The sequence below is a fragment of the Desulfomonile tiedjei DSM 6799 genome (genome assembly GCF_000266945.1).
Taxonomy (GTDB): domain Bacteria; phylum Desulfobacterota; class Desulfomonilia; order Desulfomonilales; family Desulfomonilaceae; genus Desulfomonile; species Desulfomonile tiedjei.
Map to the genome: position 1 here is coordinate 3,636,030 of NC_018025.1, position 115,343 is coordinate 3,751,372.

101 protein-coding genes (2 of these 101 cut by a window edge) are annotated in these 115,343 nt (G+C 50.1%); 39 read left to right on the forward strand and 62 right to left on the reverse strand.

Translation table 11 applies throughout. From position 1 onward, the window contains the following. From amrB to DESTI_RS15465, 14 genes are all read right to left on the reverse strand, one after another. Nucleotides 1-402, reverse strand: the 5' end (the start) of a protein-coding gene (gene amrB / locus DESTI_RS15395) for an AmmeMemoRadiSam system protein B (protein ID WP_014810892.1). Its footprint begins 840 nt before the window's first position; only the first 402 of its 1,242 coding nucleotides appear in the window; it begins with the start codon at nt 400-402; its stop codon lies off the left edge, out of view. Nucleotides 403-465: 63 nt separating this feature from the next. After that, entirely contained in the window at nt 466-2,235 is a 1,770-nt protein-coding gene (rpoD, locus tag DESTI_RS15400; RefSeq protein ID WP_014810893.1) for an RNA polymerase sigma factor RpoD, read from the reverse strand. 184 nt (nt 2,236-2,419) lie between these two features. Next, nucleotides 2,420-4,186: a DNA primase gene (dnaG, locus tag DESTI_RS15405; RefSeq protein WP_014810894.1), complete on the reverse strand. Its 1,767-nt coding sequence runs from the start codon at nt 4,184-4,186 to the stop codon at nt 2,420-2,422. A gap of 69 nt (nt 4,187-4,255) precedes the next feature. After that, entirely contained in the window at nt 4,256-6,604 is a 2,349-nt protein-coding gene (locus DESTI_RS15410) for an endonuclease MutS2 (RefSeq protein WP_014810895.1), read from the reverse strand. Between the two features lie 116 nt (nt 6,605-6,720). Beyond that, complete coding sequence (gene hisF, locus DESTI_RS15415) at nt 6,721-7,485, reverse strand: imidazole glycerol phosphate synthase subunit HisF (RefSeq protein WP_014810896.1); 765 nt, start codon at nt 7,483-7,485, stop codon at nt 6,721-6,723. Beyond that, on the reverse strand, nt 7,485-8,210 hold the full coding sequence (gene hisA, locus DESTI_RS15420) for a 1-(5-phosphoribosyl)-5-[(5-phosphoribosylamino)methylideneamino]imidazole-4-carboxamide isomerase (RefSeq protein WP_014810897.1): 726 nt from the start codon (nt 8,208-8,210) through the stop codon (nt 7,485-7,487). Before hisA ends, hisF begins: the two co-directional genes overlap by 1 nt. Before the next feature lie 67 nt (nt 8,211-8,277). After that, nucleotides 8,278-8,625 carry a hypothetical protein gene (locus DESTI_RS15425; RefSeq protein WP_014810898.1) on the reverse strand — a complete coding sequence of 116 codons (348 nt, stop codon included), beginning with the start codon at nt 8,623-8,625 and terminating at the stop codon, nt 8,278-8,280. A gap of 75 nt (nt 8,626-8,700) precedes the next feature. Then, nucleotides 8,701-9,195, reverse strand: a complete 495-nt coding sequence (locus DESTI_RS15430) for a hypothetical protein (protein WP_014810899.1) — start codon at nt 9,193-9,195, stop codon at nt 8,701-8,703. A gap of 368 nt (nt 9,196-9,563) precedes the next feature. Continuing rightward, the gene (locus tag DESTI_RS15435) at nt 9,564-10,316 is read right to left on the reverse strand and encodes a 3-oxoacyl-ACP reductase family protein (RefSeq protein ID WP_014810900.1); all 753 of its coding nucleotides are present in this window, start codon (nt 10,314-10,316) and stop codon (nt 9,564-9,566) included. An 869-nt stretch (nt 10,317-11,185) separates the two neighbouring features. Then, nucleotides 11,186-11,728 carry a helix-turn-helix domain-containing protein gene (locus DESTI_RS15445; RefSeq protein WP_014810901.1) on the reverse strand — a complete coding sequence of 181 codons (543 nt, stop codon included), beginning with the start codon at nt 11,726-11,728 and terminating at the stop codon, nt 11,186-11,188. Between the two features lie 88 nt (nt 11,729-11,816). Further along, the gene (locus tag DESTI_RS15450; protein ID WP_014810902.1) at nt 11,817-12,983 is read right to left on the reverse strand and encodes an acyl-CoA dehydrogenase family protein; all 1,167 of its coding nucleotides are present in this window, start codon (nt 12,981-12,983) and stop codon (nt 11,817-11,819) included. Nucleotides 12,984-13,175: 192 nt separating this feature from the next. After that, complete coding sequence (locus DESTI_RS15455) at nt 13,176-13,568, reverse strand: hypothetical protein (protein ID WP_014810903.1); 393 nt, start codon at nt 13,566-13,568, stop codon at nt 13,176-13,178. 160 nt (nt 13,569-13,728) lie between these two features. Beyond that, nucleotides 13,729-14,034, reverse strand: a complete 306-nt coding sequence (locus tag DESTI_RS15460; RefSeq protein WP_014810904.1) for a hypothetical protein — start codon at nt 14,032-14,034, stop codon at nt 13,729-13,731. Between the two features lie 27 nt (nt 14,035-14,061). Beyond that, complete coding sequence (locus DESTI_RS15465) at nt 14,062-14,943, reverse strand: decaprenyl-phosphate phosphoribosyltransferase (protein ID WP_014810905.1); 882 nt, start codon at nt 14,941-14,943, stop codon at nt 14,062-14,064. 175 nt (nt 14,944-15,118) lie between these two features. Here DESTI_RS15465 and DESTI_RS15470 point away from each other — a divergent pair, with 175 nt between their 5' ends. The 4 genes from DESTI_RS15470 to DESTI_RS15485 all read left to right on the forward strand — a co-directional run bounded on the left by DESTI_RS15470 (nt 15,119) and on the right by DESTI_RS15485 (nt 19,109). After that, nucleotides 15,119-15,427 carry a hypothetical protein gene (locus DESTI_RS15470; protein ID WP_014810906.1) on the forward strand — a complete coding sequence of 103 codons (309 nt, stop codon included), beginning with the start codon at nt 15,119-15,121 and terminating at the stop codon, nt 15,425-15,427. Between the two features lie 166 nt (nt 15,428-15,593). After that, entirely contained in the window at nt 15,594-16,811 is a 1,218-nt protein-coding gene (locus DESTI_RS15475) for a 2,3-bisphosphoglycerate-independent phosphoglycerate mutase (RefSeq protein ID WP_014810907.1), read from the forward strand. Between the two features lie 278 nt (nt 16,812-17,089). Continuing rightward, the gene (locus DESTI_RS15480) at nt 17,090-18,064 is read left to right on the forward strand and encodes a GSCFA domain-containing protein (protein WP_014810908.1); all 975 of its coding nucleotides are present in this window, start codon (nt 17,090-17,092) and stop codon (nt 18,062-18,064) included. Nucleotides 18,065-18,146: 82 nt separating this feature from the next. Beyond that, on the forward strand, nt 18,147-19,109 hold the full coding sequence (locus tag DESTI_RS15485; RefSeq protein ID WP_014810909.1) for a hypothetical protein: 963 nt from the start codon (nt 18,147-18,149) through the stop codon (nt 19,107-19,109). 295 nt (nt 19,110-19,404) lie between these two features. Here the strand turns inward: DESTI_RS15485 and DESTI_RS15490 are convergent, their stop codons facing one another. From DESTI_RS15490 to pilB, 14 genes are all read right to left on the reverse strand, one after another. Continuing rightward, entirely contained in the window at nt 19,405-20,508 is a 1,104-nt protein-coding gene (locus DESTI_RS15490) for a glycosyltransferase family 9 protein (RefSeq protein WP_014810910.1), read from the reverse strand. A 100-nt stretch (nt 20,509-20,608) separates the two neighbouring features. Beyond that, nucleotides 20,609-21,607, reverse strand: coding sequence for a tetraacyldisaccharide 4'-kinase (lpxK, locus tag DESTI_RS15495; RefSeq protein ID WP_014810911.1), 999 nt, complete (start codon nt 21,605-21,607; stop codon nt 20,609-20,611). A 561-nt stretch (nt 21,608-22,168) separates the two neighbouring features. Next, nucleotides 22,169-23,953 carry an ABC transporter ATP-binding protein gene (locus DESTI_RS15500; protein ID WP_014810912.1) on the reverse strand — a complete coding sequence of 595 codons (1,785 nt, stop codon included), beginning with the start codon at nt 23,951-23,953 and terminating at the stop codon, nt 22,169-22,171. A 5-nt stretch (nt 23,954-23,958) separates the two neighbouring features. Then, nucleotides 23,959-24,792, reverse strand: a complete 834-nt coding sequence (locus DESTI_RS15505) for an LpxI family protein (RefSeq protein WP_014810913.1) — start codon at nt 24,790-24,792, stop codon at nt 23,959-23,961. After that, complete coding sequence (lpxA, locus tag DESTI_RS15510) at nt 24,792-25,595, reverse strand: acyl-ACP--UDP-N-acetylglucosamine O-acyltransferase (protein WP_014810914.1); 804 nt, start codon at nt 25,593-25,595, stop codon at nt 24,792-24,794. The genes DESTI_RS15505 and lpxA overlap by 1 nt, the downstream gene beginning before the upstream one ends. Beyond that, nucleotides 25,595-26,644, reverse strand: a complete 1,050-nt coding sequence (gene lpxD / locus DESTI_RS15515) for a UDP-3-O-(3-hydroxymyristoyl)glucosamine N-acyltransferase (RefSeq protein WP_014810915.1) — start codon at nt 26,642-26,644, stop codon at nt 25,595-25,597. Before lpxD ends, lpxA begins: the two co-directional genes overlap by 1 nt. A 12-nt stretch (nt 26,645-26,656) precedes the next feature. After that, nucleotides 26,657-27,229 (reverse strand): OmpH/Skp family outer membrane protein, encoded by a 573-nt coding sequence (locus DESTI_RS15520; protein WP_014810916.1) that lies wholly within the window; start codon nt 27,227-27,229, stop codon nt 26,657-26,659. 175 nt (nt 27,230-27,404) lie between these two features. After that, a complete protein-coding gene (bamA, locus tag DESTI_RS15525; RefSeq protein WP_014810917.1) occupies nt 27,405-30,077 on the reverse strand; it encodes an outer membrane protein assembly factor BamA in 2,673 nt (890 codons plus the stop codon). Further along, nucleotides 30,074-30,760 carry an ABC transporter ATP-binding protein gene (locus DESTI_RS15530; RefSeq protein ID WP_014810918.1) on the reverse strand — a complete coding sequence of 229 codons (687 nt, stop codon included), beginning with the start codon at nt 30,758-30,760 and terminating at the stop codon, nt 30,074-30,076. The genes bamA and DESTI_RS15530 overlap by 4 nt, the downstream gene beginning before the upstream one ends. Next, a complete protein-coding gene (locus tag DESTI_RS15535; RefSeq protein WP_014810919.1) occupies nt 30,753-32,027 on the reverse strand; it encodes a lipoprotein-releasing ABC transporter permease subunit in 1,275 nt (424 codons plus the stop codon). The genes DESTI_RS15530 and DESTI_RS15535 overlap by 8 nt, the downstream gene beginning before the upstream one ends. Beyond that, nucleotides 32,024-33,535, reverse strand: coding sequence for a lysine--tRNA ligase (gene lysS / locus DESTI_RS15540; protein ID WP_014810920.1), 1,512 nt, complete (start codon nt 33,533-33,535; stop codon nt 32,024-32,026). The genes DESTI_RS15535 and lysS overlap by 4 nt, the downstream gene beginning before the upstream one ends. Before the next feature lie 222 nt (nt 33,536-33,757). Beyond that, a complete protein-coding gene (locus DESTI_RS15545) occupies nt 33,758-34,978 on the reverse strand; it encodes a type II secretion system F family protein (RefSeq protein WP_014810921.1) in 1,221 nt (406 codons plus the stop codon). Nucleotides 34,979-35,019: 41 nt separating this feature from the next. Then, nucleotides 35,020-36,120 carry a type IV pilus twitching motility protein PilT gene (locus tag DESTI_RS15550; RefSeq protein ID WP_014810922.1) on the reverse strand — a complete coding sequence of 367 codons (1,101 nt, stop codon included), beginning with the start codon at nt 36,118-36,120 and terminating at the stop codon, nt 35,020-35,022. Nucleotides 36,121-36,228: 108 nt separating this feature from the next. Then, entirely contained in the window at nt 36,229-37,923 is a 1,695-nt protein-coding gene (gene pilB / locus DESTI_RS15555) for a type IV-A pilus assembly ATPase PilB (protein ID WP_014810923.1), read from the reverse strand. Between the two features lie 175 nt (nt 37,924-38,098). On the opposite strand from pilB, the gene DESTI_RS15560 reads away from it, so the two are divergent. The 3 genes from DESTI_RS15560 (at nt 38,099) to purF (ending at nt 42,043) form a co-directional block, all read left to right on the forward strand. Next, entirely contained in the window at nt 38,099-39,220 is a 1,122-nt protein-coding gene (locus DESTI_RS15560) for a DUF362 domain-containing protein (protein WP_014810924.1), read from the forward strand. 426 nt (nt 39,221-39,646) lie between these two features. Further along, the gene (locus DESTI_RS15565; RefSeq protein WP_014810925.1) at nt 39,647-40,453 is read left to right on the forward strand and encodes a hypothetical protein; all 807 of its coding nucleotides are present in this window, start codon (nt 39,647-39,649) and stop codon (nt 40,451-40,453) included. 165 nt (nt 40,454-40,618) lie between these two features. Then, nucleotides 40,619-42,043, forward strand: a complete 1,425-nt coding sequence (gene purF / locus DESTI_RS15570) for an amidophosphoribosyltransferase (protein WP_014810926.1) — start codon at nt 40,619-40,621, stop codon at nt 42,041-42,043. Between the two features lie 206 nt (nt 42,044-42,249). Here the strand turns inward: purF and ispD are convergent, their stop codons facing one another. From ispD to DESTI_RS15590, 4 genes are all read right to left on the reverse strand, one after another. Then, a complete protein-coding gene (gene ispD, locus DESTI_RS15575; RefSeq protein ID WP_014810927.1) occupies nt 42,250-42,930 on the reverse strand; it encodes a 2-C-methyl-D-erythritol 4-phosphate cytidylyltransferase in 681 nt (226 codons plus the stop codon). A 186-nt stretch (nt 42,931-43,116) separates the two neighbouring features. Next, nucleotides 43,117-44,286 carry an HD domain-containing phosphohydrolase gene (locus tag DESTI_RS15580; protein WP_014810928.1) on the reverse strand — a complete coding sequence of 390 codons (1,170 nt, stop codon included), beginning with the start codon at nt 44,284-44,286 and terminating at the stop codon, nt 43,117-43,119. Nucleotides 44,287-44,595: 309 nt separating this feature from the next. Further along, complete coding sequence (locus DESTI_RS15585) at nt 44,596-46,005, reverse strand: lytic transglycosylase domain-containing protein (protein ID WP_014810929.1); 1,410 nt, start codon at nt 46,003-46,005, stop codon at nt 44,596-44,598. A 5-nt stretch (nt 46,006-46,010) separates the two neighbouring features. Further along, nucleotides 46,011-46,745, reverse strand: a complete 735-nt coding sequence (locus DESTI_RS15590; protein ID WP_014810930.1) for a tetratricopeptide repeat protein — start codon at nt 46,743-46,745, stop codon at nt 46,011-46,013. A 410-nt stretch (nt 46,746-47,155) separates the two neighbouring features. Between DESTI_RS15590 and DESTI_RS15600 the strand changes: the two genes are divergently transcribed. Both DESTI_RS15600 and DESTI_RS15605 read left to right on the forward strand, forming a co-directional pair. After that, nucleotides 47,156-48,121: a polyprenyl synthetase family protein gene (locus tag DESTI_RS15600; protein ID WP_014810931.1), complete on the forward strand. Its 966-nt coding sequence runs from the start codon at nt 47,156-47,158 to the stop codon at nt 48,119-48,121. Nucleotides 48,122-48,231: 110 nt separating this feature from the next. Beyond that, entirely contained in the window at nt 48,232-48,888 is a 657-nt protein-coding gene (locus DESTI_RS15605; protein ID WP_014810932.1) for an outer membrane protein assembly factor BamD, read from the forward strand. Nucleotides 48,889-49,098: 210 nt separating this feature from the next. On the opposite strand, the gene DESTI_RS15610 is transcribed toward DESTI_RS15605, so the two are convergent. After that, a complete protein-coding gene (locus DESTI_RS15610; protein WP_014810933.1) occupies nt 49,099-50,622 on the reverse strand; it encodes an Rqc2 family fibronectin-binding protein in 1,524 nt (507 codons plus the stop codon). Between the two features lie 159 nt (nt 50,623-50,781). On the opposite strand from DESTI_RS15610, the gene dcd reads away from it, so the two are divergent. From dcd to tkt, 4 genes are all read left to right on the forward strand, one after another. Further along, nucleotides 50,782-51,294, forward strand: coding sequence for a dCTP deaminase (gene dcd, locus DESTI_RS15615; protein WP_014810934.1), 513 nt, complete (start codon nt 50,782-50,784; stop codon nt 51,292-51,294). 85 nt (nt 51,295-51,379) lie between these two features. Then, complete coding sequence (locus DESTI_RS31780) at nt 51,380-51,595, forward strand: type II toxin-antitoxin system MqsA family antitoxin (RefSeq protein WP_014810935.1); 216 nt, start codon at nt 51,380-51,382, stop codon at nt 51,593-51,595. A 126-nt stretch (nt 51,596-51,721) separates the two neighbouring features. Continuing rightward, nucleotides 51,722-53,800 carry a thioredoxin domain-containing protein gene (locus tag DESTI_RS15625; protein ID WP_014810936.1) on the forward strand — a complete coding sequence of 693 codons (2,079 nt, stop codon included), beginning with the start codon at nt 51,722-51,724 and terminating at the stop codon, nt 53,798-53,800. A 669-nt stretch (nt 53,801-54,469) separates the two neighbouring features. Further along, on the forward strand, nt 54,470-56,488 hold the full coding sequence (tkt, locus tag DESTI_RS15635) for a transketolase (RefSeq protein ID WP_014810938.1): 2,019 nt from the start codon (nt 54,470-54,472) through the stop codon (nt 56,486-56,488). 420 nt (nt 56,489-56,908) lie between these two features. On the opposite strand, the gene DESTI_RS15640 is transcribed toward tkt, so the two are convergent. Together DESTI_RS15640 and DESTI_RS15645 are read right to left on the reverse strand one after the other, a co-directional pair. Next, nucleotides 56,909-57,460 carry a hypothetical protein gene (locus DESTI_RS15640; protein WP_014810939.1) on the reverse strand — a complete coding sequence of 184 codons (552 nt, stop codon included), beginning with the start codon at nt 57,458-57,460 and terminating at the stop codon, nt 56,909-56,911. Between the two features lie 29 nt (nt 57,461-57,489). Next, nucleotides 57,490-58,713: a tetratricopeptide repeat protein gene (locus tag DESTI_RS15645; protein ID WP_014810940.1), complete on the reverse strand. Its 1,224-nt coding sequence runs from the start codon at nt 58,711-58,713 to the stop codon at nt 57,490-57,492. 114 nt (nt 58,714-58,827) lie between these two features. Between DESTI_RS15645 and DESTI_RS15650 the strand changes: the two genes are divergently transcribed. Next, the gene (locus tag DESTI_RS15650) at nt 58,828-59,481 is read left to right on the forward strand and encodes a nitroreductase (RefSeq protein ID WP_014810941.1); all 654 of its coding nucleotides are present in this window, start codon (nt 58,828-58,830) and stop codon (nt 59,479-59,481) included. Between the two features lie 127 nt (nt 59,482-59,608). Here the strand turns inward: DESTI_RS15650 and DESTI_RS15655 are convergent, their stop codons facing one another. Genes DESTI_RS15655 through DESTI_RS15675 form a run of 5 tightly spaced genes read right to left on the reverse strand, consistent with a single transcriptional unit; the run spans nt 59,609 to nt 63,071 of the window. Next, nucleotides 59,609-60,127, reverse strand: coding sequence for a pilus assembly PilX N-terminal domain-containing protein (locus DESTI_RS15655; protein WP_014810942.1), 519 nt, complete (start codon nt 60,125-60,127; stop codon nt 59,609-59,611). A gap of 16 nt (nt 60,128-60,143) precedes the next feature. Then, nucleotides 60,144-61,151 (reverse strand): PilW family protein, encoded by a 1,008-nt coding sequence (locus DESTI_RS15660; RefSeq protein WP_014810943.1) that lies wholly within the window; start codon nt 61,149-61,151, stop codon nt 60,144-60,146. A 15-nt stretch (nt 61,152-61,166) separates the two neighbouring features. Beyond that, complete coding sequence (locus DESTI_RS15665) at nt 61,167-61,610, reverse strand: type IV pilus modification PilV family protein (RefSeq protein WP_041286241.1); 444 nt, start codon at nt 61,608-61,610, stop codon at nt 61,167-61,169. Nucleotides 61,611-61,627: 17 nt separating this feature from the next. Beyond that, nucleotides 61,628-62,425 carry a pilus assembly FimT family protein gene (locus DESTI_RS15670; RefSeq protein WP_014810944.1) on the reverse strand — a complete coding sequence of 266 codons (798 nt, stop codon included), beginning with the start codon at nt 62,423-62,425 and terminating at the stop codon, nt 61,628-61,630. Between the two features lie 4 nt (nt 62,426-62,429). Beyond that, entirely contained in the window at nt 62,430-63,071 is a 642-nt protein-coding gene (locus DESTI_RS15675) for a putative Ig domain-containing protein (RefSeq protein WP_157212175.1), read from the reverse strand. Nucleotides 63,072-63,658: 587 nt separating this feature from the next. Here DESTI_RS15675 and DESTI_RS15680 point away from each other — a divergent pair. From DESTI_RS15680 to DESTI_RS28980, 9 genes are all read left to right on the forward strand, one after another. Further along, nucleotides 63,659-64,420: a hypothetical protein gene (locus DESTI_RS15680; protein ID WP_014810946.1), complete on the forward strand. Its 762-nt coding sequence runs from the start codon at nt 63,659-63,661 to the stop codon at nt 64,418-64,420. A 271-nt stretch (nt 64,421-64,691) separates the two neighbouring features. Beyond that, complete coding sequence (locus DESTI_RS15685) at nt 64,692-65,309, forward strand: CehA/McbA family metallohydrolase (protein WP_014810947.1); 618 nt, start codon at nt 64,692-64,694, stop codon at nt 65,307-65,309. 354 nt (nt 65,310-65,663) lie between these two features. Continuing rightward, a complete protein-coding gene (locus DESTI_RS15690; protein WP_014810948.1) occupies nt 65,664-66,230 on the forward strand; it encodes a cyclodeaminase/cyclohydrolase family protein in 567 nt (188 codons plus the stop codon). A gap of 187 nt (nt 66,231-66,417) precedes the next feature. After that, a complete protein-coding gene (locus DESTI_RS31785; protein WP_353743189.1) occupies nt 66,418-66,606 on the forward strand; it encodes a hypothetical protein in 189 nt (62 codons plus the stop codon). 120 nt (nt 66,607-66,726) lie between these two features. Further along, nucleotides 66,727-67,824: a molecular chaperone DnaJ gene (dnaJ, locus tag DESTI_RS15695; RefSeq protein WP_014810950.1), complete on the forward strand. Its 1,098-nt coding sequence runs from the start codon at nt 66,727-66,729 to the stop codon at nt 67,822-67,824. Nucleotides 67,825-67,899: 75 nt separating this feature from the next. Next, on the forward strand, nt 67,900-69,450 hold the full coding sequence (locus tag DESTI_RS15700) for a B12-binding domain-containing radical SAM protein (RefSeq protein ID WP_014810951.1): 1,551 nt from the start codon (nt 67,900-67,902) through the stop codon (nt 69,448-69,450). Between the two features lie 8 nt (nt 69,451-69,458). Further along, on the forward strand, nt 69,459-69,971 hold the full coding sequence (locus DESTI_RS15705) for a HyaD/HybD family hydrogenase maturation endopeptidase (RefSeq protein WP_014810952.1): 513 nt from the start codon (nt 69,459-69,461) through the stop codon (nt 69,969-69,971). A gap of 430 nt (nt 69,972-70,401) precedes the next feature. Continuing rightward, nucleotides 70,402-70,830, forward strand: a complete 429-nt coding sequence (locus DESTI_RS15710; protein ID WP_014810953.1) for a cytochrome c3 family protein — start codon at nt 70,402-70,404, stop codon at nt 70,828-70,830. Between the two features lie 187 nt (nt 70,831-71,017). After that, the gene (locus DESTI_RS28980) at nt 71,018-72,661 is read left to right on the forward strand and encodes a cytochrome b/b6 domain-containing protein (RefSeq protein ID WP_014810954.1); all 1,644 of its coding nucleotides are present in this window, start codon (nt 71,018-71,020) and stop codon (nt 72,659-72,661) included. Between the two features lie 45 nt (nt 72,662-72,706). On the opposite strand, the gene DESTI_RS15720 is transcribed toward DESTI_RS28980, so the two are convergent. The 5 genes from DESTI_RS15720 to DESTI_RS15740 all read right to left on the reverse strand — a co-directional run bounded on the left by DESTI_RS15720 (nt 72,707) and on the right by DESTI_RS15740 (nt 79,241). Continuing rightward, on the reverse strand, nt 72,707-73,225 hold the full coding sequence (locus DESTI_RS15720) for a response regulator (protein ID WP_014810955.1): 519 nt from the start codon (nt 73,223-73,225) through the stop codon (nt 72,707-72,709). Nucleotides 73,226-73,280: 55 nt separating this feature from the next. Further along, nucleotides 73,281-76,073: an ATP-binding protein gene (locus tag DESTI_RS15725; protein WP_014810956.1), complete on the reverse strand. Its 2,793-nt coding sequence runs from the start codon at nt 76,071-76,073 to the stop codon at nt 73,281-73,283. Nucleotides 76,074-76,082: 9 nt separating this feature from the next. Beyond that, nucleotides 76,083-76,313: a hypothetical protein gene (locus DESTI_RS15730; RefSeq protein ID WP_014810957.1), complete on the reverse strand. Its 231-nt coding sequence runs from the start codon at nt 76,311-76,313 to the stop codon at nt 76,083-76,085. A 472-nt stretch (nt 76,314-76,785) separates the two neighbouring features. Further along, complete coding sequence (locus DESTI_RS15735; protein WP_014810958.1) at nt 76,786-78,201, reverse strand: hypothetical protein; 1,416 nt, start codon at nt 78,199-78,201, stop codon at nt 76,786-76,788. Nucleotides 78,202-78,212: 11 nt separating this feature from the next. Continuing rightward, the gene (locus DESTI_RS15740; protein WP_014810959.1) at nt 78,213-79,241 is read right to left on the reverse strand and encodes an MlaD family protein; all 1,029 of its coding nucleotides are present in this window, start codon (nt 79,239-79,241) and stop codon (nt 78,213-78,215) included. A gap of 681 nt (nt 79,242-79,922) precedes the next feature. On the opposite strand from DESTI_RS15740, the gene DESTI_RS15745 reads away from it, so the two are divergent. Together DESTI_RS15745 and DESTI_RS15750 are read left to right on the forward strand one after the other, a co-directional pair. Further along, nucleotides 79,923-80,441 carry a Panacea domain-containing protein gene (locus DESTI_RS15745; RefSeq protein ID WP_052316059.1) on the forward strand — a complete coding sequence of 173 codons (519 nt, stop codon included), beginning with the start codon at nt 79,923-79,925 and terminating at the stop codon, nt 80,439-80,441. Nucleotides 80,442-80,456: 15 nt separating this feature from the next. After that, nucleotides 80,457-80,744 (forward strand): hypothetical protein, encoded by a 288-nt coding sequence (locus tag DESTI_RS15750; protein WP_014810961.1) that lies wholly within the window; start codon nt 80,457-80,459, stop codon nt 80,742-80,744. 21 nt (nt 80,745-80,765) lie between these two features. On the opposite strand, the gene DESTI_RS15755 is transcribed toward DESTI_RS15750, so the two are convergent. The 7 genes from DESTI_RS15755 to DESTI_RS15785 form a co-directional block, all read right to left on the reverse strand. Next, nucleotides 80,766-82,403, reverse strand: a complete 1,638-nt coding sequence (locus tag DESTI_RS15755; RefSeq protein ID WP_014810962.1) for a class I adenylate-forming enzyme family protein — start codon at nt 82,401-82,403, stop codon at nt 80,766-80,768. Nucleotides 82,404-82,417: 14 nt separating this feature from the next. Further along, complete coding sequence (locus DESTI_RS15760) at nt 82,418-83,164, reverse strand: ABC transporter ATP-binding protein (protein WP_014810963.1); 747 nt, start codon at nt 83,162-83,164, stop codon at nt 82,418-82,420. Next, a complete protein-coding gene (locus tag DESTI_RS15765) occupies nt 83,165-83,935 on the reverse strand; it encodes an ABC transporter ATP-binding protein (RefSeq protein WP_014810964.1) in 771 nt (256 codons plus the stop codon). 117 nt (nt 83,936-84,052) lie between these two features. After that, nucleotides 84,053-85,078, reverse strand: coding sequence for a branched-chain amino acid ABC transporter permease (locus DESTI_RS15770; RefSeq protein ID WP_014810965.1), 1,026 nt, complete (start codon nt 85,076-85,078; stop codon nt 84,053-84,055). Between the two features lie 9 nt (nt 85,079-85,087). Continuing rightward, a complete protein-coding gene (locus DESTI_RS15775) occupies nt 85,088-86,005 on the reverse strand; it encodes a branched-chain amino acid ABC transporter permease (protein ID WP_237671448.1) in 918 nt (305 codons plus the stop codon). A 45-nt stretch (nt 86,006-86,050) separates the two neighbouring features. After that, nucleotides 86,051-87,325 (reverse strand): ABC transporter substrate-binding protein, encoded by a 1,275-nt coding sequence (locus DESTI_RS15780; RefSeq protein ID WP_014810967.1) that lies wholly within the window; start codon nt 87,323-87,325, stop codon nt 86,051-86,053. 263 nt (nt 87,326-87,588) lie between these two features. Next, on the reverse strand, nt 87,589-88,434 hold the full coding sequence (locus DESTI_RS15785; RefSeq protein ID WP_014810968.1) for an MBL fold metallo-hydrolase: 846 nt from the start codon (nt 88,432-88,434) through the stop codon (nt 87,589-87,591). A 226-nt stretch (nt 88,435-88,660) separates the two neighbouring features. On the opposite strand from DESTI_RS15785, the gene bioF reads away from it, so the two are divergent. The 6 genes from bioF (at nt 88,661) to fdhD (ending at nt 93,834) form a co-directional block, all read left to right on the forward strand. Then, on the forward strand, nt 88,661-89,887 hold the full coding sequence (bioF, locus tag DESTI_RS15790; protein ID WP_014810969.1) for an 8-amino-7-oxononanoate synthase: 1,227 nt from the start codon (nt 88,661-88,663) through the stop codon (nt 89,885-89,887). Between the two features lie 32 nt (nt 89,888-89,919). Continuing rightward, nucleotides 89,920-90,828 carry an AAA family ATPase gene (locus tag DESTI_RS15795; RefSeq protein ID WP_157212176.1) on the forward strand — a complete coding sequence of 303 codons (909 nt, stop codon included), beginning with the start codon at nt 89,920-89,922 and terminating at the stop codon, nt 90,826-90,828. Further along, nucleotides 90,822-92,000, forward strand: a complete 1,179-nt coding sequence (locus DESTI_RS15800) for a vWA domain-containing protein (RefSeq protein ID WP_014810971.1) — start codon at nt 90,822-90,824, stop codon at nt 91,998-92,000. Before DESTI_RS15795 ends, DESTI_RS15800 begins: the two co-directional genes overlap by 7 nt. A 165-nt stretch (nt 92,001-92,165) precedes the next feature. Next, a complete protein-coding gene (locus tag DESTI_RS15805) occupies nt 92,166-92,360 on the forward strand; it encodes a hypothetical protein (protein ID WP_014810972.1) in 195 nt (64 codons plus the stop codon). A 247-nt stretch (nt 92,361-92,607) separates the two neighbouring features. Continuing rightward, nucleotides 92,608-92,973 carry a winged helix-turn-helix domain-containing protein gene (locus DESTI_RS15810; RefSeq protein ID WP_014810973.1) on the forward strand — a complete coding sequence of 122 codons (366 nt, stop codon included), beginning with the start codon at nt 92,608-92,610 and terminating at the stop codon, nt 92,971-92,973. Between the two features lie 30 nt (nt 92,974-93,003). Then, complete coding sequence (fdhD, locus tag DESTI_RS15815) at nt 93,004-93,834, forward strand: formate dehydrogenase accessory sulfurtransferase FdhD (RefSeq protein WP_014810974.1); 831 nt, start codon at nt 93,004-93,006, stop codon at nt 93,832-93,834. A 460-nt stretch (nt 93,835-94,294) separates the two neighbouring features. On the opposite strand, the gene DESTI_RS15820 is transcribed toward fdhD, so the two are convergent. Next, nucleotides 94,295-96,358: a formate dehydrogenase H subunit alpha, selenocysteine-containing gene (locus tag DESTI_RS15820; protein WP_014810975.1), complete on the reverse strand. Its 2,064-nt coding sequence runs from the start codon at nt 96,356-96,358 to the stop codon at nt 94,295-94,297. A 685-nt stretch (nt 96,359-97,043) separates the two neighbouring features. Here DESTI_RS15820 and DESTI_RS15835 point away from each other — a divergent pair. From DESTI_RS15835 to DESTI_RS15850, 4 genes are all read left to right on the forward strand, one after another. Continuing rightward, the gene (locus DESTI_RS15835) at nt 97,044-97,346 is read left to right on the forward strand and encodes a BrnT family toxin (RefSeq protein ID WP_014810976.1); all 303 of its coding nucleotides are present in this window, start codon (nt 97,044-97,046) and stop codon (nt 97,344-97,346) included. Next, nucleotides 97,324-97,626 carry a hypothetical protein gene (locus tag DESTI_RS15840; protein ID WP_014810977.1) on the forward strand — a complete coding sequence of 101 codons (303 nt, stop codon included), beginning with the start codon at nt 97,324-97,326 and terminating at the stop codon, nt 97,624-97,626. The genes DESTI_RS15835 and DESTI_RS15840 overlap by 23 nt, the downstream gene beginning before the upstream one ends. Before the next feature lie 129 nt (nt 97,627-97,755). Further along, nucleotides 97,756-97,941: a type II toxin-antitoxin system HicB family antitoxin gene (locus DESTI_RS15845; protein WP_014810978.1), complete on the forward strand. Its 186-nt coding sequence runs from the start codon at nt 97,756-97,758 to the stop codon at nt 97,939-97,941. Nucleotides 97,942-97,976: 35 nt separating this feature from the next. Further along, on the forward strand, nt 97,977-98,195 hold the full coding sequence (locus tag DESTI_RS15850; protein ID WP_014810979.1) for a DUF433 domain-containing protein: 219 nt from the start codon (nt 97,977-97,979) through the stop codon (nt 98,193-98,195). Nucleotides 98,196-98,297: 102 nt separating this feature from the next. On the opposite strand, the gene DESTI_RS15855 is transcribed toward DESTI_RS15850, so the two are convergent. Then, nucleotides 98,298-99,128, reverse strand: a complete 831-nt coding sequence (locus DESTI_RS15855; protein ID WP_014810980.1) for an SH3 domain-containing protein — start codon at nt 99,126-99,128, stop codon at nt 98,298-98,300. Nucleotides 99,129-99,831: 703 nt separating this feature from the next. Here DESTI_RS15855 and DESTI_RS28985 point away from each other — a divergent pair. From DESTI_RS28985 to DESTI_RS15875, 4 genes are all read left to right on the forward strand, one after another. Continuing rightward, the gene (locus DESTI_RS28985) at nt 99,832-103,338 is read left to right on the forward strand and encodes a PAS domain S-box protein (protein WP_014810981.1); all 3,507 of its coding nucleotides are present in this window, start codon (nt 99,832-99,834) and stop codon (nt 103,336-103,338) included. A gap of 25 nt (nt 103,339-103,363) precedes the next feature. After that, entirely contained in the window at nt 103,364-105,325 is a 1,962-nt protein-coding gene (locus tag DESTI_RS28990) for a PAS domain-containing sensor histidine kinase (protein WP_014810982.1), read from the forward strand. Further along, nucleotides 105,322-105,762, forward strand: a complete 441-nt coding sequence (locus DESTI_RS15870) for a response regulator (protein WP_014810983.1) — start codon at nt 105,322-105,324, stop codon at nt 105,760-105,762. The genes DESTI_RS28990 and DESTI_RS15870 overlap by 4 nt, the downstream gene beginning before the upstream one ends. A gap of 274 nt (nt 105,763-106,036) precedes the next feature. Next, nucleotides 106,037-107,203 (forward strand): ankyrin repeat domain-containing protein, encoded by a 1,167-nt coding sequence (locus tag DESTI_RS15875; RefSeq protein WP_014810984.1) that lies wholly within the window; start codon nt 106,037-106,039, stop codon nt 107,201-107,203. 747 nt (nt 107,204-107,950) lie between these two features. Here the strand turns inward: DESTI_RS15875 and glk are convergent. From glk to DESTI_RS15920, 8 genes are all read right to left on the reverse strand, one after another. Next, the gene (gene glk, locus DESTI_RS15885) at nt 107,951-108,961 is read right to left on the reverse strand and encodes a glucokinase (RefSeq protein ID WP_014810985.1); all 1,011 of its coding nucleotides are present in this window, start codon (nt 108,959-108,961) and stop codon (nt 107,951-107,953) included. Nucleotides 108,962-108,988: 27 nt separating this feature from the next. After that, nucleotides 108,989-109,615: a molybdopterin-dependent oxidoreductase gene (locus DESTI_RS15890; protein ID WP_014810986.1), complete on the reverse strand. Its 627-nt coding sequence runs from the start codon at nt 109,613-109,615 to the stop codon at nt 108,989-108,991. A 210-nt stretch (nt 109,616-109,825) separates the two neighbouring features. Then, nucleotides 109,826-111,343, reverse strand: a complete 1,518-nt coding sequence (locus DESTI_RS15895; protein ID WP_211213685.1) for a mercuric reductase — start codon at nt 111,341-111,343, stop codon at nt 109,826-109,828. 492 nt (nt 111,344-111,835) lie between these two features. Next, nucleotides 111,836-112,153, reverse strand: a complete 318-nt coding sequence (locus tag DESTI_RS31790) for a type II toxin-antitoxin system RelE family toxin (RefSeq protein WP_052316062.1) — start codon at nt 112,151-112,153, stop codon at nt 111,836-111,838. Continuing rightward, on the reverse strand, nt 112,143-112,412 hold the full coding sequence (locus tag DESTI_RS15905) for a hypothetical protein (RefSeq protein WP_014810989.1): 270 nt from the start codon (nt 112,410-112,412) through the stop codon (nt 112,143-112,145). Before DESTI_RS15905 ends, DESTI_RS31790 begins: the two co-directional genes overlap by 11 nt. Before the next feature lie 155 nt (nt 112,413-112,567). Continuing rightward, nucleotides 112,568-112,897, reverse strand: a complete 330-nt coding sequence (locus tag DESTI_RS15910) for a hypothetical protein (RefSeq protein WP_041286247.1) — start codon at nt 112,895-112,897, stop codon at nt 112,568-112,570. A gap of 24 nt (nt 112,898-112,921) precedes the next feature. Next, entirely contained in the window at nt 112,922-113,440 is a 519-nt protein-coding gene (locus DESTI_RS15915; protein ID WP_014810991.1) for a glycine/betaine reductase B, read from the reverse strand. Between the two features lie 250 nt (nt 113,441-113,690). Further along, on the reverse strand, nt 113,691-115,343 hold the 3' portion of the coding sequence (locus DESTI_RS15920) for a GAF domain-containing protein (protein WP_014810992.1). 732 nt of this gene lie beyond the right edge of the window; only the last 1,653 of its 2,385 coding nucleotides appear in the window; its start codon lies beyond the right edge, outside the window; its stop codon occupies nt 113,691-113,693.

Sequence of the window (115,343 nt, forward strand, 5' to 3'; positions counted from 1 at the left end):
ACTCAGTTGACGATGGAGACTTTCCGGATCTGCTTCATAGCTCGCCCCCGCATGAGAGCATGGTCTTACAGATAACTGCCGGTATCGTTCCACACGTTCCCGAAAAGCCGTCCGAAACCGCTCGCTGTCCAGCAAGTATGCTTCATCGAGGCTTTTCACAAGCCCGATAATATCATCCAGAAACGCAATGAGACCGGTTCGGCGGGTAACTTCCTCTTGAATATCTCTCAAGGAATGCCGGCCGTCCATCAAAGCGAGCACCTGAAGTGTCTCCGGTCGGAAACACAGAATACCCCCGGTCATCTGAAGGGGATCGCGTAACCCCACAGTAGGGCCGTTTTGCGTGGAGACCTGAATGGGCTCCACATTGCGCAACTTCGGCTTGCTATCTGGACTGTACAATTACATTCCTGAATACCAGGGATCTAGCCCTGCATACAAGGTCTGGTAGAGGACTGAATCCCCCTACCCTTCTATAAATGGTCTCAGTCGCTTGCTCCGCGAAGGATGTCGCAATTTCTTGAGGGCCTTTGCCTCAATTTGACGAATACGCTCGCGAGTAACATCAAAATCCTGACCGACCTCTTCCAGGGTGTGGTCGGCTCTTTCTCCGATTCCGAATCGCATGCGAAGTACTTTTTCTTCTCGAGGTGTGAGCGTTGCGAGAACCTTTCGGGTTTGTTCCGTAAGGCTCATTCCCACCACCGCATCGGAAGGAGAAAGGATCTTTTTGTCTTCAATGAAATCGCCCAGATGGGAGTCCTCTTCCTCACCAATCGGTGTTTCCAATGAGATGGGTTCCTTGGCTATTTTCAGAACCTTTCTCACTTTTTCCAGGGGAAATTCCATTTTTTCCGCAATTTCTTCGGGAGTCGGTTCACGGCCGTATTCCTGAACCAGATATCTGGATGTGCGGATCAGTTTGTTTATCGTTTCGATCATGTGGACGGGAATACGTATGGTCCTGGCCTGATCGGCGATAGCTCGCGTGATGGCCTGACGAATCCACCAGGTTGCGTATGTGCTGAATTTATAGCCACGCTGGTACTCGAACTTGTCCACTGCCTTCATAAGGCCGATATTGCCTTCCTGGATCAAATCCAGAAACTGCAATCCGCGATTCGTGTACTTCTTGGCTATGCTTACAACCAGCCTCAGGTTGGCTTGAACCAGTTCGCTTTTCGCTTTGCGGGCGAGGTACTCTCCTTCTTCGCACGACATGAGAGCCGCTTTCAGATTTTCCTCGTCCATTGCGGCTTCGGCTCGGAGTTTCTGGATCCGGCGTACGCTGTTTTCGTATTTTTTCTCCAGATCGAAAACTTTTTGCGGAGAGAGATTCGTGACCTTTTTGAGCGGTTTTCTCTCTTCGATCATCTGCTTGAGAAATGCAAAGTGTTCTTCTATTTTTTCGGGAGGAACCCTCAATTCATAGCAGACGGCTCTTAGTTCGTCCTGTGCAGTTTCCAATTTCTTGACCAGGAATTTGAGCTTGCCGGCGATATGGTCAATCATATTGGTGTTCAGATTCACATTCTTCAGGCAAACGACAATCTGTTCCCGGCAGGATTTCATTTCCTGTTCAAGCTGTTTTTTGTTTTCAGGGTCGGTCTCTTCGCTCCTCTTTGCTTCCAGGCTATGGTATTTAGCATCAAAGTCTTTCATCTCATTAATGAGCTTGAGCACCCGTTCGACATGTGTAGAATCGTCTCCGTCGGGCATTTCTTCTTCTTCGAAGCCGCGAATGACCTCTTTGAGCCGGATTGTTCCTTTCTGAAGCTTGTCCCCAAGAGTCAAAACTTCTTTGATCGTCACCGGACATCCAATGATGACGCTGAACACCTGTTGCTCGCCATGCTCGATCCGCTTGGCAATTTCAACCTCGCCTTCACGAGTGAGCAGGGAAACACAGCCCATTTCGTGAAGGTACATTTTTACAGGATCATTTCCCCGCACAACCGATTCCGGGTCCGCAGCGAGATCCTCTTCCTCGTCTTCTTCCGCTTTGTCCTCGTCCAGTTTCCTGACCTTTTTCTCGAGCACCGGGATCTTCTTTTCAGACGCGACGAACTCAACGTTGAAATCGGTCATCATCTTGACGAGCAGTTCATCAATCTGGGCAGGCCCTACAACCGATGACGGCATATGCTCGTTGATCTCATCATAGGTGAGGTATTTTTTACTCTTTGCCAGATCGAACAGCTCTTTGAATTCAGTTTTAGTCTTTGAATCGACCATTAAAGGACGTCTCCTTTTGCAGTTGTTTCACATCCGCGATCGAATTCCGGCAAAAACCGAATAATATTACACCTGAACACAAAAGCGGAACCAATCATTGTCGAATATATTTCGGAACGTAATACATTATTATTCTTAGGTAAGCAATTCATTTCGGAAAGATCGAGTGTCAGCCGGGCAGACACTACTTGCGAAGTCTTCGAGCCAACGTCCACAATTCTTGTGCCAGAATGTTGTACTCTTCTTCGCCTGGCGGACAGTTCTTCATCCTCTCTTTTATTTCTTCTTTGCGTAACTCCAACTTCCTCAGGCGGATACTGTCGATAGACTGATCAATCGCCAAATCCCCATCCACTTCCGGCCGAAGATCGTCCTCTTCCGGTTTCGGTCTCAGCCAACCTGCTACTATGGAAGCACAATCCGAATCCTCCAGCGATTGCGAAAAAGAGGCGCGATCGAAAGTCCCCGCCAGCCCCTTGAACTTCACCATTTTTTCTGCCAAGTCTCTCAAAACCGGATCGCTCAGTTCTTTAAGAATCCCACTCTCAAGAACTCGCTCGATGAAGCCGTCACGCAACAACATCCCTCTAACCACGTTTCTTTCGTCAGCGGGAAAGTCGAAAAGTTTCCGCATAGGACTGGAAGCGACAACTGATTCCTGTTTGCGCGCCTTCCGTCCATTCCAGAGTATCCTCCGGATACGATCTTCGCGTATACGTATACGAGAAGCGAATCTCTCAATAAGATAATCCGCCTCTTTTGAATCGGCAATCTGTCGGAGCACAGGTAATGATTCTTCGAGCGCCAAATTTCGTCCCTGGATTGTCTTGAGATCGTATTTGCTTTCCAATCCGTCGAGAAACATGTCCACTGCCGACGTTGCCTGATCCAGTAATTTCCGAAAAGCATCGATGCCGATCCTGTTCACCGCTTCGTCCGGATCTTTGTCGTCCGTCAAAATGAGACACCGCGGTTCGATTCCTTCGGAAAGAAAAAGTGGAATGGCGCGCTTTACCGCACGAAGCCCCGCTTCATCACCATCGAAAAGCGCGATTACTTCGCTTGTAAAACGCTTGAGAAGCCGAATTTGTTCTGTTCCCAAAGCTGTTCCCAGAGGAGCCGCAACGTTTTCCAGACCCCGGATTCGCAAAGAAATCTGGTCGAAATATCCTTCTACCAGGATCAACAGGCCTTCTCTTCGGATGGCCTCTTTTGCAGCATCCAAGCCGAACAGAACGTTCTTTTTCCTGAAGACCGGCGACTCCGGAGAATTCAGGTATTTGGGGTCTCCGGGACCAAGAATGCGGCCTCCGTAAGCGATCATACGGCCGTTCAGATCCCTGATGGGAATCATGATTCTCGAACGGAAGTAATCGTAAAAACCGCCTGTTGCTCGGGGTTTCGATAATCCTGCAGCGATTCCGTCTTTTCCGCTTATTCCAGCCGAACGCAGCTCATGCTGGAGACCGTCCCAGGAATCAGGGGCAAAACCGAGTCCGAGGTGTGAAATCCATTCAGCAGGGATACCTCTGTGCTCAAGATATTCTCTGGCTTGTGTGCTGGTCCTCAGGCCTTTTTCAAAATATTCCTGCGCTACGGCGAGAGCTTTCTCGATGGTATTTTTCTGATCGGGGGATCCGCTTCCGCGACGCCGTTCCTCATACTGGAAAGGGACTCCATATCGTTCTGCGAGCATGCGAACGGCTTCCGTAAACGTGGTGTTCTCAGCCCGCATAATAAAATTGAATACGCTTCCTCCTGTCGAGCAGCCGAAACAATGAAAAATTCCTTTTTGTGGAGACACGTAGAAGGATGGATCTTTGTCACCGTGAAACGGACAGACTCCTCGATAATCCTTTCCCGCTTTCTTGAGATTCACATATTCCGAAATTACTTGTACAATATCCGCAGCAGCAGCAACTTCAGCAATTTTCGATTCCGGAATACGCATCAAACTATCCCATTCTCCGGGATTGCCCAATCATGAACAGTAGATGAAACGATGTATGCCTCCGCGAACTCACTCGGAAATGGGAGTGACTACCGTAACGCCTTCGCCTCCCGATTGCGGGTCGCCGGGCTGAAAATCTTTCACGAGGGCGTGTTGAGCGAGGTACTCACGAATAGCTGCTTTTAGTCTGCCTGTTCCTCTACCGTGAATAATGACCAAAGACGGCAGCCCTGATAGGACAGCCTCATTCAGTGCTTTGTCAACGAGCGGAATGGCATCGTCCGTCCGATGACCGATTACATTCACCTCCCACTGAGGGTTGGCAAATGGGATATCTACCCCAATCCGCTCCATTTTTGAAGAACTTTTTTTTCCTGAGCCGGAATCCAGCACTATCAGGTCTTCTGTATCCGCTCGCACCGTGACACGTCCGAACGTTACATCCACCCGGCCATTGTCCAGGATATTCTTTACTATACCTTCCCGGCCGAGGGATTTTATTTTGACGCGAGAGCCGACATCGGGGGGAGCAACCTCCCTGTTCAACGGGGTGCCCAATTTTTCCTGAAGATCCTGTCTGATATTGTACAGAGCTTGACGTGGTTCCCGGCCACTCTTGAGCTTGCCCGATTTCAAAGAAATCTGAAGGTCGGTGATTTCCTTTTCTGCCTTTCGCATCAACTCGACCGCTTCTCTACGGAGTCCCTCGATGAGGTCTTCCCTACGAGATCGCACATCGTCCAGTTCAGCCTGCAGCGCTGTGCCCTTTCTTTCGAGAGAGTCTCTGAGCGTTTCGATTTCTGAAAGCTTAATCCGCAGACTTTCCAGGAGCTGAGAGCTTCCGCCTGCAGATCTATCGAGATAATTACGTGCCGCTGTGATGATCCTGTCGGGCAATCCCAAGCGTTCCGCAGTAACAACGGCGTGAGATTCACCTGGCAGATCGTACAATAGCTTGTACGTCGGCTTAAGCGTGACAGAATGAAACTCGACGCTGACGTTCTTCACGTCCGTTCTTGAAAGGGCATAGGCCTTCAAATGCGTAAGGTGGGTTGTGACCACTGTTCGAGCGCCTCTGGCAATGAGCTCATCCAGGATTGCCATGGCAAGAGCAGATCCTTCGTCGGGATCCGTTGCGCCTCCAAGTTCGTCCAACAAAACGAGATCCCCAGGCCGCACATGATCGAAAATACTCTTGATTTTCAGAACGTGACCCGAGAAGGAAGACACTCTTCCCCGGATATCCTGCTCTTCTCCGATATCCGCCATTATTCGCATGAACGGCGTTATGCGGGTACCTTCTCGTGCGGGCACCATTATGCCGCATCTCACCATGAGCGGAAAAAGTCCCGCTATTTTGAGCGCAACAGTCTTGCCGCCCATATTTGCGCCACTGATAACCGTTGCAAGTGTTTCCGGAGCCTGCACAACATCCATGGGCACCACCTCGGATTCCAGTGAAGCCAAAAGCAATGGATGTCGTGCACCCAGAATGCTAAACCCCTCGTTGACGAGAATAGGCGGGATCGATTTCGTTGCAGCCGCATACCGTGCACGGGCCTGAAAAGCATCCAGCCACACCAGTGCTGCCAAATCCTGAAGGATTTCTTCTCTCGCGGATCGTATGTGGCCGGTCAGTTCCTGGAAAATGCGTCTGATTTCAACCCGCTCTTCGTCAAGGAGCGATGCGACCTGATTGTTGAATTCCACAACATGGAGCGGTTCAACATAGACTGATGCGCCGCTTCGGGAGTGGTCATGTACAATGCCTTCCAGGAGTCCTTTGAATTCGGGACGCAGAAGTATCACGTACCGATCGTTACGGAGCGTTATATAGTCTTCCTGAACAATGCGGGACAGCTCCTGATCTTGAACCGTTCTTTCCAGGCGTTTACGAATCCTGTCCCGAACGGACCTCGTACGATTACGTATTTCCTGCAAACCGGGACTTGCATCAGGTCGCACCTGTCCCTGTTCATCCAGGACCTTGAGTATGCGTCCTCTGATTTCGTTTAAGGGAACAATTTTTTCCGCATGATCCCGAAGGAGAGGATATCTGTCTTCCAGCGATCTGAGCCTTCGCAGTGTTATATCAATCGTGTATAAGAGATCGGAAATTGCCAATATCTCTTCGGAATCCAGAATGACTGACGGATCGTCCAGCCGGACCAGAAGGCGGTCCATGGGAATCAGTCCCGGAAAATGGAACTCTCCGTCAATCGAGATCAACTCTTTGAGTTCGGAAACAAAATCCAGATAGAAGCGTACAGTCTCCAGATCCTCCTGTGGTTCTGCCGACAAAACTTCATTTTTTCCGGGCGTACTCATGGCGTACGCAGCCACTTCCTCCAGAACTCCGGGGATTTCCAGAGCGGCGGTGCTTTCGGAGATTACATCATGTAGTGAGTCATCGTACATCGGCGATCATGGCGTGAGTTCGACGGGAGCAGCTAACAGTGCAGATTCACAGGAAAGACAGAAACCGCAAACAATTGCGGGGTTTCCTTTTCATTCCGCAATTCTTCTCTTGCTGATCAAAGTCGAACCGGAATTCCTTCAGATTGAAGATATTTTTTCAGTTCCTTAATAGGTATTTCACGATAATGAAAGATCGAAGCAGCGAGGACCGCATCTGCATTACCCTGAACAATAGCGTCCCGCAAGTGCTCGGCAGTTCCCGCTCCGCCGGAAGCTATTACCGGTATTCCTACGATATCTGCAACTGCGCGGGTCATGGGAATATCGTACCCATCCTTCGTACCGTCTGCATCCATGCTGGTCAGGAGAATTTCACCTGCACCGAGTTCTTCCACCTTCCGAACCCATTCGAGGCAATCGATTCCCGTCATGGTGCGACCGCCATGAATCGAAATCTCAAAGCCTGAGGGAGTTCTTCCGGTTTTCTTTGCGTCAACCGCAGCGACGATGCATTGGCTTCCGAACTTGAGGGCAGATTCCCTGAGTATCTCGGGATTCTGGACCGCCGCTGTATTGAGAGATACTTTGTCTGCGCCGGCATTGAGTAATTCTCGGATATCTGCGGTGGTCCTTATGCCGCCTCCAACGGTGAGAGGCATAAAAACTTCTTCGGCCGTGCGCGCCACCACGTCGAGAATGATCTTTCGTTTCTGATGAGACGCTGTTATATCGAGAAATACCAGTTCATCCGCGCCCTCTTCATCATAGAAACGGGCATTGTCAACAGGGTCTCCGGCATCTCGTAGATTCACGAAATTAACCCCTTTGACGACCCTGCCGTCTTTCACGTCCAAACACGGAATAATCCTTTTTGCCAGCATTATGCTTGTACCAACCTCACGGCCGCTTTAAGATCTATCGTTCCCTCGTATAGGGCCCTTCCAATAATAATGCCTATCACACCTTCTTTTTCAAGAGGCAGTGTAGCTTCGATATCAGAGACTGTGGTAACGCCTCCGGACAGTATCACGGGAATGGCCGTCCCGGCTGCAAATGTTCGAGTTGCCTCAATATTGGGCCCGCGCATCATTCCGTCCCGATCGATATCGGTATAGATGAAAGCGACAGGATTTGCCGGTTCCAACCGCGCAGCTAACATGTTCGCAGAAACTCCGGCAGATTCGGTCCATCCCTGAACGGCAACTACGCCTGACTTAGCGTCAATTCCGATGGAGATCCTACCGGGAAACTGCTCCATAAGCGAAAGAGCGCGTTCGGGTTCCTTTGCGGCAACGGTACCGAGAATCACTGTGGCAACTCCCGAGTCCAGGTACAGCCGAATTGTGTCGGCATTCCGAATCCCGCCTCCTACCTGTACCGGAACCTTAACGGCTTCAACGATTTCCTGCACGCGGTTCAAATTGACAGGAACTCCGCCCACAGAGCCATCAAGATCTACTACGTGAATTCTTGACGCTCCGGAATCCTCCCACAAACGCGCTTGCGCTGCGGGATCGTCATGAAACACCGTTGAGGAATCCATTCTGCCTTGCCGCAGCCTTACGCACTTACCTTCTTTAAGATCTATAGCGGGAATAATAATCATGGATGCTTATCCGGGAATAAAAAAACCCCCATTCCGGGGGCTTTTTATTCGTCCAATGAACTGTCTGCTATTCAACAGGCAGGTAATAAACGAAGGGGGGCCAGGGAACGATGAACTTCCACATGGGTACCGCAACCGGGATGGGAGGGGGACCGCAGCTTATGGGCCCGCAGACCGGCATAGGCGGCTGGGGATACTGCATTTTCACTTCGATGGAAGTCGTCAGTTTCTTGGGTTTCATTTTAACTTTGGGTGGAGGCGGCGCACAAGACACACCCACACAAGCAGGGGCTGCAGCCGGAGCAACCATCGGTTGCGGAGCCGGGATCGAGCCCGTAGATGTCTCGGCCCACACCATGCCCGCCGCAGCTACGACGACCAGGATGACACCGAGAATTCCTAGCTTTTTGACCATACCCTCATCCTCCTTTCGACAAATCACTATATCTTATACAAGTCTCTTCTATCTTAGCCTTTTCTCGCGGCCAGCCTACTTCTTCACTTTGCAGGGCATAGGGGGCGGCGGAGCCATAGGAACGGGTCCGCAAACCGGTTTCATTTTTACGTAGTTAGCTTTTACGTATACGCAGCGGGGCACTTTTTCAGCCTTGCAGCACGGCCCCATGAAGGTATCGAAATGCTCGTTTTTGATTTCCACGGCGGGCACCAGCCACTCATAGCGACCGAGCGCGATGGGGTTGGGGAAAGTCTGGGGATTGCCGTAAAATGCAAGAGGAGTTCTCGGCCATGCAACGCCCGCCAGATAAGGGGCAACTACACGGACCTTACGCAGTTGCGCAGGCACCGGAACGATCTCCTCTTTCACCTGAGAATACTCAGTCGCAGCCGGACCACACACCGGAGGCAGTCCCGGAGGTGGCGGCATAAAGCCAGGGCCGCCGGCAGGGCCACCAGCATAACTAATCATGCTAGCGCCGCACAGTGCGAGAACCACAAGGCTCAGAAGTAATAAACGTTTAACCATACCCTCAATCCTCCTTTCAACAGTTCCTCCCACAATGTTGGGAGACCCGTAAAAACATTCCCGGATAAAAATCCGATATAGTCCGGAATGTATTTTTGGTATCAAATCAACCAGTGAATGTCAAGCTATTTTTTCTTGACGCCTCTTGTGACCACGTTTCATCAACCAGCTTACAATGCTCGTTGCCTCGAAATATATCCACCACCAAGCCGACCCTCCTTACATGATACGTAATGTCTCGGTCCGCAGGTATGGATACACCATGCAATGCTTTTTTGATGTAGAAATTGTCTATCAGATGCCCAAAACCAAGTCAAGAATTTTTTGGTCCAACGCAAAGCCTCAGAAGGGCTTTTCGCCGACCGGTGCTAAATCATCCCGTATCCACCGTCAACACACAGCACCTGGCCGGTGATGTAATCGGATTCGGATGATGCCAAAAATACGAAAGCCGGGCTAATGTCGTCGGATGTGCCGAACCGCTTCAAAAGTATGCGATTCATGTAAATCTCTTTGAGTTTCTCATCTGAACGGATCTTTTCGGTCATATCCGTTTCCACTATACCCAAGGAAATTACATTTGCACAAACATTGTACCGGGCAAATTCACGGGCTACACTTTTCGTAAAGCTCAGTATTCCGCCTTTTGCGGCAGCGTAGTTCACTTGCCCCACCGTGCCGACAAGGCCTGCCACGGAGCTGACGTTGATGACTTTGCCGTAATTCTGCTCTTTGAAATAGTTGAAAGCAGCCTGTATGCAAAGAAAAGGACCTTTGAGGTGCGCGTTCAGCACGGCATCCCAATCGGATTCAGACATTTTGTTCAGCATAGAAGGCCTGGTGAACCCTGCGTTATTCACCAGAATATCGAGCCGACCGAAATGTTCTTTAGCAGCCGACATCATTGCTTCCACTTCGGATTTGACTGCAACGTCTGCCTTGACGGCCAGCGATTTCCTTCCCATTGCTTTGATCTCTTCCACCGCTTCCAGGGCAGGTGCTTCGCTGGAACTATAATTGATCAGAACGTCCGCGCCCTCGCGCGCAAAAGCCAGCGCGACATTGCGCCCGACTCCTCTACTGCTTCCAGTAACTACTGCCGCTCTACCGGCCAGTCTCATACATACCTCCTGTATCGTGCATCTTTTACTTAGCGATCCATATTGATGAATTCCGTCTCATTGGATTCCAGGAAAACTGGGACGGCATTCACTCTAATACTGATTCGCTTTTCTTTTTGTAATCTGGCAGACTAGAGGTATCCTTCGCTCCGGACGACGCAAAGCCATCTAATCACTGCGCTCAGGACACCACCAGCCTTCGCTATCTTATGTGCATAACTGCGAAATGGTATAACAAGATAAAACCGAAAAAAAAAGCTGGTACTTGCAAAAAAAAAGCCCCGAGAGGGGCTCGGGGCGTGAAAGGAGGTATGGATATGGGTTATTGTGTCTGGTTGCGACCCGCACGAACTCACCGCACGGGCTGCCATGATGCGGATTTCTACTAGAGTCTGCGGTGTTCGCTTTTCACATAACCCCTAGGTATGTGGACAGATGACAAGAAAAAAGGTTTCCATTTTTGCACAGGTACACTTCTTTTTTTTAAAACTATTATCAAGCAGTTACATGGCGCGCCTTCACCGAAACTCGAAAATAAAATGCCGTGATTCTTTTGTGAAAACTCGAGAAGAAAATACCCTGATTGGGACTCTTTGTGACGGCCTTTTCCCTTTCATGAATTTCCGATTTATGAATTTCCGATCGAAAAAAATTATAGTACGTGGCCAAACAACGTCTGATTCAGAAGAAGAGTATTGGTGGGTGCCGGCCTCCGTGCCGGCACATCTTCAATATTATTAAATGATATCGCTATGATGGACCGGCAGAGACGCCGGTCCCTACCAATATCCTGTAGTTCACGCGCGGGATAAACGACAGAATTTTTGGCACTGACTATAAATTTCGGTTCCGGAAGAAACGCGCCCCTTTTATGGAGTATAGACAACCACTATCAGCTTGGAATGCTTGTTGCTCAGGTTTTTCAAAAAATGTTTCAGGCCGGAGTTGAAATGCAGACTGGCGCCTGTCTTTAGAACGTGTGTCTCATCGGCAACCTGCAGTTCGATGCGGCCGTCGAGCACGTACACGAATTCCTCGCCTTCATGCTGGTATGAAACCATTTCGTGCTCTTTTTTGGGGTCCAGTGTAATCAAGTAAGCCCATAGATGCTTATCTTCCGCATTGGGCGTAAGATTCTTGTAAGAGTATGCCTTGGTACGTTTTCGGTAACTTTGCAGTCTTTCTTCTTTTTTTTCCTCCGCGAGGAGGGTCGCTGAATCGATCGAGAGTGCACGAGAGATTTGAATAAGTAATCCTACCGGAGGAGACACTTTTCCTGACTCCACATCTTCGAGGTATTCCGGATCGAAGCCGACCCTGTGAGCCAGTTGTGTGACGTCCATGTTTTGCTTCTCTCGCATGTCCCGGATTCGTTCCCCGAGACTCAGAGGTTTTGCAGGTTTTTTTGGCATCATATATCTCCTTGATCTCTTTGCCGACGATTGCGTCTCTGTTCCCGAACGCGTGTGCTCTGGATCGTTGCTCACCAAATTCAGCATATTAGTAGGTATCGGGAGCTTTGCGTCCTTTGTATTTACCGAGTTCCCGAGCGATAACCACTCGTTGAATCTGGTTCGTGCCTTCGAATATCTGAGCAACTTTTGCGAATCGCATGTACATTTCCACAGGGTAGGATTTCATGTACCCATAGCCTCCCAGAATTTGAACCGCTTCTGTCGTAACTCTCATGGCAGTATCGGTAGCAAATCTCTTTCCCATTGCTGCTTCCAGCACACACGGCTCACCCTGATCCATCATGGCGGCAGCGCGGTACACGAGTAGTCGTGAAGCCTCTATTTCCGTAGCGAGATCGGCAAACAAAAATTGGAGTCCTTGGAAGGATACAATGGGCCGGCCGAACTGATGACGCTTGTGTGCATACGCGAGAGCGTAATCGAAAGCCTGTTGGGCCAATCCCGTTGAACATGCACCTATGCTGACTCTTCCTCCATTGAGGGCACTCAAAGCCATGTTGAAGCCTTTTCCCTTTTCACCGATCAAGTTTTCCTCGGGTATGAAGCAATCATTGAAATGAAGTTCGGTGGTTGGGGAAGCGTTCAGCCCCATTTTGGGCTCGTGTGGGCCGAATCCGAATCCTTTGGTGCCTTTTTCAACGATAAAAGCGCTTATTCCGCGCTGTTTTTGAGCCTCGTCAGTCCGAATCATAACTGCGTATACGTCGGCAACCTCACCGCTTGTTACGTAGAGCTTCGTTCCGTTGACTACGTATCCACCGTCTGTCTTCACAGCGGTGGTCTGCAAATTTGCCGCATCGGATCCTGCTTCTCCTTCAGTCAGGGAGTACGCGCCGAGTTTCTCTCCGAGAGCCAAAGGTTTCACCCATCGTTCGCGCTGCTCTTCGTTACCGTATTGAAAGATGAGATTCGCGACCATATTGTGAACACTCAGGTACACAGCGGTTGCAAAACAGCCTTTCGCGAGTTCTTCAAAGATCAGAGCAGCAGTGAGACGCCCTACGCCGGTCCCGTCATATTTTTCGGGAATATACAGGCCAGTGAAATCGAGCTGTCCCATTTTGTCGAACACTTGTCGAGAAAAGGTTGCGGTTTCTTCCCACTCCCGCGCGTTGGGCGCGAGTTCCTTTGTGGCAAAATCTCGAGCAGCTTTCCGAATGAGGCGCTGCTCGTCATTAAGCTTGAAATCCATGAGCAATCTCCACTTCTCGGGCAAGAGCAATCCAGACTTACTTACAGGCTCTATCGAATTGTTTTTTCAGGAGGGGCCGTAAACCGAACCGACAAAACTGCTTGCCGGCCCGATTCGATCGACATTATTGCAGATAATTATTCGCTTACGAATAGAGGAGTCAATGAAAAACGCCGGGGGGGAACATTTTTGTCAGCGCACGCGGCCGCTGGTTCCGTTCGTGGTGATGGCCGAAAGGTCATTGCGCCAGCGTTCGATCTTTCGAATCGCTTCGGCTTCCCAGGGAAGCCATGACGAGCGTTTCTTGATGCGTATGGAGGCTTCGAGTTCTGCAGGTACAGGGGCTGAAAACATTTCGGAATCCTGCAGTTGATTAATGTAGTCATTGATGATTTTCAACTGGCGGCGATTCAGCTTGCCTCTTAATTCAAAAAGTTTCCTCTGACCGAGGCAATCGAGACCCGATATGGCAGAATGGTTTTTGTCCCTACAATCAATTAGTTCAGTTAAAAATCTATAGTTTTCGCGAAATTCGGAAGGAATGCTGGATAGATCGGTATCCTGGGTGCTGCCGTAAGGTTTCATGATTTCTCCACGAACTGCGGGTACGTCGACCAACGGGTTATCGACTGTGCCTTCCGGAACAGGCACGGGGGATGGGGTAACATCTCGGCGGGATATTGTCAAGTTTTGGTTTTAGATTTTCTTCTAAATATCGCTATATTCAGGAAAAAAATGTTTCCAATCATTCAGCCTTGCGGTCCGACCCACGGAGTAAATTCTTGTGTCGCTCTGCTACTTCAGGATCGATACGGATCTCGTCTTTGTGTTTTTCCTTGAATTTCTCGAGGCTTTTCTTCTCTTCATATGAGAAATACCACGTTTCGATGTTCCCCACGATACGCTCTCCCTGCGGCAGTTCGCGTACAAAGGCCACCCCGCTCATGATTGTCGGCTGGTTGGTTCTTTGACCGTGAATGAAACATCCGAGCAGTATTCCGATGCCTGCCATAACGCCGAACCAAAGTGTGTATTTAACCGCCTTAAGCACCTGGTCCCCCTTGTTTCCGTTGGAAAGCTAACGATATATTATCACTCCGCAGACTATGAGCCAAGCGGTCACACAGCACAGAAGCGGGACGTCCGCAAGCAGAAGCTCTGTGGGAGAGCCTCCGTCTTCCTCGTGGTAGATGAGAAACAAATAGCGGAAGATCCCGTACGTTACTAACGGAATAGTCCACGCGAGCTTCTCCGATTGAATACCGAGAACGTGATTTTCGCTCACAGAGTACAGGCAATAAAAAATCAGCGTGGACGTCGTGGCCACCTGTACGAGCTGATCGAGGAGCGCAACATTGTAGTTCTCAAGGACCGGTCGATGGGAGGTCGCGTCATCCGAGAGAATCATCACTTCGTGTCTTCGTTTGCCCAGAGCCAGAAAGATCGAAATGGAGAAAGTGCAGAGAATGAGCCAACTCGAAACCGTGACACTCAATACGACGGCACCGCCAAGAACGCGAAGGAGAAATCCGGCAGAGATGGTGAGGACGTCGAGAATAACGAGGTCCTTGAGTTTGATCGAATAAAAGACGTGTATGATAAGATAAAACCCTAGGCACAAGAAACCGTTCAAGGGAATACGCGCAATCACGGCCACGGAAAGCATGGCTGCAATCAGTACGACCATAAACGACAGTGCCGCAGTCGGACTGATCTCTCCCGCAGCAAGAGGACGATGTTTCTTGCGAGGATGGACTCGATCTTGTTCGACGTCCATATAATCGTTCAGAATGTACGTTGCCGAGGATGCGAAACAAAATGCGACGAACATGGCCGATACTTTGACCACATCCTCCCAATGAGTCAGATGACCGCTGAACACAAGCGGCATCAAGACGAATCCGTTTTTTATCCACTGGGTGGGTCTCATCAATTTTAGAGCGGGGAGGATAATGTTCATCACATCACGACTTCCATTGTTTTGGTTGAACTGGAACATTAGCTTTTAGCACAATGTTGTTGCTCTGTAAAATAAAACTCAGTGCTGCGTCCCTGAATCCTTGAGAAAGATGCCGGACCGTTCCCTTGGTACTCCTGGAGCAATGCACTATTCTTTATGGGGAGGATTATTTCACATGACAGACCTGCAAGATGCAATCCGCGAGGAAAACAGGCGTATTAGGCTTCTGAGAATTATGTCGGATCTGACCGTTCAAGTTCTCATGAGCGGCCGTCTTTCCGCCAGCGAAGCAGCGTCCTTAATAGATGGTGTGAAAACCTTCGCATTGAAACTTTTTCCCGGAAAAGATCAGACGTTCGACCTCATTCATATGCCCCGCTTCAGGAGAGCACTGCGGGAATCAGGTACATACGATCGCGAAAAACCGACATTAGTAGTATATCACGGTTTTGAGACGGGTGACCATTCCGGCGAGCGCAACTAGCGGTACTTCACATTATTCTTCTTCCTGACCTTGGAACCACAACAGACTAAGTGATACGATGTCTTGATGAAAAGCGCGGCCTGCTTCCATGCCCGGGGACAACGATTAACAACGTGAATGGCTATGAAGACCGTTTGATTCGATAATGTCGACGTGGAGGGGTATTATGAATGATTTCGATCTTATGAGAAGTCTGACCCAGAAAAACGAAACGAAGATCGTGATGTTGGTCATGGACGGACTTGGAGGTCTTCCCCGGGAATTAGGGGGTCCAACCGAGCTCGAGTCTGCGTTTACGCCACATCTTGACCGCCTGGCCAGAGAGGGCATGGCCGGACTCCTGCATCCTGTGGGATTAGGTATATCTCCGGGAAGCGGTCCCGGGCATCTGGGATTATTCGGGTACGATCCCATTGAGTGTTTGATCGGACGAGGAGTCCTGGAAGCGGTGGGCATAGGGCTTCATCTTACGAATAAAGATGTCGCTGCACGAGGAAATTTTTGCACCGTGGACGATTCGGGCGTTATAACGGATCGCCGGGCCGGTCGCATCTCCACTGAAGAATGCGCCCGAATGGTCGGACTGATCGAAGGCATAACCCTGCCGGGAGTCGAAATCACTGTCAAACCGGTAAGGGATTATCGATTTGCATTGATTTTCCGCGGGTCCGGTCTTTCTCCCCATTTGAGCGAAACCGATCCTCAGAAGACAGGTGCTAAACCGCTGCGTGTCGAACCCCAGGATGATGCCGAAGCGACCAGTCACACTGCAGACCTGGCCAACCAGTGGGTTGAAAAGGTGAGAGACGCCATAAAAGACCAGCATCCGGCTAATATGGTAACTCTGAGAGGCTGGTCGAAAGAACCCGGATTGCCCACCTTCGAAGACATATTCAAGCTCAAGGCCGCTGCTCTTGCTGTTTATCCAATGTACAAGGGCCTGGCAAATCTCGTTGGTATGACCATCATCCAGGGGCTTGCGAATCTCGAGGATCAGTTGAGGTCACTGAGAGAAAATTGGGATTCTTACGATTTCTTCTTCTTTCATTACAAGTACACCGACAGCAGGGGCGAAGACGGTGATTTCGATGCCAAGGTAAAGGAGATCGAAAAGGTCGATAAGATAATCCCCGACATCCTGAAACTGAATCCGGACGTAGTGGTGGTCACAGGAGATCATTCTACACCAGCGGTTCTGAAATCCCATAGCTGGCATCCTGTGCCAACATTGATCTGGGCTCCCGGAACAAGCCGTACCAATCCCGATGTGACGGAGTTCGGCGAAACCCACTGCCTTCGCGGCGTACTCGGACAATTCAAGGGAACCGACCTTATGAAACTGGTAACAGCATACGCTCGCAGACAAGCCAAATACGGAGCCTGACAGGCATTTGACATCATTCGATACTTCATATCGGTTCGCAATCAAAGGAGTAAAACCAGGGAAACCCTTCTTGTAAGAAGTGTTTCCCCGAGCCCCTTCCCAAGAACTTCTAGCATTCGTCTCAGAGCTGGTTTTTCCTACAGAAAAATCAGCTCTGAGACGAGTGTTGAAAGTTTTTGGAAGGGTTTGGGGAACCTTTTTACAAAAAGGTTCCCCATGTCTTACTGCTTTGATTGCGATCGGTATGAACAGTATAGAAGGAAGACAAAGAGGATTTTATGGCACGATCCGATGTTCATCCGATCCATTCTTTCGAATCCTGGCAAGTCTGGCCCGGTTCGTACGACAATTCTCCTCCTGACGGGTTATATCCGTGCCCTGGAGAGCAAGCGCTTAAGATCACGAAGGATACTCCGGTAGCATCCATGGGTTCGTGCTTCGCCAGGGAGATCAAAAGCGTTCTGCTGCGGGAAGGATATTCCTACGTGCAGGAGGAAGCTGAGCATCCCGCGTCGAAGCATGCAAGCGCTGCATGGGAACGTCTTTACAACACATTTTCCATGCGACAGATATTCGAATACACCTTCGAGGACTGGAATCCTGAGGTGCGCTGGTGGAAGACTCCCATGTCAGGCAAAATTCAGGATCCGTATCGCAGGATCGTCCTTTATGAAACCCAGGAACAGGCTGATTCAGATTTCAGGCACCATCGGGAGTGTTCGAAAAGAGCGCTGCAACGCGCGGAGGTGCTCATTCTCACTTTAGGATTGACGGAAGTCTGGGAGGATATGCACGATGGCTCTGTCATTTGCCTTCCTTCGGGGCCCTATGTGAACGAACATGGCGACATGAATCGTTACCGTTTCCGAGTGACCAGATATGCAGAAAATCTTGCGAATCTGGAACGGATTCATGAAATCATGGCTAGACACAATCCACAATGCCAGATCGTAATAACCGTATCTCCGGTTCATTTATGGGCGACTTTTCGCACAAATGCCGACGTGATCAGTGCAAGCTGCTGCTCGAAAGCAACCTTGCGGGCTGTTGCAGATCAGTTTGCGGAGAATCATCAGAATGTCCATTATTTTCCGGCATTTGAAATGGCTACGGTGTACCTGCCTCTCCTGGGTAGGAGTATTTTTTCCGAAGGAAGGGAGAACTTTCACGTGAACCAGGACACCGTCGATTTCATCATGGAGCAATTCTTCAGATTTTACGGAGATAGCCGTAATCAAGCGCATACGGAATAACCCTTTGTTGACAACATCGTCTGCATATTGATAAAATTGACCTGTCGGGGGAGGGAAATCCCGAAAAGGGGTTTTCGACCCGATGTTTTGTCTCCGCAAAAGCGCATATATTAGTGGAGCGTTGAATTATTTTTACGGAAATGGTTTCCGGCTCGTTCAACTGGCTCTTATATGCGCCGTCCTCATATGCAGCTCTTCGTGTACACTGCTTTCCCAATCTCCATATGTTCTTCAACGTACGCAACTGCCGCTTCTCGAAGAAGAGAGAGGTCTGGTCACACGCTCGGACGGACAAATTCCGTATCAGAAATGGAGGATCCCGCCCTGGGATGACGATCTGAAGTACGTGTGGCTTGTGGGCTCGCACGATTTCAGGAAATGCAACCGTGTCGAGCTTATCCTCTATTTCCACGGAATGCATTCCAAGGATTACTATCTGAGCTTTCGCAAAGAATTGAGTGCACTTGCCGAGGAGCGAAAGAAGCAACCGTTTCTGTTTGTAGGATTTGTCGACACTCCGGATTTGAACAAATTTCGCAGCCAGGATCGTTGGGCATCATTGTCCCCGGGGCCGGGAGAAAAACCGGAAATGCTCTTCAAGACGGTGAACAGAATCTTTAAGTCTTTTCGCAAGCGTTTTCCGCATATAAAGAAAGAAAACACGACTATCACTCTGGCAGGCTTCTCAGGTGGAGGCAGAGTACTCAATTCGGTGGGAAAATGGCTTGCGCGCAGCCCAAAAGACGATCCGTACGCGGAGGTGTTCAGGTCGAGGCTTGCGAAGATTGCCTATTTCGATTGCTGGTTTGAAAAAGATGTCTTGGAGACTGTCCCTGCTCTGCTCGAAAACAATCCCGATATCAAGATCGTAGGCACCGTGCATATGAAGAAGCCCGTCGAACACGCAGCAGCCATTGCATCAAAATACCGGATGAAGGCAAAGAAAGAAAATAACGAACTGGTCGGATTAAACGGCCGTATCGTCATCTATAAAGATGATTCCCACTGGAACGCCATGATCTCCCGCCTGCGCGAAGCGCTCTGAAGTAAGATCGGGCAATTTTGAAGAAATCTGCGGGGAGGGACTTTTTGCAAAAAGTCCCTCCCCGCACCCCTCCCCAAAAACTCCCAATTTATCCACTCTACGATAAATCGATTGCCGACCGTGCAAGCGGGGATGCACGACAGCTTTGAGTGCTGCATCCGGTCGATCTGCATTGTCGAATCGTATACCAATTTGCTTTCAAAGTTGGCCGAAAATCCCCTCCAACCCCCCTTTATAAAGGGGGGAATGGGGGGATTTTCGGCCAACTTTGAAAGCAAATTGGCATTAATTCTTTCTATGGAATTCGGCGAACTGTTTTTTGCTCCGCGGTCCGTCCGAGAAGTTCGAGCAAGGCATCGAATACAGTCCATGCTGAGAGGGATTGCAGGCACTCACGATTATCACAAGTCCGTTTTCTGCATCCGAGGCATGTCAGGTCTTCTCTCCTGACCACAAGATGACCCGAACCGTACGGCCCGACTTTCTCCGGTTCTGTAGGTCCGAAAAGAGCCACCACCGGAGTACCCGTGAATGCGGCAATATGCATCGGGCCGGAATCCACACCAACGTAAACGTCGGAAAGACTCAGGAGGGCAACTGATTCTGCAAGGCTCAGCTTGCCTGCTGCAACAACCGGAACGCTCCTGGTCAGTGCCATGATTTGATCGATGTACGGGCGGTCTTCCGGGCTTCCTGCAAAGATAACGGCTGCCGACGTCTGTTCCGCTACCAGATCGGCGAACTCCGCCCACGCGGGGACAGTCCAGAATTTGGTTGTCCAGCGCGCCGAAGGATTGGCATAGATAATCTGTCGATCGGTGCGAATCCCCGATTCTCTCAGGAATTTCTCCACGGAGCCACGTGCGCCTTGGTTAATCTCGATTCGAAAATCCTCGGGTTCGGGTAAGCAGTTCAAGAAACGGGCAAAGACGAGATTCTTGTCCACCGCGTGGGGTTCGTCCGCTCGAGTAACGAGCCGATGGTGCTGGAAGAACGTGTTGAATTCTTTCGCATCTGCGAACCCGATCCGCACCCCTCCAGGATTTGTGAGCCCGAGAAAACCGCTTCTCAGAGAGGCATGAAGATCCAGCACGATATCGTAAGGAGCTGCACGAAACTTCCTCCGCAACTCTTTCAAGGTCCTGAACGTCGCCCTTGCAGCTTCTCCGTATATGCCTTTCTTCGCCTGAGGATCGCTCGTGGAAGGTATGGAAATAGGAATGATGTCGTCAACACATCGATCGGGTTCCAGCAAAGGAGCAAACCCCTTTTGCACAATCCAACCGATATGGCAGTCCGGATGACAGCGCTTCAAAGCATGCACCAGAGGCAGAGCATGAACGACGTCACCAAGTGAACTCTGCTTCACGATCAGTATGCGTTTTCCGGAAATATCCATGTGCATCCAAGAAATCTTACTGATCCATAATCAGAGAGCAAGATCGGGGAGGAACTTCTTGTAAGAAGTTCCTCCCAATATTACTCTTCTGATTGCGGCATCAGGTGGCGGTTATTGTTCGTCTGAGGAGAGAAATCAGTTGCATCTCTTCCCGGACTACGGTTCGCAATCGCAGTGCAAACACGTTTGCCTTTTGCAAGAACCAGAGGGGCAGTTTTACACGATCCTTTTCGGTCATTATTACGCCTGACTCCCCTGCCCTGTTCAGCACGTGCTCCAGTTGACTATTGTCCGGCCTGTGGTGGTCACGGAAAATTACGTGGTCCTTAACCACACATCCGAGTTGCTCGGCCGATTTCCGGAACCGCTCCGGTCCGGCAATTGCTGACATGAGAACCACTTCTTTTCCTGAGAAGTGAGATCCGGACACTGTGTCCTCGTACGTAAGCAAGATATCCGATTCGAAGCTGCAATGAAATACTGCTGATTGTTCGGTATAAGGCAATGCTCGGGGAGGGATGTACTCAATTCCCGACAGCATGATAATGTCGGCTCGCTTCAGTGCTGATAAAGGCTCACGAAGACTTCCGAAAGGAAACATATGATCCTCGGTACCGTTCATGAGCACGATATCGAGTCCACGGTCCAGAGGGAGGTGCTGAAATCCGTCATCGAGGATCACCGCATCGACCCCGAACAACGTGTGTGCGGCTCTCACTGGATGGATTCTTCTCTTTCCCACAATAACCGGAACCTGCGGCAACCGAGCTGCTATAAGGTAAGGTTCGTCCCCTGATACTGACGGATCGACTATGGGATCGCCTGATACCCCGTCTCCCACTACGAGGAAATCTTTGCGATTTGACCCCTTGTAGCCTCTGCTCACCACGGCTGGTTTGAAGCCTTCTCTCCTGAGCAGTTCTGCCAGATAGATGACAAACGGGGTTTTGCCACTGCCTCCCATGAGCAGGTTTCCAACAGATATCACCGGAACGGGGGGAAGAATGCTCTGCAACGCACCGACACGATAGGCCTGTTCTCTCAGTTTTTGAACCAGATAATAGCCTGCAGCGGGTATGCGCAGAAGCGATGAAGTCATTCTTGGCTGCTCACTCAAATTTGGGACCTTCTCTGTGAAGATTACCCATATTATCAAGAGACTCTTGGCATTGTCCGGAGTCCATTTCCCCAGGACTACAGATCTACCATTCTCTCGAAATGTACGTAATGTGACCAAAGTCTGCTTGGGGTAAATACGGTGAGTACTTTCCTTGATCGGAATTGAGGTTTGAGTATTTTCTTCGGTAGTGATCGGCCTCCGTGCCGGTCATTCAAGGTGGGTCGGCAGAGACTGTCTCAAAATTCTCGAGTGCACAACACATCGTGCCACGATTCTCCATCCGAGTAGGGACAGATCTCGTGCCTGCCCTTATTTGGGCGGACACTAGGCCCGCCCCTACAATCAGGCCGGAAACATCACGAGAACTTCGTGCCACGATCTGGGATAACTTTCGAGTTTTGAGACAACCTCGTGACGCCGGCCCTACAAAATCTACCGAAGGAGCGTCACCTCTTATCGACACCATATTTGCGCCAGCGAGCACCAAGGGTCAGTCACATAGTCAAAAAGATTTTCCCGACTCGCAGTCTAAAACGCGAGCTACTTGCTTCCAGCCTTCGATTCCGGCATCAATCCTGCGGCTTCCAAATTCTTTTCCCCATTCTCATTGAGAGAGAACTGCAGAAAATACAGCCGAGCGAATTCTCCGTCGCGAGAGAGAAGCTCGTCATGGCTCCCCTGCTCTGCCACGGTGCCATTCATAAGGACGTAGATCCTGTCAACGTTACGGATTGTGGACAGCCGATGGGCAACGACAACGGTGGTCCGGCCGCGCATCAGCTCTTCCAAAGCGCTCTGGACAGCTCTTTCCGAATCTGAATCGAGATTGGATGTAGCCTCGTCCAGAATCAATATGGGAGGATTCTTCAAGAGCGCTCGCGCAATGGCTATTCTCTGACGTTCCCCTCCAGAGAGCTTGATACCGTTTTCCCCTATGATAGTGTCGTACCCGTTAGGGAGAGTTGCTATGAAATCATGCGCATGGGCCGCCTTTGCTGCGTCCACGACCTTTTCCAGGGAAAGATCCGGCCGCCCGTACGCTATGTTGTTCCGAATAGTATCGTCAAACAGAATAGTCTGCTGCGTAACCACCCCGATCTTTTCGCGCAGGGATTTCTGGGTAAGGCTGCGGACATCCTTCCCATCGACGAGAATGGCCCCGGAATTGACATCATAAAACCTGGGAATAAGATCCAGCAGCGTGCTTTTTCCCACACCGCTTTCACCCACGATGGCAATTGCTTCACCGGGGTTGGCTCGAATGCTCACTCCTTTGAGGACCATTTGATCTTCGTACCCGAAAAAAACGGTGTCGAAGACTACTTCCCCGGTGCACGTCTGCAACTCGACGGCATCCGAACGATCCGTGACGTCAGGATCGGCGTCCATCAATGCAAAAATCCGCTCTCCGGCGCTGATTCCTTCCTGGATGGTGCTATTCGCTTCATTGATGCGCTTGATCGGTTCGTAAAGCATGAACAGAGCAGCCAGGAAGCTGAAGAAAGTGCCCTGTGTGGATATCCCGTTCACTACCTGGTAGCCGCCGTAGAACACTATGGCGCAGACTCCGAATCCCCCGAGAGTCTCCATCACGGGATTGGAAAGTGCACGTACCTTGAATCTCCGCATGAACGCGTTGAATAAGGTTTGATTTACTTCTCTGAATCTGGAACGTTCGTAATCCTCCATGGCAAACGCTTTGACTATTCTGATGCCCGTGATCGTCTCGTTCAAACGCTGGGTAATGTCTTCGAGCGATACCAACATTCGTCTCGAGTAACGCTTCAGTCTCTTTCCGAAAGAAAGCAGAGGATACACAGCGAGGGGAAATACCACCATAGCCATAAGCGCCAAAGTGAAATCACGGTAGAAGACCACACAGATGAGCGCAATCACTGTAACCGCATCTCTGACAATACCTGTGATGGCGCTGGTCATTGCTCCCTGAACGAGAGAAACGTCATTATTCATCCTGGAAAGAAGCTCGCCCGTGGAATGCCGGACGAAGAACCCCACTGACATCTGTTCCAGTTTTGTGAACATTTCTTCTCGCAGGTCGCGGATAACACTCTGGCCCACGTACGCCATGAGATAATACTGGGCAAAGTCGCACACTCCCTTGACCACGTAGACCACGGCAACGATCAGGGGGATGAAGATCAGCATGGCCAAATCTTTTTTCAGGAAGATATCATCCAGCGCAGGCTCCACAAGGTAAGCAAGAGAGGCTGTGGCCAGGGCCACTCCGATCATACATACGCCGGCAACGATCAGTTTGAGAAGGTACGGCGAAAGATACCGCAGAAGTCTCCTGTAAACATGCACAACAATTACTCCGTCACCGGCCCGTCCACGGGAATTCCTACTATGGAAATCTTAGCTCCATCTGCTTTACGGACCGTTTCGCTGAAATCCGTTATCATCGTTTTCCCGGTCTCAATTGCAAGAACCCGAGCACGAGCAGCTATCATGCTGTCTATAGTGGACGGTCCTATCCCGGGAACGTCGAATCGCATGTCCTGCTGAGGCTTTGCCATTTTCACGACAACCGTATTGGATACCCCGAGTTCCCCTGCCCTGCGTATCGCTTTGTCGGTACCTTCGATTGCTTCGACGGCGATCACAGCGGCATTCTTGACCACTACGGTCTGGCCGATATCCAGTGCGCCTATGCCGCGGGCCATGGTTCGCCCGAAGGCAATGTCCTTCCATTGGATGTCATTGGGAGCCCTCTTGGTGAGCACTCCGGAGGATGCCATGAGCTTTCCTGCCCAAGGGGTAATCTCATCGATGAGTATTCCGTCTTTGCGGAATTCTTCTGCAATTGCAGCAAGAATTGTGTCGTCGCGCCAATCCTTGAGGGATCTGATCATCCTGAGCGCTCTGCCGTCGGGCCGCAAATTCCAAATCTTGAGAAGGTTCGATTTCTCGATCTTCCCTGCCATGACGATTTTTTCCACGCCATGGGACTTAAAAATCGAAATGGCCTTTTCCAATTGCCCGAGTTTTAACCAGAATGTCTCTCCGACAATGCGCTCAAGGGAAGGATCGGTCAAGCCGGGAAAAGCAATCGCAATCACCTTGAGTCCGCGTGTGGAGGCCTCATCCGCCACATGGAGCGGCAAGACGCCCATTCCTGCAATAAGGCCGATACTCGAAGACATTAAACAGGCCTGAATGCATGACGGCTCAAAGATACTCGTGCAGTCCCGCGTCTGGATGTGGCCAGGAACTCCGCGAACCTTAACGCTTGCGGAGAATGGCCCATTTCAGCGCGGATCTTCTCCACCGCCTGTTCAACTCGCAATGACGATCTGAACGCCAGTTTGAAAGCTCTCTTCAGGTGACGAATCGTTTCCGGGGAAAAACCGTTTCGCCTGAGCCCGACTTCATTCAGGCCGTACACGTAAATTCGAGCCCCTGAAGCCAGTGTGTACGGGGGAACATCTTTGGCGACACCTGATACCCCACCCACCAGGGCAAATTCACCCACTCGTACGAACTGGTGAACTGCGACCAATCCTCCGAGAATCGCTCGTTCACCCAACTCGATGTGTCCTCCGAGATGTGCAGAGTTCGCCATCACCACGCCGTTTCCCAGTATGCAATCATGAGCGACGTGACAATAGGCCATCAAATAGCTCTCGTCGCCGACTATGGTTTCTCCCTTGCCCCGAACTGTTCCTCTGTGGATCGTCACGTATTCACGGATAATGACGCGAGCCCCGATTTTGACCTTGGTTTCTTCTCCTCTATACGAGAAGTCCTGAGGCGGGCCGCCGATGGAAGCAAACTGTGAAATGCGAGTATGGGGTCCTATAGTAGTGTGCCCCTCTACCACCACATGAGGCCCGATTTCGCAGCCCTCACCTATCACCACATTAGGTCCCACGACGGTGTATGGACCTATTGAAACGCCGTCTCCTATAACCGCCCCTGGATGCACGACAGCCATGGAATGAATCATTATTGGATATCCTTGCGATTGAACGAAATGTATTTCTCAAGTTTTCTGATGCGGTCCATCATTTCCGGCAGCTTCTTGAATAGGGTCTGAGCTCTCAGAAAGACGTGTCTCGGCATGGCGGGCACAGAACCGGCCATAATCGAACCTGCGGGGACATTCCGATAAATTCCCACACGGGTAGCGAGAATTACGCCGTCTCCTACGGAAACGTGATCTCTGATTCCTGCCTGTCCGCCGATAAGTCCGTATTTTCCGACTGAAGAACTGCCCGCTATTCCCACCTGGGAGGCAATAACGGTGGAGTCGCCGATTTCCACGTTATGAGCGACCTGAACCAGATTATCGAGCTTGACGTCTCTGCCGATGCGAGTAACGCCGCTCAATGCTCTGTCTATGGCCACCAACGCTCCGATTTCCACGTCATCGCCGATTTCCACTGTACCGCTGTGATATTTCTTAACGTTGACCGGGAGACCGCGTTCGTCAACGTCCCTGCAGAAGCCGAATCCGTCCGATCCTATTACCGCGCCCGAATGGATTATGACCCGCTTCCCGATGGTAACTCCCCGGTACACACTCACATTGGGAAAAATCCTCGTGCCCTCGCCGATGCTTACGCCTTCACCTATGACCGTGTGGGCACCGATAACACAGCGGTCCCCAATAGTCGCGGCCTTGCCTATTACAGCAAATGGCCCCACGTGAACGCCTTTACCTAGAGAAGCGTCCGGGTGAACGTCAGCTCTCGGGGATACAGCCGGAGTTTCATCAGCGTACGGGTAGTACACTGCGGTAAGACGCGCGTAATCGGCTTCCGGATTGCGCGATCGTATGTGCGGAAGATCACCCGGGTCAAGCCCTGACGGAAGAATAACCGCTCCCGCTGAACTCGCAGGGAGCTTGTCAAGGAACTGCTGGCTTACGACATACGTGATATCGGATGGTCTCGCATATTCCAAAGGTCTGATACCGGTAATTGCCGGCCCGGGTCGAACGGACGGTTCTCCGCCAATCATCCGAGCCAGCTCTTCGAGAGTAAAGGACATCATCGAAATGTCTCTTTATTTGGGTCCGGCTTTAGGTTTGGGTGGTGCCGGAGGAGCAGGCCTCGCCGTTGTATCCGGTGCTGCGTCATACAGCTTAATGACTTCGTCCGTCAGGTCCAGAGAGTCGTCGAAAGAAAGCATCATCATGGAATTGAAGATCGCTGTAAGCTTTTTATCGGTACGGAGCTTGGCGACAACTTTGCTGATGTCACGGATGAAGACCTCTTCAACTTCTCGCTGCTCGTTCTGAAGAGAATTCTGCGCTTCCTGCTCCGCCAGCTTGTATTCCACTTCCTTTATGCCCAAATCTTTCATCATTTTTTCCCGGGCATCGTTTTTCAGCATTGCGCTTTGCTTTTGGATCTGTTCCTGAAGGCTCATCATTTCGGCTCTTTTCTTCTCCAGTGCAGCCTTTTTGGTCTCCGCCAATTGCTGCACTTTTTTCTGTAATTGTTGGGCCTTCACTGATTTCCTGGAGATAAGCTGAAGATTGACGAACGCGAACCTTTCCTCGGCCCAACAGACGCCGGACGTCACTATTGCGGTGGCCAGGACAGCACAGATTGTCGCAATGTACAATTTCTTCATCGAAATCACTCCTTTTTTGATCGATCCCGGGCTGCAGGACTCTGCAAGGAGAGCGAGAAGCGGCAGCCCGGAGTTTAGATTGAACCTTTTCCTGATTCAAATGATTTATTATGAAAAATCAAAGCCCAGTGCATGAGCCTGGACCAACGTAGTCAAACAATGCTGCAAACAGAGTCTAAAAGAGGGCGCCCATTGAAAAAGCGAAAGCGCCCGGGTCTTCACCTTTTTCCGGTGCAAGTTTCCAGCCGTATTCCAGTCGTACAGGCCCCATAGGCGAGACCCACCGTATGCCTAAACCCGCGCCTGCTTTCAAAGTGGTGAAAAAAGGACTTTCCGAAACATTCCAAGCGTTTCCGGCATCTGCAAAGACTACTCCGTTGAGCTTCAACTGTTCAATGACCGGAAAGAAAATTTCGAGATTACAGTACAGAGCTCTGTCACCGCCAATCACATTTTTATATACATCCTTGGGACCGATATCCCCGTACCTGTACCCGCGTATGCTGTTAATGCCCCCAAGAACAATACGACGATCGAAGGGAATGGGTTCAGCTCCAAGTTCGGATAACATGGACCCACTCGCCCGTACTTTGAAAATAGACTTCCAGTATAAAGCGTGATAGTACGTTGCTTCACCGTAATAATTCGCGAACGAAACGTCGCCGCCAAACCCTGAAAAACGGCTGCCAAAGTTAACCCTGCTACCGCCCGTTGGGATAACTGAGTTATTTCGTGTGTCCCGCGCAAAACCGAGCGACACGGAATTCTCTGAAATGTTCATGTATTTCTGGGCTGTTACACCATATCGTTTGTAATAGTCCACAACAGATCGTGCAAACACCGGTTCGAATCCGCTGAGCTTATTCGAATCCCTCGCGATTCCCGTAGTCATTCCCCAGGATCCATAGATAGGAAACCCGAGATGCGCAGAGAACCCGTCGCTTTCTCTGAAGAAATTGGTTTCCTTATTCATGTTCTTATATCCCCTTAAGGATCCTGTCATCTGAGTATCGAACATCCAGGGATATGTTATCGAGCCTTCGTACGTGGTCCGTCGACCGGAAATATTGGTTTTCGCATTTGCCACTATACCTAATCCCAGGAGGTTCTTTTCCTGAAGATTCACATTCCCCATGGCACCGTCCTGAGACGAATAACCGAGACCCGCAGTGAGCGACCCGGTCTTCTTCTCAATTACTTCAACATCCACGTTCATTTCATCGGGCTTCGATCCGGGAGTGGTCTTCAGCTTTACTGCTTCGAAAAACTCCGACCCTTCGAGGCGATTCTTGGTAGCTTCAAATTTATCCGCGTTGTACAACTCGCCTTCACTCATGTCGAGTTGTCTTCGGATCACCTTGTCCCGGGTACGCTCATTTCCGTGAATGTCGACTCGTCCGATACGGACGGGGTTACCTTTGGTTATTTTGTACGTGATGTCCAGGAACTCGTGCTCATCATTTATTTTTTGCCTTGGTTCGACATCTGCGTATGCATATCCGGCGTTGTTATAAATCCTTGTAAGATTCTTGATGTCTTCGGCAACGAGCGATCGTTGGAACCATGTCTTCGGTTTAACGCCCAGCTTTTGCAGCAATTCTTCTTTGGTTTGCCCTTCGAGGATATCTCCGTCAATGTTCACTTCTCGTACTTGATAGCGATTGCCTTCCCGAACCGGAATCGTCAGGGTGACTTTACCATCCCGGATGTCTACTTCCGGAGCCCCTACCTGGACGTTTACGAATCCCTTCTCCATGTAGTACTGCATGACCCGGAGTCGATTTTCTTCGAGCTTTTCTCTGGTAAAAGTCCCGGAATCATCGACAAACCAGAACCAGCTCTTCTCCTTGAGGCTCAACGCTTTTTTGAGCTCATCGTCGGAAATCTTTTTATTGCCCTCGAACTTTATATCTGTGAGATAACTCTTTTCGCCTTCATTAATTTTGAATATCAGTTGGGCCTCGTTTCGAGAAAGCTCTTTGATTTCATAATCTATTTTGGGCTGGTAATAACCTTTCTTTTCATACATCTTCTTAATTTTATTAATGTCTTCATGAATCTTCTCAGTACTGGCCACTGTTAAGGATTTAGTCTTAATCTGATCCAGAATCTCGTCTTTCGACAGAACAGAGGTGCCCTCGATTTCGATGTTCTTGATGGAAGGCCGCTCTTTCAGGACTATGGTAAGATCGACTTCACCTTTAGGAGTCTCATCAGCCTGAATTCTCACGTCATCGAAGTAGCCCATGGAATAGAGTTCTCGGATTTCATCACCGAGAGCGGATCTTCTGAAGGTTGTACCGGGTTTCATCTCTATCTTGCTGAGAATAGCATCTCTTTGTATACGGTTATTTCCCTCGATTTTGATCTCCCCTATTTTGGGGCGGTTCAAAACTACATTACCGATTTCACCGGAGACTTCTTTCATGCCGGAAATGAGTTCCTGCATATCTTTGGCAGTGGCTGTAAATAATCTCGGCTTCAGTCCTTTCGGAGGATTCAACACGTTCAATTCGAGTGAGTAGCCGCTCTCTAATTTTGTGACAGTCCCCCAAATGGCAATGTTGGCATCGATTCGAGACATGATTCTCGTTATACGGGCCGGATCTACTTTCTTTTCCTGGACTGCCGAGATAAAAGTCTGTCCGGAAATTACCTCGACATCACCTTCCCGGGCCAGTTCCGATCCAAGTGCCGCAGCCAATTCGGCGCTGTAGTTGTCCGAAACCTCAGGTCCGGCAAGCTTGAAGGGAAAGATCAGGATCTTGTGTAATTTCGCTTGCTGGCTCCACGCGGCAATAGGAAAACACAAAACAAGAGCCGCAACCATGGCCTGCAGGATCTTCATTGAAGCTCCTTGAGTTTCCCGCCCATGAGGGTGACCCTTTTATCCATGGCCCTGGAAAGAGATTCTTTGTGAGTGACCACAATCAGGGTTGTGTTGTGAACGGTATTCAGTTTCTTCATCAAATCTTCGATTTCCGCTCCAGTCTCGGGATCGAGATTCCCTGTCGGCTCATCGGCAAAGAGCACATCGGGTTTCATAATGAGAGAACGTGCAATTGCAACCCTTTGCTGCTCTCCACCGGACAACTCACCAGGCCGATGGTAGATTCGTTCACGAAGACCGAGTTCTTCAAGCAACTCAGTCGCTCGCGGCAGGAGGGTTCGACGACGTTCTCCGGCTATGAGTCCCGGCATGATCACGTTCTCCACAGCCGTAAACTCCGGAAGGAGCTGAAAAAACTGAAAGATAAAGCCAAATCGCCTGTTTCGCAACCTTGCGCGCTCCGTCTCCCGAAGAGAGAGCAGATTGATCCCATCAAGCATTAAGGTTCCGCTTACAGGTCTGTCCAGCAAGCCGAGAATATGTAAAAGAGTGCTCTTGCCCACACCCGAAGGTCCGGTAACAGCAATAGTTTCCCCCGGTTTCACGTAGAAGTCGACGCCCTTGAGCACTTCGACATCCTTGGTGCCGTTGGAATAGCTTTTCCAGATGTCTCTTGCTTCATACAGCCACGGTTTACTCATAGCGGAGCGCCTCCACCGGTTCGAGGCGTGCAGCTCTGAAGGACGGGTACAAAGTCGCTATGAAACAAATGGTTAAGGCCACGACGCAAATGATGACGACATCGGTTATATCCGTAGCTACAGGCAGCCGATCGATCGTATAGATTTCCGTGGGAAGTTCGATTATCGGATATCTGGCTATCAAGGCACTACCTGCTATTCCACCGATTGCTCCCAACAGCGTCCCCACGAATCCCACCACCATGCCCTGTATCACGAAAATTCGCATGATACTGTCGGACGTCGCTCCCAGCGCCTTGAGAATTGCTATATCCCGGCTCTTCTCCATCACGAGCATGATAAGGGAGATGACAATATTAAAAGCGGCGACCAGAACAATGAACGTGAGAATGACGAACATGGCTATCTTTTCAAGTTTCAGTGCGCTGAACAGGTTTCTGTACATGTCTCGCCAGGTTCTCGTCCAAAAAGGATGCCCAAGCGATGCCTCAATACGTCCCGCTAATTTTGGCGCTGCGTAAATGTCTCGGAGTTTCACTTCGATACCCGAAACGCCTTCTCCGAGTTCAAAGAATTTTTGGGCTTCAGACAACTGCATGTAAACAAGGTTCGAATCAAATTCGTACATGCCGGACTGAAATATGCCCATAATCCTGAAATTCTGCACCCTTGGGATAGCTCCGATAGGTGTTCTTTTTCCCTGGGGAGAGATTAACTGCACAATGTCGCCTAAACGTAAGGAATTGAGCGTTGCCAATTCCTTGCCGATAATGATGCCTGCGGTGCCATCCGACGGCTTGTCCAAGTCAAGGACGCTCGCAGTCCCGTCAGGTGTCTTATTCAGTTCGATAACCGAAGGTTCCTTGAGATAGTTATCCAGAGAGATGACGCTTCCGGCAGTTCGGGGATCGATGCCTCTTATGACCACTCCCCTAACCTTTCCACGTGTGGAAAGCATCGCCTGACCGTAGATGTACGGAGTCGTCGCTTCCACGCCGCGGAAAACGCCAATGCGGTCCATGAGCTTCCCCCATTCGGTCAGCATTCTGCTGGAATGGCTCATGACCACCAAATGTGACACAGTCCCGAGAATTTTGTCCTTGAGATCGCGTTCAAAGCCGTTCATCACCCCAAGAACGATTATCAGCGTCATCACGCCCAGCATGACACCCAAAATGCTGAACGCGCTGATGACCGAAATAAAGGCTTGCTTCCTTTTTGCCTTGATATAACGGAAGCCTACGCTGATCTCGAAAGCTAGACTCATCCGATCCCTTTTTCGGGTCTCATGTGCGGAAACAAGATTACATCCCGAATCGACTGAGAATCCGTGAGCAGCATCACCAGACGATCGATACCTATGCCTTCACCGGCAGCAGGCGGCATCCCGTATTCCAGGGCTCTCAAAAAATCTTCGTCCAGAAAATGCGCTTCCTCGTCTCCGGCTGCTCGTGCGCGCACCTGTTCTTCAAAACGGCCTCGCTGATCGAGAGGATCGGTCAACTCAGTGAAAGCATTAGCTAACTCTCGACCGCAAATATAGAGCTCAAATCGGTCCGTTACCGTGGGGTCTTCGTCATTCCGCCGTGCGAGCGGAGAGACCTCCACAGGATATTTGTGAACGAAAATCGGTCCCCAGAGCTTGTCTTCCACGAGCTCATCGAACAGAGCCATCCAGAGTTTTCCGATTCCTTCATCTTTGTTGACTTCCAGACCGAGTTCGACCGCCTTGATGAACAGCGCGTTTCTATCCTCGATGTCCTCCACAGAGAATCCACCGTACTTCAGCAGGGCTTCCTTCACGGTGATGCGCTCCCAGGGAGGCGCAAGGTTGACGGTTCTTTCACCGTAAGAGAATTCGTGCCCGCCGATTATTTCACGTGCGAGCGACGACAGCAATTCTTCCGTGAGTGCCATCAGATCTTCGTACGTGGCATAAGCCTGATAGAACTCCAGCATCGTGAACTCAGGATTGTGCTGCGTGGAAATCCCTTCATTCCGGAAATTGCGGTTTATTTCAAATACTCGATCGAATCCGCCGACCAGCAGCCGTTTTAGATACAACTCAGGCGCAATACGCAAATACAGTTTTCGGCCCAGGGCGTGATGAAATGTCTCAAACGGTTTTGCCGTGGCGCCGCCGGGAATCGCCTGCATCATAGGTGTTTCAACTTCCAGGAACTCCCGTTCTACCAGAAAACGCCGTATGTACGAAATAATCCTCGACCGGGTTCTGACGACATCTCGAGCAGCAGTATTCACGATGAGATCCAAATACCGTTGTCGATACCGGATCTCCACATCCGAAAGTCCGTGCCACTTCTCGGGAAGCGGTCTCAATGATTTGGAAAGTATTGCGAAATCATCGGTAAAGATACTCAGTTCACCGGTTCGTGTTCTGAAAGGTCGACCGACGGTTCCGATGATGTCACCGACATCAAGCTTCTTCAGCATCTTATACTTGTCGGTTCCGACATGATCTCGCGACGCATATGCCTGGAAATCGCCCGCAGCGTCTCTGAGTCTCAAGAAGGCGGCTTTTCCCAAAAGACGGATCGCCATGATGCGACCGACCATTTTGACGGGATCGGCGGACTCTTCCAGTTCTTCCACGTGAGCAAAATTCGATTTGAATACCGAGGAATTGATATTGGGAACAAAGCCCACGGAATACGCAGGTATTCCCAGATCCTGAAGCTCCTGGACTTTTTGTATCCTGACCTCGGTTAATGAGGACACCTGAGTTTTTTTTGTATCTGTAGAATGTTCCTGCAAGCCCTGAACTCTCCGGAGAATTTCTTAAAATCAGACCGGGGTTTTATCTTTTCCCTCTGAAAAAGTCAAGTCGAATGCCCTTCAGAGACCTGAATCTCCTAGTGAAAATCGTTGGTGCCAGCAGAGGAAAAGAGGGGATATCAGTATGAACCCGAGCCACAGGCAAGCGGGTAAAGAAAATGAGAGGTCTCTCGACCTCTCATTTTCATGAACAGAATACTGCTAGTCCTTCGTACCGGAAATAACTCCGGCCATGGAAAACACCGGCAGATACATGGCAATAACCATGCCACCGCACACTCCGCCGAGAAAAACAATCATGAGCGGTTCCATCATCTGGGTGAGACCTTCCACAGCGACGTCCACTTCCTCATCGTAGAATTCCGATATCTTTGCGAGCATGGCATCGAGGGCACCGGTAGCCTCGCCAACGGCAATCATCCTCACCACCATGCCCGGAAACACCCCGGTTTCCATGAGAGGCTCCGCTATGGTTCGGCCTTCCGAGATGGCAGTTCGAGTATTCATGATGGCATTTTCGATGATCACATTACCTGCAGTTTTCGCGGTGATCTCGAGAGCGTCCAGAATGGGAACACCACTGGAAATCATTGTCCCGAGAGTCGCGCAGAACCGGGCAACAGCGACTTTTCGCAGAAGAATACCTATCACTGGTGTCTTCAGGGCGAACCTGTCAATCAGGTATCTGCCTTGCTTGGTATTGTAGAATTTCCTCACCGCAAAAACGGCTATTCCTATGAGCACAAGAATGTGAACAATGTATCTTTGCACAAATTCACTCATATGCAAAACCAACAGTGTCGGTCCGGGAAGCTTTTCCCCTGCACCCTCGAACATTTCCTTGAAAACGGGGACGACGAATACCAGAAGAACACCCACAACACTCACAGCGATGATAAGAACGATGGCCGGGTAAATCATTGCACTCTTGACTTTGCGTTTGAGTGCTTCGGCCTTCTCCAGGAACACGGAAAGTCTTCTGAGAATCGTGTCCAGAATACCGCCTGTTTCACCGGCATGCACGAGGTTCACGAATAGCTGGTCAAAGACTTTCGGGTGTGCCTTCAAACCTTCGGCAAACGTGCTTCCTCCTTCGACGCTGGTTTTCACAGCAGTGAGAATCTTCTTGAATGTCTTGTTCTCCTGCTGACTCGCAAGAATCTCGAGACACTGCACCAGAGGGAGTCCAGCGTCGATCATAGTCGCGAACTGCCGTGTAAAAATGACGACGTCTTTAGTAGAGACTTTAGGCTGGAAGAATTCGATATTTTCCAGTAGATCTTTAGGCTTTTTCTTTACCTTGATGTCGGTGTAGTTCATCTTCTGAAGCTTCGTGATTACTACCGACTCATTCACCTCATTCATTTCACCATCGGTATAATTTCCGGCCTGTGTTTTGGCCTTCCATATATATTCAGGCATGAATTTTCCTCCTGAGCACTCTTACTGAAAACGCGTCCATCTCACCCGGGTCTGATGATCTTCTTGGGTGCAGCCTTTGGCAGGCCGGACATCATCTGTTTGAGTTCGTCTGTATCGGGAGACCTGGCCATTGCATCGTCAAACGAGATTATTCTCCTTTGATAAAGCATCAGAAGCGACTGATTCATAGTCTGCATTCCAGATTTCGCCTGACCGACTTGAATCTGAGAATAAATCTGGTGGACTTTATCTTCACGAATGAGATTCCGGATAGCAGCATTCGGAACCATGATTTCCAGGGAAAGCGTGCGGCCCCGACCGTCGAGTGTCGGTATCAGAGTTTGACACATTACCCCTTCAAGAACGAAGCTGAGTTGTGCCCGAACCTGCGGCTGCTGATGCGCGGGAAAGACGTCGATAATTCGGTTTATCGTCTGCACACACGAGTTCGTATGGAGAGTTCCGAATGTCAGGTGGCCCGTTTCGGAAACGGTCAACGCAGCCTCGATAGTCTCCAGGTCTCTCATTTCTCCGATGAGCACGACGTCAGGATCCTGGCGGAGAATCGACCGAAGCGCCGCATGAAAGCTCTTGGTATCCTGGTGAACCTCCCGCTGATTCACGATGCAAGACTTGTGTTGATGGGTAAATTCGATGGGATCTTCAATGGTGACGATGTGCTCGCGACGGTCACTGTTTATCTTATCGATCATGGCAGCCAGAGTGGTCGATTTACCGGAGCCCGTCGGCCCGGTCACCAGAACGAGTCCCCGTGGTTTCGCGCACAGATCGTTCACAATAGGCGGTAATCCCAGTTCCTGAAAAGAACGAATCTGGTAGGGAATAAGCCTGAATGCTCCTGCCAGCGCCCCACGCTGCATAAATATGTTCGCTCTGAACCGGCTCAGACCTCGAACTCCAAAGGAGAGGTCAAGCTCCTGGTTCTCTTCGAATCGATGTTTTTGGACATCCGTGAGAATACTGTAGCAAAGCTGCCTGGTTTCCTGAGGTTTCAGCGGCGGATATTCGAGAGGAACGAGTTCACCACGAACTCGGATCATAGGCGGGACACCTGGTGTCACGTGGAGGTCTGAAGCGCCTCGCTCAACCATTTCCTTCAAAAAATCATGGAGACTTGCCAAAATTCATTCCTTTCGGAAATTATTCGTCAGCCAACTGTCCAAGATGTAGCGGACAGTGCGAAGATTCGTCTGCTCCCGGGCACCTGAAACACGCTCGGCACTGCACTATCAGTCAGGCATTGTCACCCGGGCCACCTCATTTATGGTGGTGACACCTTCCTTCAGCTTGTTCACCCCCGCCATGCGCAGGGTATCCATCCCCAGTCGGATTGCCTCTCTCTTGAGTTCCAACGCGGAAGCTCCGGCCAGGATGAGTTCCTTAAGTTCGTCGGTAATGGGCATAACCTCGTACAGAGCGACTCTCCCCTTAAACCCGGTATTGGCGCACATTGCGCAACCGGTCCCCTGGTAAATGGGAAAAGTGCCTATGTCTTCCATTTTCACACCGAGGTCTCGCAGCGCCTCTGCCGGAGGATCTATTTCCATTTTGCACTGGCTGCATATTCTTCTTGCAAGCCTCTGGGCAACGATGGCATTGACTGAGCTCGCCACCAAGAAAGGTTCGACACCCATGTTGAGCAGTCGGTTGATGGTCTGCGGCGCATCGTTCGTGTGTAGAGTCGAGAGCACAAGGTGGCCTGTTAGAGCGGCTTTAACGGCAATTTCAGCGGTTTCGAAGTCCCGGATCTCTCCGACCATGATAATGTCCGGGTCCTGCCTGAGGAAGGATCTCAGGGATGAAGCAAAGGTGAGCCCTATCTCTTCATGCATCTGGACCTGGTTGATCCCGTGCAGGTTGAACTCGACCGGATCTTCCGCAGTCGAGACGTTTACATCCGGAGAGTTCAGTTCGGACAGTGCGCTGTACAATGTGGTTGTTTTTCCGGAACCTGTAGGTCCCGTGACCAGCACCATACCAAAAGGTTTATGGATAGCTTCCTTGAAATTCCTCAGAGGCTTTTCTTCAAATCCGAGTTTGGTCATATCCAATTGCAGATTGGATTTATCCAGGAGCCGCATGACCACTTTTTCCCCGAAAAGCGTGGGAAGCACGGACACGCGGAAATCCATATCCCGGCCTTTGCCCAGTTTCAGCTTGATTCGGCCGTCCTGGGGCAATCGCCTTTCGGCAATGTCCAGGCGGGCCATGATCTTGATGCGGCTGACCATGGGATTCTTGAGCTTCATAGGAGGCTTGACGATCTCGTACAGAGATCCGTCAATACGCAATCGCACTCTGAGAACTTTTTCATATGGTTCGACGTGTATATCGCTTGCCCGCTTGTTAATTGCCTCTCGAAGGATATAGTTGACCAATTTGACAACCGGTGCCTCTTCGGCCATTTTGGCGGCATCGTTTGCATCTAATTCGGCGATTTCCCCAACCGCTTCCAGATCTTCGTCGTCGAACCCTTCCAGCACATTCTCGGTCTGCAGTCCCGCATCGTAAAACGCATCCAGCGATTTCTTGATCTGAGACTCTGTGGCGATACTGACTTCGATAGACATGTTCGTCATGAACTTGATGTCATCGATGGCATTCAAGTCCGTTGGATCCGCCATCGCCACATATAATGTCGAGTTAACTTGGCTGTACGGAATCGCCATATACTTTTGGGCTTTTTCCGCAGCAATTAGTTTAACCGCATCGGTATCTACATCAATTTCATCAAGAGAAACGGTAGGAAGACCAAGTTGGCGAGAGAGAAATTCTACAACGTCGTCTTCATCGACCAGGTCGAGCTTAATAAGTGCCGAGTAAATTTTTCCGCCCTGATTGCGCTGGTAATCTGTGGCTCGCTCGAGCTTTTCCTCATCTATAATACCTGCGCGCAGCAGCATTTCTCCAATACGATCTTTCATGGCGAGATTTCTTTACGTTTCCTTAACTGTTGCCGAATTTGAGAGAAACATCTTTCAGCCGATGGTGCATATTACCGCGTTCAAGATCTTTTTTCCAAAGAAAAAATCTTCTTGTGATTTCGCATAGCCCGCGAGATAATTTCGTCCCACACACCATGATTTGGAGAACGAAAAATTGCCTTCAACAGTTTATTTTACGGATTTGACCGCTAGCTGGAAAAAGAGTGTTCCGGCAAAAGTGACCGAGCTATTCGAGATGCTCGATCCTTCACACATTTTTCAGACTAAGGAACTCATAGCAGTTAAGCTTCATTTTGGCGAATCCGGTAATACTGCGCACATTCGGCCTCAATATGTACGAAAAGTGATTGATAGACTGAAAGAGCTTGGTACGAAACCCTTTCTTACCGATACAAACACATTGTACGTAGGATCGCGTACGGAAGCGTACTCCCATTTGGTGACTGCATTCGAAAACGGTTTCAACCGGGAAGTCACCGGTGCGCCGGCAATTATTGCAGATGGCCTCAGGGGTAATAATCAGGTCGTTGTCCGTGCAGACGGACATCATTTTCAGGAGTACCATATTGCTGCTGATATTTGTCACGCTGACGGACTTGTGGTTCTGACACATTTCAAGGGTCATGAGCTGTCGTCATTCGGTGGTGCCATAAAGAATATCGGTATGGGATGTGCCTCCCGAGAGGGCAAGCTCTCTCAACATTCCAACATTTCCCCCAAAGTGGCCCCGAAGAAATGCATCGGGTGCGAAGAATGTGTTGACTGGTGCCGAGGTGGGGCTATCAGCATACGGAGAGAGGGTCCACAGAAAAAAGCGTTCATCAATCCGGAGAGTTGCGTGGGTTGCGCCGAATGTATCCTGACGTGCGCCCAGGGAGCGATCCAGGTTCAGTGGAATGAATCTATACCCGTGTTCATGGAAAAAATGGTGGAGTACGCAGCAGCGGTGCTCAAGGAAAAACGTGACAAATCGGTATTTGTGACCTTCATCACAGACGTGTCTCCATTGTGCGATTGTACCCCGTTTTCCGACAGACCGATTGTGCCAGGGCTGGGCATTCTTGCTTCTCGAGATCCTGTGGCAATCGATCAGGCCGCTGTCGATCTGATTAATGCAGCGCCCGGCAATCCCATTTCGAATCTTCAGGGAGCATTTCAACCTGGAGAAGATAAATTCAAATCGCTCTTTCCGGACATAGAATGGTCACACCAGCTCGAATACGCCGAACAGATGGGGCTCGGAACCAGGGATTACGAGATGAAGACAGTGGGTTAGATGATGTGAAACTGCAACTGTCTCGAGGATGCGCTGCCATGCGCAATGCACCTTGCATCTCTGCCGAGCTGAACTGGTCCATTTGTTATGAAAAATGTGCCGGCACGGAGGCACGGCACCCACCGATTTTCGGGAAACGCTTTTCATTATCGGACAGAAATGATGACATCTGCTACAGACCGACGCATTACAAACGTTCCAGGTAAGTTCTGTCGACCTCTTTTCAGTGAGAACAGCTATTTATCATGGGAAATATAAACCGTCTGCAAGGCAATCTTAAGATACCCGATACCTTATGAATAACTACTAAAGTGCTGCCTTGACAGAATACTCTGATTCATATAAAATCTCGTTTGAAAAACTGTAATTTTTCGATTTCTCTTTTATAGCAACCGTACTCTCTCCCAAGAATCGTGGAGGACGAAAATGATACGTGTGGGAACGCTCTTGATACTGATAATTGCATTTCAGGGGGTCGCTTTCGGGCAAGGCTTATTGGATTCGGTTCTTGGTCCCGGAGGACTGGGAATCTGGGGCGGGAACTCCGGGAGTCAGTTCAATCCCCAGGCTCAGTATGGAGCACCCCAGATGCCTCAGCAGCCTTATCAGCAGCCGGGGCAGGCAATGCCCGGACAGCCGCAGGGGTATCAGCCCTACTACAACCAGCAGGGCGTGTACTCTGATTGGCACACGCAACAACCTGCCATGCAGGCTCCGCAAGAGCAGTACGGAATGCCTCAGGAAACCGTCACTGAACAACAATACGGGGGGCAGCCTCAGTATCAACAATATCCGCAACAACCCTATCAGCAGCAATATGCAGCACCGCAGCAGCAGCAGTACGCACCGCCTGCGCAACCTGCTCAGCGACGTGGGCAGCCCTTGCGACCCGGTCAATATGCACCGGATAGGAATCCTGCTGCACCTGGTCCTATTACGGCCGATGACTTGCCGTCCGGAGCCGTAAGAATTACCACGACAACTCCCGACGGAACCACCATACAGTACTATCCTCCCACGGGTGAGGTTGACGAAGCCCCGCAGGTACGACCGCGGCCCCGACGGCAGGCACCGAAACCTGCCCGTGAGCGGCAGATTCAGCAACAAACCGACCAGACAAGTACAGTTCAACAGGGCAATATCGCCATGCCTCGACCGGTACAGATCCCTCAGGGACAAGATCCTCGTCAAGGATGGGGATCGGCTGTCGATAGGGCCCCATCACCAAGATGAGTGCGGAAGGCGACTGCAGGGCAGCGTATATCTTCCCTGCAGTCATTTTTATGCCGGAATGGTACCAGTCAATCATCCTGCCCCTCCTCCGGTCACTCTTGACGAGTCAGCCTGTGTGATATAGCTTTAGTAAGATTTCTCCCCTCATCTCCTGGAGACAATACAATGGATGACTTATCGTCCAAACGCGAGGCTTGCGGTATTTTCGGAGTCTACGGAGCCGAAAACCCGGCCGACCTCATATATTTGGGACTCTACGCACTTCAGCATCGCGGCCAGGAATCAGCCGGAATTGTAGTGAGCGACGGCACCTCTGTGGTGGCGCACAAAGGAATGGGATTGGCCCCTGATGTGTTCAAGAATGGCTTACCAGCTAATATGAAAGGACATCTTGGCATTGGGCACGTTCGGTATTCCACAACCGGCAGTTCCATGCTCAAGAATGCACAACCTTTTCTCGTAGAGCAAATCGACCGAGCCTTCGCCCTCGGGCATAACGGCAATATCGTCAACATTTCAGAATTGCGACGAAAACTGGAAGCTCGCGGAGCAATCTTTCAGACATCCACCGATTCCGAACTCATAGCGCACCTTGTTCTCCATAAGAAGGGCTCTCTGGAGGAGCGACTCATCAAAGCGTTCGATGAGCTCAAAGGTGCGTGGTCGCTGGTGATGCTGACACCGGACGCCATCCTCGCGGCACGGGATCCATTCGGTTTCCGCCCGCTCTGTATCGGACGCAAGGGCGATGCAATCATTTTTGCATCCGAGACCTGTGCGCTGGATATTATTGACGCGGAGTACATTCGTGATGTTGAACCGGGCGAACTGGTGATTGCCGATCACAACGGAATACGATCGATTCAAGGGCCGCGACGATCCCATTCGGCCATGTGCATATTCGAGTATATTTACTTCTCCAGGCCGGATTCCATGATTTTCGAGCACGGCGTCTACCAGGTCCGAAAGCAGTTGGGACTTCAACTCGCGCTCGAGGCTCCGGTGGAAGGAGCGGACGTGGTGGTTCCGATGCCTGCTTCAGGGAATTACGCTGCTCTGGGATTTTCTCAGGGAAGTGGAGTACCTTTTGAGTATGGCGTCATCAGGAATCACTACGTGGGCAGAACTTTCATCCAGCCTTCTTCCGCAATACGCAATCTCGGGGTCCGGCTCAAGTTGAATCCCGTCAGGGAAATACTCCAGGATCGGAAAATCGTAGTTATCGATGACTCGATTGTGAGAGGGACCACGAGCAAGTTGAGGACGCGGGCTTTACGCGAAGCTGGCGCCCGGGAAATCCACATGCGAATCAGTTGTCCGCCGATTAAGTTCCCGTGCTTCTACGGAGTCGATTTCTCAAGTAAGGGCGAGTTGATCGCCTGCTCGAAAACCGTAGAGCAGATTTGCGATTTTATCGGGGCAGACTCGCTCGCGTATCTCAGCCTTGAAGGAATGTTCAGGGCCATGCCTTTGCCCGCGAAGGACTTCTGTTCAGCCTGTTTCACCGGAAAATATCCGGTTAAGGTCGTCGACGAGTACACCAAAACGTGCCTCGAATGCAGAACCAGCGAATGCCTGCACTGGCCGTAGCATTCCAGGAGTAAGAGTTGGGGAACCTTTTTGCAAAAAGGTTCCCCAAACCCTTCCAAAAACTTTTAACACTTCGCCTAAGTCTCCGTTTTTTCGTTGAAAAACCGGAGACTTAGGCGAACACTAGAAGTTCAAGGGATGGGGTTTAAAGAAACACTTCCTACGAGAAGGGTTTGCCCCAATTACTTCTTGGAACGTATGAGGCTTCATGGTTGTTGCAGAAGGAGTTCTGCAAGGATCATGTCTCGTGGAGTGGTAATTTTGATGTTATCTTCCGAATCTTGCACGATTTTCACGGGAAAACCGAGCCGCTCGACGAGGACAGCATCATCTGTGCCTTCAAATGCGGATTCCCGCGCTTTTTTGTGTGCTTCCAGAATAATTGCTGTTCGGAACGTTTGAGGCGTGTGAGCCAGCCACAAGTCCGCTCTCGGAATTGTCTCGATTGTCGAGTCGCCGGTTTTACGTTTCACCGTTTCTTTAATTTGGCGGCAGGCCACTGATGCGCCGATTTCCTCAGCAGCGTTAAATGTCGCAGTAATTATGTCATGGGAAACAAGCGGCCGAACTCCATCATGAATGGCGACAAGATCCGAATCTCGAACGGCTTGCAGACCGTTCCACACTGATTCCTGTCTTGTGGCCCCTCCCGAGACTACATCTCTGATCTTCTTGAATCCGAAGGGCTTTATGATCTCTTTTCTGCATGATGCTTCGTCTCCTGGAGGAACAGTAAGAACTATCACATCGATCGTCGGATGTTCGTCAAACACCCTCAATGTGCGTGAAAGCATCGGCATCCCGCCGAGATGGAGATATTGCTTCGGGACGGCAGACCCCATCCTGCGCCCTACTCCTCCAGCCGTTATGACGGCAGCACGAATCATCAGCTACGTCACCTCATGCCGAGTCGCATTGAAAGATGAGAGTCTTTCATAAAACTCCGGATAATCAAGAAAAAAGCATCGAGAAATGACACTTCCCCCACCAACAGAATACCAGTACGCTGGTGCGCCTACCAGGCAGGATGTCGATGCTAATCTGTGCGGTCCGAAAGAGCGCGAAATATTTAACTATTCTTCCCTTATTTGCGTTCGGATCCGACGCATTTCCGGAAGCAAATTCATAAAATGATCTAAAATTATCGGATCAAAGTGTTTGCCTCTGCCATCAGACAGTATGGAAAGCACCTCCTCTTCGGGGAGAGCAGGTTTGTACACTCGTTTATGAATAAGGGCATCGTACACATCTACGACTGCTACAATTCTGCCGGATTGAGGAATAGCCTCACCTGCAAGGCCACGAGGATATCCCGTTCCATCCCATTTTTCATGGTGTGACAGGGCGATTTCTTGAGCCATCCGAAGCACGGGAATATCGGAATTGTCAAGAATGCAGCCGCCGATTTCAGTATGCTTCTTCATAATCTCGAATTCTTCCGGTGTCAGTTGCCCCGGTTTCTGAAGTATCCTGTCGGGAATGCCGATTTTGCCTACGTCGTGCATTGGAGCTGCCAGTCGGATATCGTCAACGGTCTGGGAATCCCATCCCAATGCTTGCGCTATTACCGAAGAATACATGCCTATGCGCCGGATATGAGCGCCCGTTTCATCATCGCGATACTCCGAAGCAGAAAGAAGCCGAAGTATGATTTGCTCTTCCCGCGCGCGAACCTGCGCTGTGCGTTCCTGTACACTCCATTCCAAATTGCATTCATATTCCCTCATGAGAAGGGTCACACGGCGTCGTTCCAGAGCATTGGCGATGTTTACCAGAATTTCGCTTTTGTCAAAGGGTTTTACGATGTAGCCGTACGCTCCGGACTTCAGTGTCTTAATTGCCGTCTTCTGTTCATCTACTGCTGTGACCACGATTACAGCAGCATCGGGGAATGATTTTGTCACAATTTTCAGTAGATCTAATCCTGACATGCCCGGCATTCTTATGTCGCTGAGCACCAGGTGGTATGTCTCTTTAGCAAGTAATTCCAGAGCGGATTCTCCGCTCAATGAAGTTGTGCATAAATATCCTTCGGAAGTAAGCCATCGGGATAGGAGATCGCATATGAAGGGTTCGTCATCAACGAGGAGAACCTTTATCTCTTTTTTCTCTCCGTTTGTCTCTTTTTCGTTCGAAGGCTCAGTCGCTATTTCCATCTGACGTAAAGAGCACCATTTGTTTTCAATTAGTTGGTGGGTGCCGCTCACTTCAGTTTTTTGAACTCCTGCCCCCGTATGATTCATGGTCGTGTCCCCGAAATGTAAATGATTCAAGACTAACCAATAAATCACTACGCAATGAGCATGCCACAAATTGAAAGCGAGCGATCCGGGCGCTCTACATGGAAAACCGAAAGCTACCACGCGCAATGCTATTGGATATAATCCATAATTATATGGAAAAGATGCCATAATCATCTATGAGATTCAGGATGACTGCAATCAGCTGACTCGCGGCACCTCGCATGAACTTAAAGAATGAATGACCGGTCGATTATTGCTGTAAAATCATGGCAATTTCCCGAATCTCTCTGCTTTGACAGCGCATGGGTATCAGTCCCGGAGATACTTTTTGGTTTTAAGCATCCACATCACTTCGTCCTTTGTTCCTTTGGGAACATGGATCGTATAGGTAAGCGGCTCGTTATTGCGCATTGCCCGAAACGAAGTCTGGTCCCGAGTAAGTGAACCGTTGATCTCTCGCAGGAAGCGTACGGAAGTCTGTGTCAGCACTGCGAGATGGGCCAGCGGCAGATCTTGTGAGAATCGTACTCCCTCTATGGTATCGAATTCCAGTGGTTGTATTTCCGGCACGTCGATTTCATAAAAGTCTCTGTTTCGATCGATAAGATAAAACGCTATCCATCGGGGGACATATTCTTCGGTCTCAATAGGCAGCTTCATGTCCCAGAATTCCAGCGAATTATAGGCGTTCGTACGATGCTTGATCTCACTGAAACCTGCATTGTATGCGGCTGCCGCAGTCAGCCAGCTACCCGGTCGGTCTCCCCTTCCGAGCTTCTGCCGCAACCATTTGAGGTACCGTGCAGCGGACCGGGTGGAAAGAGCCAGATCGCGTCTCTCGTCCTTGACAGAGTTAATTTGAAGAGACCAATCCAGGTCCGGATCTTTTGATAGAGTCTGAATCGCCGTAGGTTTAACAAACTGCCACCATCCTCCTGCCATGGAAGGAGAAACAACTCTCCGATTGTAGCCGGATTCAAGAGCCGGCAACAAGGTGAATTCCGATGGAACCTGTTCAGCTTTGAGAATAGCGTCTATCGCTTGAGTGTAGCGGTCTCTCCTCGTGAGCCACGTAGTAGTAGTGGTTCTTAAATCGGTAAGAAGATATGCTATCTGGTATTCGATCCGTTTGCGTACATCCGGACGCGCCAGCGGAATTCTCTCTCCACAAAAATCGAGGCCCTGCTGCAGGACTATCTCCGGAATTTTCCGGACAGTTTGCCAGCAGGTTCCCGGTTCCTGAGGATTCTGATAGAGGCAATCCAGCGCATGCTTCAGAAGTAATTTTTCCCGTTCGAGATTATTCAGACGCTGCATCTTCTCAAGCATATTCAGCGTTACTGCCAACTGATTCAGCGGATCGACTGAGAAGAAATCTCCCGGGAGATTTTCCACCCAGAGCATGAAACGAGAAACCAGCATCTTAGAAAACGATGATTCCGGAAAGTGTCCCGATATTGAGACGAGTTCCTGAAAAGCCGAGCTGTCAAGGATGTGAGAATAATCGTCCAAAATTCGACCGTAGTTTGGAGGCAACTCCTGAGGATCTCTGGAATTCGCAAGGGCAACCTCTGCAGCTAACTGTTTGGAAAGATAATACATACTTAATAAGCGAGTCCTTACCCCAAGTTCCTCTTTGACAGCATCGGTAGCAAGCATAACGAACAAAGCTACAGGTAGTATGATGCAGAGAATGACTGTATTCCGCAGTCGGGTCATGAGCCTCAATCATCCTTGGCCGGATTTCTGTCCGTCTTGGGGAGTTGCTTTACCAGTTCGGCCAGACTTCTCAACTGTTTGTTTTCGGGTCTGGTCTCCAGAGCTTTTTGAGCCACTTTGAGCGCCGCTTCTCGATTCCCTTCTCTGACCAAAGCCAGCACGTGGTTGACACGAGCAGGGATGAAATCGGGAAATAATTCCATAGCTTCTTCATAGATTTCGATGGCCTGGTCGAAATCGCCCATGCGCTCTGAAACAATGGCTGATGTGAATAAAGACCTGGGATCGCTGGAAAATAAACCGATGTACAGCCTGCAAAGATCCGCAGCACGTTTCGCATCTTTGGCTTTCGCCGCGGAAAAAGCGTTATATATCAACTCATCTTTAGTCGTGCTGGGAAGTTTGATTATTTTTTCGCATGTCATGGCCGAGTTCAACTGAGTCAGGTTACGGATGGCAATTTGATTCCCGGGGTTCTGCTTGAGGCACGATTCGTAAGCTTGAACCGCCTCTTTCTTCTTGCCCAGATCCTCCAATGCAGCGCCGAGATGTATCATTGCCTGGACATAATAGGGCGACGTGGAAGGCACTTTGCGGAATGTTTCGACGGCTGCTCCGTTCTTACCTTCCATTCGATAAGCAAGGCCGACTTCGAAATCCGAAGATCCATCTGCTGCAAGAACGCACACGGCATTTGCACAAATTACGAGCAACAGCATGGCGGCAAAGTTTCGCTGCAAATCGATCTTCCCGGCTGGAACAGAGATTAATTATGAGATCGTTCCCGCTCTTTTAGAGGGAACTCTCGCTACTGTCTCGATTCTGGTGTCCGCAATCAGCCGATCGGCTCCAAGTCAGAGTCCGAACTCTCGACTGAATCAATATTCTATACATACCATAGAATCATACGCAGCGAAAAGCGGCTGAATTCAGGCCTCTTACTTTATCCGAAGAAAATGGCATTTGTGCAAAGCATAGCAACCGGTTGCGGTTCCCATTGAAAAATGCTAGGGTAACTGGTTGCCGTTGGAGCAACGCGTGTCTTATGGTGCGGAATTCTTGACTATTATGCAATAGGATCGACCTATTATCCATTTTCCAATGACGTTCAGGACTGGGCCGAAATTTTCGATAATTCGGGAGGAAACACGTGGATCTGCTTGAATCGATTCAGTCAGATATGCAGAAGCTCGAAAATGAACTTATCGAGCATCTTGAAAGCCGTGTTCCTGTAGCATTCGAAATTGGCGCTCACATCATGAACAGCGGAGGAAAGCGGATACGTCCCCAGCTTGCGATTATTGCCGCACGAATGGGCGGGTACACGGGATTGAACGCTCTGAAGCTGTCAGGGGCCATCGAATGTATTCACACGGCGACACTGTTGCATGATGATGTGGTCGACGATGCTGACACACGACGTGGCCGACCGTCGGCAAACACCCTGTGGTCGAACGAAATGTGCGTGCTGGGAGGAGATTTCATACTTGCCAAGGCATTCTCTGCTCTGACGTCTATCGGCAACCTTCGCATTCTGGAAATTGTTTCTGCCGCAACCGAACGGCTTAGCGAAGGCGAACTCTTTCAAATGGCCAATATCGGCAATTTGGACCTGACTGAAGCTGACTATCTTCAGGTGATTACGGACAAGACAGCCGTTCTGATGGAAGCAGCCTGTAGAGGAGGCGCAATCTTGGGGAACTTCGAGCCGAATAAAGAGGAAGCGCTTGCTCAATTCGGTTTGAACCTCGGAATAGCATTCCAGATGACCGATGATGTTATTGATTACCGGTCCGATGTGCAAACCATGGGGAAACCCCAGTGCAAGGATATCCAGGAAGGAAAGTTAACCCTGCCTCTTATAGCAGCTCTCAGGAACGCGACTGCGCCTGAGAGGAATCGGGTTGAGAAGATGATTGAAGAAAAGACGCTTTCAGGAGACGACCAGGTCTGGATCAGAAACTGGGTCGAACGTACTGGCGGGATACAACAAACTCTGGAGTCAGGCAGGGCGTTTCTCGAGAAAGGTACGGCTCACCTGGAAATCTTTCCCGATACTGAAGAAAAGCGAGCACTCATGAAGCTTGCTGAAAGGATACTCCACAGGACATATTGAACCACTCGGATCTTCCGGCATTTTTTTTGTTTTAAATTGTGTTTAATCCTTGAAGGAAATCCGAGGACTTGATACACCTTGTCCGGTAGAGAACAATGACGAAGGTTAGCATGCCCAGGTACATTCTTTCGGTTTTCGTGATATGTGTTGCGGCAGTTGTCTGTTCGGGCTGCCCTTCAATCTGGAACACCGAAACGGCCGGCAAAGCTGCAAGCGCGGACGAACTTTTTAGCGCGGCCGAAGCAGATTTTCAGAAGAAGAACTATCCTCAGGCTATCGAGACCTATGAACGTCTCAAATCAGCATATCCTGATTTCAAACAGATTCCGGAGGTCTACCTGAAGATAGCGGATTCCTTTTTCGAACAGGGTCAGTATGAAAAGGCGATTTCAAGATACCTTCAGTTTGTCGAGTTACATCCCGGCCACAAAGAGTTGCAGCGGGCAAAATATCAAATCGCTCTGGCCCATTTTAACCAGATAAAGAATGCCGATCTGGACAGTGCTCTTGCTCAACGTTCCGCAAAAGCTTTCAAGGCTATCATGGACGACCCCGATGCCGGAGAATTCGCGAAACAGGCCGAAGAAAAGTACAAGGAATGTTTAAAAAAACTTGCCGCAAAAGAATTATATAAGGCTCGGACATACGTTGGTATGGGCAATTATCAGGCTGCAAGGATGGCTGCAAAAAGAGTCCTGGACGAGTATCCCAAGCTGGGCTTCGATGAAGAGGCAAACGAGCTAATCGGCAGCATAAAAAATAAATGATCGGATCGACAATTCCTGCGCACTCCTGATACTGATTCGCTTTTCTTTTCATAATCTGGCAGGCTGAGGTATCCTTCGCTCCGGACGACGCAAAGCCGTCTAATACTCCGCTCAGGACACCTCAGCCTACGCCATCTTATATGCATAATTGCGGAATAGTTTGAGCGCTCTAGAAGCAGCATTACACCGGGCTTCTCCCGATTGGGTTTTTCAACCCGGTAAACCGCCCTTGAAACCTTCCGACACGATCGTTCTGTAGTGCTTTACCGATACCTGTCCGGGAATTCCCCCTTTCATGGGGGACACATCCTTTGCGTCTGCAATCATCACCTCGACCTTGCCTTTATTCGCAGCTTTGGAAAAATGCACAGCCAGTGCGGCTGCAAAATCCAGGTCTTCCGCTCTATGAGGGGCTGCACCTTCTTTCTTCAGCAGAACGTGAGCGCCCGGATAATCTTTCACATGGAACCACAGGTCTCCAGGACGGGCTTTCTTGCGGACAAGGAACTCGTTACTTCGAGCATGCAGTCCTACGAAGACGCTCGCGCCTGACGGTGATGCGAATGTCCGGAAGAGCTTTGATTCTCGATCAGTGGGGGGCCTGGATTGGGATTTGGACTGAGGGGTTTCCTTATGGAAATCTCCAGCCAGCATTTCCAACTCATCAATTTCGTCGCATTCCATGATGTAGAAGAGTTGGTCTTCCAAGGCACGCATTTCCGCGATGGTTTCCGCCACGCGTCGTTGGACTGCCTGTTCGCCTCTTTTGCCTTTCGCCGCTTTCCTGAAAATGCGTTCCATGTTCTCCACGGGATTCAAGGAAGGCTCCAGCAGGACAATTCTTTCCCCGCCGGTGATCCAGTCCTGGACACGGATCGAGTCCATTCCTTTTCGCATCTTCCCGAGATTCGCTTTCAGGAGTTCGCCTTCATATTGGCGGCCGGAAAACTCTTTCAATCGTGTCTCGTCAACTTTGATCTTTTTCAGGCGCCGATCCAATGAATTGATACGTGCTCTCACAGGAGCAGCGATTTCTCTTTTCGCCTGGTTCAGCAACAGAGATTCCAGCCTGGGACGAAAAAACGCGTCCACCGCTTCATTCATCGCGGAGAATGTCTCGTCTTCCGGCAAAATTGCGCTGACCGTAAGCCGCTTCTTCCCTTTGGAATCTATGTGTATACCGGGCGAAAGATTTCGTTCTTTGACTATCTCGTCCAACGATTCCGCAGCTCTGCCGTGTTTGGGTGGAACAGTGTACTCTATTCCCGGAAGAACGATCCTGCTGCCTGCTTCCTTCTCCGGTATGTGGTGTAAGCAATCGAGGATGAGACCGGAAACGGCGTCTACCAGAATGATATTGGAGTCCCGCCCAAGAAGTTCCAGGACAAGTATTCGCTCGGTTCTCTCCTCACCAGTGCCCCTTGTGGCAAAGATCATGACCACTCGATCGTCCGGAAGACTGGAACAGCCGGTAATTTTGCTGCCTTGAAAGTGGGCGCGGAGGAATGCGCAGAATCGAGGAGGTCTCGGAGGATTGGGAATCTTTAAGTGGGTTAGATGAATGCGACCCAATTGTGGATCCGCGCTGACCATGAGTTTTTGTTCACCTCCACCCGGTGCCCTCATGCGCAATACCACCTCCCTGGGCAAAGGTTGATGAATTTTGTTGATGAATGCGCCGAGGAGCAGGTCATTCAACTCCCGTGCCACTAATTGGAGAACTGCCAAATCCATTTCTTACCCAATCCAGTTAAATTCCTTATCCTGATTAAACGTGCCGATCTCGTACCGAAGCCGATCTCTTTTGGTTGAGATCTCGATCCGATGTATAAGAAGTATACCATTGATTCATTTCCCAGGGACGTTTCGCAATACGAAATGAGGAGACGGGTTATGAGCGTTCTAACGAGAGACGAGCTTTTGAAAGCAATTCGGGAAGGTCGCATTCAGATCGAACCCTTTTCCGAAGACATGGTCGGGCCTGGTTCGATTGATATGAATTTGAGCAACCAGTTCCGGATTTTCAAAAAGCTTCGCAAAGGGGTCGTAGTTGATGATAGTATGGAACTGGAGAAGATCACGAAGCTCGTCCATTACAAGTCATCGTTCACCCTCCTTCCCGGGGAGACAATCCTAGGAATAACCAGGGAAAGAATTCACCTCGCTCCGGATCTTTGCGGCTGGATTCAAGGACGCTCCCGATTTGCCCGCATAGGACTGCTCACGCATATTACCGCCAGTTTCATTCAGCCCGGAACGAACAACAAGCAGGTGCTTGAAATCAGCAATATGGCGCCGTTTCCGTTGATTCTCAAACCTGACACCCGCGTGTGCCAGGTCATCGTTCAGACCACGGTCGGTGCGGCAATTTATGAAGGCAAACATCGGATTCAGGAAAATCTCTGAGTTCAGATTCAGTGCCTGGTTGCAATAATAGAATGAGTATGGCAGTCCTCCTGTCATTCAGTTCAAGGCGAAGTGAGGTGCAATCGTGAGATGCCCATCCTGCGGTCACCCTGAGATGGTGACAAGAATCTGCGACGAAATCCTTTCATACGGAGGCAAGTCTGTTATTTTGCACGAAATGAAGGGGGATTTTTGTCCGGAATGCGGCGAAGGTGTGTGGGCCGTGGAGAGTTATCGTCGATTTACTGAAGAGCAGTCCAAGTTACTGGACAATCTTCTTAATTGTTCGAGATTGAGTTAATCGCCTCCAGAGCCAGCACAGACACAATTCCACCGTGTACTCGTCGTCCGCGGCTTTCCCTCTCTTGCATCTCTCCATGCCGTTACACACTTTGTACTTAAATCGGTCAGAAAGAGAGGGGCGCACATGAGCACAAACAGACTGGCAAGCGAGAAGAGCCCGTATCTCCTACAACATGCCCATAATCCGGTTGACTGGTATCCCTGGGGAGAAGAGGCATTCAAAAAAGCGCGAAGTGAAGACAAACCCATCTTCCTATCAATCGGATACTCCACTTGTCACTGGTGCCACGTCATGGAACACGAAAGTTTTGAAGATGAAGAGACCGCCGCCGCGATGAATCAATCTTTCGTCTCAATCAAGGTAGATCGGGAAGAGAGACCCGATCTCGACAACATCTACATGACCGTGTGTCAAATGATGACCGGAAGTGGAGGCTGGCCTCTCAATGTCGTGCTCACTCCTGACCTGAAGCCTTTTTTTGCGGGCACGTATTTTCCCAAGACGAGCAGATTCGGGAAGATAGGCATGGTGGAACTCTCGGACCGCATTCGAGAAATCTGGCAAACCCGGCGCAATGACGTGCTGGAATCCGCAGACAAGGTCACGAATGCATTGCGTCAGATGCCCGATGCGTCATCAGGGAGTGTCCAGGGAAAAGCTCTTCTCGAACAGGCATTCACCGAACTGGATAAACGCTTCGATCCTGCTCGGGGGGGATTCAGTCCGGCTCCCAAATTCCCGACTCCCCACAATCTGCTGTTTCTCCTGAGATATTGGAAAAGAACCGGCGACGAGAAAGCGTTGAAAATGGTTGAGAAGACGCTCCATGCCTTGCGATTGGGAGGCATATACGATCATGTGGGATTCGGTTTTCATCGCTATTCCACGGACACGGAGTGGCTCGTCCCCCATTTTGAAAAGATGCTCTACGATCAGGCTTTGCTTACCATGGCGTACACCGAAGCATATCAGGCAACAGGAAACGAATTTTACGCGGACACCGCGAAAGAAATCGTCACGTACGTGCTCAGAGATATGACTTCGCCCCAGGGTGGCTTCTATTCCGCAGAAGACGCTGACAGCGAGGGTGTTGAAGGAAAATTCTACGTGTGGACACTCAGGGAAATCGAGGATGTGCTCGGTCAAAAAGACGCAGCCCTCTATTCCGCTGTTTACAATTTCGAACCGGAGGGCAACTTTCACGATGAAGCTTCCGGACAAGCCACCGGAGCCAACATTCCCCACCTGCTCGCGCGATTTGAGGAAATTGCTGCAACCAGAGACATGACTCCCCATGAGCTTCATGATCGGCTGCGCGCCATTCGTGAGAAACTGTTCAGCACTCGGGAAAGACGAGTCCATCCTCATAAGGATGACAAGATTCTCACGGATTGGAACGGTTTGATGATCGCGGCATTGGCCAAAGCGGCCCAGGTGTTCGAAAATCGTGAATACGGCGAAGCTGCAAGAAAAGCGGCAGATTTTCTGCTCAGCACATTGAGGGATGAACAGGGCAGGCTTTTGCATCGGTTCAGAGATGGAGAGGCAGGTTTGACCGCACATGTGGATGATTTCGCTTTCTTTGTCTGGGGACTGTTGGAACTCTACGAAACCGTTTTCGAGCCGCAGTACCTCGCAGCCGCACTGGAATTGAACGACGATCTTCTCAAACGCTTCTGGGACGATGAGCGGGGCGGTTTCTATTTCACTGCAATGGATGCCGAAAATCTCCTGGTGAGAACGAAAGAGGTCTACGATGGCGCTGTCCCGTCAGGAAACTCTGTATCCCTCCTGAATTTACTCCGACTCGGCAGGATGACGTCGAATCCTGAACTCGAGAGCAAGGCCGAACAGATAGCCAAAGCCTTTGCAGGCACTTTAAGACAATTCCCGTCCGCGTACACCCAGATGCTCGTGGGCCTGGAATTTGCCGAAGGCCGTACATACGAGGTTGTCATAGCCAATTCGGGCACAGAAGACGTGCTTCCTATGCTTCGGATAATTCGGAGAAATTTCTTGCCGAACAAGGTTGTCCTGATGCGATTCCGGGATGGGAAGCATGAGAATTTGCTCCGTGTGGTGCGGTTCGATCACGATTTTGCCCTTTTGGAGAACAAAACCACAGCCTATGTCTGCGTGAATTACCATTGTGAATTGCCCACCACTGAACCTTCCAGAGTCTTGGAACTTTTGAGCGCTTGATCTATGGGAGGAATCCCCCTACCAAGGGGGATTCCTCGTACCTCACCTCACGAACTTTAGAGTCAGTGTCAAAAATTCTGTCGTTTATCCCGCGTGTGAATTACAGGATATTGGTAGGACCGGCGTCTCTGCGTCTCGAAAGTGTCTCAAAACCGTATTGACGTTCAGAATCGTGCCACGCTGACCACCCGGCGCTGAAGCACCGAGCTATTTTCTGTCGCCCCTTTGGGGCTTAGGAAGGTGACGTCCCGGAGGGACGTAGGATAATAGCCCGGTAATTCATTGCCGGAAAGAAGGATGTCGTGCCACGACTTTTTTACATTTGCGACTCTTGAGACAGTCTCTCTCTGCCGGTCCATCGGAGGGATATCATTTATTCATGTTGAATATGTGCCGGCACGGAGGCCGGCACCCACCAACACCCTTTTTCTGAATCAGACATTAGTTTTGGCACTTACTATAGTACCGCCAGATCTTCTCATGCGCTTTATTCTCGATAATTTCGGATTTTTCCCAATCCATACATGAAAAATTTGTCATTTTTGGTTAATATGCTCCCCTGTTCCCCACCGTGCGCGTACGAAAACTTCTGTGCCAAAGATCTATCTTCTTGCGGCAAATACTCTGCATTGGTTGTGGAATAGGAACCCCCTTCGGAGGACTTGAAATATGAGCCTTTCTCAGCATCAGCTTGACGAACTCTGCGTAAACACCCTGAGAATACTCTCTGCAGAAGCAGTGCAAAAAGCGAATTCCGGCCATCCGGGACTCCCTTTGGGAGCTGCGGCGATGGCGTATGTTTTATGGACGAAATATCTCCGTTTTAACCCGTGCAATACCCGGTGGCCAAATCGTGATCGATACGTCCATTCGGCCGGCCACGGCTCGGCCCTGCTCTATTCTCTTCTTCATATGACCGGCTGCGATCTTTCGCTGGAAGACATAAAGCTGTTCAGGCAATGGCAGAGCAAAACCCCAGGACATCCCGAGTACGATCCGGAGCTCGGTGTTGAGGCAACTACAGGACCCCTCGGGCAGGGCTTCGGTATGGGTGTTGGCATGGCAATTGCCGAGCGGTTCCTTGCCGCGCAATTCAATCGTCCGGGGTATGCTGTCATGGATCATTTCACGTACGCGATCGTGTCGGACGGCGATCTCATGGAAGGCGTCGCTTCGGAAGCAGCTTCTCTTGCCGGTCACCTTCGTCTGGGTAAACTCATCTATCTGTACGACGACAATCACATTTGCATTGAAGGAGATACCGCGCTCACTTTCACCGAAGACGTGGAACAACGTTTCAGGGCGTACGGATGGCAAGTGCTCAGGGTCACTGACGGGAATGACATAGACGCAATCGATTCCGCAATCAGACATGCTCAAAGCGACCGAGACAGGCCTTCACTCATTATGGTGCGGAACAGGATCGGCTATGGCAGCCCCAAACAGGACAGTGCCAGTGCACATGGAGAGCCTCTTGGAGAAGAGGCGCTGAGAATCACGAAAGAAACGCTGAACTGGCCTCTTGAGCCCAGTTTCCATATTCCCGAGGAGGCTTTGATCGAATTCAGATTATGTGTCGACCGCGGTAAGCAGTTGGAAAAAGAATGGGAAGATCTCTTCACCGCATACGCAAAAGCTTTTCCCGAAGAAGGTGAAGCGCTGAGAAGATACTTTCGCGGTGAGCTTCCGGATGGCTGGGATGCCGACATTCCTGTATTTCCTCCGGATCCGAAGGGAGTGGCCACTCGGGTTGCTTCCGGCAAAGTGCTCAATGCAATTGCAGGACGAGTGAGAAATCTCCTCGGTGGATCTGCGGATCTCGCTCCTTCAACAAAGACGCTGATTTCCGGCTCTCCCGATCAAGCGGCTCAAACTCCAGGAGGACGAAATCTTCGCTACGGGGTGCGAGAGCACGGCATGGGAGCCATAGTCAACGGCATGGCCCTTCATGGCGGCGTCATCCCGTATGGCTCGACGTTTCTCATCTTCTCCGATTATCTAAAGCCTTCATTGCGAGTAGCGGCACTTATGGGCGTGCACTCCTTGTTCGTGTTTACCCACGACAGTATTGCCGTAGGAGAGGACGGTCCGACTCACCAGCCTGTGGAACAACTCGTTTCCATGCGAGCCATCCCCAGATTCACGGTAATCAGACCTGCGGATGCAAACGAGACTGCAGAAGCCTGGAAGGTGGCTGTCACACGCAAGACTCCCATTGCGCTGATTCTCACACGGCAAAACGTACCGACTCTGGACCGCGACAGGTTTGCCGCGGCGAAAGAATTGGCCAAAGGAGCGTACATCCTGTCCGATTGCCAGGGCGATCCCGACATACTCCTGATTGCATCTGGTTCGGAGGTAGCTCTTGCAATCAACGCCCAGGAACGCCTCGCTTCGGAAAAAGGAATCAAAGCCAGAGTAATTTCCATGCCGAGTTGGGAGCTTTTCTCGGAACAATCACAGGAATACAAGGACAGTGTGCTGCCGCCTCAGATCCAGACAAGACTCGCAATCGAAGCGGGATCGCGCTACGGCTGGGCTGAATGGACCGGATCGCAGGGAGATATTATCTCCGTAGATCGGTTCGGGTCCTCTGCTCCCGGAGGCGAGGTCATGAAAAGATATGGCTTCTCAGTGGAAAATGTAATGGAACGAGCTGAGGCTCTCATTGCGAGCACGACGAAATAATCCCTCATATTCTGGAGGCGTCTCTGCCGGTCCATTCTATCGATATCATTAATCATATTGAAGATGTGCCGGCACGGAGGCCGGCACCCACTAATGCCATAAGCGTTATATCAGAGTGTCCCCCCCCCTTTTACAAAGGGGGGCCAGGGGGGATTTTGATCTAAGCCCCTGAAATCCCCCTGAATCCCCCTTTATAAGAGGGGGACATTGATGATGGTCTTCTTGACACAAGGAGGTGCCCATTTAAGCAATTCGACCCTAAGTTAACGCATATTCCGACCAAGATCCTGTCCTCAATCGGACATTCATTTTGGGAGTTGCCATAACGGGTTTTTCCCCGTAATGATGCCATGTTAGCTCTTGAGGCTGTCTGGGACAAAGAGACTGGAAGGGCAAAATAGCGCAGATGAAAACGATTTCTCAATGCAACCGCCTATCTTCCGAGAGAATCTTCTCAATTTCGGAGACTATCTTTTCCGCCCATTGCTCGGGATACGTTGCAAACAGGTGTCTCATGCTGTAATGCCTGAGGCCCCATTTCCACACCATCGCATCGGCTTCGTATTCGATGCGTTCCCGAAATCGGGCTCGATCGCCCCGAGGGACAGGCCATTCGTCTTCAGGAAGTCTTTCACGTACCACATGTCCGAGTTCTCTGAAGAAAGCACCGAGAAACAAATCCTCAGGCCAGTCTTCCTGCTCCTGCCGGATGATTATGAAGTAATTGAGACCGCTCGGTTTTCGCAATGTCTTTGTGGCCATTCCGAGAGGAATTTGCAGGTTGGGCTCGATGACAATCGTAAGAACGCGGTTTTCCGAAAGAAACAAATCCAAAATGTCGTCCGGTAAAAGTGAAAAAGCTTTCTCCAACCGGCCCGTGGTCTGAGGCTTTACTTCTCTTTGCTTCGACTGAATCTTTGACTGCACATGACTCCGTACGTATTTGGCAATGGATAAATCGCTCACTGACATTGGCATCTCCTCTGGTAATTATAGGCACTCTACCACAAGTTACTGAACGGAGACGGTCCTGAGACAGGAGTTCCCGTCGCTGTATCCGAAGGAGCGCCTTGCCATTTGGCGAGTAATTCGAGGTACTCTTTGTTCGTGGGATCCATTGTCAAAGCTTTCTGCAGAGTACGTACAGCCAGGGCCTTCTGATTATTCGCGAACTGGATTTCAGCGAGATTTTCCAGAATGTCCGGGCTGTCTCCCTTCCCGAGGGCCAGCGCTTTTTCCGCTAGCTTCAGAGCCATTGTGGAATTCTTATACTTCGGATCGGTTGAAAAAGCATACACCTGTGCAAGGGCCGCATAACCAGGAGCAAACTTCTTATCCAAATCTATAGCTTTCTCCAGATCCTTTACTGCAAGCTCAAATTCTCCCATCTTTCTGTACGCAGTTCCTCTATCTTTGTACAACAGTGGAGAATCCGGATTCATTTCAATGACTTTACTGATCTCTTCAACTGCTTTGTCGTGTCTTCCTTTTCCGCTCAAGGCCATGCCTCGGTTGTGATACGCGGAGGAAAACTTGGAATCCAGTTTCAGGGTGCGCTCGAAATCCTCTAACGCCCGATCGAAATCCTTTTGGCGCAAGTACGCTACGCCGCGATTGTTGAAGTACATTGCCTTGGTGGAATCAAGTGAAATAGCACGGTCAAAGTCTTCTACTGCACGGGCATATTCATGTTTTCCGTTCAGGGCGAATCCCCGATTATTATAGTACCGGGCGTCGTTCGAATTCAGTCTAATGGCGGCATCGAAATCACGTACTGCGGAATCGTAGTCATGTTTGCCATTGAATGCAAAGCCACGGGTATTCAGTGCTTCGGAAGACGTTGGGTCGAGTTGCACTGCCTGGTTTAGCGCCTCAATCGCGTGCTCGTAATCGTTCAACGCATTATAAGCAAAACCTAGTCTCGTATATGCAGCGGCATATGCCGGGTCCAGCTTGACAGCCTGAAGAAGGTCTTTAATAGCGGATTGCGGATCTCCTTTTCGAAGATTGACTTCTCCCCGTTTTGCCCATGCGTGAGCGGATTGGCCCTGTAATTTCAGCGCTTCCGTCAGTCTGGCCAAAGCGTCGTCCAAATTTCCTGCATCTTCCGCATCCAGCCCCGCTCTGAACAGGTCCGTGAAATTGGCGGCTTGAATCTCGGTATTTCCCATGTACGTGAGAACAAGAATACCGATCGCCACGAAGGCGGATTTCTTCAAAAGCATGACTTCTCCTCAGAAATAGGGCAAAATCAGCACGCGGCGGTACCGCACCCGTCGCTGACTTATACCCGGTTTAGCACACTTTATCAAGACAGCAGGCCGACAAGGAGAACGCATATGGACTTGCTCGATACATTGAGGATGCGCAGGAGTGTCCGAGCTTTCCTGAACGAATCCCTATCCCGGGAACTGCTCGAGAGTATACTGGCCGATGCCCGCAATGCACCATCTGCCATAAATATGCAACCGTGGGAAGTGCACATGGTTTTGAATGAAGAAAGAAAAAGGCTGTCACGTCGGCTCCTGAAATCCTTCAGAGAAAGAGCCATCATGTGCGGGCCCGGTGCAGTTCAGCCGATTCCGGACAAGTTCATGAGTAGAGCACGAGAATGTTCGGAGCTCATGGACCCCTTCGTCCAAAGGATGGGGACGGATTTCAAGGCGTTCGTGAATGAGGGCAGCCTGAATTTCTATGGTGCTCCTGCGGTGGCGCTGGTATTTGTCGACTCCTGTTTTCCTGAGGTGCGATGGGTGGATGCGGGAATTTTCCTGAGCTATCTGATGCTGGCAGCAGCAGGTCATGGGATTTCAAGCTGTCCCGTCGGACTCGTAAAATCGTACGAGGACGAAATAAAAGATCATCTCAATATACCGGATCAAAAGACTTTCTTGATTTCTCTCGCTCTGGGGAAACCGGATTCACAGGCGGCAGTTAATGAGTTCAAATCTCCAAGAATTGGATTGGATCAGTTCGTGAGGTGGATTGAGTAAGGTGGCTTGAAAAGGCCGGGGACTGCATCGAGTCCCCGGTAATCGTATCGCCTCTCATTTCTGAGTCAATATCTCGCCCTCATGTGCATAAGCCGCGAAAGTAATATCAGAAAAAATTATTTTTGCACTAATTTTTTGCGTATTTCTTTGCGGCCATGAAAACAGCCGTCTCAGGCGGTATACTTTCCTTTGCTTCCCGTTTCCCGGTTCCTTCGGCAACCCAGAATTGCACATGATAGCCTTCAGCCGTGCCCAGTTCCCATCCGGCCAACTCCTGGGGATCGGTGTTGTATCCCTCGATAACTATACGGGCGACAGCCGTGCCGACGGAAACCTGCTGTCCGGTCTGCCCTTGAATATCCACCTTCAATACCGTGGCTGTTTCCGAAGGTCCGCTCGGCCCCAGGAACCGTGTCCACACCACAGTCGGGCCACCTTTGAACAGAACAGTGTCACGAGCCAGAATTTCCGGAAACGCATATGCGGCGGCTCCATCTGCCAACCCGAACGTTCGGTCGTAATTTTTCTGGGCCTGGGTAATCTTTTCGTCATATCGTGATTGAAGGAGAAGTCCTGCTCCCACAATGCTGACAACCGCCAAGACTAGCAATACTATGGCAATGGCAGATCCTTTTTCGTTTTTCATGAATTCTCCTCCATTATTAAAGACCGACAAATGCCAGGTTTCTGGGACTGATACGAAGCGTTCGTTTGACGGTCGAGCCCCAACTGGTAGCTCCCCCGGTACCTTTGTTAACCTGATACGACAACGAAATCTCCACAAGTCTGACGTTTGCTGGATCGCCGCCCGTATCCCAACTGCCGCCTGTATATTGTCTTCTCACTTTGAAATCTACGAGGTTCATGAACTTGTCACCTCTATCAGTAGTGGGATCCCAACCCAGCAGGGGTTCTCCATAAGGGTTGGCATCACTACCGCGATTTCTCCACAATGAATAATAGCTCACCGTCTTCGGGCTGCCGTAAAATGATTCGGTCCGGTCCACCTTGATCATCCGATACGAAACAGCGGGGACAACAATAGTATTGGGAGCGAGCGAAGATGATGTAACAAACGGGAATGTCCAATCCTGAGTCCCGAGAACGCTCGGATTAACAACAGCGGTTGTAGCTTTCACATCAACCTCCACCGAAACTGGTGGCGTGGTTTTGCTTGTGGGGGTAGTGTCCGCAAGGACCGCACCGACACTCCCGTTCAATGTATTTGAAGACCTCTGCGGAATACCTTGCAGCACGAGCCGGGAAGGATCCACAAGTTTTACAAATCCCTGATAAGGAGCATCCAGGCAGCGATCGCACCAAATGGTGTTCATCCTCAGAAATGTCAAATCGGTGGCTCGGTCCAAGTACTGAAGACTGAGATAATCGCTGTAACTTACATAAAGTGCATCGGGAGATCCTGAAGTTGTCTTTACGTGTAATGCAAGCTTGGCATGATCTGCAGAAACACCGAAACCGGCCTGCTGAATATCTCGACTTATCAAAGCAAGTGTAGCGAAGACCCGTTCATCTGTAGTCTTGTCGCGAAAGGATTCATGCCCGCGCTTGCTTTGGAATATGAAAAGCGAGAGAGCACCGGCAATGGCCATGCCGAGGATCAACATGCCAATCATGAGTTCCATTAATGTAAAGCCTTTTTGATTCCGCATGATTCCCTCAGATAATCAACTGTTGTTTTCTACAGCGACGATTCGGAGCTTCCTCGGACAAGTGTCCACCGACGACCGGGAACAATTGGTGGAGCCCCAGCCAACGAGGACGTCTATTGTCTTGAATCCGGTGTATTTCTTGGTATTCCATCTGCAGAAGAAGGTGCCGTCAGTTGCTGTCGTGTCTTTCCAGACCAGTTCCCCCCCAATTATCACCCCGTCACCATCCTCGGGAAGTGCCTCGGGCGTGGTAGGAGGAGAAGTGGGCAGATTGCCCGCTTTGAATCTCTCAACTATTTGCGTTGCAATCACATGTGCTCTTCTTTGTTTTGCGCTATGTCTTTCGGACTGGAATGTCTGATATATCATGCTACTGACTGCAGCCATTCCAATCGACAATATTCCGATGGCAACTATCAGTTCTATCAGAGAAAAACCCTTTTTGCTTGATATGTTCACAGTTGCCTCCCAAATTACTAATCGACTTTTCTGCCCATTCCCACCTGCCCGAACGGAGATATCCTGATGATCTTGTAGCTCTCCGTTTTCGATGGAATCAGAGCGATTCTGAGTTGGTACCCTGTTTCATCTGCAGCGAACCCTCGGGAAGAAAAAGCGGGAACCGGGGTATAGGTTGAAGCGGAAGTATCTATCATGGCTGCGACATCATTCGGGTCCCAGATGATGTACTTGGTCTCATCATATATGAAAATCTGCGGGTTCTTGGATCGAGCAGCCTCGAAAGCCTCTTTTTCTGACGAAGACACTGTATCGATGAATGACTTTTTCTGAATAGTAAGCTGAGCTGTTCGAGTCAGATTCCTCGCTACAGCCACTTCGGGGGACGGCGGCACCATGACACTGTCGGAGTGATAGTAAACGCAGTCGAACGTGGATGTTGTTGCAGCAGAGACGTAAAATGTTCCTGCAGAAAGAGTATCTGAACTCACTGCACTTCTCAGGCCTGCAACTGCAACGTAATCTCCCACTTTGACACCATGGTCGGTCGCAGCAAAAGCGATCTTTCGGAAAAATGCACCGGTCTGATCGAAAGACGTCGCATTGACGATCCGTATAGTGTTCTTGTTTTCCAGGGCCTGCATCCTCACGTACTGCAAAGCCATCGTCAACGATCGCGCCTGCTGGGACAATGCGTATTCACGAGTAATACCCTGACGATATGCCACGAGCGATACTGCAACAATAACGGCTGCAATGGTGCTCACCACCATCAACTCGATCAACGTAAAACCGTTTTCTCTATGCCGTTTCACGCGGTCACCTCCCTGATTGCCACCGCAGGCCGATGGAGTATGAGAGGACAGACTCTGCCCCTTTGGCATCCTTTATCGAAATAGCGACTACGAAACTTCCGGATACATTCTCGCTGAATTTCCAATTGACATACCCTTTATTATCAACAGTAAGCCCTTTGGGTCCTTCTTTCAGCGTGAAGGTGACTGCTTCCCCTTCGGGGTCTTCCGCTACGATACGGGCAGAGTACGTGTTTCCGGCCAATTTCTGATCTACGATCTTTGCCGTAGGTGCGGCGTTGAGGACTTCTACTTTCTTTGTGACTGTGTTTCCCGGAGTACCTTCTGCACTGAAGGGTGTGACGAAAACCTCAATCTTGTCTCCTGCCCTGACGGGCTGGTCCATTTTCACAAACTCCGCAATGCCGTCGTAGTAGGTCGAGCCCGCATCCTGCTGGTTCTTGAGAAATTTTGCCTCGGCTCGCACGGCATTGCCATCCAGAATAATACGCAGCTTGAGATCGTCACCAGTTTCGGGCCGATCGGGATCGAACCTCAGTTCCTTGACTTGAGGTCCCCCCACTTCGGTCGCAGCCATTGCAGTGCCGTTCAGAAATGTCAAGACCACGACAGAAAGAATGAACAAGAATATTCCTAACCGTTTCACACCTGTCACCTTTCTCGCCCAATTCGATTGAAGCTCGTCGATAGTGCTCTCGGCAAGATTATCTCGAGCATGCGGTCACACGCGTGCACTATACCACCTTCATCTTAAGAGTCCAGCATTGTTCCGTTAAATCCGGCAGCGGGTCTCATTTTTCCGAGGTTCCATTGAAGGAAAAACCGCTATTCCAGTCAGCAAGATTTGGAACGTGATAGAACGCTCCAATTCTCACATCCGCTACGAATGCAGTGAAAAGGACCTGCTGTTCCCAGTGCACTCCGTTGCGCTCAACCGAAAACCTTCCTGGTCCACAGCGAAGCAATTCCTGTACCACGGACCTAACATATTATTTTTACGCAATTGTTATTGTTCTTGATGCATCGGTTTGCATGTCAATAAGCGTCTTTCATGACAAAAAATTGTGCTTCGACTTGTATTTGAGAGTATCTCATTGTTTTTTCAGTAAAACATAACTGTAAACAAGATTTACACCTGCCAAAATGCTGTTAAAAAATTTTATATTCGCTATAATCAACCCGAAACATCTACATTTCGCAATTCGCGGCATCCCTTGTGACCAGGAAGAGTTCATGTCGGACCCGAGATACCGAATAAACCTGTACGGCCATTCGAGTGAAGACCCGTATTTTTTCGTCATGGAACTTGCGGCTATACTCGAAATACATCCGGAGGAAGCTCGGGAGTTTCTGAATTCCACTCCCGTGACAATCAAAGAAAACGTGTCTGAGGAGGAGGCAGAATATCTTGGCGATCTCCTGAAAGCCGTCAGGGCGCTGGTAATTGTGGAGCCCATGGATGGCGTTCCTGAGAAGACTCCGGACAAAGCAACAGAGGTGTCTGTTCTCAAGAAGCAGTTGGAAGAACAGGAAGACCGGGCGGCTTTTCGATCGTACTTATGGGTGGGCAGCGCAATGCTGATAGCGCTCATCGTGCTCGTCTGGCTTACGACCGCTTTTTGGTCTTCGTTCTCTAAAACATCCGAGGAGAATGCAAAAAAACCGGCTGTGGAAGAAACAGACGCCAAAAAACCGGAACGAACGGTCACGGAAACTCCCCAGCAACCCGATTTATCGAAACTCTATAGCGTCATAGATGAAGCCGATTCCAATGTGGAACAAACGCAATTCCTGCTCAAAATTAGTGAAGAAGATTTATACCGGCTTCAATCCACGTACATGGCGGATCAAAAGGCGGTACGCCAGAAAAAAGTACAGGTGGCTGAATTACGAGCCAAACTGAGGAGTGAAAAAACCGCACTGCAGAAGCTGAAGGATCAGGTGAAAAGAATAGAGTCCTCTTTGAAGGTCCAGGAGCATAGTACAGCGGAATAGCGTTCTCCTTCGCCTCAAATGATGCGGGAATTATTTTGTAGCAAGTGTAAGACAGTGTCCAATTGCGAAAAGCACTTCTCGGCAATTGGTAGGTGCCGTGCCTCCCTGCCGACCCATTCTTGATCGAACAGGCGCACCAACAGCATCGGTATCCGCCATTCAGCAACGAACTTAATCTTGATGATTGTCATTGCCGAGAAGGCCTATTTGCCTTTTCTTTTGGAGTGGAAGTATAGTGTAGTGAGTGATCGATCGGGAACATAGTCTGAGTATGAAAATAGACCTCCATTGTCACAGCAAATATTCACATGATAACAACCTGGAGCCTGAGAAACTGATCGGACGAGCCATAAGCCTCGGACTCGACGGGGTCTGTTTTACCGAACATCATTCATATGAGAATTCCCGGCCGATTTCGCGGATGAAGATTCCCGACGGATTCCTCGTCTTCCGGGGCGTAGAAGTTTCGACGGACGAAGGTCACCTGCTGGTGTACGGTGTGACGGATGATTCCTGGAATCGCTGGAGCAGGAACAACTTCTTGAAAATGGAAGAAGTGATGAAAAGTGTTCACGGGCTTGGAGGAATCTGTGTGCCGGCTCATCCGTTCAGAGGCTGGGAGTCCTTGGGGGAAAGAATCTTCTCCATCCCCGGCTTTGACGCTCTTGAGACACACAATGGGGGCAATCGGCTTAACCAGAACCTGCTTGCAGCAGAAGCGTCATCTAAACTCGGGTTACCCTCTATTGGAGGAAGCGACTGCCATTATATCCATCAGGTGGGGCGATCTTATACGGTTTTCCAGAACAGAGTGCCGAGTCTGGAGCTTCTCGTAGCGGAAATAAAAGCCGGCAACTGTCATGGAGAGCATTGGGACTATGGCAGTTGACACAGTTTCTGATCTTTTGAACTCATTGTGCTTTAAATAAACGGTAGGGGCCGGCGTCTCTGCCGGCCCGAACCGGTTGATTTGTATTTGAAAAATGTGCCGGCACGGACGCTCCGACCCCCACAGGAAACACTGTAGTCATGGTCTAAATTTGAGCCTTTGCCCCTGACTCCCACTTTTCTTATGAAAGAGGGAGCCTTTTCTTCGCTGAACGCTTATGCCAGCCTTGGGGCTCTTGGAGAGCGATCCTCCAATGTTCCTTCGAAAGGCGTGTATGATCCCCCTCGTCCCGGTCCTGACATTGACGGCTGGAAATCGAATGGGTATCTATATTGAAACGATTCTGGAGGAAGCATGGAATTCCTGGAGGAAATAGCAGATCTCAATCCTCTTCCTGCGGGAGGTGCAGCGGCTGCTTACACGGCAAATCTCGGCATAGCGCTGTTGTACAAGGTATTAATTATGGAGATAAACCGTAAAGGACTCGATCCGGCCCCTCAGGCGACGCTCAGAATCGCACAGAAAGAAATCGAGCGGTTGCATTATGCGCTCAAGAAAATGACCAGAGACGATCCGCAGTGTTATCTCCGTTTCAGAGAGGCACTCAAATCAGGGGACAACGAACGGAGCAAAAACGCATTTGGCGAAGTGCTCACCTGCTCTCTCGAAGTTATTGAAAAGGCTTCGGACGGCCTCGAATGGGTACGAAGATTGAGCAAGTTTTCCAGTCTGAAGCTTTTACCGCACCTCAGAATTTCCGCAGAATTGCTTGCCGCGGGTATTGCAGGCACTGCTCATGTGGCGAGAGATAACGTCAAGCTGATCGAATCACCCGGAGACCAACAAGATTATCTTGATAGGCTGGAATCCGTTTACGAATTGGGAATGGCTAAGAAAAAGGAGATCCTGGAGACCCTGTGATACCGTTTCGTAGTCATGCACATAAGACAGCGAGGGCTGGAGTGTCCTGAGCGGAGTGATTAGACGGCTTTGCGTCGTCCGGAGCGAAGGATAGCTCCAGCCTCCCAGATTTGAAAAAAAAAAAGCGAATAGATATCACAGATCTCCCGTTCAAGTCACTTGAGAGGAATCGTTCATGAACCGATGTATGCGTCATTCTGATCGCGATGCCGAATTCTATTGCCAAAAGGATAACATGTATATGTGTCGAGAATGCGCGTGCTGCCACACGCCGCGATTGTACTGTAAATTCAGATCGTCTTGTATTATCAATATTCTTACCCGAGAAGGAGAGCTTCAAAATTGTGAAGAATCCAGGGCAGCATCGAGTTCTTGATCGCATCGGATTACAAAAAAATTTCATCCCGGGATGACAAACGAAAGAAGAGTGTTTATATTGTTGTGTTGACGGAGATGGGATAATCTCCGTTCGTATTTTTTGGTAGCGGATCGTCCTATGACCAAACGTGATTATTACGAGATACTTCAAGTTGCGAAAAACGCAAGCCCTGAAGAGATAAAAAAGGCCTATCGAAAGCTGGCTCTGGAACATCATCCCGATAGGAACAAAGGTAACAAGGAGTCCGAAGAAAAATTCAAGGAAGCCGCTGAAGCATATGAAGTGCTGAGCGATTCGGAAAAGCGACAACTTTACGACCGCTTCGGTCATTCGGGATTGCAGCAGTCCGGCTTTCGTGGATTCAGAGACTTTGATGATATTTTTTCATCATTCGGAGACATTTTTGAAGAATTCTTCGGGTTCGGTTCGAGAGGAGCCCGTGGCCATGCGGTTCGCAGAGGAGCAGATCTTCGTTATGAACTGGTGATAAGCTTCATGGACGCGGCCACCGGTAAAGAAACCGAGATCGATGTCTCACGCCATGAACTCTGTAACGAATGCGGCGGAATCGGCACACGGGACGGAGCACAGCCTTCCGTCTGTTCCACCTGCGGCGGCCGCGGGACGGTAACACGGTCTCAGGGGTTTTTCTCCATTAGCACTACGTGCCCGAAATGCCAAGGCAGCGGCACGATAATAACCGATCCGTGCAAGAATTGTCGCGGCGTGGGGCGGGTTCTGATTTCCAAGAAGCTTTCGCTCCGTGTTCCCCCCGGAGTGGATACCGGTTCGAGACTGAGGCTGCAGGGCGAAGGTGAACCGGGCGATCCGGGAGCCCCTCCAGGCGATCTTTACGTATTTATCCGAGTAGAACAGCACGACACGTTTCGGAGAGAAGGTGACGACGTCTTTGTCGCTGTGCCCATAACGTACAGTTTGGCTGCCCTGGGCGGTCGCATTGAAATTCCTACCTTGGAAGGCCAGGATCATCTCGATATCCCGCAGGGAACTCAGTCGGGCCAGGATTTTCGTATTCCCGGAAAAGGGATCTCTCACATCAGAGGTCGAGGTCGCGGAGATCTGATAGTGATTGTGTATATTCAGACTCCGAACAAGTTGTCGAAAGAACAGGAAGAGCTGATCCGACGTTTGGCTGAAATTGAGGGTAGTCAGGTCTCACCCAAAAAACGCGGGTTTTTCTCCAGAAATAAATAAATTTGCTTCAATTGACGGCCCGCCAATCCGGAAGAAGGGTAACTGTTGCTGTTCTTTGCTCATGGAATTTGAAATATGCGAACTCTCTTGATCAGTCCGGAAACGCCGAAATCCTTCTGGACTCTCGAACAATCATGCGATCTGTCACTGGCCAAAACGCTCATTCCACCGTTGGGATTGTTAACAGTGGCAGCACTCCTCCCTTCTGATTGGGAACTCCGGCTTGTGGACCTAAATACCCGGAGCATATCCGAATCGGACTGGGATTGGGCCGATGTTGTGCTGATTTCCGGTATGATCGTCCAACGACAGAGCATGCTGGAAATGTGCAGAGAGGCAAAGCTTCGCAGAATTCCCGTTGTAGCGGGAGGCCCCTACCCTACTGCATGCCCGGACGAACTGCTGGATATCGAGGTGGATTTCCTGGTCCTCGGCGAAGCGGAAGAGACAATTCATGACATAGTCGCGGCCGTTCAGAATGGCGAATCTTCAAGAGTATTCCGTGAAGGCGAAAAGCCTTCTATGAGTATCTCGCCCGTTCCGAGATTCGATTTGCTCCGGTTGACGGATTATGCATCCATGGCGATTCAGACTTCTCGCGGGTGCCCCTTCAACTGTGAATTCTGTGACATTGTTCAGCTATACGGAAGAAAGCCGCGGTACAAGTTGCCGGAACAGGTCATTGCTGAATTGGAATATCTTCGCGGGATTGGCTGGCGCGGTGACGTCTTCGTGTGCGATGACAATTTTATCGGAAACAAGAAACACGCCGAAGCAACCCTGGACAAATTGATACCATGGATGAAGTCCAATGGCGAACCGTTTTCTTTCTGGGCGCAAACATCGATAAATCTGGGTAAAGATGTTCCCTTGATTGATTTGATGACTGAGGCAAACTTTGCTTCGGTTTTCATAGGAATCGAATCTCCGGACAACCAGGTGCTTTCGTCCGCACGCAAGTTTCACAATATATCCAATCCACTCGCTGAAGCCATAGACGTCATAAAAAGAAACGGCCTCAACATTATGGCGAGTTTTATCATTGGTTTCGATAACGAAGAAGAGGGTGCAGGCCGACGAATATGTGAATTTGTGGAGCAAAACCAGATTCCTTCCGTGATGTTGAACACACTTCAGGTGCTGCCCAAGACAGCGCTGTGGGACAGGCTCAAGAAAGAAGAACGCCTTCTGGAACAGAAGACATCGGGCCAGACCACCGCAGGCAGACTCAATTACGTGCCCACCAGGCCTGCATCGGACATTCTCAAAGAATACGAGGAAGCTGTTTTTCGCATCTATGACCCTCGCAACTATCTCGAACGCGCATACAATTTTTTCCTGGCAATGCGGCCGACACGGCATTTTCTAGCCACAGGAGAGACAAATGCCCCCGCTTCCGAGGAAAGGCCTTCATTGCGAGGACGTCTGAAAGAACTTCGCGCTTTCCTGAAGCTTGCGTGGTGGCAGGGAGTTCTTCCGCCATACCGGTGGCAATTCTGGCGTCAGCTCATCGGGTTAATGAGAAAGAACCCGACTCGCGTAAAGAAATACCTCGTAAGTTGTGCCACCGGCGAGAACATGTTCCGCATGAGAGAATTGGTTCACCAGAGACTAAAGCACAGATAGGATAGTATATGCATACCCCCGAAAGAGTAGTCGTCCTCGGCGTAGGCAATATTCTGCTGAAAGATGAAGGCATTGGCGTTCGAGTAATCGAAGAACTACAGCGACGTTACATGTTCCCGGAAAACGTCAAGGTTGTAGACGGCGGAACGCAAGGTCTTTGGCTGATGTCCACTATCCAGGAAACGGATCGTCTTATTGTTGTGGATGCTGTTCTTGGTGACGGAGAACCTGGTACGCTTTACCGTTTGGAACGGGATCAACTCCCGAAAGGATTGCGAGCCAAGCAGTCCGCCCACGACAGCGATTTGATAGAAGCTCTCAATCTCTGCAATCTGATAGATCAATGCCCAAAGTCCGTCGTGGTCATAGGAATTCAGCCGCAGGATATTCAACCCTTCGGAATGGAGCTCACAGAAAAAATTGCTGCCAGAATGGAAGATTTGATAGATCTTGTACTGAAGGAACTCCACACTTTGGGACTTACACCCGTAAGTATTTCGTCAGGCGGAGCAACGAACTGACATTTTCGTACGGGGGGGCGCTCATGAGTGTTAGAATCCTTAGGATTCGTAGGGCTCGTGCGATCTTGCGTTCCGTCGCTCCATGACCCAATTTCCCGCGAGTTGTACCATTTCGCAATTATGCATATAAGATGGCGCAGGCTGAGGTGTTCCGAGCGGAGTGATTAGACGGCTTTGCGTCGTCCGGAGCGAAAGATACCTCCAGCCTGCCAGATTACAAAAAGAAAAGCGTATCGGTATTAACCGTATTGCTCCCTGAAAGCGAAATGTCTCGAAAGACACGAGCTCCCTCGGATTCTCAATCGTTTGCCAAAAAAAGTTTGAACAAGTTCGGTGGTGTATGATAAGACATATAGCTTTAAGGATGGGGAAACCTGCCGAAACAGTCGGCGATTTTTGCTGGAATGTTCAAAATCAGGAGGCCTTAACTATGAAGAGAGGGAAGACCCTTATTGCCCTACTGGTCGGGATTGCTGCATTGGTCGCGTTTACGGTAGCCTATGCAGCCACGAAAATGCCGGAGCAGGATCTGGTCATCGACACAAAGGATGTTTTCAAAGAGAAGAAGAAGGCACCGGTTACCTTTTCCCACACCAAGCACAAAGCCCTGAAGTGCACTGATTGCCATCACGAGTATAAAGACGGCAAGAATGTGTGGCAAGAAGGTCAGGAAGTGAAGAAATGCGGTGCCTGCCACAAATTGGAAGCTGAAGGCAAAGTGGTGAAATTGGAGAAAGCTTTCCACGACCAGTGTGTAAATTGTCATAAGCAGTTCAAGAAAGACAAGAAACCCACGGGGCCGACTGCATGTGCAAAATGCCATCCTCCCAAACCTGGCGAAAAGCCGGAAAAAGAATAGGCTCGATCTGAAAACCGGACAGAGGCCCCCTCCATGTGAGGGGGTTTTTTGTTTCGAAATTGTGCTTGACCTGGATAGTGCGAAAAAGGTAATACTTAATCTTTGTTTTTCCACCTGTTAAACCGGACTTTTATAATATAGTAAGACTTGTCCAAAATCTATTTGCTTTGCGTGGAAGGAGCTTTGCATGAAGAAATGGACTGTTCTCGCTGCTGTTATTGTGGCAGCCACGGTGCTGGTGTTCCAGTACTCAATTGTCCCTACCATAGCTCAGGAACAAGGCACTACCGGCCAGCCATCAACAACAACTCCCTCACCTGCAACCAAAACCGATGAACCGGCAGCTCAGAAAAAAGCGGAAAAACCTGCCGAAATCACGAACCAGGAATGTATCGATTGCCACAATCCCGACATCCTCAAAATGTCCAAAGAGGAGTTAGCGGACCAGGTGGTGGTGGATGACAAAGCGGCCCCCCCAAGATCGAAACGTCCCTTTGTTACAGGCGAACTGAATCTTTCCATAAATGACAAAAAGTACGCCGAGGGAGTACATGCAGACACCACATGTGTAACTTGCCACAGTGACATTACTGAAGTGCCTCACAAACAGAGACTCAAGGCAGTGGACTGTAAGGAATGTCATGACGAAGCTGTGGAACAGATCGAGGCGAGCGCTCACAAGGATAAACCCGGCCCCAAGGCCCTGGGTTGCGTCGGCTGCCATGATGTTCACTACGGCAAAGGCAAAGATGACTATGCCAAAGGTTTCAGCCCAAAAGTCTGTGAGGACTGTCACAAAGCGTACAATATGGATACGCTCAAAGCTCATACCAAACTCTACGAGGCCAAACTTCATTTAGCTATGGACTGCATGTTGTGCCATTCAGGCAAAGACCCTGGTGTCCACAACATTCCCTTGGTGAAGACCAAAGTTGCATCCTGTGAGTCGTGTCACACGAAAAACACCATTCTCGAGAAGGAAAAACCTGTCTCGGCCGGCTTTATTGCTTGTGTGACCCAGACCGGGTTTATGAACGGCAGCAGCCTCAAGAAATACGGTTATGTCCTTGGAGCACACAGGATTCCTATGCTGGATGCGATTCTCATTCTGGTCGTGCTCGGGACCTTCGGACTTCCCATCGTGCACGGCGGTCTGCGCATTTTGACCAGACGCAAAGAGCCGATCCATCTGCCTGAGGAAAAAATCCTTCTGCACCCCTTGATCGAGCGACTCTGGCACTGGTTCCAAGCGCTATGCATTGTGATGCTGATTTTTACCGGCATTATGCTGCACTGGCCTGAAAAGTTCCCCGGCTGGTTCAACTGGTCGGTCACGGTGCACAACTGGTTCGGTTGGGGTGCCGTAATCGCCTTTGTCGTATGGTTCCTGTACAACATAATTACCGGACGGATTTCTCATTATATTCCGAAAAAATGGGAAATTCCGGGAGGAATGATCACTCAGGCGAAATTCTACGGATACGGTATCTTCAAACACGAACCGCACCCCTATGCGCCCACTGAGGACAACAAATTCAACCCTCTTCAGAAGATCGCGTATCTCAAGTTCCAGTTGTTGCTGTTCCCGCTGCTTCTGATCAGCGGAATCCTGTATATGTATCCCGAAACATTCAAGGGTGTCATTGCAGCCATAGGCGGCATGTACATTCTTGGTATAATTCACTTGATATTGGGTGCGCTCTTCACGGCCTTCCTGGTGGCTCACCTTTATCTTGCCACCACGGGTGAAACCATTGGAGAGAACTTCAAGGCCATCATCTTCGGGTACGGTGTAAAGTCCGATCACGAAGACCACTCTAAACACGTATAATCACACGCCTCCGGGGAGTGGCATCACTCCCCGGCCCACCTCCCGCTATTCGATGATCTTCCTGAGTCGTGCGATGATATCTTCCAGTTCTTTATTCCGAGCAATGAGAGCTTCTTCTGATTTGCGTTTTTCTTCTTTCAGTCGGATGGTCTCGAACGCGAGGTCAACGAGCTCTATGAGCTCTGCGGGACGAATCGGTTTTTGCAGGTAATAGAATACTCCCTTCTCGAGTGCTGCCACAGCCGAGTCCACATCAGCGTAGGCTGTCATTAGAATGCATACGCAGTCGGATTTCACTTGCTTAAGATCCGAAAGAAGCGCCGTTCCCGACCCGTCCGGCAGCTTAAGATCCACAAGAGCAAGCCACGGTCTGGTATCCCGGGCAATTTTGGAAGCCTCTGCGCTGGTGGATGCCACGAAAACCTCATAACCTTCACCTTCGAGTATGTCCTGGAGGTTATCACAGAAGCCCACGTCGTCATCGACAACAAGGATGGTTCTCAAATTGTCCTCAGGTTGCTTTCTGGATCGGAACACTTTTCGAAAAATACTCTTTGCATCCATGAAGATTATCCTCCGAATCTTACATTCGCCCTCGATATATTTCCGACGTTGCAGATCAGTGGTTCGCACCCGATTCTTTCCGGCCGTCTTGCGGCAGCGTAATGGTGATGATGGTTCCCTGGTCCGGTACGCTGCTCAGATAAACTGTTCCTTCGTGCTCCTCAACGATCTTCTTGACTATGGCAAGTCCTAGACCCGTTCCTCTCGCTCGAGTGGTGAAAAGTGGCTCGAATGCCCGCATTGTTGTTTCGTTATTCATTCCCATACCATTGTCTTCAACCTGTATGCACACATTGGAATCGGCCGAGTACGTGGAAATCCTTATTCGCGGAGAATAGCTGAGTTTTGCCTCTTCCATAGCAGTCTGTCGGGCAAGGACTGCTTGTATTGCATTTTCGCAGAGATTGACCACTACTCTCCGCATTTTTTCCTTGTCGAAGCTGATTTCCGGTATATCGCGGCGGAGCAGTTTCATCACATGGATTTCTTTGGGAAATGTCAGTTCGTCAAGAACATACTCGAGCCATGAATTGATCTCCCCTTTTACGGCCGCTGAGCGCCTGCCGCGGGTGTATTCCAGGAGTTCTCCGATTATGGAATCGCAAATGCCGACTTGCTGTTCGATTCTTTCCAGATGTTTCTGAGTTTTTTCATCAGTGTCGGTCAAATTTCTGGAAAGAACGTACGCGGAAGACTGAATGACTCCCAAAGGATTGCGCAATTCATGGCTCACAATGGCTGTCAATTGACCGATTACCGACAAGCGCTCGCGTTTGATGAGTTCCTCTTGAGCGGCCTCCAGGTCCCGCGTACGCTCTCTGACCTTTTGTTCCAACTCGGCTGCATGATGTGTGAGAAGAGCTTCCCGCTCCTGATAATAATCGATTTTCTGCTCCAGCTCTTCGGGGGTCACTTTCAAGCTTGCCAGAATTTCTGCATACATTTCAGATAGTTCTCGTGCCTCTCCGGGATCGAAAATTTCTGCTTGTCTCAGTGCTTTGAAGGCGGCCGCGGTTCCAATGGAACCCGACAGAAATTTCTCTACCTGATTGTGTACTTCGGCGAGTTCCACGATGGAAATCCTCCCCTTTCCGAGAACCCCCGCTTCCTGAAAACATTTCTCAGTCATTGAAGCAGCTTCTGCGGCCCCGAGGTACTGGCAAAGCAGATCTTCAATTATCTTCTTTTTCTCCGAAGCGATAATGTGCGATTCACGCCTGCTCGACTTTCCAAGCGCAGGGATCGTAATCAGCACATCTGCGAAATCTTCCGCCAGATTTTTCTCCTGCTCGCTCTGCTCGAAGAACAAGGATCCGAAGACATAGAATCCCGTGTTGAACAGGAACGACCAGAATACACCATGGGTCAATGAATCAAGAGTCATTACGCCGAACAGTTGCTCAGGCTTGAGAAACGCTATTCCCCACGGACCGTCACTGAGGAGCGAATCGGCTATCCAGCCGCTCCTGACAAATGCAGGCAACAGAAGTGTATAGAACCACACAACAAATCCGGCACCTAATCCGAGGAGTGCTCCGGCCTGATTTCCTCTGCGCCATGCAATGCCTCCCAGTGCAGCAGGTGCAAGCTGAAACGCGGCGGCAAAGGCGATCATACCGATATTGACGAGCATGTACGATTCGCCCACGAGTTGCTCGAACCAATATCCTGTTACAATCACGCCCGCGACCGCTACCCAACGACAGTTGAGCAGATGTCGCCTCAAGAAGCCCAGCCATTTTATCCAATCGACTATGGGGAGTAGCAGATGATTCGTGATCATCGTGGTGACTGTGATGGAACTGATCATGATCATGCCGGTCGCTGCGGATGCCCCGCCAAGAAATACGAGCAGGGAAAGCCATTTTTGTCCTGAGTGCAGAGGTAATCCCAGGACAAAGGTATCGGCATCCTGCGCCGGATAACCCTTAAGTAGGCCGCCCATTGCAATGGGAAAAACAAAGATGTTTATGAGCAACATGTACAAAGGAAACATCCACATTGCCGTTCGTATGTGATCTTCGTCGAAGTTTTCGATCACGGCCATATGGAATTGTCGCGGCAGGAACATGATTGCGGACATGGCCAGGATGAGATACGTCGTCCAGGTTATGTAATAGCTCTGATCTGTCTTCCAGACCTCAACGAGCATATGGGGCTGAGTCTCCGTAATCCTCTTGAATATATCGGTGAAACCGTCGAACAGAAAGTACGTAACAAAGATCCCCGCGGCAAGAAAAGCAACAAGCTTCACGAGACATTCCACAGCTACAGCCATGATCATGCCCGGATGTCTCTCGGTCGGGTCAAGGCGCCTGATGCCCAGGATAATGGTAAAGACCCACATGAGGCCGACCACAATTGGTCCCAGATGCTGTCCGACCCATGATGCCGATCCTTCCGCAGAGGTGACGATAGAAAAAGTGGAGATGATCGCCTTGAATTGCAGCGCAATGTACGGAGTGGTCCCCACAAGCGCAATAATGGTGACAAGTGCAGCCACAGATTGGGATTTGTTGTATCGTGCGCTGATGAAGTCGGCTATGCTCGTGATATGATGTCTGGTCTTGATCCTTACCATTTTTCGCAATACGGTCCACCACAAGATAATGGCTATTGTAGGGCCCAAATAGATCGGCAGGAACAACAGGCCGGAAGTTGCAGCTTTACCCACACTGCCGTAATAGGTCCAACCGGTGCAGTAGACTGCAAGGGATAAGGAATAGACGTACGGATTGTTGACCGGACTGCGGTCGACTGTTGAAGCCCGTTCCACCCACAGGGCAATGAGAAAAAGAAATCCCATATAGAAACAAAAAACTGCGAGAACCATAAAAGAATCGAGCATCGGCCGATCCTATTTGTTTTCGTTTTCGCCTTTGGGATCTCCGGATTCCACGAGGGTGGTGCTCACGAGATAGAGAACGGCGATTACCGTCCCCCAGGCCAAAAATAAGTACACAAACATGTTTTCTGCACGGTGCACATCGGGGAAATGCACAATCGGCCATCCAAAAAGAACTAAGGAAAGAAAAAAAAGTGCAATGCGGAACTCGGTCTGTCTGAAAAGTTTCTTAAACCTTTCCATGACCGGTCCTCCTGGACAGGGTTGCGGGATGCGAGAGGGACTTACAGGCATAGGTATGTACGGAATGCAAACGCATTCGCTACAATTTGATTCTAGAATTTACGGCTGAATTCGTCAAGTATAAGCTACCCGAACCTGAAAAGGTTGGGTCTTAATTGCCAAAATTAACGTCTGATTGAGGATAGGAGTATTGGTGGGTGCCGGCCTCCGTGTCGGCACATCTTCAATATAATAAATTATATCAATATGATGGACCGGCAGGGACGCCGGTCCCTACCAATATCTTGTAATTCACAACAGAAGTTTGAGGAATATTTCATTTTGGATAACCATTTTGCGGGTAGAACATCGGGAAGCATGTCATTGTGATCGGAGCGACTCGACGCAACGACAGTCTGAATTTGTCGGCTTTCTCGAATAGTTGAAGCATGAGAGCGAAACTGACGACAGGAGAATAGACAAAACGAAAGGATTACCGTTTCCCGAATGCTCCGGTGACTAATTCGGCAAAATTGTCATCACCGGGTTTCGGCGGTCCAGGAATGTACGGAGTAGCCTTGATTTCGCTGCGCTTACTCAGGCCGAAGAGCATGCTCAGTTCCCGAGTGATGGGAGTCTCCCGCAGATCGACAAACCTCAGCATTCGTCCCAGGTTCAGGTCCCACCAGTCCTGTTTGATCGGGATGATTTCCGGTATTTTGAGATGCGAGCCCTTCTCCAGGTCCCACACGTATTCGGCAAAAGGCCAGAACCGATACTTCGAGTATACTAGCAATCCCTTCCTGTACTGCTTCTGAATGGTGTTGATGAGCAGGAATTTTTGTTCCGTGAACACTGAATCACCCCCAACCGACACGCGGGCATCCGAATCCGTGCTGGTGGAAAATTTGTTCCGATCCCGCTTGTACGAATACACAAAGAACAGGCTCAGCTCTTCGAGTCCTCCTCCTGTGCCGTACGTAATGAAAGGGTAGAATTTGTACCGTTCGTGCCCTGAAGCATAGTGACGATAGTAAGAGAGAAAAGGCCAGATAAGCGTTGTTTGGGTCGAATAAGCGTCATCCTGCTTTACATACAGCGGAAAAGGCGCAGCCAGGAACGAACTGAACTGCTCGGTTCCCTGGTATTTTTCCGTCTTCTGAATTAAGGGCCACAAAAGGAACCAACTGGAATAATCTTTCCGAATCTGATCTTTTCCGAATAAAGGCCATATCTTCAAGGATTGGCGGCCCGGACTGTTGGCATACGTGCCGATGGGCCATAAAAACTTCGTAGTGTGCTCATCGTCGTACGAGTATTCGTAATACAGGGGAAACAGAAAAAAAGAACTCTTATCCACTCCGAAGCGCCGGTACATGTGCCCGTAAAAAGGGAAAAAACCCCAATAGTCCTGGCCTAGATCGGATCGTCCTTTGTAAACCGTGAGTACGCGTGAATAACCGTCGAATGGCGGAATCTTTGACCAGCGATTTTCGAAAAACGGATCGAATTTCAATTTGCTCTGAAACGTGGACTCTTCAGAACGGCCGAGGGGATAAAAGAAATCCGTCCTATCGAATACACCCGGGACTTTGGTCCGATAATAAAATGGAGGGAATCCCCAGCCTTCTCCAAGGGTCCAGATGTTGTCCGGAGCCCAGGGATTCATGGATCGAGTCATGAGATCCGGGCTTACGCCGAATACGTTTCCCGGTTTCGTGAATCTCAGAAAATCATACGCAGTGGCGCATGCGCAGGAAACCGCGATGAAGTGTGAGATGATGAGAATGGCAGCAATCGAGCGAATTCGTGAAGAGAAATATCTGGACGATACCTTTTGCACTTCATCCCCATAGCGGGGTTCTATTCCGGTGTGGAAGTTCTCCTGCAATGGTTTCGCCGGTTTCATCCGGCCGCTCCTTACTTGAGCACTGCCCCGAGAATAGTAGCCAGTGTGCTGATGGGGGTCGCTTCGGAGATGTCTTCAGCCGTCTTATTCATATTGCGGATTGCACGGCGGGCTTCATAATACATCTCGGGGTCGTTTATCAGGCGGCCGACAGTGCCCGGACCGTATTGGATACTCCTGGAAAGACCTCTCAGATCTCGCATGAGCCCCTGAGCGTCTCTGTACAATGTCTCATCCGTGACCATTTTCCCCAGCGTCCCTCTTCCCTGCCGCACGTCCTTTGTGAGAGATTCCAATTCGGTTGCCGCGCGGGCAAATTTGTCGCTGGTTTTATCCATGCTCTTGGAGAATTTCTCCATCTCATCAACGGTACGGTTAATCTTCTCCCTGTTGCGGGTCGTAATGTCACTGAGATCTTTGGTTGCCTGTTGCGTATTAGACGCGATGGTATTGATCTTTTCTTTGTTGGTTCCGAGAATTTCCTTGAGATCTTTGAATGAAGAGTTGGCATTATCGATTATATTCTCGAGCTTCTCGGCCCCTTTCTCGTCCACAATCTTCTTGCGTGCCTCACGGGTCAATACTTGAAGATCCTGGGCAACAACGCTCATGGTCTCCAGGACCTTTTCCGTATCCGTCGGCTCCTGGACTACCTGGAATTCCTCGTTTGGCTTGAGTTTTCTCGCATTCGGGCGACCCGGCTCTATGACTACGTACTTGTCCCCCATCAGCCCTTTCGTCTTCAGGCTGATTCGGGAATCTTCGGGGATCATATTCCTGTAAGCGTTTTTCAGCTCCATGATTATGAGGGCTTTATCCGATTCCGGATCGAGTCTGACGTCCTTCACGGTTCCGACTTTTATCCCGGCAATCTGCACGGAAGCTCCCTCAGCAAGCCCTTCAGCGGATTTCATCCGAGCTTTGAGAATAAACCCTTCAGATATGGACAAATCCAGAACCTTGAACCATACATAGGCAAAGATCGCTACCATAGCCAAGAAAAAAATCCCGACCTTCGCTTCGGTAGAAAACTTCGTCATTCCGGGATTGCCCTTCCTATTCCGTCGATCTCTTGTATCGGTCTAAGCGGGCGTCGTTTATCGCTAAAAAACGATTGAGTACCGTCCCAAGCGCGTCTGCAGAATCATTGCCACAGGTTCGTCGAATGTCTCTATCCGCGAAACTCAGCTCTGTTCCAATTGCGCATAACCGCACGTTTTTGGGAGGGAACGACCAACGCTCCTTCAATACATTAAAGCAGCAAAGAGAGCTGCGCATAACCGATGCAGCGTGACTGCTTCAGCTCCATAGCGGCAGCCATGAAAAAGAAGATGCGAAGCAGTATCAACCACGGCATACCGGTTTGGCCATTCTAATCCATACATTTAAAGAATGTCAATATCTTTGTGAAAAAGAAAAATATTCAGGACGAACCTTTAATTTGAGGGACAACGATGTGAAATAGGAAGACAATTATAGATAGGCTTGAACAGAGGGAATGAGAATGCTCAAAGTCGACGCTCCTGCATTCCAAAAGTAAATGCCTAGAAAATTTACATATCTGATTAATATATTTAAAATATTAAAATGTAAACATGAACTTCACAAACATAGAGGACCACCGATATCAAGTTTAAATGATTGACTTAACCCAAAACAAGATCTACCGTATTCGTGGGTACTCATCGTGCGCCTTGAGCGCAGAGGAGGAGAGGAGACCCATGGAACGTCTTAAAGAATTAGTTCATTATATCTGCGACATATGCAAGAATGAATCTGCCTTCGGAGCTACTAAGCTAAACAAAATCCTTTGGTACCTGGATACCTTTGCTTTTCTTAAGTTCGGCAAATCATTGAGCGGAAGTACTAAGTATGTCAAACGTCAATATGGGCCCGTTCCGCAAAGAATTTTGACCGTTCTTGAGGAGTTGGAGGCTGAGAAAGCTATTCTTATTGAGGAAAGAGAATACTACAAAGGCATCATTCGCAACTATATCGTTCTAAAAGCTCCAGACGAGGAAGTCTTCACGGCCGAGGAAAAAGAGCTGATTAACGACATGGCTCAGACTGTTTGTCGACGTACTGCAAAGGAAATCAGCGACTTGTCTCATAATGCCGTTTGGGAGACTGCAAAAAACGGTGAAGAGATTCCACTTTACGCAGTTCTTGCGGTGCCGGACAAGATTACAAGCAAAGATGAAAAACGGTTTGATGATTTCATTATGTCACGACATTCCTAGTGTAGAGTATGGTTGATGCGAGGCGGCCAGGGGTTACGAACTGTAGTCGAAGAACCTGAAGTCTTAGAGGCGATCATCAAATACAGAAAGACTATCTATCGGTTTGATGACGCATACGAAGCGCTCGTTTGGCACCTGGCACATCATGGCAAAGGAATAAAAGGTTCAGTCAGAATCATAGATAATGTAATATATTATATGCACGTACAAAAGCGGAACCGATTGGCCGGCACCCCACGTTTATCGGCAATTTATAGGCGTGTCGGGCAAGAAGTCATCATAACGCAACTGTACGTTGATTAAACTACCGTTTTACAGACCTTACTAGGTCTCCCGCCGCTTTTTTTCTTCGCTGCGAATTTCACGCCTCAGCAGTTTGCCAACTTTGGACTTGGGGAGCATGTCCCGAAATTCTATGTATTGCGGTATCTTGTAAGCAACCATGCGGCCCCGACACCACTTGGTCAATTCGTACCCGGTTATGCCTTTTACGTCTTTCTTGAGCACAACAAATGCCTTGATGCGTTCCCCGACCTTTTGATCGGGGATGCCTACGACACAGGACTCGATCACCGCGGGATGTTCCTGCAATACCGCTTCAATTTCGGATGCCGAAATCCTGTATCCTTTGTGCTTTATAGTGTCTACCGTGCGGTCTACGAAATAGAGAAATCCGTTTTCGTCCTGGCGCACAATGTCCGATGTGCGATACCACAACCGGCCGTCGATCTCCGCAAATGCCCCGGCTGTCTCTTCGGGTTTGTTCAAATATGCTTGAACCATGCGATCCGAAGAAACCAGTAACTCTCCCGGATCTCCCTGGTTCACCGGTTCCGTGGAACCCGGTTCAACAATCTTGATTTCTTTGCTGGCCACTTTGAGGCCCATGCTGAGCGGCGGAGTTTCCCGATCCGTTGGACTCATGACAATACCACCGCAGGTCTCCGTTGCTCCATAGCCCTGATAGATATCCAGCCCGAAACGAGCTTTCCAACGTTTGGCAACTTCTATGGGGAGCACGTCACCCGCAGAGAAGCAATACTTCAAACTGGAAAGATCGTACTGGTCCACTCTGTCGTGTTCGAGAATCATGCGGTAAAACGCAGGGACTCCAATGAGGCTCTTGGCCTTCAACGAGCTGATGGAATCGAACACTGCATCGAGATTCACCCGCGGCTGCAGAATCAGCGTGCCGCCACCCACCACTATGGTGGACAGGCTGCAGGTCTGGCCGAGAATATGGAACAAAGGTGCGCCGCCCAGAATGACATCCTGATCCTTGGGGAACAGTGCGTCCCTTACGCCGAGCTGCTCCTCGGCAGACACCAGGAAGAGCCCCTGATTGAGGGGAACACCTTTCGGATGTTTCGTGGTTCCGCCCGTGTACAGGATTTCGGCTACGTCGTCTTCTCGGGTTTGCGGGTCGGGTGCTGAAGGATGCGATTTGGTCACCAAATTCCTGAGAAAGGCCACGTGAGGAGCTTTTTCTACTTTTCCTGCGGGAACTTTATCTGCAATGAATCCGAACGCCCGTTTCCACAGGGGCAACAGATCCGCCACATTCGTTACCACAACGGTCCGTATTGCAGTATCCTGCATGGCCTGTTTGACGTATCCGTAGTTTCTGTCCTGACAGACAATGGCTTTTGCACCCGTGTCGTTTGCGATATAGCGTAAGTCGACCACCGTGTAGATCGGCGTAATAGGAACTGCAACTGCTCCGAGCCGCTGAATCCCCAGCCAGGAAACCACGAACTGAGCCGAATTGGGAATGTACATGATGACGCGATCGCCTTTGCGAATGCCAAGCGTCGCCAAACCTGCGGCAAATCGCTCTGCCAATCCCAAGAGCGCAGAGTACGTGAAAGAGGTCCCCAGGAAAGAAACCGCGATTTTGTTTGGATACTTCGCGGCCATAGCCGAAAAAGACTTGAAAATACTTGGGAATGGTAACGACGCCATAATCGTGAATCCTGTTACACTCCGAAATAGGCACCCCTGACTTCCGGGTTTTCCATCAACTCCAAACCTGAGCCGTCCAAAGTGAGCATTCCGTTTTCTATGATGTACCCATGGTCAATCATGGGGAGTATCGGTCTGGCGAACTGTTCGGTTATGACAATAGTAAGCCCTGTTTCAGTGCGAATCCTTTTGATGGCTTCCACGAGAGTTGTTTGCATGAGGGGACTCAGACCCAGGAGCGGCTCGTCAAGCAGAAGCAAGCGAGGTTTTACCATCAATGCCATTCCGATCGTAAGCATTTGCTGTTCCCCGCCACTCAAGAAACCCGCCTTTCTGGTCTTGAGCCTCATAAGGGTCGGAAACAGGTGAAACACGTATTCGATTGCTTCTTTCAGTTCCGATCTAGCCCTGAGATACGCGGCAATACGCAAATTTTCCACAAGATCGGATTCGGGAAAGATCGGATGACGCTCCCGACAGAGCACCATTCCCTTCTTTACCCGTTCGCTGGGATAGAGCTCGGTAATATCTTCGCCATCCAGGCTGATAGTCCCGTACAGCGTTATCCGTTCCCCGCCCTTGCGCTGCTCTTTTATCTTGGTATCGATGATCAGCCCTGAAAGGGTGTTCATGAGGGTCGTCTTGCCCGCGCTGTTGGAACCTATTATAGCGACTATAGATCCCTTCGTCACCTTCATGCTGAAGTCGTTCAGCGCGAGGGCGTTTTCGTAAAAGACCATGAGATTTGATACTTCAAGCATTTATTCTGATCCCAGGTACGCTTGTCTGACTTCGTCCTGCTCCATGACCGCGGCCGGCTTTCCATCGGCAATAATCATGCCGTAATTCAGGACCAAAACCCGATCAGCGATACGAAAGAGTTCACGGAGACGATGCTCGATCATAATTATGGTTTTGCCTTCAACCATGAGTTTCTCGATGATGGGAACGATACCCGCGAGTTCGGCTATGCTCAATCCTGAGAAGAGCTCGTCGAGTATGATCAGGTCAGCCCGCAGCGCAAGACACTTTGCAAGTTCAAGGCGTTTGAGATATCCGTGGGGCAGACTGCCCGCGGCTTTGTACGTGACCGAGGACTCTCGCTCGAACCCCACTTCTTCAAGAAGATCTTTTGCGACAGCGTCCCTGTCACCATATTTTCCGCCGGAGAGACTCTTCACGCGAGGAGAGTAAAGCGGAATGACGAGATTTTTGAACGCAGCCAGTTCCGCAAAGGGCCGGATCATCTGAAATGTTCGGGCGATACCGAGCCGCGCTATGCGGTAGGGCATCCATCCGGTTATGTTGCGGCCCTCGTATTCGATTACTCCTGAATCCGGCTTGACGAACCCGGTGAGGAGATTCACCATAGTCGTCTTCCCTGACCCGTTCGGCCCGATAATTCCGAGAAGCTCACCTTTGTGGAGGTCGAAAGTCGCTGCAATTACAGCTCGAACTCCACCGAAGCTCTTACTCAGATCCCGGACCTTCAAGAGGGGTCGGCCACTGTCAACGGGAGATATCTCATCCATGTAAGAATAGCCTGCACTTGTAATATCAATTTGCTTTCAAAGCAGTAACATCCGGAAAACCCTTCTTGTAAGAAGTGTTTCCCAGATTTTATCTCTTTGAGAGCAAATCCGTATAAGTCATTTGTCAACGGTCACCCAGCGTTCGAATTGCTGGTATTTTCTTTGCACGTAGTGGAATATGCCTTCCGGTAAAGCCACGATAAAGACAACAAGAAACAGCGAATAGAAGACTATTCGAAGGCCGCCTATCCCTCTCAGCGCTTCAGAGAGAGGCACGAGGATAAATGCGCCGATAAACGAGCCGGCAAAAGTCCCCATTCCTCCCACCACTGCCGAAGCCAGGGGAAGTATGGAATAGTCCAGCGCAAAAGAGGGCATTCCGACGAACATGTATACATGGGTCATGTATGCTCCGCAGAACGACCCCATGCATCCGGTGATGAACAGCGCTTGCGCCTTGAACCAGTAAATGTTGAGACCGCCGCTCATAACCGATCGGTCGTTGTCTCGGATCGCCTTCAGGACAAGCCCATAATCCGTAGTCATCAATCGACGGAATCCGAAGAGCGCTACGAGGACCGCAACAATAATGAGATATTGTTCGATCCACTGGTTCGGGAACGATTTCAGACCGGTAAGTCCCTCAGTTCCACCGAATGCACCGGTGGCTTCCACGATTCGTTCCAGCATAAGCGGTAACACAAGGGTGACCATGGAAAAATACACACCGCGAAGCCTGAGGACCGGTATCAGGAATACCGTGCACAATCCGCCGCCTATTACGGTGGCAAGCGGAATGCCGAGCCAGATGGGAAGACCTGCATAGTGGTCCAACACCCCGGCCACGTATGCACCCACACCGAAGAACAGCGCCTGACCGAGAGATACCATTCCCACACAAACCAGGAAGTCCCAGCTTATGGCCAGCAAAGCAAAAACTGCGGTGGATATCAGCACTTTTTGCCAGTACGGCGGTAGAACCAGCGGCAGGACAAGAAGCACTGCCACAGGAAGTACCGGAGGTACTGAAACGTACAGCATCTCTTTGTACGAAGTGAGTGCAAAGATGTCGTCCGATCGCACCTTGATTCCGCGGTCGATCCGTTCTTTTCTTCTCTTTAGGGCTACTTGCGTTGCATTCATTGACTGAATCTATATCCGCTCTTCGAGTTCCTTTTGTTTTCCGAAGAGACCCGATGGCTTGACCACCAGAATGATGAAAATGGCCACAAGCGAAACAATCATCTTCCAGTGCGGGCCTGACAGAGTATCCGTGATCATCTGCGCATAACCGATGAGGAATGATGCCACAATCACCCCAACAGTACTTCCCAAGCCTCCTATAATGCACACTGCCATGGCGTTTATCAGGACGTCGTATCCCTCATTCACCGATATGGTGCCGCGAGGAAGAATCAATATGGCTGCAACAGCCGCAAGTCCCGAACCGAACGCCACACTGATCCCGGCAATTCTGTCGGCATTGATTCCGAGGGACAACGCGGTTTTTTCGTCCTGCGCTATTCCCCTGAATGCCAATCCCAGCTTGGTATGATGCGTGAAGAAATAGAGCGCTACAGCCAGAGCAATGCCGAACCCGATTATCCAGAGTCTCTGATGATCCACGTACACGTTTCCGATTTCGATGCTCCCGTCTGTGAAGACCGGCAGGGTGTACTCGAAACCCGTAAACCCCATGTACCTGAAGAGTTCCAGAATCGCCAGGCCGACTCCGAAGGTCGCTATGACTTCCGATATGACCAGGCCTCTGACCCTCAGCAGAACAAAGTGGTACAACGCGAGTCCCAGCGCGGATGAGAGAATTACGGCCAAGATCGCGGCAAACACAAAGGGTATTTGCAGCTTGTGCATGAATATCCATACAGCGTAACCGGAAAGCACGTACAAAGAGCCGTACGCGAAATTCGAAACGCCGCTGATGCCGAAAGTGAGACTGAATCCCAGGGCGATAAGGGCCAGAATGATACTGTTGACAAATCCGTAGATGAGAGTGACTTCCAGCATGGATGCTGCCTTTCGGATTAAGGCTGTTTCTCGGGTTAAACTCATCGGAGCGTCATAAATTATGACGCAATCCGATGAGCCATCAGGAGACTATTTAGATGTTTTTACCCAACTGGGGAGTTTGATTTTGCCTTCTGCGAGCGCTTCAGGGAATACGATTACGCGTTTGCCGTCATCGGTCCACTGGAAGATGCATCCACACGCTGTTTGCGTGGGGTCGTTCCCGTAAATCACCTGATTACCGTCATCGAATTTGATTCGTCCGATAACTCCGGCTCTGTCGGTCTTCTTTATCTCTGCAACGAGTTTGTCCGGATCCAGCGTACCGGCTCTTTCTATTGCTTCAGCGAGAATGTACACGGAATCGTACGAGGGAGCCGGGCCGTGCCCTGCTTCCATAGGTGTTCCGTATTTTTTCGCGTAGTCGTCGTAGAATTTTTTCGCGGGAGCGTATTTTTCGGTGGGAATGGCACTGCCGATTTCAAATGTGGTATTGAGAAGTCCGCCTATTTTTCCTTCAAACGTTTTCCATGCGCCCGGCCCCGCCATGGGAGAAATGAACCCTGCCACCATTGCAGGGATTTTCATCTGTTGCCATTGTTTGAGAAGAATACCGCTCTGGGCCATGTCGAACACTGGAAGAATGACCTGAGCACCTTTGCTTTTTGCTTTGCTAAGTCCAGCGGAAAAATCCGACGAACCCGTGGGGTACGCCTCGGTTCCCAAATTTTCCCATCCGAACTGCCCTGAAGCCACTTTCAAGGTTCCTTCCGCGGTGGCTTTGGCCCACAAAACATCCTGATGCATCGCGAAAATCTTGTTGAATCCAAAATCATTCTTCAGGGAACCAAGCGATTGCGCGAGATATTTCACCAGATATACAGCGTTCAAACATACTCTGAAGCAGTATTTATATTTTTCCGGATCCGCTTTTACTTTTTCTTCCGACTTGGGGGTCATAGCGATAGTGCCGAGCATAGGTACTTTGTACTTGGCGAGAAGATCCATGCCGGCCAACAACGCTTCCGATCGGAACGGCCCAACGACAATGGCGGCAACTTTCTTTTCTGTTATGATCTTCTCTATTCCGAGCAAAGCTTCCTGCACAGGAACTCCAGGGGAGAAATCACGGAGGTCGATTGTCTCGAGTTTGAGCTCTCGTTTCGAGTTGCCGACCTTCACCCCTCCCTTTGCGTTTATCTCGGCCACTGCCATTTCAACGGCTTTCAGCGATTCTCTGCCTTCGAGAGCCGTCAGTGAAGTGGGCACACCGATGAGAATCGGTTCCTCAGCCATTGCCGGAGAGCCGGCCCACGCTGCGAGACAGACGACGAATAGTACCATAGCCGTCAGGACGTTCTTCATGTTTGTCCTCCTTTTATGTACGATCCAGCACTCTGGGGTCACGCATATGTGTAAGAAACTTTTGTTTCTTCAAACGACTGAGGAAAAGAGTATCGAGTTTTCGTCCGCTCGGTGATTATCCGAAAAGTCTACGGATATGGTATGAAAATGTCAACAAAGAAAAAGACCGTTTTCAGTATTAGAAAACTCACTACACGGAACTATTGCCACAACATGCCCTGTAGAATGTTTTCATTTCATGATACTGAACTATAGGTAGTTGATCACAAATCCAGGATCTGTCCTTCACGTGCTCCTTCCACTTCGATTGAGGCCGCCTTTGAGGCAACCAGGTCCGAGCATTCCTGAACCATGGACGCGACTCCCTCATCGGTCCGCCAGGGATCGTGGTGGAACAAAAACAGTCTCTTGACGCCTGCTTCAACAGCCAGTCGAGACACGGAACGGACGTCGGAATGTCCCCATCCGCGACGATCTCGAATCTCAGCCGTGGTGTACTGACAATCATGCACAAGGAGATCTGCACCCGAACAGAAGGATACGAAATCCGAGAAGCTGGTGCCGGACCAGCCCTGGTCGAGCAGTTCGTTATCCGTGATGAATACGAATGTTTTCTTCTCTTCGGTAAATTTGAACCCTACGCCGCCTTGTGGATGCTGGATCTTGTGGCTTTCAACCAGGGTACCGCCAATCTCTACCGAACCGTTGCGCAGTTTCTGAGAATGTTCTATGCGGGCCTTGAGGTCCTCGAACCGGAGAGGCCACGTCCCATCGATATAATTCGAGCTGAACACTCGCTGGAGACCTTCCATTGCTCTCGGAGATCCGTCCACTTCAATGTGACAGCTCGGTGTGAACAGAGGAGCGAAAAAGGGAAAACCCAGAACATGATCCCAGTGGATGTGCGTTATCAGAAGGTGTATACAGGTGTTCTCACTGCGTTTTAGAAGATGGTCGCCCAAACGTCGAATGCCTGTGCCTGCATCAATGACGATGATACAATCCGATGCCAGATTCAGTTCGAGACAGGTGGTGTTTCCACCGTACACAACGGTTTCCGGGCCTGGAGAAGCTATCGATCCTCTCGTCCCCCAAAACGTAATTTTCATGATATGCTCGTATTGCTCTTTTCAGTCTCATTCTGATTACGAAACGAGCCACGGCGTCCCACTTCCTGGGGTCGTCCGGCTCTTCGACAGAAGACATTAGAATCTGATAGCATTTGGAGCGGAAACAGTCACCAAAAATCGTTTACAGAGTACAAGGCTACGGGTTACCATGCCTTTCATATATTCTTATTCCACCATGATAAGAAGAGATTTCGGAGACAGCACAATGGTCAGCTTGCGGGCGGACAGCAGCCCATGGACTTCAGATATCAGGGATTTGAAACAAAGGAATCTGTATCGGCTCATGCCGGATGTCTCGGGCATTCCGGGCAGAATTATTCACGTAAACGGCCGCGAGGCCCTGAATTTTTCAAGCAACAATTATTTGGGTCTGGCAGGACATCCGAAAATAATCGAAGCTACGGTCCGATCGGTTCGCGAATTCGGCGCAGGTTCCACAGCTTCTCGGCTGATTGCCGGAAACACCGAAATTCATCGTGAGCTGGAACGTTTTATTGCCGAATGGAAAGGAGTGGAGGCAGCAGTCCTTTTCGGCAGTGGGTATCAGGCAAATGTGGGGGTGATTTCCTGTCTGATGGGACCGGACGATCTGATCGTAAGCGACGAACTGAATCACGCCAGCATCATTGACGGATGCCGCCTGGCAAAGAGCCGGGTGATTGTGTACCCCCATTTTGACTTGAATTCCATTGAGGATGCTCTTCGATTACCCGGATTCAGGCGAAAGCTTGTAGTAACGGAGTCGGTATTTTCCATGGACGGAGATCGAGCACCTCTGCGAGAGATCGATTCCCTGTGCAGGAAATGGGGAGCCTCACTCATGGTTGACGAAGCCCACGCTTCGGGCGTTCTCGGGCCTTGCGGCCAAGGATTGGCTTCGGAAATGGGGGTCGTTCCGGAAATTCAGATGGGCACTCTCGGGAAAGCCGCCGGGACTGGTGGCGCGTACGTTGCCGGAAGCAGATCGCTGATCGAGCTTATCGTGAACAGGGCAAGGTCTCTGATCTACACCACCGCGGCCCCGCCCGCGACAATTGGGGCTGCTCTGGAAGCGCTCAAGATCGTGATCTCACCTGAAGGAGACAAAAGGAGAGCGCGTCTTGCCCATAATAGCGAGGTGTTCAACGGCTTGCTTTGTCAGGAGTTTTCTCTCGACACTCCGCCCTCTCACATAGTACCCGTTATGATCGGGGATTCCGGCAGAACCATGAGTATAAGCACCGCGTGCATGGATGGAGGGATCTTTGCGCACGGCATACGTTTTCCCACGGTGCCGGAAGGAACCGCACGCTTGAGATTCACTCTGATGAGCGATCACACTGACGCTGACCTGAAGAAAGCGGTCGATATCCTGAAAACGGCTTTTGAGAATTCACGCAGCGATCCCAAATGCGCTGCATCTGCAATAGATCATGTCCAGGTTTCAACCTGAGATCAGAAATCATGCGCGGAACGGAAAACTCTATGTTCGATTCCATAGAATCTTTGCAGCAACGTTTACTCAATGAAAAGTACATACCCGATCGGTCCTTGGCTACAGTTCTGTATTTGGCCTGGACACTCAAGAAACCTTTGTTCCTGGAAGGAGAGCCCGGGGTCGGGAAAACCGAAACTGCCGCAGTAATGGCTCGAGTACTGGGAACAGAACTCATTCGGTTACAGTGCTATGAAGGCTTGGACGCCAATCATGCCTTGTATGAATGGAATTATCCGAGACAGATACTCGCGATCAAGTTGGGCGAACAGTGTGGAACCGAAAAAGAATTGCTCGGTAAGACAATTTTTACTGAAGAATTCCTCATAAAACGACCGCTTCTGGAAGCCATCCTTTCAGCCAGGGACAAGGAACCGGTCCTGCTTATAGACGAGATAGATCGTTCAGATGAAGAATTCGAAGCCTTGCTCCTGGAAGTACTGTCCGATTTTCAGATATCCATCCCGGAAATCGGAACGCTCAAAGCAGTCCGCAAACCGCTCGTGATACTGACCTCAAATCGTACCAGGGATATTCATGATGCATTGAAGCGCCGCTGTCTCTACCACTGGATAGACTATCCCACTCCCCAAAAGGAGCGAGAGATAATCAGTGCAAGAATGCCTGCGGTTAGCGAATCGCTCGCTCTTCAAGTTGCACTCTTTATGCAAAGGTTACGATCCCAGGATTTTCTCAAGAGACCGGGTGTGGCCGAAAGTCTCGATTGGGCCGCAGCACTGCTGGCTCTGGATAGGACTTCACTGGACGAGGAGACGATTCAGGAAACGCTTGGATGCATTCTCAAGTATCGTGAGGACCTGATGCGCTTCCACGAGCTTTGGAATGAAACCGGATTCCGGCAGACCATGTTAACGGACGTGCTGGAGAAACTGTGCTGAGCGATCATGAAACATCAGACGCCCATTTTTCCCACATTCCCAGGGATTCTCTTGCCGGCGCTGTCATACTCTTCAGTCGTGTGCTGAAAAAAAACGGTCTTTCAATTTCGATTCCCGCAGTAATGGACGCGCTTCAGGGAATCATCCATGTGGGAATAGAAAATCGCGACGATTTCAAAGCGACGTTGAGAACAGTGTTCACGACGAGAGTCGATGAATGGGCTCTCTTCGAGCGCTTGTTTGCGCAATTCTGGACAGAGGAAGTTTCGGACGAAACGGGCGATGATGGGCATCCCGAAGCCGAAACGGATCCGTATCAGCAGTCTTCTGAAGTAGAAGTTTTTCCAGCAGAAGCAGTGGATTCCGATCTTCGGGAGCGTGAAGCTCGGAATGCAAAACCTTACGTCATCTACTCTCCGGTGGAAATTCTGAAACAGCAGGATTTCAAAGATGTGTCTGAAGATTTCGATCCCCGCATGGCACAGCTCATCAGAGAAATCCTCGCTCCGCTGCTCAGACGTGCGTCCCGCCGGAGCCGTCCGGTGCGAGCATCCACCGCTCTCGACTTCAGACGGATGTTCCGGCGTAATCTGAAGTACGGCGGGGAATTGTACGAACTTCCGGGCATTGCACCGAGACAAAAGATCCGGCGTATTGTTTTTCTCTGTGATGTGAGCGGCTCCATGAATCCGTACCAGAGGTTCATCCTGGGATTCATAAAGGAACTGCAGAACCTGCCTACAAAGGTGGAAAGCTTTGTTTTCGCCACGGAGTTGCACAGAATTACTCCTTATTTGAAACGATTACCGTTTGGCAGGGCTCTTCATCAAATATCGGAAAGTGTTCGAGACTGGTCGGGTGGAACTCGGATCGGCCAATGTCTGCACAAGTTTAATCGCGAATGGGGGTCGCTCCTGGGAGCTTCCACGGTCCTGCTCATACATTCCGACGGTTGGGATAGAGGGGATACGAGAATCCTGGAGCAGGAGATTTCCAGGATCCATCGCCGGGCGTATAGAGTGATCTGGATCAATCCGCTGTTAGGCAGCGCTTCTTATGAACCTACGTGTAGAGGAATGCGTGTGGCGCTTCCCCACATCGACTATTTTCTGTCCGGCCACAATCTCTTGAGCCTGGAACGGATTTCCGGAACGCTTCGGGGATTTTTTTAGCGCGGATTATCCGGCAGTTAAACGAACAAAAGTATGCTCTCCGGTAGCTCCCATGATATGGTGAACGAAATAGATCGCTATCGGGGGTAAGGGAATGGTCGGGAGGAACACCCGGAATGCAGCGAATCACTTGAGACCGGACAGACGCAGAAAGGAAACGTGAGCATGTTTTGTGACAAATGCAAGCGCACGATCGATCCTGGAGAAGAGAGAAAGCTCAATGACGAGACGCTATGTGATGATTGTTACATAGACCGCATTTTTCCCCGGATCAGAAAGTCGTATTATGAAAACGATCCTGCAGAGTTTATGCGAAGACTGAAGGAAACGTATTCGATACATCCGCAGCAGTATCATTAGTGCTGCTGTGGAATTCCGAAGAAAACCTCTTGAGGAAATTGCAGCAAAAGGAGTAACAGCGCTATAATGCAATGAGCCAAGATCCTCTGTGATATATCGTCTGAACAATATTTTCATGGTATATAGTAATAACCATGCGGCAGGATTACGGATTGTCATCTTTCCGCATTGTGAAGCGCAAGGGGGGACGACTTTCTGTTGAAAGGCTTCGCCGATCTTCCCGACGGCACGGAAGGAGCTCTGATTCATGGTTCTTCGAGTCCGGTCCAAAATCTGGATCGAAAATGACAAAGGCCAGCTTGTGATAGGTACTGGCAGGCTAAGAATTCTGCAAACGATTCTCGAAACAGGTTCCATCAACAAGGCCGCTCAAAAGCTTAAACAACCTTTTCGCGCTGTGTGGGGTAAGATAAAGGCTACAGAAGAACGCTGCGGTTTTAAAATAGTCGAGCGAACGAGCGAGGGGTCCAAGCTTACCAGAGAAGGCCTGGAACTCCTCTGGACCTATACACGACTTCGAAATCGATGTGAGAAGTTTACAGATACACAGTTTTCAGATCTGTTTGGCACTTCGGCTACGACACAGGACCCCAAAGACACTGCGGAACATTAAGACCGTACTAATCCGACGAAGGAGCACCGGTTGAGCAACAGTCAGGACCACTCCGGTGAAAAGCTTACCATAGAAAGACCCGGACAAAGATACACCGACGGAAATCTGGAGGCCAGGACTATACACCTCGCCCGCGAAGTTCCTTACACGCTCTTTGTAAACGACCGAGAAATCCTCTCGATGGCCACATTGCCAACTCATTTACGGGAACTCTTTGTTGGTTTCATGGTTTCCGAGGGAGTGCTCTTGTCTCCATCCGAGATCCTGGAATGTGCGGTAGATCACGGCAATAGACTGATTCGTCTCGAATTGGATGTTCCGGACGAACGCCTCGAGAAGGTGGAAAAAAGGGGTATGCTCACATCAGGGTGCGCAGGCGGTTTGGTCTTTTCCGTGGAAACAGCTGCGGCTCCCCGCGCCGGAACGCGAGAGCCCCTTCAGATTTCCACCTCATGCATTCTCGACCGAATGCGTGAGCTGGACACCTTCCGCGGAATTTATAGTATTACCAGAGGAGTGCATGCTGCATCCGCGGCGACGGATAAAGAGACATTGATCATCCTCGAAGATCTGGGCCGTCACAATGCGGTGGATAAGATAGTCGGCCACTGCTTTCTCCAGGGGATCGACCCGAAAGACAAGCTACTTCTCACCACGGGAAGGATTACTTCGGAGGTCCTGACGAAAGCGGCACGCAGCAACTTTCCCATGGTGATCTCACGATCCAGTGCAAGCGCCATGGCAGTGGCTATGGGTGAACAGTCAGGTATAGATGTGATAACGTATGTACGAGGCGGCCGATTCAACTATTTTTCTCACGGCGGGGTAAAGCTTTCCGTGGGGAGTTGTCAGAAAGACTGAGACACGTGCGCAGGATTCCGGGGATTGCTTCGCTTTGCTCGCAATGACAATCATCGATCATATTGCTGAAATTGTAGTAATTGCCAAAACTGATTCAGAAAAAGAGTATTGGTAGGTGTCGGCCTCCGTGCCGGCACATCTTCAATATTTATAAATGATATCCCTATGATGGACCGGCAGGGACGCCGGTCCCTACCAATGTCCTGTAATTCACACGCGGGATAAGAGGACAGAATTTTTGGCACTGGCTATAGTTCCGGTACCCTGTGTTAATCCTATGCGGACAAGGGTGGATTTGATCTATGCTATTGAAAATCTCCCCTGTACGTTAGCAGTCCCCCTTCAAGAAAGGAGGACTTTGCTGGCTATCTTGATTCGCCGCTGTGTCCGAAACTGCCGACCGGCCTCAAGATAGCATCCATGCCCCCGACTCCCCCCTCGAAAGGCGATCGCTTCCGAGTCATGCAGACTGAGTCGCCGCGTCTCCTGAATCCATCTTCTCAACCCTTACGGCACATACCTTGTATTCGGGTATCTTGCTGATCGGGTCCAGAGCAGGATTCGTGAGCACGTTCGCATTTGCCTCCATGAAATGAAAGCTCATAAACACGTTACCAGGTTTGATCAGGTCGGTTACCATCACTCTGGTGACCACTTCGCCCCTGCGAGAAATCAGCTTGGCCATGTCGTAGCTCTGGAGACCGAGTTTCGCTGCATCGTCCGGATGCACTTCCACATGGCCTTCAGGCATTTCTGCATGCAGAGTGGGTGAATTCCTCGTCATAGTCCCCGTGTGGTAATGAGGAAAGAACCTGCCCGTTGTAAGCTGTAGCGGGAATTCATCATCCCGGAGTTCCTCTGACGGCCGGTACTCTATTGCGTGGAACAGCCCCTTGCCCCGGGTAAATCGCTCTGTGTGCAGAATCGGAGTTCCCGGATGGTCGGGAGTCGGGCACGGCCACGGGATACCGCCCTTCTCCAACCTTTCGTAGCTCATTCCGCCGTAACTCGGTGCCACTTTGGCTATTTCATCGAATATCGCACTGGGTGAATCGTAGTTCATCGGCAATCCGAAACGTGTGGAGAGATCCTGGATAATATCCCAATCAGGCCGGGCATCGCCGAGCGGTTCGATCGCCTTACGCACTCGCAGCACGTTGCGTTCCGTATTGCTGAATGTTCCGTCCTTCTCTGCGAAGGAGACGCCGGGCAGCACAACATGCGCCAATTTCGCCGTATCTGTAAGGAATATGTCCATTACCAGCAGGAATTCCGCTGAATGAAGCGCATGCCGCACGTGATTCACATCAGGATCGCTCCCTACAGGGTTTTCGCCCATGATTACCAGTGCTTTCAGGGAACCGTCTTCCAGGCCGTTCATCATCTCCATGACTGTCTTGCCGACTTTGCCTGAAAGCTCCGCCTGCCATGCATCCTGGAACTTGGCTTTGACTGCCTCGTCGGTAACCGCTTGGTAAGCAGGATACACGTTTGGCAATCCGCCCATATCGCATGCACCCTGGACATTATTTTGCCCCCGCAGCGGATTGACCCCTGTGGAAGGCTTGCCGATGTGACCGGTTATCATCGCAAGATTCGCAAGGGACTTCACATTGTCCACACCATGCGTATGCTGGGTGATTCCCATCGCGTACAGAATGGAAGAACGCTTTGCTCCTGCGTACGTCTTGGCCATTGCCACGATGTCTTCAGCGGGAATACCGCATATCTCAGCGGCCCTTTCGGGAGGATAGTTTTTCACCACTTCCCGGAGCTGTTCGAATCCTTCGGTTCGCTCTTCTATGAACTGTTTGTCTTCCAGTCCTTCGGAAAGGATCACATGCATCATGCTGTTGATAAGTGCTACGTCGGTTCCGAGATTCTGTCTCACGTGAATATCTGCGACGGACGCGAGCTGAATGCTCCTGGGGTCTGCGATAATGAGCTTTGCACCCTTTGCTTTTGCTTTATAGACCCTGGATGCAATGAGAGGGTGCGCAACAGTGGTATTGGAACCGATCACGAACACGCAATCTGCATCTTCTATCTCAGGGATGGAATTCGTCATTGCTCCACTTCCGAAAGAGGCGGCAAGCCCTGCCACCGTGGAGCTGTGTCAGAGGCGGGCGCAATGATCTATATTGTTCGTACCGAATCCTACGCGGCAGAATTTCTGGAGCAGATAGTTTTCCTCATTCGTGCATTTGGCCGAGGTCAGGAATGCAACACTCTCTCCCCCGTGAGTATCCTTTATTTCCCGCAACCTGGCAGCGGCAAAATCCAGGGCTTCATCCCAGGATGCTTCTTCCAATTGTCCATTCTTGCGGATCATGGGTTTGGTAAGTCTTCTGGGGCTCTCCACGAACTCGTGGACATTCCACCCCTTGATACACAATTTACCTTGATTCATGGGATTGGTTTTTGACGGGAGCGTACTCGTCAGTTTCCCGTCCGTTACTTCCAGCAGCATTTCACAGCCGCATCCGCAGTAAGGACATGTTGTCCGGACGTATTTAAGATCCATAAGTTTCTCCTCGGGAGAAAGACGTCTTTATTCGGTCGCGTGTAGCACGAATATCCGTGGGGATTGCAGGACCGTTTCCTGAACCGGCTTTTCATTATTGATTGAATCACCGGAGAGGAGCCCTGTATCGGCGAATGTGCTTGTTGAACAAACCCGTCCGCCTTAATTCAAAATCCGTACAAATTTACCACCCCGAGCCCTTGGAATCAAGGGAACTCTAACAGGTTCATGCCCATAATCTTCAAAGAAATCACAGACCTGCTTATGTCATTTTTGACATAAGCGTACACTCCACGCGCATTCGGATTCTCATTGCGGATGGTTCTGATACCGATTCGCTTTTCTTTTTGTAATCTGGCAGGCTGGAGGTATCCTTCGCTCCGGACGACGCAAAGCCGTCTAATCACTCCGCTCAGAACACCTCAGCCTGCGCCATCTTATATGCATAATTGCGAAATGGTATGAGGATGCTTATGCGAAGGGTCCTGCAAATCATCTGATTTATGGTTGTTTGGAATTTCATAATCACTTAGCTTTTTCTTCCGACATCATGTGAGCGTTGATAATTTGGTCGAATACATGCGCCACGGACCGAAATCGTCAATTAATTATTAAAAAACCTTGATCATTAGGAACTTCTTTTTTATTGTATTGACAGTATATTTACAGGGAATAATCCCTGGATGTGCGATATGTCCTTCAAGACGCTGTTTTCACCTGGGACGCTAACAAGGCTGAAACAAATCTTCGCGAGCACTCTGTTTCGTTTGAGGAAGCCTGCGAAGTCTTTTTTGATCCCCTGTACGAAATGATTGAGGATGACAGTGTTGAAGGAGAACAACGTTGGGATTTCATAGGTTATTCGAAAGCCAATCGCGCTCTCTTTGTGGTTGGCGCAGAGCAGGAAGATGATGCCTGGCGCATTATCTCAGCTCGTGAACTCGAAAAAAAAGAGAGGCTTCGCTATGAAGAAAAAGATGATACCTAGTAAGGATCGACCGACTAGACCAATTACAATTCGGATGCCTGTAGACGTCTTGGAGGACCTGAAGCGTGTCGCTCCAACCAAGGATTTGCCGGGTTATCAATCTCTCATCAAATTCTACATCAGACAAGGATTGAGACTGGACCTGGAACGGCTCTGGGAATCCGAGGAAAGAACTAAGAAGCTGGAAGCTATTCTCACTGAATGTGGGCTGAAAGAAGAGCAGATGAGTAAAATCTGGGAAGCTCTTGGTAGCGAAAATCCGCGAAAGAAAACTGCTTAGAAGGTTTATTGCGGAATTCCCAATGTTAATGCGGTAACGCAACCCACTTATGAGCAAATCGTACTATAATGGAGTCTTGACTGAATCGAAAGCTCCAATTATTGAGCACGCAATAGCGGAGAGCAACCAATGAAATTCCTTGTTACCTTAGACCGGGACGAAGATGGAATGTGGATAACGGAATGTCCCTCGATTCCTGGATGTGTGAGCCAGGGAAAGACAAAGGACGAAGCCCTGGAAAATATCAAGGAGGCTATAAGCCTATGCCTTGAGGTCCGATCGGAAATGGGTCTACCCCTGACAGTCAATCACTGAACCGATCGATAAATATCCGGCAGAGGAAACAACTGATGAGTGAAAAGGAACTGCTGGAACGCATAACCGTCAACCCGAATATCTTTGGAGGGAAGCCCATAATTCGTGGTCGTCGACTGGCGGTAGAGCACATCTTGAGCATGCTTGCTGCGGGAGATACTATTGATACCATCCTCGAAGGCTACCCTTGGCTCGAACGCGAGGACGTTCTTGCTTGTCTCGTCTATGCCAGACCAGAAAATGCTTATCAGTGAATCTTAGGCTTACGGGCGGGCGTCTGACGGGAACAGTAAACGACCGATGCTGCGGGTGGCACTGACCCGATTTTCAGGTCAGTGCTGTTGTTCAGAAGGAGATTAACGCACCCGCACTCGGACACCCCCGGCATTCACACCTACTCCGCCTCGGGGTCCGACACCCACGCCGACACCGCCGACACGGACGCCTACGCCTCCCCGGGGTCCCACTACAACCCCGACACCGGGAGATCCGTAGCGATAGCCGCCATATCTGTAAGGATGATGGCGGCGATAATAAGGATACCCATATCCATACCGATACGAACGATAGTAAACAGGACGTGCTTCAGGATACACGTACGTCGCGGCAGGGACCGGAACAACCGTCTCTCGGACTATGGTCCTTCGAGGTGCAGGAGCAGTCGCTATTACGAAAGGCGTTTGTATCTGGTCCGCAGAGACCCAACCCTTTACCGGTCCTTCTATTTCAGCCCAGTTACTGTTGCTCCAGAACCCTGACAGCCTGAGGCGTTCTCCCATACGTGCGCATCCTGCTACGTCAAAATGCGTGCCTGGACCTGACCTCACTCTGAGGCACATCTCCGGCCTGTCCACAGATACAACTGTTGCAATCCCGCGAACCGGCTGGAGCGAGTCAATGGGGATCCAGCCTCCGTTCATGGGACTTTTCAGCATGACCCAGCCGTTTTCGAAACGGGGAAAATTGGTGACCCTCGTTCCTACTGCCAGAGTTCCGATAATGCCTGCATCAGGATTAGGGGAACTCCGAACGATGAGACCGCCTCTGCTGTCGCCCGCAACAACCGTCCCGGTGATGGGGCCGACGATCTCTTCCGGAAAAGCAGAAGCCGAACTCACACCTGACCAGATGCCGGTTATACAGACCATAGCGGCTAACAGTGCAAGTCGCGGATATATGGATTTCATCTTGTGCCTCCAAGTTCATACAAACTCATATGGTACTGGGACGGACTGAACCACGTGCGGATGTTGGATAATAATATCGGAAAAGAGCCATCTTTCTGACACCTTTTTTCGCATTCGAAGATGCTCTCGCGACCGGAATGAAAAATCACGGGAATACGACGTGTGGTGAAAGAATGTACTCTGGTGTCCGGCCGATGCCCTAAATTAATTCAAAAAATGGCTTTCTTTTGATAGAATGCCTTTGACCGAGTTTAGTTTTCCAAGGACCAGATATCGAAAGTCTTTATTGGATCGACCTGTTTCGCAAATCTCCTGACAAAAATTTGGTTTCTGGGGAGACTCGTGAGACAGTTAGTGCTACAGAAAAAGAATACACTGCTCAGTATACAGTGGGTTTTCGGAATTCTGGGATCTTGTCATTTATATAGTTGACACAGATCCCGTTGCCGCATAGGGCACGGGGGACAGAAGGTACACTGCGTTGAACTGAGTCAACGAGTTGACTCTTCCAAAGCACCTCATATCACATCTGTTTTTGACAAGAGGATGATTGCCGAATCATGCGATTTCAGAAATCATGTGGAGTTACTCTGCTCTGCTCGTTCATTCCGGTTTTCAGATCCGACTTCTATAAACCACAGTGTTTGGGAGCTGATTTTTGAATCACCGGAAGTCTACAATCTCAAAGGAGAAGGCCGACTTTATGGCAATTCTGATTGGTAATCGTGAAGTACACCGGAGTGTGGTTCTCATCGTTGCTACGTTTCTGGTCCTGTATTTGACAAGCACATATGATTATCTACTTTTCCATAGTCTGGCAGAGATCTTCAGCATCTTAATCGGCTGCGGCATTTTTCTGATCGCATATAATGTTCGGCAATTCTTGAGGAATAATTATTTCCTCTTCATTGGTGTAGCTTATTTCTTTGTAGCTGGTTTGGATCTGGTCCATATGTTTGCCTATAAGGGTATGGGGATCTTCTCGAGTCATGATGCCAACTTACCCACTCAGCTATGGATCGCTGCTCGTTACCTGCAGAGCATTTCGCTTCTCGTTGCTCCGCTATTTATTGGACGAAAGCCTGGAGTCTTTGTCCTTATAGCGATCTTTTCGGCAATATTCTCGTTTCTGCTTCTATCGATCTTTTATCTAAGGATTTTTCCCGCATGCTATGTAGAAGGCAGCGGGCTGACTACGTTCAAGATAGTCAGCGAATATACCATCTGTCTGATTCTCTCAGGTGCGTTAATCTTTGTCCTTGCACGCAAGGAAGAGTTTGACGCTCAGGTTCTTCGGCTGATTATCGGGTCCATCGTTGTCACCATCTTCTCCGAATTGAGCTTCACGCTGTATATCAGTGTCTACGGGTTTGCCAATTTTCTGGGGCATTTTCTCAAAATCGTCGCTTTCTATCTCCTGTATAGGGCACTCATCGAGATAGGTCTCAGGATGCCCTATAGACTGCTGTTCAGGGAGTTGGCGAGTGAGAAGGAAGCTTTACGGAAGTCAGAGGCAGAGTACCGAAATCTGGTGGACAATCTCAATGATATAATCTTCAAAATCGATGCCGAGGGGAAACTCACATACGTCAGCAAGCCGGTAACCTCTGTATTGGGATACGAACCTCAGGAATTGGTAAATCGATATTTCGCGTCCTTCATTCATCCTGAGGACGCGACCCGGTTCTCCGAAGGCATTCAGCATTGCCTTGAAGAAAGAATCTATCAAAACGAATTCCGGATTTGTACCAAGCAGGGCGAGTACCGTCGGGTCACAACTTCCAGCAGGGCAACTATGGAACACGGCAAGGCCGTGGGCGTCCAAGGAATTGTCACAGATATCACCGACATAACCGAGCGAAAACGGGCTGAAGAAGAACTCAAGCAAAGCGAAGCTCGTTTGGTAAGGTCCCAGGCAATAGCACATCTTGGAAGCTGGGAGCTCGATCTTGTCAATGACATTCTCACCTGGTCCGATGAAGTCTACAGGATTTTCGGCTTACAGCCGCAGGAATTCAAAGCAACGTATGGCGCCTTTCTCGAGGCTGTACATCCGGACGACCGTGCCGCGGTCGATGAAGCCTATTCGAGTTCATTGCGCGAGGAGCGAGACACGTACGAGATCGTGCACAGAGTGATCAGAAGATCGAACAGTGAAGTTCGTACCGTTCACGAAAGATGCGATCACATTCGGGACAAATCAGGCCGGATCGTTCGTTCGATAGGAATGGTGCACGATATAACCGAGCGTAAGAAAGCTGAGGACAAGCTCCGTGAAAGCGAAGAACGCAATCGTTTTCTCGCCGGTGTTGTGGAGTCTGCATTGCAGCCTTTTGCGGTGGGTCATGTGGACGGCACCATTAGCACTTTTAATAAGGCGTACTGCGATCTGGTCGGCTATACGGAAGCAGAGCTGCGGCATATGGACTGGTTTCAGAATCTCACACCGCCGGAATACCGTGACTTCGAATCAGCAAAGCTTGCTGAACTCAGGGCCACTAAAACGCCAGTGCGGTACGAAAAGGAGTACATCCGCAAAGATGGAACCCGAGTTCCCGTCGAATTGCTCGTACACCTCACCACGAATAGCAAGGGAGAGCCTGTATTTTATTCCTTCATAACCGATCTTACCGATCACAAGAGAGTCGAAGCCGCAATACGAGCGCTGAATCAGGAGCTTGAACAAAGAGTCCTAGAGCGCACAGCGGAATTGGCGGATTCGAATGAAAAGCTCAAGGCCGAGGTGGAAGAAAGAAGGCAGGCGGAACAGAAATTTCGTTCGATTTTCGAGAACAGCCTTGATGGTCTGTTGTTCCTCTCTCCTTCGGATGGGAGTATATTATTGGCCAATTCTGCAGCATGCGCCCTGTTCGGATACTCGGAACCCGACCTGCTCAAGCTTAGCCGAGATAGTATTTTTGCTCCGGAATTGGATGGTTTCGAGCGAGAAAAGCAGTCCAGGAGTTTCCGAGGAGAGTTGAACTGTATGCGCAGAGACGGCACTACATTTCCGGCAGAAATATCCTCTGCCATCTTTCACGATGCTGCCGGAGAAGAGCGATCGTGTGTCGTTATACGAGATATTACCCAACGAAAAAAGTCTGAAGAAGCGCTTCTCAAGTGGGGCCAGGTGTTCGAGCATGCACAATGGGGCATCGTGGTGAGCAGTGACGACAAGAAATCTCTGGCCTTTATGAATCCGGAATTTGCCAAGATGCACGGTTACACTCTGGAGGAATTGACAGGCCGTCCCATTCTGGATGTATTCGCTCCCGACGAACGGTCAGGCCTTGCCGATCACATCGCTATTGCGAATGAAAAAGGCCATCATATCTGGGAATCCAAACATATTCGGAAGAACGGGACCGTCTTCCCGGTCCTTATCGATGCAACGGCAGTAAAAGACGAAACCGGCGAAGTCCTGTATCGCGTCGTCAACGTCCAGGACATAACAGAGCGTAAGCATGCAGAAAATATGCTTAGACGCACACTTGACGACCTAAGCAGGTCGAACGCAGATCTTCAGCAATTTGCGTACGTAGCATCTCACGATTTACAGGAGCCCCTTCGTAATGTGGCCACATGTCTGCAGATGTTGGAGAAGAAATATAAGCACCAATTAGGTGAAGATGCAGACCGGTACATCCGTTTTGCCGTGGATGGCGCAGTTCGCATGAAAGCGCTCATTCAAGACCTCTTGACGTATTCCCGTGTTGCCACTGGCGAAAAAATTTCAGAGCACATAGAGTGTGGACAAATATTAGATCAAACACTGGAAAATCTGCGATCAACCATCATCGAGACAAGCGCGGAGATAACTCACGATCCGCTCCCGACAATTGCTGCAGATCCCACGCAATTGTTGCAGGTTTTTCAGAATCTTATCGCAAACGCCATGAAATTTCGCGGTGGGAAACGGCCCCACATTCATGTTTCGGCAGAGAGAAATGCTCACGGATGGGTTTTTTCCATTCGAGACAACGGTATTGGCATCGCCTCTCGTCACGTGGACAGAATCTTCGTAATTTTTCAGCGGCTGAACAAGAGATCCGAATATGACGGCACGGGAATGGGACTTGCCATTGTAAAGAAGATTATAGAACGACACGGCGGTAAAGTCTGGGTGGAGTCTGAGGTTGGTGAAGGATCGACCTTTTACTTTACGATACCCCATAGCACAAGAGCAGAACGCGCCCAAAAGTTTAGATAGAAAGCTGTCGGGAACCTAATACATAATGACTGATTCTGACATACGGAAGAAAGCTGAGAAAAGAGTAGCCTCGAAGAACCAGGATGTCACTATCCGGCCGTTCTCTGAGAGGCGTCTTGAAGAGCTCATCCATGACTTACAAACCCATCAGATCGAGCTGGAGATGCAAAACGAAGAATTACGGAGAGCACAGCTCGAACTGATAGAGATACAGGAAAATTACGATCTTCTCTACAATTCTGCGCCCGTGGGTTATTTCACGCTGGATACCAAAGGGATGATTATCCAAGTGAACACCACCGCATCCAAGATGCTCGGTAAGATGCACCTGGAAAAAATACCTTTTTTCATATTTGTCATTCCAGAGGATCGAGGAAAATTCCGGGATTACTTCAGTCAACTCCTGAAGACAGGCCTCAAAGAGGCCTGCGACATGAGACTCAAAGGAATGGGCGGAGAGTTGTCGGTCTGGCTTGACGGCATAGCAATTAAAGATTCCAAGGGGAAAATAGCTCGTGTACAGCTCATTGTTTCCAACAGAACAGCAATCAAATTGGCCGAAAAATCGGCTCGCAGCTTTCAGATCAAATATAGGGCCCTGTACGAAGACTCCGCAGACGGAATTCTCTTATTCGATAATGCAGGAATTATTCTCGACTGCAACAAGGCAAGCCTGGATCTGTTCGGGTACCCGTTGGAAGAAATCAGAGGGAGACGGTTGGCAGACCTGGTACATCCCGAAGACCGAAAGCAAGTATCGCAGGAACTCCTGGGTCTCCTCAGAGGGCACCTGTCCCGGCTTAATTGCCGCATGCGTAAAAGGGACGGAACCTACAGAGCAGTGGAGGTTACAGGAAGGCATATAGAAGAGAACCTGAACCAGACCCTGTATCGAGACATTACCGAACGCCTGTTGGCGGATGAGAGGTTGCGGAAAAATGAAGAGCTGTATCGGCAGATGTTCCATGGCAGTCAGGCCGCCAAGTTGCTTATCGATCCTGAAAGTAGCGACATAATAGACGCGAATGAGGCTGCCGTGAAATTTTACGGGTACGAACTCGATCGTCTGAAGAAAATGAAAATATCCGATATCAATGAGTTGTCGCCTTCGGAAATAACTGCAGAAATGGAAAAGGCACGATCTGAGACGCAGAATTTCTTCCGGTTTAAGCACAGACTGGCTTCCGGAGAAATTCGCGATGTGGAGGTGTACTCGAGTACCTTGGAGGTTCGGGGTCGCTCGTTGTTGGCTTCGATTATTCACGATGTCACGGACCGGCTCAGGGCCGAAACAAATTTGATGCGCTCAAACCAGGATCTCGAGCAATTTGCATATGTAACTTCACACGATCTTCAAGAGCCATTGCGAACGATAACAACTGCTCTACAAATGTTCGAGAGAAAGCACAAAGGCCAGTTTGACCAGATTTCCGACGAGTTGATCCAGTTTGCCGTCGATGCTGCAAGAAAGATGAAAGCTCTCATTCAGGATCTGTTGGCATATTCCCGTCTCAATACTCGCGGACATCCTTTTGAGCGGGTGGATCTGAAAGAGGTCGTAAATCGGTCCACTGACAATCTGAGAAGCCTTATAGAAGAAAAAGGCACCCTGGTTACTGTGGATGAGATGCCCACAGTATGGGGCGATCCCAGTCAACTGGTACAACTTTTTCAAAATTTGATCGGGAATGCCGTGAAATTCGGCCCCGAAGTTTCGCCCGAGGTCCATGTTTCCGTTGAATCAAACGGCAATGAATGGGTTTTCTCAATAAGAGACAATGGGGTGGGAATTCAGGAGGCCCATTTCGATCGTATTTTTGTGATTTTTCAGCAATTGGACAAGAAAAATCCTTTTGAAGGCACAGGTATAGGATTGGCAATCGTCAAGAAAATCGTCGAACGCCATCACGGACGAATCTGGGTGGAATCTGAAATCGGAATAGGCTCCACGTTTATTTTTACACTGCCGACTGGTACCGAATCATGATCAACACAGACAAACCCTTAAATATTCTGCTCGTCGAAGACAATCCTATGGATGTGTTGATGACGAAAGAAGCGCTGCAAAATTGGACAATAGAATATCGTCTGCACGTGGTTGAAAATGGGGAAGATGCTCTCGACTTTGTATATGCGCGAGGAGATTACGCAGGGATGGAGCAACCTGATATGATCCTCTTGGATTTAAATCTTCCGAAGCTGAGCGGAAAAGAGATTCTGTCCCAAATGCAACAGGATCCGGATCTTTCCAATATCCCCGTTGTCGTGGTTACTACTGCAGATGCATCAAGCGATTTTCAGATGTGTCTCAATCTTGGCGCCAAGCTTTTTATTACGAAACCGATCGATTTTGAAGAATATGTGCAAGCAATTAGCACGATACAGGATTTGTGGCTTGCTCCAACGTCAAAGGATTCCATCTGAAGGCAAAAAATGGATTCGTGTAAGTGCGCACCGCCATTCCATATGTTTCCTGGTAAGTTCGTACTGAGAAATCGATCGTTACTTGCGAACGAAAGGTTCTTTACTGTATGATTTTTGTAGGGGTCGTTTCCAGGTGCACCCATCCGACAACATTATGTAGTCTGCAGATAGATGAGTAGAGAAGTATTCTCTGCAGAGTTTAAATTCAGACGAAGTACGCCCGACACCTGAATGTATGAGGGGTTAAGGCCAGGCATGCCTCGGGAGGACGCTCATGGCTCAGGATGTGGAAGAGATCATCAAGATCGACGATTTCTTGGATTATTGGGAACCGGAGCTTGATTTCGACAAGACTCAGGCAGTCGATGAACTGAACAATGCTCTGCTTGAAGCGTCGCTGGATGGAGACACAGAGGTAGTGGAGTTACTTCTAGCATCAGGGGCCGAAATCCATCACGCCAACGAAACCGGTGACACTGCGGCAATTCTGGCTGCTTTTGAGGGCAACACTTCGGTCCTGGAACGGCTCCTGGATAAAGGGGCCCGCATTGACGCCAAGAATGGGTATGCAAATACTGCACTCCTCAGGTCCGCTTACAAAGGACACCTGCCCACAGTGACTATGCTCCTTGACCGGGGAGCGGACATTTCCAGTCGCAATACCTACGGAAATACAGCCCTGATAGAGGCGGCCATCGGCGGTCACGCAGAGGTTGTAAAACATCTCCTGGACCGCGGCTCGAGAATTGATGAGAAAGATTTTCGAGGCAGTACTGCTCTCGTTGCAGCAGCAGGTTGCGGCAGTACGGAAGTCACCAGAGTGCTGCTGACCCGAGGAGCTGATGAAAACGCGCGGAACAGGTCCGGGAACAGCCCACTCACGGTAGCTGCAAGAGGCGGTTACAAGAAGATCGTCGAGCTGCTTCTGGATTCGGGTGCAGAAATAGAAGCGCGTGACAGCCGCGGCAATACGGCACTCATGGTGGCGGCGCGTTCGGGGTACCGGGATACTGTGGAATGTCTCATTGCTGCCGGAGCGGACGTGAACGCGAGAGACTCTTTCGGGGGGTCGCCGCTCGTTCGAGCCGCCAGTAAGGGGAATGCGGACGTGGTGCGTGTTCTCCTCAAAGCAGGAGCCAATATAAATACTGTGGACACCACCACCGGATCGACTGCGTTGATAAAAGCATGCAAGAAGGGTGATGTACCGACTGCGAGGGTCCTTCTCGAGCGCGGTGCCGATCTCGACTTACCGGATAGGCAAGGGAATACAGCCCTCATGGTGGCAGTGTACCGCGACCATTATGAAATCGCGCGACTCCTGATTGCTCTGGGTGCAGATCCGGGACGTAAGAACAAAGCCGGGAACGCTGCAAGGTCTTTCGCTCGATCCGGCAAGATGAGAGAAATTCTCGATCAGGCTGTGGAACGAATGTATTAATAAGAACTACGATTATGAGTAACTGCCAAAATTAGTGTCCGATTGAAGATAAGAGTATTGGTGCCGGGCCTCCGTAGACTGTCTCAAAAGTCCGAAAGCGCCAATACAAGATACTGGTGGGGTCCGGCGTCCCGAGGCTGTCTCAAAAGTCGAAATTTATCCCAGATCGTGGCACGAAATTTTCATCATCTTCACGGCCTGATTGTAGGGGCGTCCCTCGTGGGTGCCCGGTAGTGACCGGCCTCCGTGCCGGTCATTGCAGGAGGGCAGGCACGAGACCTGCCCCTACAAGGATGATGAATCGTGGCACGATTTTTTGTGGATTCATGATTTTGAGACACTTTCTCCCGCCGGTCTATTCTATCGATATTATTTATCATATTGAAGATGTGCCGGCACGGAGGCCGGCACCCACCAATGCAGCGATTCCGCGTTTCGCGGGACAATCGGCCCGATCGCGGGCACAGACTCGCCATCGGGGGATCTGATGCCATTTTGCATTCAAGATACTAACTGCACTGACCTGGCTCCGCAGGTCAGTGGCACCCCTGTACCAGGCCTAGTGTCAATCTTGGGTGCCACGGACCTGCCCTGTAGGTCCGTGTTGCCGCCTCAATGAGAACTATCTTGACTGCAAGACCGTATTAACCCTTCTGGTCTGGAGATTGCCATCGCTCGCAATGACAAGTGTGAGGTTTGCTCGATGCTATGAAACGCAATTGAATCGAACTTGTAACGGATAAAAGGTCACGATATCAAGAGCTTTTCAATTGCGCATCGAGCAGCCCCGAGCATTGCGGCTTTATCGTTCAAAACCACGTACACGGGAATCCCGAGCAGAATACCGGCGAACCTTCCCTTATCCGTGAAAGATTTCATAAAGCCGCCATTTTCGAGTTGAGGCAAGAGATCCGGAAGAATGCCCCCGCCAAGGTACATGCCGCCCGTAGTCATCCCTGTGAGGGCCAGATTGCCGGCTGCCGCAGCAACAATGGAAATGAACATTTCCAGAGCTTCCCTGCACACGGGCTCTCCTTCTACCATGGCCGCCGAAGAGACGGCTCTGGGCGCTTCCATCAACTTGAAGCGTTCCGTCAGCCATTGTGGTTCTTCATGGTTTTTGGTTTCTACCAGCCACCGATATATCGTGAACAGTCCCGGCCCCGAAGCCAGTCGTTCAACGCTGACGTGATCGTGAGATCGTCTCAAATATTTCCACAGTTCAACCTGCTGTTCATTTAGCGGTGCAAAATCCACGTGACCGCCTTCGGAAGGCAATGGGATCAAAGTCCCGTTTGACGGCACCAGCAAAGAGATACCCAGGCCGGTTCCCGGCGCGACCAATCCCACAGTCCCGCCCTTTTGAGCAGGTACCAGATTGACGGGATATAATTCTTCGTCTTTCAGCAGCGGAATCGCGTATCCGGTGGCCACAAGATCATTGATCAAGGTAACTGAAGAAAAATTGAAGAATTGCTCGATTTCCTTGTCCACAACTTTCCACGGCAGGTTGGTGACTCTCGCAGTCCCTCGAATTATCGGGCCGGCTATCCCGAAACAGGCAGATGCTATGGGATAGGAATGGGTAACGAGAAAATCGGCGATCAATTCGTTGAGGCCAAGGACCCCACTATTCAGATAAGACTCCGACACAAGCACTCGGGGGCGTTCTTCACCGATTTCAAAGACTCCCAAATTGGTCTTGGTACCACCAATATCTCCCGCAAGCACAATTTCACGTTCTTCAGCCTGCTTCATTGTCACCTCGACGATTCCATGCTCGGCTCACGCGTGCGCAGTGATTCTATATACATATTTGACCCATTGGGAACCATAATGGTCCTGTGCGACTACCCTAAGAGGAAATCCGTGTTTCTTGGGCAATAGCACCCCGTTCACTTTGTATGCCAGAAAGACTTTCTCCTGCACTATGTCAGGCCAGTTGAATCTTTCCACTTTTTCATAATTACCTTCAGGTCCGCGTATCGTCAGGTATTCAGTGCCGCCCTTCACTTCTGCCTGTTTCAATAATTCATTCAGAGAAAAACCAGTCCATATTCCATGATTGACGAAAAACCCCGGGCACACCAGGAGCACTGCTTTTTCCAGGGGAGGCAGCTTGAGGACGTCCTCGAATTGAAGGCTGAGGGGTTTGCCGACATTCCCATCCACAATGAGCTGCCAGGATTTCAGTTCGGCTTCATAGCTATCCAATCCCATGACTCCGAAATCCTCGAGTTTCGTGATCTCCAGGCTTGAAGCATCTACTTCGGCAGGGTTCACGTTTACCAGATCTTTCCGATCGGTCCCCCTGGGAATCGGTTTTCGAGTCACCTGTGCCCACACGAAATCAACCGCACCGATTGTTATTGCACTCAGTACTTGCAGCAGGAATCCGCGGCGTCCGAACATGGATTACACCAATGTGCTTTCATAGAGGGAATATTGAGAAACCTGCTATTCGCCGGTCCCGGCAAATATCTCCTTCGCTACGAACGGCACCGTCTGCTTCGCTTCGGAGACATGCCGGGACTGGATTTGCTCCCGCCGGTGGCGGGATTACTTCTTAGAACGCACAGCGGCATTACACCTCTTGTTGTGAGTCCCAGCACCATCACATTTTCATCTTCTGGACCACCTTAGCCACACGGTGAACAGCTTCTTGAGCAATGGCGTCAGGCGCGTTCTGTTGTACGCGTCTCCAACCTGTTTTATGGCCTCTGCATGGGTCGGATAGGGATGAATCACCGAGGACAGTGTCTTCAGACCAACACCCGCAACCATTGCAGTTGTGATTTCGCTGATCATGTCTCCAGCCCGGGAACCCACGATGGTTGCGCCAAGAATTTTATCCGAGCCTTTCTTCACGTGAACCTTTACGAATCCCTCATGGTCACCGTCCAACAGGGCTCTGTCCACGTCACCGAAGGAGCGAAGGAACGTTTCCACGGGAATCCCTTTTTCAGCGGCATCTCGTTCGTACATTCCCACATGTGCGATTTCCGGATCTGTGTACGTACACCAGGGAACCGTCAGAGCGCTCAATTTCCTGAAACCTGCAAACAGGGCGTTTTGAATGACTATTCTTGCCGCAGCGTCTGCCATATGCGTGAATTTGTATTTCATGCACACATCGCCCGCTGCATAGATTCTCGGATTTGACGTAGTCAGCCGGTCGTCTACGATGACTCCGGATTTGTCGTACCGAACTCCTGCCGCGGAGAGATTCAAGTCCTCGACATTGGGGATCCGGCCTGCGCCAACAAGTATTTCATCTACGGACAACGAATCCGGCCCATCTGCAGTCTCGAAGTAGATTGTCTTTTTGCCGTTTTCACCTTCGACGCGGATGAGTCTTGCATTGAGGATCAGGCGAATGCCTTCTTTGAGGAATTGCTGCTGCACGATTTCCGCTGCATCCGGATCTTCCCTGTCCAGGATGTGAGCATTCTTGTGAAGAACAAAAACCTCGCAGCCCAGCCGGGCAAAGGCCTGCGAAAGCTCGCATCCGATGGGACCTCCACCTATGACCGCCAGCCGGTCAGGCTTTGCTGTCAACGAGAACACGGTTTCATTCGTCAAGTAACCTGCTTCGGCGAGTCCCGGAATGCCGGGATCTGCAGGTCGCGCGCCTGCGGCGATAACTGCTTTCGAGAATCGGAGGGTTTCGCCTTCCACGTCCAGGCTGTCTGTGCCCGTGAAACGAGCACTGCCGAGAAACACATCCACACCGAGATCCCTGAATCGCCACACTGAGTCATTGCGACTGATTCTTGCACGAATGGCCCGCATTCTTTCCATTACCGTCGGAAAGTCGGCGTTCGAAGTATCAGAGACTTCTATGCCGTACGACGACGCTTCTGCAAGCGCATGAGATATCCGAGATGATGCGATGATTCCCTTTGAGGGCACACATCCGAAATTCAGACAATCGCCCCCCATGAAAAGTCTTTCTACGAGAGCGACTTTAGCCCCCAGACCTGCCGCGCCTGCCGCGGTAACGAGCCCTGCAGTTCCCGCTCCGATCACCACGAGATTGTACCGCCCTGTGGGCTCGGGGTTTACCCACTCCCGGGGATGCACATTTTTCATGAGCTCCTGGTTGTGGTCGTCATCGGGAGTAAGATAAACACCAGGCATCTGGACATTCCGTTCGTTCTGTTCAATTCGCATGCGGAGAAATAGCCCTTTCTCTGAAGAGTACCACCTTCTCCATTGGACAGGCGATCCGCAAAAAAAGATTGTTCCTGCAAAGACAAATTTGGAGACAGCATCGTTGATCTCATTACGAGCCAGACGAAGTTGTTCCTCAGGTGCGTTTGCCGGAGATTTGTCTCGTGAGGCGCGGAAACGCTCGCTCTTCATTTTGTAGCGAATGTAGTGTCCGGTTGAAGATTAAGGATATTGGTAGGTGCCGTGCCTCCGTGCCGGCACATATTCAATATAATCAATGACATCTATAGAATGGACCGGCAGGGACGCCGGTCCCTACTAGTATCATGGTTTGGAGCATGGGATAAACGTCAGAATTTGTGGCAATCGCCATAACCCTTATTCGGATTGCGGGATTTTAACGTCAGAGGACCGGAAATGAAAAGAGAAGATTTCTCCCTGCCCAACGTAACTCAACGGTTATTGGATCTTGTCTTTGATAAGAGAAAGCAAAAATTGATGGGTGAGTCTCTTGTCTGGTTTTCTGTAAATTTCCCTGCGATGGCCGACTTCCACGACCAGCACGACAAGAAGATCATCTTCTACAGCGTAGATTATACGATAATCTCCGACTCGGACACGGTAAAGGTTGTCTGAGCCAGTCAACTTGACGGCTCCTGCCGGACGAGGATTTTCTGCGAGTGAGTTAACCTGAGAAATTATCCGGTCTTGCACGTCAGCAGACAGACGTTTGAAGCTTCGCTCGGCGCGAGATACGAAGAGAATTCTATAAGCCATCGTCCTTGTGGTTCCGTCCAAGGTCTTTCAGGAGCTCCTCCCAAGGAATCAGTCTCTTGTCTTCGCTCGCTTCCTTTAAAGCTTCCAATGCGTCCAGCAAATCTAACTTATTTTCAACATCTTCCAAGAAATCCAAGTCTTCAAGGGATATTACGGCAATCTCCCGGTCGCCGACCTTCAATCGCACCCGCTCCCCTTCCTCGGCAACCCGAGATGCTACCGAAGAGAGCGCTGAATCTTGTTCTACAATGAGTGGCATGGTGTTCTCTCCTTCGAGGGCTTAGGTTATTCTACTGCATTTTCCGCCTCGTACGGCAAGTATCCTTGTTACATAAATTATTGTCTTTCCAGACTTGGGGAACCTTCCTTACAGAGAAGGGTTCCCCGGAAATTCATTCCAATAGCTTCTCGGCATTAGCCTCGTCGGGCTGCTCTGATTTCTTCCAGGTACATCTTGATCAAAGGGCTCATTTCGGGCGGCTGCCATTTAGCGTTTTTGGGCTCTTCGGGCCATGTAAATTCAAGGTTTCGCAATTCTCCCGGGCGGCGTGCATTTTCCAGTACAGAAAGTGTTTCAAGAAGGACCTGTTCTTGTCCCGCTTTGTCACCCACCTGGCCCAGCAGTCTGCCGTAGGGGTATTCTATTGCAGCAGTTCGAGGAACCCCCATGATTCTGTGAAATTCCGGAGTTGGTGTGAGCACTATGGTGGAAAAGCCTTTTTCTTCCAGGAACCGTGCAGCCAATCCAACGGACTGGCAACAGAAGGGTCAAGCAGGGGTGAGTATAACTGCGTCCACTCCTTCCTCGCGCATCTTCAGGCTCATAGGTTCGATGGCTTCGGTCAAAAATTCAGTGCTCTGCCATTGAAATCCGTAGAAAGAATATGCAGTCGGAGCGAGTCGCCCTATTCTTCCTTCTTTCTCTAATTCGGCCATAATACCCAGCGGCAGGATGACATTGATATCCTGCAAGATATATCCGGTATTGATATGGAGATGATTGACCGTGATGTCTTGTTCTGTAGTGTTTCGCGGCAGATATCTGAAAGATCGGTCTCCCCAGGTGGGTTCCTGTTTTTCCCGTTCCATGTCAAAAGGCGGATCGATTTTGCTGCTTATTCCCGCGCTGGTAATAAGGGTAAGCGTAGCTTCCTTCAAAGGCTTGGAGAGCGGAGTCCACGGGATTTCTCCCTGAAATTCGTTTTCGCCGGTGAAGGTGCGAATCCACGCGGCCAGACTTGGCGGCAGGAATCGAAATCCGTCCACGACTTTTCCGGATGGTTCCATAACGTGCTCCTTCTTGACAGAGATATGGAAAGCACCTCTCTATTCGCAGGGTTGCAAAGCCGACGCTTGCGAGAGGTTCATTGAATCCGAATGTACCGGGAATAATAATGTCGACCAGCACCAGAGTAAGAAGATATCTCAGACGATCCGAGAGGAGAACAATTTTTATCCGTGGAACGGCGAGATGTCTTCTAATGTCAACTCTGACCCGAGGAGCTCGCAGGCCCTTTCGACTAGACCGCGAATTATCTCAGCACGTTATGGCGAGCGGGGCACTCTGTGCCAAGCTGTCCATGACCCGCTGCAGCCGGTCCGCCAGGGCACTCGACCGCAAGTTGACCCCGACCCGCAGCGCTTTCATTCCCTTGACATCAGGGAGGTCGTCCAATTCCATTTCCTCGAGATCGTCATTGAGAAAGCCGCCATATTGGAGAAATGCCACGTGGAGACGCATTTCTCGTTCTTCTTCGAGACGGGAATAGACGATAGAGATCTTCCCCGGCTGGGTCAGACGCTCGGTCCCTTCTCTGATTGTGGCTTTGTCGATACGAGACCGGATGATTTCATGGGCTACATTGTAAGCACCATCCACATCGAAGCGTTTCTCGTCGAATCGGAATCGGATAGCGAGCGGATTGTGATTGACAAGGATGAGGTGTGTAGTCTCCAGAGGAACCTTCAGCGATCCGTTGAGCTGTTCCGTATGCCACGCAAGGCCACAGGCTACCATAAGTTGCCAGATGCGGAGGTTTCGCACGAAAAGCTCGTCGAATTCCCCGGTCTCCATCATGGAAGCTCCCATGTACACGACATAGTCGATGCCATCAGTCTGGTGCTTATCGAAATAGTGAGGGAAAATGGCCTGAGCTTCGGCCTCCTCGGCATCCAGGTATGCTGACATGCGTTCGTTGAAGAGTGAGACGCTTTCCTCGAAATCACGGCGTTTGTTGTAAACCGTGCCTTTTTCGGAATCTATCGCTGTTCGGTACGCCTCAATGGCATCCGCAACCCTCCCACCTAGCTCACGGAACCTCTTGAAGAGAGGCTCTACCTGGCTGTGGATGAATCCGAGAATCGCTGCTTCATCTCCTGTCGTAAAAGTGTCGCTGACGCGATCGAGATGGGCAACGATCTGAAACGCAAGCTCGTCCAGTATAGGTAACCGCCTCACCTCCGAGGCCGCGTGGACCACCGCCAGTGCAAGCGACAGATGATTCGTCATATCCTCACGTATGCCGGCATTGCGCGCGTGGGAAGAACCTCGAATATCCGAAGTGCCGTAGAGAGGATACACTTCGCGAAAAACAATGGGTTCCAACTCGGAGGCTTCGCCTTTTTGCGCGGACTCCAGGTGCTCGAGGACAGCCTTTCTGAATCGCCATTCCACGGTGGGATGCACTGCTGTGCACTTCTGTTTGATGACGCTTTCCACGTTCTTGTGCAGCTCATCCAGGGAGCGCGCGAGGGCCATGGAAAATCGCGGCACCAATTGGTCCGCGAGCATTTCGTGAGTCGGTCGGAACGCGTCCGGGTGTTGGGCGCCGAGGGCAACGGTTCCTATCAGTTCTTCCTGATAATGCAAAGGAACCACCATGAGCGATCTGAGGCCGCCTTCGAGAAGATCCATGTCGACAGTGGTGAGCGAAGCTTCTGCAGCCAGGTCCGGAACGCGAAGAATTCTTCCATTCTCCATGGCACGGTCAAAGACCGATCCATCGAAGACCTCCGCTTCCACGTGACGAGAGGCGGTGAAGATGCAGTTGCAGACCATATGACATCCGGTGTTGAGTAGAAGCACCCGATCCTCAAGGCACGCGGCAAGGCTCGAGGTGAGATCCGGCATGCGAAAGAGAGTACGAAGCCTCTGCTGGAGTCGCGCAAACCCTGGTTCCGAAATGAACGA

What these genes read in the sequence shown, in the direction of transcription:
- lpxK (WP_014810911.1), bottom strand. Translation starts at nt 21,607, where the DNA reads ATGACTTCATCGCTTCTGCGCATACCCGCTGCAGGCTATTATCTGGTT.
- DESTI_RS15850 (WP_014810979.1), top strand. Translation starts at nt 97,977, where the DNA reads ATGAGTGAAAAGGAACTGCTGGAACGCATAACCGTCAACCCGAATATC.
- DESTI_RS15480 (WP_014810908.1), top strand. Translation starts at nt 17,090, where the DNA reads ATGGCACGATCCGATGTTCATCCGATCCATTCTTTCGAATCCTGGCAA.
- DESTI_RS15870 (WP_014810983.1), top strand. Translation starts at nt 105,322, where the DNA reads ATGATCAACACAGACAAACCCTTAAATATTCTGCTCGTCGAAGACAAT.
- DESTI_RS15785 (WP_014810968.1), bottom strand. Translation starts at nt 88,434, where the DNA reads ATGAAAATTACGTTTTGGGGGACGAGAGGATCGATAGCTTCTCCAGGC.
- DESTI_RS15640 (WP_014810939.1), bottom strand. Translation starts at nt 57,460, where the DNA reads ATGTCAGTGAGCGATTTATCCATTGCCAAATACGTACGGAGTCATGTG.
- dnaG (WP_014810894.1), bottom strand. Translation starts at nt 4,186, where the DNA reads ATGCGTATTCCGGAATCGAAAATTGCTGAAGTTGCTGCTGCTGCGGAT.
- DESTI_RS15780 (WP_014810967.1), bottom strand. Translation starts at nt 87,325, where the DNA reads ATGAAGAACGTCCTGACGGCTATGGTACTATTCGTCGTCTGTCTCGCA.
- DESTI_RS15700 (WP_014810951.1), top strand. Translation starts at nt 67,900, where the DNA reads ATGCGAACTCTCTTGATCAGTCCGGAAACGCCGAAATCCTTCTGGACT.
- DESTI_RS15810 (WP_014810973.1), top strand. Translation starts at nt 92,608, where the DNA reads ATGGTTCTTCGAGTCCGGTCCAAAATCTGGATCGAAAATGACAAAGGC.
- DESTI_RS15535 (WP_014810919.1), bottom strand. Translation starts at nt 32,027, where the DNA reads ATGAGTCTAGCTTTCGAGATCAGCGTAGGCTTCCGTTATATCAAGGCA.
- DESTI_RS15855 (WP_014810980.1), bottom strand. Translation starts at nt 99,128, where the DNA reads ATGAAATCCATATATCCGCGACTTGCACTGTTAGCCGCTATGGTCTGT.
- DESTI_RS15895 (WP_211213685.1), bottom strand. Translation starts at nt 111,343, where the DNA reads ATGCCTGGTGTTTATCTTACTCCCGATGACGACCACAACCAGGAGCTC.
- ispD (WP_014810927.1), bottom strand. Translation starts at nt 42,930, where the DNA reads ATGATTCGTGCTGCCGTCATAACGGCTGGAGGAGTAGGGCGCAGGATG.
- DESTI_RS15890 (WP_014810986.1), bottom strand. Translation starts at nt 109,615, where the DNA reads ATGTTCGGACGCCGCGGATTCCTGCTGCAAGTACTGAGTGCAATAACA.
- DESTI_RS31790 (WP_052316062.1), bottom strand. Translation starts at nt 112,153, where the DNA reads ATGGCTTATAGAATTCTCTTCGTATCTCGCGCCGAGCGAAGCTTCAAA.
- purF (WP_014810926.1), top strand. Translation starts at nt 40,619, where the DNA reads ATGGATGACTTATCGTCCAAACGCGAGGCTTGCGGTATTTTCGGAGTC.
- DESTI_RS15645 (WP_014810940.1), bottom strand. Translation starts at nt 58,713, where the DNA reads ATGCTTTTGAAGAAATCCGCCTTCGTGGCGATCGGTATTCTTGTTCTC.
- glk (WP_014810985.1), bottom strand. Translation starts at nt 108,961, where the DNA reads ATGAAGCAGGCTGAAGAACGTGAAATTGTGCTTGCGGGAGATATTGGT.
- DESTI_RS31785 (WP_353743189.1), top strand. Translation starts at nt 66,418, where the DNA reads ATGCGTCATTCTGATCGCGATGCCGAATTCTATTGCCAAAAGGATAAC.
- DESTI_RS15655 (WP_014810942.1), bottom strand. Translation starts at nt 60,127, where the DNA reads ATGAAAAACGAAAAAGGATCTGCCATTGCCATAGTATTGCTAGTCTTG.
- DESTI_RS15775 (WP_237671448.1), bottom strand. Translation starts at nt 86,005, where the DNA reads ATGAGTTTAACCCGAGAAACAGCCTTAATCCGAAAGGCAGCATCCATG.
- DESTI_RS15915 (WP_014810991.1), bottom strand. Translation starts at nt 113,440, where the DNA reads ATGGAACCATCCGGAAAAGTCGTGGACGGATTTCGATTCCTGCCGCCA.
- DESTI_RS15745 (WP_052316059.1), top strand. Translation starts at nt 79,923, where the DNA reads ATGGAACGTCTTAAAGAATTAGTTCATTATATCTGCGACATATGCAAG.
- pilB (WP_014810923.1), bottom strand. Translation starts at nt 37,923, where the DNA reads ATGAAAGATCGTATTGGAGAAATGCTGCTGCGCGCAGGTATTATAGAT.
- DESTI_RS15485 (WP_014810909.1), top strand. Translation starts at nt 18,147, where the DNA reads ATGTTTTGTCTCCGCAAAAGCGCATATATTAGTGGAGCGTTGAATTAT.
- DESTI_RS15875 (WP_014810984.1), top strand. Translation starts at nt 106,037, where the DNA reads ATGGCTCAGGATGTGGAAGAGATCATCAAGATCGACGATTTCTTGGAT.
- DESTI_RS15840 (WP_014810977.1), top strand. Translation starts at nt 97,324, where the DNA reads ATGAAGAAAAAGATGATACCTAGTAAGGATCGACCGACTAGACCAATT.
- DESTI_RS15805 (WP_014810972.1), top strand. Translation starts at nt 92,166, where the DNA reads ATGTTTTGTGACAAATGCAAGCGCACGATCGATCCTGGAGAAGAGAGA.
- DESTI_RS15475 (WP_014810907.1), top strand. Translation starts at nt 15,594, where the DNA reads ATGAATGATTTCGATCTTATGAGAAGTCTGACCCAGAAAAACGAAACG.
- dcd (WP_014810934.1), top strand. Translation starts at nt 50,782, where the DNA reads ATGAGCGTTCTAACGAGAGACGAGCTTTTGAAAGCAATTCGGGAAGGT.
- bioF (WP_014810969.1), top strand. Translation starts at nt 88,661, where the DNA reads ATGGTCAGCTTGCGGGCGGACAGCAGCCCATGGACTTCAGATATCAGG.
- DESTI_RS15545 (WP_014810921.1), bottom strand. Translation starts at nt 34,978, where the DNA reads ATGCCTGAATATATATGGAAGGCCAAAACACAGGCCGGAAATTATACC.
- lpxA (WP_014810914.1), bottom strand. Translation starts at nt 25,595, where the DNA reads ATGATTCATTCCATGGCTGTCGTGCATCCAGGGGCGGTTATAGGAGAC.
- DESTI_RS15770 (WP_014810965.1), bottom strand. Translation starts at nt 85,078, where the DNA reads ATGAATGCAACGCAAGTAGCCCTAAAGAGAAGAAAAGAACGGATCGAC.
- tkt (WP_014810938.1), top strand. Translation starts at nt 54,470, where the DNA reads ATGAGCCTTTCTCAGCATCAGCTTGACGAACTCTGCGTAAACACCCTG.
- bamA (WP_014810917.1), bottom strand. Translation starts at nt 30,077, where the DNA reads ATGAAGATCCTGCAGGCCATGGTTGCGGCTCTTGTTTTGTGTTTTCCT.
- DESTI_RS15750 (WP_014810961.1), top strand. Translation starts at nt 80,457, where the DNA reads ATGCGAGGCGGCCAGGGGTTACGAACTGTAGTCGAAGAACCTGAAGTC.
- DESTI_RS15760 (WP_014810963.1), bottom strand. Translation starts at nt 83,164, where the DNA reads ATGCTTGAAGTATCAAATCTCATGGTCTTTTACGAAAACGCCCTCGCG.
- DESTI_RS15685 (WP_014810947.1), top strand. Translation starts at nt 64,692, where the DNA reads ATGAAAATAGACCTCCATTGTCACAGCAAATATTCACATGATAACAAC.
- DESTI_RS15490 (WP_014810910.1), bottom strand. Translation starts at nt 20,508, where the DNA reads ATGGATATTTCCGGAAAACGCATACTGATCGTGAAGCAGAGTTCACTT.
- DESTI_RS15660 (WP_014810943.1), bottom strand. Translation starts at nt 61,151, where the DNA reads ATGCGGAATCAAAAAGGCTTTACATTAATGGAACTCATGATTGGCATG.
- DESTI_RS15425 (WP_014810898.1), bottom strand. Translation starts at nt 8,625, where the DNA reads ATGGTCAAAAAGCTAGGAATTCTCGGTGTCATCCTGGTCGTCGTAGCT.
- DESTI_RS15470 (WP_014810906.1), top strand. Translation starts at nt 15,119, where the DNA reads ATGACAGACCTGCAAGATGCAATCCGCGAGGAAAACAGGCGTATTAGG.
- DESTI_RS15730 (WP_014810957.1), bottom strand. Translation starts at nt 76,313, where the DNA reads ATGGAAAGGTTTAAGAAACTTTTCAGACAGACCGAGTTCCGCATTGCA.
- DESTI_RS15445 (WP_014810901.1), bottom strand. Translation starts at nt 11,728, where the DNA reads ATGCCAAAAAAACCTGCAAAACCTCTGAGTCTCGGGGAACGAATCCGG.
- DESTI_RS15465 (WP_014810905.1), bottom strand. Translation starts at nt 14,943, where the DNA reads ATGAACATTATCCTCCCCGCTCTAAAATTGATGAGACCCACCCAGTGG.
- DESTI_RS15845 (WP_014810978.1), top strand. Translation starts at nt 97,756, where the DNA reads ATGAAATTCCTTGTTACCTTAGACCGGGACGAAGATGGAATGTGGATA.
- DESTI_RS15710 (WP_014810953.1), top strand. Translation starts at nt 70,402, where the DNA reads ATGAAGAGAGGGAAGACCCTTATTGCCCTACTGGTCGGGATTGCTGCA.
- DESTI_RS15740 (WP_014810959.1), bottom strand. Translation starts at nt 79,241, where the DNA reads ATGACGAAGTTTTCTACCGAAGCGAAGGTCGGGATTTTTTTCTTGGCT.
- DESTI_RS15580 (WP_014810928.1), bottom strand. Translation starts at nt 44,286, where the DNA reads ATGAATCATACGGGGGCAGGAGTTCAAAAAACTGAAGTGAGCGGCACC.
- DESTI_RS15450 (WP_014810902.1), bottom strand. Translation starts at nt 12,983, where the DNA reads ATGGATTTCAAGCTTAATGACGAGCAGCGCCTCATTCGGAAAGCTGCT.
- DESTI_RS15735 (WP_014810958.1), bottom strand. Translation starts at nt 78,201, where the DNA reads ATGAAACCGGCGAAACCATTGCAGGAGAACTTCCACACCGGAATAGAA.
- DESTI_RS15610 (WP_014810933.1), bottom strand. Translation starts at nt 50,622, where the DNA reads ATGGATTTGGCAGTTCTCCAATTAGTGGCACGGGAGTTGAATGACCTG.
- dnaJ (WP_014810950.1), top strand. Translation starts at nt 66,727, where the DNA reads ATGACCAAACGTGATTATTACGAGATACTTCAAGTTGCGAAAAACGCA.
- DESTI_RS15410 (WP_014810895.1), bottom strand. Translation starts at nt 6,604, where the DNA reads ATGTACGATGACTCACTACATGATGTAATCTCCGAAAGCACCGCCGCT.
- DESTI_RS15505 (WP_014810913.1), bottom strand. Translation starts at nt 24,792, where the DNA reads ATGTCTTCGAGTATCGGCCTTATTGCAGGAATGGGCGTCTTGCCGCTC.
- DESTI_RS15905 (WP_014810989.1), bottom strand. Translation starts at nt 112,412, where the DNA reads ATGCCACTCATTGTAGAACAAGATTCAGCGCTCTCTTCGGTAGCATCT.
- DESTI_RS15625 (WP_014810936.1), top strand. Translation starts at nt 51,722, where the DNA reads ATGAGCACAAACAGACTGGCAAGCGAGAAGAGCCCGTATCTCCTACAA.
- DESTI_RS15720 (WP_014810955.1), bottom strand. Translation starts at nt 73,225, where the DNA reads ATGGATGCAAAGAGTATTTTTCGAAAAGTGTTCCGATCCAGAAAGCAA.
- DESTI_RS15680 (WP_014810946.1), top strand. Translation starts at nt 63,659, where the DNA reads ATGTCGGACCCGAGATACCGAATAAACCTGTACGGCCATTCGAGTGAA.
- DESTI_RS15725 (WP_014810956.1), bottom strand. Translation starts at nt 76,073, where the DNA reads ATGCTCGATTCTTTTATGGTTCTCGCAGTTTTTTGTTTCTATATGGGA.
- DESTI_RS15435 (WP_014810900.1), bottom strand. Translation starts at nt 10,316, where the DNA reads ATGAGACTGGCCGGTAGAGCGGCAGTAGTTACTGGAAGCAGTAGAGGA.
- DESTI_RS15690 (WP_014810948.1), top strand. Translation starts at nt 65,664, where the DNA reads ATGGAATTCCTGGAGGAAATAGCAGATCTCAATCCTCTTCCTGCGGGA.
- DESTI_RS15520 (WP_014810916.1), bottom strand. Translation starts at nt 27,229, where the DNA reads ATGAAGAAATTGTACATTGCGACAATCTGTGCTGTCCTGGCCACCGCA.
- DESTI_RS28980 (WP_014810954.1), top strand. Translation starts at nt 71,018, where the DNA reads ATGAAGAAATGGACTGTTCTCGCTGCTGTTATTGTGGCAGCCACGGTG.
- DESTI_RS15650 (WP_014810941.1), top strand. Translation starts at nt 58,828, where the DNA reads ATGGACTTGCTCGATACATTGAGGATGCGCAGGAGTGTCCGAGCTTTC.
- DESTI_RS15605 (WP_014810932.1), top strand. Translation starts at nt 48,232, where the DNA reads ATGCCCAGGTACATTCTTTCGGTTTTCGTGATATGTGTTGCGGCAGTT.
- DESTI_RS15705 (WP_014810952.1), top strand. Translation starts at nt 69,459, where the DNA reads ATGCATACCCCCGAAAGAGTAGTCGTCCTCGGCGTAGGCAATATTCTG.
- hisA (WP_014810897.1), bottom strand. Translation starts at nt 8,210, where the DNA reads ATGATTATTATTCCCGCTATAGATCTTAAAGAAGGTAAGTGCGTAAGG.
- DESTI_RS15585 (WP_014810929.1), bottom strand. Translation starts at nt 46,005, where the DNA reads ATGACCCGACTGCGGAATACAGTCATTCTCTGCATCATACTACCTGTA.
- DESTI_RS15565 (WP_014810925.1), top strand. Translation starts at nt 39,647, where the DNA reads ATGATACGTGTGGGAACGCTCTTGATACTGATAATTGCATTTCAGGGG.
- DESTI_RS15430 (WP_014810899.1), bottom strand. Translation starts at nt 9,195, where the DNA reads ATGGTTAAACGTTTATTACTTCTGAGCCTTGTGGTTCTCGCACTGTGC.
- DESTI_RS28985 (WP_014810981.1), top strand. Translation starts at nt 99,832, where the DNA reads ATGGCAATTCTGATTGGTAATCGTGAAGTACACCGGAGTGTGGTTCTC.
- rpoD (WP_014810893.1), bottom strand. Translation starts at nt 2,235, where the DNA reads ATGGTCGATTCAAAGACTAAAACTGAATTCAAAGAGCTGTTCGATCTG.
- DESTI_RS15530 (WP_014810918.1), bottom strand. Translation starts at nt 30,760, where the DNA reads ATGAGTAAACCGTGGCTGTATGAAGCAAGAGACATCTGGAAAAGCTAT.
- DESTI_RS15755 (WP_014810962.1), bottom strand. Translation starts at nt 82,403, where the DNA reads ATGGCGTCGTTACCATTCCCAAGTATTTTCAAGTCTTTTTCGGCTATG.
- DESTI_RS15795 (WP_157212176.1), top strand. Translation starts at nt 89,920, where the DNA reads ATGTTCGATTCCATAGAATCTTTGCAGCAACGTTTACTCAATGAAAAG.
- DESTI_RS28990 (WP_014810982.1), top strand. Translation starts at nt 103,364, where the DNA reads ATGACTGATTCTGACATACGGAAGAAAGCTGAGAAAAGAGTAGCCTCG.
- lpxD (WP_014810915.1), bottom strand. Translation starts at nt 26,644, where the DNA reads ATGATGTCCTTTACTCTCGAAGAGCTGGCTCGGATGATTGGCGGAGAA.
- hisF (WP_014810896.1), bottom strand. Translation starts at nt 7,485, where the DNA reads ATGCTGGCAAAAAGGATTATTCCGTGTTTGGACGTGAAAGACGGCAGG.
- DESTI_RS15765 (WP_014810964.1), bottom strand. Translation starts at nt 83,935, where the DNA reads ATGGATGAGATATCTCCCGTTGACAGTGGCCGACCCCTCTTGAAGGTC.
- DESTI_RS15455 (WP_014810903.1), bottom strand. Translation starts at nt 13,568, where the DNA reads ATGAAACCTTACGGCAGCACCCAGGATACCGATCTATCCAGCATTCCT.